Genomic DNA, 84,492 nt, shown 5'->3' on the forward strand with positions numbered 1-84,492 from the left:
TTGCGCCGCTGTTCGGCGGGATCACCGCCACCGCCGCCATCGCCCGCAGCGCCACCAACGTACGCAGCGGTGCGTCGTCACCGTTGGCGGCGATTATCCACAGCCTCGTGGTACTGCTGGCGATGGTGCTGCTGGCGCCGCTGTTCAGCTACTTGCCCATGGCAGCATTGGCGGCGCTGCTGGTGATGGTCGCCTGGAACATGAGCGAAGCCGGACATGTGCTGCACACGCTGCGCATCGCCCCGCGCAGTGATGTGCTGGTGTTGCTGACCTGCCTGAGCCTGACGGTGCTGTTCGACATGGTGCTGGCGGTTGCCGTCGGCCTGCTGCTGGCCGCCGGGTTGTTCATCAAGCGCATGAGCGAATTGACCGACAGTGCGGAACTGCCACGTCAGTTCCACCAGGCCCTGCAGCAGATGCCCGAACACGTGCGCTGCTATGGCATCCGCGGCCCACTGTTCTTTGGCGCAGCCGAAAAGGCCCTGGACGTGCTGCGCCGCTTCGATCCTGGCGTGCGGGTGGTCGTGGTGGAAATGAGCGCGGTGCCGATGCTCGACATGACCGCGCTGGCCGCGTTTGAAAACATCCTCAAGGATTACCGCAAGCAGGGCATCGGCCTGATCCTGGTGGCAACCGCCCCGCGGGTACGCCTGAAACTGCGCCGCGCCGGCATCCATCGCGAGCAACGCCAACTGGCGTATGTACAGACGCTGGAGCAGGCACGGGTCAAGAGTGAGCAGTGGTTGGCGGCTGGCACCAACCGCTCAAGACTTGCCTGAACCCGTGGCGAGGGAGCTTGCTCCCGCTGGGACAGTCCGACGCCTCGGGCACAGCAGCCCCAATTGCAGGTGGGTGCTACGCACCCAAGCGGGAGCAAGCTCCCTCGCCACGGGACTGCGTAGCCCTTTCCAAGCCGTACTCAGTCGAACTGCGCGCGCATCCAGGCCTGGTACTCAGCCACGCCCGGCTCGCCTTCGCGAGGTGCCCAATGGGCCAGTTCGCCTTCGCCAACGGGACGATACGGCCCGGCCTTGCATTCGAACATCATGCTGTCGGCCTGCAATACCACCAGGCCGTGGTACACACCAGCGGGCAAGTCGATGCCGAGGCAATCGCCGCCGGCCTGCAGGATACGCTTGTCCACCACCGCACCGTCTTCGTCAAACACCAACACCCCCAGCCGGCCCTTGAGCACCAGCAAGGTCTCAGCCTTGTCGGCGCTCAGGTGGCGGTGCGGCGGGATGTAAGTCGAAGGCTGCAAGCCAACCGCCATGCGGTGGCAGGGCTCATCCATCTGGTGAAAATTGTGATGCTGTCGCCCGCGAGGATTGGCCGCGGCTTTCTCGGCCAGTTGATCAAACAGCGCCTGGCCCAGAAAGCTTGGCCGGATCATGGATTACATTCCTTTCACGGCAAAAATACCGTTGGCGTTGCGCCAGTAGCCCTTGTAGTCCATGCCATAGCCGAAGATGTAGCGGTCGACACACGGCAGGCCCACGAAATCGGCCTTCAGGTCGGGACGGGCCTTGCGGTCGTGGTCCTTGTCGATCAACACGGCGGTGTGCACGGCACGGGCGCCGGCGTGTCTGCAGAAGTCGATGATCGCGCCCAGGGTGTGACCTTCATCGAGGATATCGTCGATGATCAACACGTCGCGGTCGATGAACGAGACTTCCGGCTTGGCTTTCCAGAACAGGTCGCCGCCGCTGGTCTCGTTGCGATAACGAGTGGCGTGCAAGTAGGACGCTTCCAGTGGGAAATTCAGGTAGGTCAGAAGCTTGCCAGAGAAAATCAGCCCGCCGTTCATCACACAGAACACCACCGGGTTGGCCTCGGCCAACTGCTCGTTGATTTGCGCACCGACACGGGCGATGGCCGCTTCGACTTCGGCTTCGCTGTACAGGCAGTCAGCCTCGCGCATGATTTGACGGATATGCTCGAGATCAGCGGACATGGCGCTCTCCAAAGGGCGGTTGAGGATGGGCAGGTTCGGAAAAGCGGGCAAAGGTACGCATCCCGACCGGCCAGATCAAGCGTTTGTGGACTAACGTTCTGTATTGTCTATAGGACAACACTCTCGGATAGATTAATCTAGGCCGGTTTTTTTGCCCGCCGCCGGAGCCAGCCCCATGCCCATCCTCGAGATCCGCCATCCGCTGATCAGACACAAACTCGGCCTGATGCGCCGCGCCGACATCAGCACGAAGAATTTCCGCGAGCTCGCCCAGGAAGTCGGTGCCCTGCTCACCTACGAAGCCACCAAGGACCTGCCGCTCGAATCCTATGAAATCGACGGTTGGGCCGGTGCGGTCCAGGTCGAGAAAATCGCCGGCAAGAAAATCACCGTGGTGCCGATCCTGCGCGCCGGTATCGGCATGCTCGAAGGCGTGCTCAGCCTGATCCCCGGTGCCAAGGTCAGCGCCGTGGGCGTGGCGCGCAATGAAGAAACGCTGCAAGCGCACACGTACCTGGAAAAACTCGTTCCGGAAATCGACGAGCGCCTGGCAATGATCATCGACCCGATGCTTGCCACGGGCAGCTCCATGGTCGCCACCATCGACCTGCTGAAAAAAGCCGGTTGCCGGGACATCCGCGCCATGGTGCTGGTGGCGGCGCCCGAAGGCATCAAGGCCGTGGAAGACGCTCACCCCGACGTGACCATCTACACGGCGTCCATCGATCAGAAACTCAACGAACACGGCTACATCATCCCGGGCCTGGGCGATGCCGGCGACAAGATCTTCGGCACCAAGCAGAAGGACGCCTGAGCATGCAGGATGAGTTCAACGATCCGCTCTGGCGCCAGGTGCTGTCAGGCGCACAGATGTTGTTCGTGGCCTTCGGCGCCCTGGTGCTGATGCCGTTGATCACTGGCCTGGACCCGAACGTCGCACTGTTCACGGCGGGCCTGGGCACGATCCTGTTCCAAATCGTTACCGGCCGTCAGGTGCCGGTGTTCCTGGCGTCGAGCTTTGCGTTCATTACCCCCATCATTCTCGCCAAGGGCCAGTTCGGCCTGGCAGCGACCATGGGTGGCGTGATGGCGGCCGGTTTCGTCTACACCTTCTTGGGCCTGGCGGTGAAGATCAAGGGCACCGGGTTCATCGACCGGCTGCTGCCGCCTGTGGTCATCGGCCCGGTGATCATTTCCATCGGCCTGGCGATGGCGCCGATTGCCGCGAACATGGCGATGGGCAAGGCCGGTGACGGCACTGAGCTGATTCATTATCAGACCGCAATGATGATCTCCATGCCGGCCCTGCTCACCACCCTGATCGTCGCGGTGTTCGGCAAAGGGATTTTCCGCCTGGTGCCGATCATTTCCGGCGTGCTGGTCGGCTTCGCCATGGCGTTCTTCTTCGGCGTGGTGGACACCGCGAAAATCGCCGCCGCTCCATGGTTCGCCCTGCCGAACTTCACCGCGCCGGAATTCAACTGGCAGGCGATCCTGTTCATCGTGCCCGTGGCGCTGGCGCCGGCCATCGAGCACATCGGTGGAGTGATTGCCGTGGGCAGCGTGACCGGTCGCGACTACCTGAAAAAACCCGGCCTGCATCGCACCCTGTTCGGTGACGGCATCGCCACCACCGCAGCCGGCCTGTTCGGCGGCCCGCCCAATACCACCTATGCCGAAGTCACCGGCGCGGTAATGCTGACCAAGAACTACAACCCGAAAATCATGACCTGGGCATCGATCTTCGCCATCGCCCTGGCGTTCATCGGCAAGTTCGGCGCACTGCTGCAAAGTATCCCGGTGCCGGTGATGGGCGGGATCCTGTGCCTGTTGTTCGGTTCGATTGCGGCGGTGGGCATGAACACCCTGATCCGCCACAAGATCGACCTGGGCGAGGCGCGTAACCTGGTGATCGTCTCGGTGACGCTGGTGTTCGGCATCGGCGGTGTGCTGGTCGGCACCGGTACCGGCCCGGACGACTTCGGCCTCAAGGGCATCGCCCTGTGTGCGGTGGTGGCGATTGCGCTGAACCTGATCCTGCCGGGCAATGACGGTTGGAAGCAGAAGAAGGCGGATGAGCCGCTGCTATAAATCAGCCTGTTCTATTGTGGCGAGGGAGCTTGCTCCCGCTTGGGTGCGAAGCGCCCATCTAATGGGGCTGCTTCGCAGTCCAGCGGGAGCAAGCTCCCTCGCCACAGTTTTGTATTACAAAGCAATCGGCGCCCGCTCACACAACCGGCTCAACGCCTCGGCCCACTGCGGCTGATCATTGAGGCACGGCACCAGCACCAGCTCCTCGCCACCCGCCGCCAGAAACTGCTCGCGACCACGATCACCGATCTCTTCCAGGGTTTCGATGCAGTCCGCCACGAACGCCGGGCACATCACCAGGACTTTCTTCACACCGCTTTTACCCAGTTCATCCAGGCGCGCTTCGGTATAGGGCTCGATCCACTTGGCGCGGCCCAGGCGGGACTGAAACGACACCGACCAGTGCCCGTCCTTGAGCCCCATGCGCTGGGCAAACAACTCGGCGGTACGAATGCACTGGGCACGGTAACAGGTCGCCATGACTTCCGGCGGTGCGTTCTTGCAGCAGTCGGCATCCTTGAAGCAATGGAATCCCGTCGGGTCGAGCTTGGTCAGGTGCCGCTCCGGCAGCCCATGGAAACTGAGCAACAGATGATCGTAGTCCTGGACCAGATATGGCTTGGCGCTGGCCACTAGAGCGTCGAGGTATTCCGGCTGATCGTAGAACGGCTGGAGGATCGAGAACTGCACATCGAGCTTCTTCTCCCGCGCCACGCGCCGAGCTTCTTCAATGACCGTGGTGACGGTACTGTCGGCGAACTGCGGATACAACGGCGCCAGGGTGATCGTCTTGTGGCCCTGGTTCGCCAGGCGCACCAGGGCCGACTCGATCGATGGCTCGCCGTAGCGCATCGCCAACTCTACCGGGCCCCGGGTCCATTGCGCGGTCATGGCCTGTTGCAAGCGACGACTGAGCACCACCAGCGGTGAGCCCTCCTTCCACCAGATCGAGGCGTAGGCGTGAGCCGACTGCTCGGGACGCTTGATCAGGATCAGCGACACCAACAACCGCCGCACCGGCCACGGCAGGTCGATGACATAAGGATCCATCAGGAATTGGTTGAGGTAGCGGCGCACATCGGGCACCGAGGTGGAAGCAGGCGAACCCAGGTTTACCAGAAGCAATGCGTGATCGGTCATGCAACGTCCTATTTCAGAAGCGGCTGGACAAGTCGTCCAGAGCCGCAGGTAAATCAGTGAAGCGGAAGGTAAAACCCGCCGCCTGCAATCGGGCCGGGGTGGCGCGCTGGCCGCCCAGCAACAACAGTGACATTTCCCCCAGCGCGACCTTCAACGCCAGCTCCGGCATCGGCAGCACCGCCGGCCGATGCAACACGCGCCCCAGGGCCTTGGCGAAATCGCGATTGCGCACCGGGTTCGGCGCGCAGGCATTATAGGGACCGCTGGCCTCATCGCGGAGCAGAAGAAAATCAATCAGGGCGATTTGATCGTCGATGTGAACCCACGGCATCCACTGCCGACCATTGCCGATACGCCCGCCCAGCGCCATTTTGAAGGGCGGCAACAGGCGCGACAAAATACCGCCCTCGGCGGACAGGACCAGGCCGGTGCGCACCAGCACCACCCGCACGCCCATGGCCTCGGCCCGCTGCGCGGTTTCTTCCCAGGCGATGCACAACTGACTGGCGAAATCCTCGCTGACCGGACCCGATGCTTCGGTCAGCTCACGCTCGCCACCGTCGCCATACCAACCCACCGCCGAGCCGGAGATCAGGACCTGCGGTTTCTGCTCGCAGCGCTCCAGCCACGCCAGCAATACTTCGGTCAGGGTGACGCGACTGCTCCACAACAGCATCTTGCGCTTGTGAGTCCATGGGCGGTCGCCAATCGGCGCGCCGGCCAGGTTGATCACCGCATCCACCGGCTCGACAATATCGTCAAGCTTGGCGACGGCCCGCACCTGCGCTCCGCAGATTTGCGCCACCTCGGCCGGCCGACGACTCCATACCGTCAGACGGTGGCCCTGCCCCAACCAGAGCCGGCAGAGCTGACGTCCGATCAAACCAGTACCGCCGGTCAGCAAGATATGCATGAGTTGTTTCTCCTATCGCGTTTTACCCGGCCCACTAGTCTATTTTTATAAGCAGGGATTTTTCGTATCAGACAGGGTCTGTGATTAAACAATAGGACAACCTGTCCAAGCGCGAACGGTAAAACTTATACCAAAAACCAGATTTGTACAGGTTTAAACGACGGCGTAGTCTGTACAGAAAGGTAAACGAGGCCCTCATGACTGTACCTATCGCAATCATCGGCACCGGCATCGCCGGACTCTCAGCCGCCCAGGCCCTGACGGAGGCCGGGCACACCGTTCAACTTTTCGACAAAAGCCATGGCAGCGGCGGACGCATGTCCAGCAAGCGTAGCGACGCCGGCGCGCTGGATATGGGTGCACAGTATTTCACGGCCCGCGACCGGCGCTTCGTCACCGAAGTCCAACGCTGGCAAGCCAACGGCTGGGCCGCGGAATGGAGCCCGCAACTGTACAACTTCCAGGGCGGCCAACTGAGCCCATCGCCGGACGAGCAGACCCGCTGGGTCGGCACGCCACGCATGAGCGCCATCACCCGCGCCCTGCTCGGCAAGTTGCAGGTGCAGTTTTCCTGCCGGATCACCGAGGTGTATCGCGGCCAGGAACATTGGCACCTGCAGGACGCCGAAGGTTTCACCCATGGTCCCTTCGGCCAGGTAGTGATCGCCACGCCGGCGCCACAGGCTACCGCATTGCTCGCGGCCGTGCCGAAGCTGGCCGGCGTGGCCGCCGGGGTAAAAATGGACCCCACCTGGGCCGTCGCCCTGGCATTCGAGAAGCCTCTGGATACGCCTATGGAAGGCTGCTTCGTGCAGGACAGCCCGCTCGACTGGCTGGCGCTCAACCGTAGCAAACCGGGACGCGACAGCAAGCTCGACACCTGGGTGCTGCACGCTACCAGCGACTGGAGCCGACAGAACATCGACTTGCCCAAGGAGGCCGTGATCGAACACTTGCACGGTGCCTTCGCCGAGCTGCTGCACAGTGCGATGCCCGCCCCCAGCTTCAGCGTGGCTCATCGCTGGCTCTACGCCCGCCCGGCCGGCAGCCATGAGTGGGGCGCCCTGGCCGATGCCGACCTGGGCTTGTACGTGTGCGGCGACTGGTGCCTGTCCGGCCGGGTCGAAGGCGCATGGCTCAGTGGCCAGGAGGCTGCCCGCCGCTTACATGCAAGCTTGCAGTAAATCGCGTCACCCTGCGCCATTCGCTGCTGTCGAAGAAGGCAGCAGCTCCATCCGCAAGCGGAATCGCGACGCGATGCCCGCGAGCTCTTGTACAAACCGGTTGACTTGTACGACTTCGTGTCTATGATGAAAATATTGTACATGAATTTATTTCTGTACAAGATTAACCCATCAGAGGTCGCCCATGCCCAACGACGCCGCCAAACCCAGAATCGCTATCAGCGCTTGCCTGATGGGCGCTGAAGTTCGCTTCAACGGCGGGCACAAGCAATCGCAACTGTGTAGCCGCACCTTGGTGGATTACTTTGATTTCGTGCCGGTATGTCCTGAGGTTGCCATTGGCCTGGGCATTCCCAGGGAGCCGATCCGCCTGGTGGGCGATCCCGATAATCCCACGGCAGTCGGCACGGTGGATCGTACCCTCGACGTAACGCAGCCACTGGCCGATTACGGCGTGCAGATGGCGGGCGAACTGGATGACATCTGCGGCTACATCTTCATGCAGAAGTCCCCGTCCTGCGGCCTGGAGCGGGTCAAGGTCTACCACCCCAACGGCGCGCCACAGGACGGCGGCGGCCGCGGCATCTACGCCCAGGCATTTTGTGAACGCCACCCTGACTTGCCGGTGGAGGAAGACGGTCGCCTCAACGACCCGGTGCTGCGGGAGAACTTCCTGACCCGGGTGTTCGTCTACGCCGCCTGGCAACCCTTGCGCCGCAAGGGACTGACCCGCCGTGACCTGATCGACTTCCACTCGCGCTACAAATATCTGCTGATGGCCCACAACCCGGTGCAATACAAAGTCCTGGGAGCCATGCTAGGCGACATGGGCAAGGCCGATCCCAACGAGCTGGGCCCGCGTTATTTCAGCGCACTGATGGCGGCACTGAAAAAGTGTGCAACCCGGCGCACCCACACCAATGTCTTGCAACACCTGAGCGGGTATCTGAAACGCGCCATCGGCAGCGAGGACAAGCAGGAGGTGCAGCACCTGATCGGGCAATATCGACAGGGCATCGTGCCGCTGGTGGTACCGCTGACGTTGCTCAAGCATCACCTGCGCCTGCACCCCGATCCGTATCTGGCGCAGCAGGTCTACCTGCAACCGCATCCGGAAAACCTCAGCCTGCGAAACGCCATCTGATGAAACGCGAAACCGATTCCAGCGCCAGTGAAGACCTGGGCGCCGACTTTGCCAAGGCCCTGGAACAAGGCTGGCTGCCGATTCGCGAGGTCGCTCGGCAGACCGGGGTCAATGCCATCACGCTGCGGGCCTGGGAACGCCGGTACGGCTTGATCGTGCCGCACCGTACGCCCAAGGGCCATCGGCTGTTCAATGCCGAACACGTGCAACGGATCCAGAGCATCCTGACGTGGATCAACCGCGGAATGGCCGTGAGCAAGATCAAGCCGTTGCTGGACACTGCGCAACCGCTGGCCGAACCTCTTGAAGACGACTGGCAGCGTCAGCGCCACGCCCTGGTGCTGGCGGTGACGCAACTGGCCGAGCGTCAGGTCGATGAACTGGTCAACCAGGCGATGGCGCTTTACCCGCCGTGGACCGTGTGCGAGCAGTTGCTGCTGCCCCTCCTCGCCCAGCTGCAGGTGCGCTGGCAAGGACAGTTCGGTGCACAACTGGAGCGGGTTTTCCTGTACTCCTGGCTGCGCAGCAAATTCGGCAGTCGGATCTATCACAACAATCGTCAACTGCGCGGCGCGCCGCTGCTGTTGATCAATCATTCGGACGTGGGCCTGGAACCGCAGCTGTGGCTCACCGCGTGGCTGGCCAGCAGCGCCGATTGCCCGGTGGAAGTGTTCGACGCGCCGATTCCGCCGGGCGAACTGGCCCTGGCGGTGGAGCGCCTGAACGCCCGCGGCGTGGTGCTGTATGCCAGCAACGCGATCAATCTGTCCCAACTGCCCAAGCTACTGAGTGCAATCGACTGCCCGATCGTCATCGCCGGCCCGGCGGCGTCGATTCATCAAGCCAGGTTATCCACGGGCGTTTCGATGATTGACGTGTCCTGGGCCGAAGATCCGTTATCCGCTCATCGCGAGCTGAGTCGTAGAGAAATCATTTGATGGAAAACAGTCTGCAACTGGTCTGGCTGCGCAGTGACTTGCGCGTGCACGACAACACCGCCCTGGCAGCAGCCGCTGCGCGGGGCCCCTGTGTCGCGGTGTACTTGACGAGCCCGGCCCAGTGGCGGACCCATGACGACGCGCCGTGCAAGATTGATTTCTGGTTGCGCAACCTCGCGACGTTGAGCGCGGCACTGGATGAGCTGAATATTTCGTTGCTGATCCGCGACGCGGCGCAGTGGAGCCAGGCGCCGCAAGTGCTGCTGACGCTGTGCCGCGAACTGAAAGTCGACGCGGTACATGTCAATGAAGAGTACGGGGTGAACGAGAGCCGTCGCGATACCGAAGTGGCTCGTACGCTGGCCGACCACGGGATTGCGTTCCACAGTTACCTTGACCAGTTACTGTTCAAGCCCGGCACGATCCTGACCAGGACCGGCACTTATTTCCAAGTGTTCAGCCAATTTCGCAAGGTCTGCTACAGCCGTCTGCATCTTTCCTTACCAAGCCTGGTCCCGTCGCCGGTTCGACAGGCACCTGTGGGCATCGCCAGCGATCCGGTGCCCACGCAAATCGACGGCTTTGCGCCCCCCAGCCAAGCGCTGCGCGCCCTATGGCCCGCTGGCGAGACCGAAGCCCGACGGCGCCTGGAGACGTTTGTCTACCAATACATCGACTATTACCAGAGCGAACGGGATTTTCCGGCCAAGCCTGGTACCAGCCAACTGTCGGCATATCTGGCGGCCGGCGTTGTCTCGCCGCGCCAGTGCCTGCATGCGGCGCTGCAAGCCAACCAGGGAGAATTCGAGAGCGGAAACGTCGGAACGGTGACCTGGATCAATGAATTGCTCTGGCGTGAGTTCTATAAACATATTCTGGTGGGCTTTCCACGCGTGTCGCGCCACCGCGCATTCCGCCCGGAAACCGAGGCGCTGCCGTGGCGCAACGCCCCTGAAGAACTGGCGGCCTGGAAACAGGCACGCACCGGCCTGCCGATTATCGACGCGGCCATGCGTCAACTGTTGGAAACCGGGTGGATGCATAACCGTCTGCGGATGGTAGTGGCGATGTTCCTGACCAAGAACCTGCTGATCGACTGGCGCGAGGGCGAGCGTTTCTTCATGCAACACTTGATCGACGGCGACCTGGCGGCCAATAACGGCGGCTGGCAATGGAGCGCCTCCACCGGCACGGACGCATCGCCGTGGTTTCGGATATTCAATCCACTGAGTCAGTCGGAAAAGTTTGATCGAGAAGGCCGCTTCATCAGACATTGGCTACCCGAGTTGAACGATCTGGATAGGCAACAAGTCCATAACCCAAATCCTCAGGGCAGTTTGTTTGGCGCGGCGGATTACCCACCGCCCATCGTCGATCTGGCCCAATCCCGCGCTCGGGCGCTTTCTGCGTTCAGGAACCTGCCGGCGCGGCAGGACGCGACACTGCAAATGTCGGCCGATCAGCGGACATGAAATTGCCGCTGCTGGGATGCGTAATTATTCAGCCGGCCATATAGTCGTACTAATACACGCAGCGCATCGAAGCGCCGCCGCGATCGATAGGAGTACCCAATGGATTCGAAGCAGCCACGGCGATATTGGCTCACCGGTGCCGGCAACGGGATCGGTGCGTCGCTGGCTGAAGCGCTGCTGGAAACGGGCGCGCACCTGGCAGTCAGTTCTGGCAGTGTCCAATCGAATGAAGCCCTGTCGTTACGCTATCCGGGACAAGTGCTGACGCTGCCGGGCAACTTGACCGACAGCCAGACCGTGCGTGAACTTGGCGAGCGGATCGCCCGGGACTGGGGATCCCTGGACACCCTGATCATCAACGCCGGAACGGCTGAGTACATCGGCGGGCAAACGACTGATCACACGTTTATCGAGCATCTGCTGCGCAGCAACCTGCTCGTCGCCAGTTATTGCATTGAAGTCGCCGAGCCTCTTTTGCGCAGCGGTACCGCACCGCATCTGGTGGGCATTGCCAGCCCGGCGACGTATCTGCCACCGACGGCCACCGAAACGAATGGCGGCGGGATGCGTTATCTGTTCGAAAAGGCTCGCGCCGACCTCGCCGTTCAGGGCATCGATGTGACAATGGTTCATCCGGGGTATGACAAGCCACCCGCAGGCCATGAGGATTGTTTTTCGGCTCCGGTCCGGTGGACACCTGACGAAGCGGCACGGCACATTCTCGAGCATTTGTTGGAGCGCCCCCATGAATTGGCCTTGCCCGTCATGTCCATGACCGCTCTCTGGCCTCTCTCTTCATCGGTCGAGCACCTGCCGGCGGATACCAACGCTTGCCAGACGAAAAACGACGACCCGATCAAGGGACGACGCTGAGCCGCGCAACTGCCTTACACTGCGCGCCATGAAAACCGTCCCTGTCCAGGAAATCAGCGCCCCCGCCGTCAGTTGCTCGACGTGCGCGGCGTGTTGCTGCCAGTTGGAAGTGATGTTGATCACCGACACCGGCGTTCCACAGCGCTTTATCGACACCGATGACTGGGGTGGGGAAGTGATGCGGCGGCTAGATGACGGATGGTGCGCGGCCTTGGACCGCGACAGCATGAGATGCACGATCTACGAGAACCGCCCGCTGATTTGCCGCGAATTCGAAATGGGTGCAGCGGAATGCATCGAAGAACGCCGGGGAATCACGACGGCGTATCGCTGAATCACCGTCTACCGAACCACCGCCATCGCGAGCAGGCTCGCTCCCACAAGGCTGTGGTAGACGCAGATCCGGTGTTCACCAAAAACCAATGTGGGAGCGAGCCTGCTCGCGATGGCGGTGGGTCAGCCAGCATCGAGGTGACTGACCCAGCGCTTTCGCGAGCAGCCTCGCTCCCACAGGTCTGGGTATTACAGCGGCATTGTGTAGTGCAGCGCGAAGCTTTCTACACCGTCGTTGGTCGACTTGATGCCGGCGTTGGAATAGTGCGTAGCGCGAATACCCACTTCATGTCCGCCATTGAAGCGCAGGCCCAAACCGATGCGGTCTTCGAACTGGAACGCCGTGCCAAGCTTGTTGCTTTCCACTTCGGTATTGGCAAACAACGCGACGCCGATACCGGCTTCGACGTAAGGCTTGATGTTCTGACCGGCAAACTCATACACAAACACTGGCGAGAACGACAGGCTGTGGTTGCTGGCTTTGTCATCGCCATCCCAATAGGTGTAGGCCCCGCTCCAGTAGCCGGTCAAGCGCCCCACGTCGCTCTGCAACCAACTCTTGTCCCAATCGAATTGCATACCCAAGCGATAGGTCATGGTCGAGTCGCTGGTCTGGCCGACCCCGAACTCCACGCCCGCCGCCTGTGCGGTGTAAGTGTGCCCCAGCAATGCAGCCGCAAATGCGGCAAAGCAGAATAAGCGCTTCATTAGAAACATCCTTTTCCGTACAGACTTTAGTTAGTTTTTCGTTACAACAGACTGAGCTATAGAAATCCGTGTTTAAGCAGAAGTTCAGCCCGTTTTACATAATTTTCACATTTTTTCTTACAGATCGAAGCTTCGCACAATGCCAGACGAATGCCATAGCATTGGTAGGATTTTTCCTAAATGTTCTGGATCCGCGCTGCTCCAGAATCGAGTTTCGCTGGCTGGCCCTTCGGCCAACACTCCGCGTTCGGCCAACAGACGCTGAAGTTGCCGGGCCACGGCAGCGCCGGTATCGATCAAACTGATGTGTTCAGGGATCATCTGCTTGAGCAACGGCTTGAGAAATGGGTAATGAGTACAGCCCAGGATCAACGTGTCGCAGCCGGCTGCCAACAGGGGCTCGACGTAGTGTTGCAACAGTTGGCGCAGGGCCGCACTGTGCAGGTCCCCGGTTTCGATCAGTTCCACCAGGCCAGGACACGGCTGGGTGATGACCCGCACGTCAGTGGCGAAGCGGTCGAGCAAGGCGGCGAACTTGGCGCTCTGCAAGGTGCCGGTGGTGGCGAGGACGCCGACGATGCCGCTGCGGGTGGCGGCAGCCGCCGGCTTGACCGCTGGCTCCATGCCGACGATGGGCCAGTCGGGAAAGTCGCGCCGCAGATCGGCCACGGCGGCAACCGTCGCGGTATTGCACGCGACCACCAGGGCCTTGGCGCCCTGCCTCAGGAGAAAGTCAGCAATGATCGCACAGCGCTGCCGGATGAATTCCGGGGTTTTCTCGCCGTAGGGAATATGCCCACAGTCCGCGACGTACAGCAGCGACTCATTGGGCAACAATTGACGGATCTCTCCCAACACCGAGAGCCCGCCGACACCCGAGTCAAGCACTCCGACCGGCGCTTCACTCATGCGCACCACCACACACGCTGCAACCTGGGTCACGCTTGACTCGCAGTTCCCGGAAGCGTGTGCCCAAGGCATCGATCAATAACAGACGCCCCACCAGCGGCTCACCGAAACCGGCCAGCAGCTTCAACGCCTCCAGTGCTTGCAGACTCCCCACCAGTCCCACCAGCGGCCCAAGCACACCCGCTTCGCTACAGGTCAGCTCGGCTTCGCTGCCGTGGCCATAGAGGCAGTGATAACAGGGACTCTCGGCACGGCGCGGATCGAACACCGATAACTGCCCCTCCAGACGAATCGCCGCGCCACTGACCAGCGGTTTGCCTGCCGATACACACGCTGCGTTCACTGCCTCGCGGGTCGAGAAATTGTCGGAGCAGTCCAGCACCACATCCACGACCGCCACCGCGGCGGCCAGGCTGTCTTCGTCCATGGCCGCTGGATGAGGCACCAGCCGCACCTCAGGGTTGATGGCCGTCAGGCGACGGATCGCCGAATCGACCTTGCTCAGGCCGACGCTGTCGGTGTCATGGATGATCTGGCGTTGCAGGTTGGTCAGGTCGACCGTGTCGAAATCCGCCAGGTGCAACTCGCCGACGCCAGCCGCCGCCAGATACAAGGCCACCGGGGCGCCGAGGCCGCCCAGGCCGACGATCAGCACGCGGCCCTGCTTGAGGCGCAACTGGCCGTCGATGTCGACGTGTTGCAACAGAATCTGCCGGCTATAACGCAACAGCTCCTGATCGTTCAGCACGGCAGGCACCCCAGGCTGATGCGCTCATGACCGCCCAGGTCCTGGCGACTGTGGACTTCCATCATCCCTTGGGCGCGAAGCAAGTCACGCACCGCCTCGGCCTGATCGTAGCCATGTTCGAGCATCAGCCAGCCTCCCGGTGCGAGGTGCGCCGGTGCCCGGGCAATGATCTCGCGCAGGTCATCCAGGCCATCCTGCCCCGCCACCAGCGCACTGGCCGGCTCGAAGCGCACGTCACCCTCGGCCAGATGCGGATCCGTGGCGGCGATGTAGGGCGGATTGCTGATGATCAACTCGAAGCGCTCGCCGTCCAGTGCACTGAACCAATGGCTGCTCAAGACAGTGACGTTGCGCAGGTCCAGGCGTTGGCGATTGCGTTCGGCCAGGGCCACCGCCTCCAGCACGCGGTCCACCGCGGTGACCTTCCAGGCCGGTCGCTCGCTGGCCAGCGCCAGGGCAATCGCGCCGCTGCCGGTGCCCAGGTCCAAGACCCGGGCCGGCGTGGCGGGTAGCAAGGCCAGCGCGGTTTCCACCAGCAGCTCGGTGTCGGGACGCGGGATCAACGTGTGGGGCGCCACTTCCAGGTCGAGTTTCCAGAAGCCCTGCTGCCCCAGGATGTAGGCCACCGGCTCGCCGGAACGCCGACGCCGCAGGTATTCGGAAAACAGCAAGGCAGCCTCGCTCGGCACGATGCGCTCGGGCCAGGTGTGCAGGAAGCTGCGGGACTTGCCCAGCGCAGCCGCCAGCAACAGTTCGGCGTCCAGGCGAGCAGTGGGCGAATCCGGCAGCTCGGCGGCGCGGAGCAAACTGGCGATGATGGTCATGGATTCACCTCTTACTCGCCGATCGCAGCCAACTGGTCGGCCTGGTATTCGGCCAGCAACGGCTCGATGACCGCTTCGACACCGCCGGCAAGAATCTCGTCGAGCGAATACAGGGTCAGGTTGACGCGGTGGTCGGTAACCCGGCCCTGGGCAAAGTTGTAGGTGCGGATCCGCTCGGAACGGTCGCCCGAGCCCACCAGCAGCTTGCGCTCACTGGCAATGGCGTTGGCGGCGGCGCTGGTCTGCTGGTCGTTGAGCTTGGCCGACAACCAGGCCATGGCCCGCGCCCGGTTCTTATGCTGGGAACGTTCTTCCTGGCACTCCACCACGATGCCAGAAGGCAAGTGAGTGATGCGGATCGCCGAGTCGGTCTTGTTGACGTGCTGGCCGCCCGCGCCGGAGGAACGGTAGGTATCGATGCGCAAGTCCGCCGGATTGATCTCGATGGCTTCCTGCTCATCTGGCTCGGGTAACACCGCCACGGTGCAGGCCGAGGTGTGGATACGCCCCTGGGACTCGGTAGCCGGCACCCGTTGTACCCGGTGCGCGCCGGACTCGAACTTCAGCTTGCCGTAGACGTTGTCGCCCTCGACCCGGGCGATGACTTCTTTATAGCCACCGTGTTCGCCTTCGTTCTCCGAAAGGATTTCCACGCGCCAGCCACGCCGCTCGGCGTAGCGTGAATACATGCGGAACAGGTCGCCGGAGAAAATCGCCGCTTCGTCGCCGCCGGTGCCGGCACGGATTTCGAGGAAGACGTTGCGCCCGTCGTTCGGGTCCTTGGGCAGCAGCATGCGTTGCAGGTTGCTCTCCAGCTCGACCAACTGCTCCTTGGCTTCGCGAACTTCTTCTACCGCCATTTCCCGCAGGTCCGGGTCGCTGTCCTTGAGCAGCGCCTGAGCACCTTCAAGGTCAGCCTGCACTTTGAGCAACTGTTTATAGGTGGCGACAATCGGCTCGACTTCCGCGTATTCCTTGGAATAGGTGCGGAATTTGTTCTGGTCGGAAATGACCTCGCCATCGCCGAGCAAGGCGGTCAGTTCTTCGAAACGGTCCTGGAGAACATCCAGTTTATTGAGCAGTGACGCTTTCATTGCGGTTTTTTATCCGAAAAACTATCCGGTGAACCCTCACCGAGGGCAAAGAGTTCCTGGGCCATGGCCAGCGCATCGAGGCGGCCTTCGGCGGTCAGTTTCTTGAGCTGGACGCTGGGGGCGTGGAGCAATTTGTTGGTCAATCCGCGAGCCAGTTGCACCAGCACCTCCTCGGCGTTGCCACCGTTGGCCAGCAGGCGCTGGGCCTTTTGCAACTCCTCGTCGCGCAGGCGTTCGCTTTGCTGACGATAGGCCTTGAGCACATCCACCGCCGCCAGCTCACGCAGGCGCACCATGAAATCCTCGGCGCCGATGTTGACCATCTCTTCGGCCGCCTGGGCCGCGCCTTGCCGGCTCTTGAGGTTCTCGGCGACCACTTCGTGCAGGTCGTCGACACTGTAGAGATAGACATCATCCAGTTCGCCGACTTCCGGCTCGATATCCCGGGGAACAGCGATGTCTACCATGAAGATCGGCTTGTGCTTGCGCAGTTTCAAGGCGCTTTCCACCGCGCCCTTGCCCAGGATCGGCAACTGGCTGGCGGTGGAACTGATGACGATGTCGCTGTGCACCAGCTCCGCCGGAATGTCCGCCAGCAGCACCGCATGGGCACCGAACTGTTCGGCAAGGGTGCTGGCCCGTTCCAGGGTCCGGTTGGCGACCACGATGCGTTTGACCCCTAGGTCGTGAAGATGGCGGGCGACCAGGGTGATGGTCTCGCCGGCGCCGATCAGCAGCGCCTGGCTGCGTTGTAGGTCGCTGAAAATCTGTTTCGCCAGGCTGACGGCGGCGAATGCCACGGACACCGGGTTCTCGCCGATGGCCGTGTCGGTGCGCACCTGCTTGGCGGCATTGAAGGTGGCCTGGAACAGCCGCCCCAGCAACGGGCCGACGGTGCCGGCCTCGCGGGCCACGGCGTAAGCCGACTTCATCTGGCCGAGGATCTGCGGTTCGCCCAGCACCAGCGAGTCGAGCCCCGAGGCGACGCGCATCATGTGACGAACGGCCGCATCGTCCTCGTGCACATAAGCACTGGCCCGCAGCTCTTGCAGGCTCAGATTGTGGTAATCGGCCAGCCAGCGCAGCACCGACTCGGCCGAAACGTGATCCTGTTCTATATAAAGCTCGCTGCGATTGCAGGTGGAGAGGATCGCGGCTTCGCGGCTGTCGGTGAGTCGGCAGAGCTGCTGCAGGGCCTCCACCAGCTGCTCAGGCGTAAAGGCCACGCGCTCGCGGACATCTACTGAAGCAGTCTTGTGGTTGATACCAAGTGCAAGGAAGGCCATTCAAGGTCGCTGATGGTGACGTGAAGCCGGCAATTGTCCTACTTCGCAGAATCCAGAACAACCACCCGATCTCTATCGCGCCGGCCAATCGCGTAAATCGACGGGGCGGTTATGTTTGACCCAAGGCTTGTGTCATGATGATCCGACCGCAGGTTAGTCGTCCTCTTCCTATATGAATAGATCTTCCGCGTTGCTCCTCGCTTTAGCCTTGCTCAGCGGCTGCCAGTCCATGGCCCCCGTTTCGACGGACGGTACGCCGCCGGTCGAAGACAGCACCCCGGCGCCTGAAAAGCCCAAGGTCTACGGCTCGTTCAGTGAAGAAACCATTTTCAGCCTGTTGAGCGCCGAGCTGGCGGGCCAGCGCAACCGCTTCGACATCGCGCTGGACAACTACGTGACCCAGGCCATCAATACTCAGGATCCGGGCATTTCCGAGCGGGCATTTCGCATCGCCGAGTATCTGGGCGCCGACCAGCCCGCGCTGGATACGGCGCTGATCTGGGCGAAGAATGCCCCGGACGACCTCGAAGCGCAGCGCGCCGCGGCCATACAACTGGCGCGGGCCGGGCGCTACGACGATTCCATGATGTATATGGAGAAAGTCCTGCTGGGCAAGGGCGACACCCATTTCGACTTCCTCGCGCTGTCGGCCGCCGACACCGACCAGGAAACCCGCAACGGCCTGATGAAAAGCTTCGACCGCCTGTTGCAGCGCCACCCGAACAACGGCCAGCTGATTTTCGGCAAGGCCCTGCTGTTGCAACAGGACGGTGACAGCAAAGGCGCCCTCAGGCTGCTGGAGGACAACCCGCCGGAAGCCGGCGAAGTGGCGCCGATCCTGTTGCGCGCCCGTCTGCTGCAAGGCCTGGACCGTGGCGACGAAGCGTTGCCACTGTTGGAAAAAAGCATCAGGAAATACCCGGATGACAAGCGCCTGCGCCTCACCTACGCCCGCATGCTGGTGGAAAACAACCGCATGGACGACGCCAAGGTGGAGTTCTCCAGCCTGGTCCAGCAATACCCCGAAGACGACGAGTTGCGCTATTCCCTGGCATTGGTCTGCCTGGAAGCCAAGGCCTGGGACGAGGCCAAGGGCTACCTGGAAGACCTGATCGCCCGGGACAGCCACGTCGACTCGGCCCACCTGAACCTTGGCCGCATCGCCGAAGAACGCAACGACCCCGAGAGCGCATTGATCGAGTACGCCCAGGTCGGCCCGGGCAATGACTATCTGCCGGCCCAGTTGCGCCAGGCCGATATCCTGATCGGCAATGGCAAGGCCGCCGAAGCCCAGAGCCGCCTCGCCGTGCAGCGCGATGCCCAGCCGGACTACGGCATCCAGCTGTACCTGATCGAAGCCGAGACCCTGTCGGCCAACAATCAGGGCGACAAGGCCTGGAATGTCCTGCAACAAGCCTTGAAACAGTATCCGGACGATCTGAACCTGCTGTACACCCGGGCCATGCAGGCGGAAAAACGCAATGACCTGGCGCAGATGGAAAAAGACCTGCGCCTGATCATCCAGCGCGATCCGGACAATGCCATGGCCCTCAACGCGTTGGGCTACACCCTGTCGGACCGCACCACCCGCTACGACGAAGCCAAGGTGCTGATCGAACAGGCCCACCAGATCAATCCGGAAGACCCGGCGGTGCTCGACAGCCTCGGCTGGGTGAATTTCCGCCTGGGCAACCTCGATGAAGCCGAGCGCCTGTTGCGCCAGGCCCTGGAGCGTTTTCCCGACCAGGAAGTCGCCGCTCACCTGGGCGAAGTGCTATGGGCCAACGGCAAGCAGCGCGAGGCCCGGCAGATCTGGAGCAAATTCCTCAAGGACCAGCCCGACAGCCCGATTTTGCGCGGCACCATCAAACGCCTGACCGGATCAGAGACCCTTTAAGCTTATGTTTTTGCGCCATTTCATCGTTTTCAGCTTCATTGCCCTGCTCGCCGGTTGCGCGGGCTTCGGCGCCCGTGAATCCGTCCAGGGCCATGGCAACCCGGCCCAGTGGCGTGAACACAAGGAACAATTGAGCGGCCTCGACGGCTGGCAGATCGACGGCAAGATCGGCATCCGCGCACCGAAGGACTCGGGCAGCGGCACGCTGTTCTGGCTGCAACGCCAGGACTACTACGACATTCGCCTGTCCGGCCCGCTGGGGCGCGGCGCGGCGAGGTTGACCGGTCGTCCGGGCCAGGTCTCACTGGAAGTTGCCAACCAAGGTCGTTACGACGCTCCCTCGCCTGAAGCCCTGCTGGAAGAGCAACTGGGCTGGAAGCTGCCTGTTTCCCATCTGACCTGGTGGGTTCGCGGGCTACCGGCCCCGGACAGCAAGAGTCGCCTGACCCTGGACGGCGACAGCCGCCTGTCCAACCTGGAACAGGATGACTGGCAGATCGAATACCTGAGCTACGCCCAACAGAACGGCTACTGGCTGCCCGAACGCATCAAGCTGCATGGCAGCAACCTCGATGTCACGCTGGTGATCAAGCAATGGCAGCCGCGCAAGCTGGGGCAATGACATGACCGCGCCACGCCTGACCCTGCCCTCCCCGGCCAAGCTCAACCTGATGTTGCACATCCTCGGGCGTCGTCCGGATGGTTATCACGAGTTGCAGACGATTTTCCAGTTCCTGGATTACGGCGACGAGATCACCTTTGCCGTGCGCGACGATGGCGTGATTCGGCTGCACACCGAATTCGAAGGTGTGCCCCACGACAGCAACCTGATCGTGAGGGCCGCTAGAAAACTCCAGGAACAATCCGGATGCGCGCAGGGCGTCGATATCTGGATCGAAAAAATCCTGCCCATGGGCGGTGGCATCGGCGGCGGCAGCTCGAATGCGGCGACCACGCTGCTCGGGCTCGACCACTTGTGGCAGCTGGATTGGGACGTGGATCGCCTGGCCGCCCTGGGCCTGACCCTGGGCGCCGATGTGCCGGTTTTCGTGCGTGGCCACGCGGCTTTCGCCGAGGGCGTCGGGGAAAAACTCACGCCAGTCGAGCCCGAAGAACCCTGGTACCTGGTACTGGTGCCGCAAGTCTCTGTAAGTACAGCAGAAATTTTTTCAGATCCACTGTTGACACGTAACTCTCCTCCCATTAAAGTGCGCCCCGTTCCCAAGGGAAACAGTCGAAATGACTGCTTACCGGTGGTAGCGAGGCGTTACCCAGATGTTCGTAACGCTTTGAATTTGTTAGGTAAATTTACCGAAGCAAAACTCACCGGAACTGGAAGTTGTGTGTTTGGGGGCTTCCCAAGCAAAGCTGAAGCTGATAAAGTCTCGGCCCTTCTGACAGAGACCCTTACAGGGTTTGTAGCAAAGGGAAGCAACGTTTCGATGTTGCATCGCAAGCTGCAAGACCTGCTCTAAACGGAATCGAGTGCTGGGCACTCGCAGCAACAGATACAGGGGCGTCGCCAAGCGGTAAGGCAGCAGGTTTTGATCCTGCCATGCGTTGGTTCGAATCCAGCCGCCCCTGCCATTTTCCTATACTCATCCAGGTATACCCTCAGCCTTCAGGTACTGCGCGTGTCCAAGATGATGGTCTTTACGGGGAACGCTAACCCCGATCTGGCTCGGCGTGTCGTACGTCAGCTGCATATCCCTCTCGGTGACATTTCTGTCGGTAAGTTCTCCGATGGCGAAATCACTGCCGAGATCAATGAAAACGTTCGCGGTAAAGACGTCTTCATTATTCAGCCGACTTGCGCTCCGACCAACGACAACCTGATGGAACTCGTCGTGATGGCTGATGCCTTCCGTCGTTCCTCGGCTACTCGTATCACTGCTGTAATTCCTTACTTTGGTTATGCCCGCCAGGATCGCCGTCCGCGTTCCGCACGTGTGGCCATCAGCGCGAAAGTCGTGGCTGACATGCTCACCGTCGTTGGCATCGACCGTGTCCTCACGGTTGACCTGCACGCTGACCAGATCCAGGGCTTCTTCGATATTCCCGTGGACAACATCTACGGCTCCCCGGTCCTGGTGGATGACATTGAAGATCAGCGCTTCGAAAACCTGATGATCGTGTCCCCGGACATTGGCGGCGTCGTGCGTGCACGCGCAGTGGCCAAATCCCTGGGCGTGGATCTGGGCATCATCGACAAGCGTCGTGAAAAAGCCAATCACTCCGAAGTGATGCACATCATCGGCGACGTCGAAGGGCGTACCTGTATCCTGGTCGATGACATGGTCGATACCGCCGGCACCCTGTGCCACGCGGCCAAGGCCCTGAAAGAGCACGGCGCTGCCAAGGTCTTTGCCTACTGCACACACCCTGTGCTGTCGGGTCGGGCGATCGAGAACATTGAAAATTCCGTGCTGGACGAGCTGGTGGTCACTAACACCATCCCGCTGTCCGCAGCAGCACAAGCCTGTGCGCGTATCCGTCAACTGGATATCGCACCGGTGGTTGCCGAAGCGGTCCGCCGCATCAGCAATGAAGAATCGATCAGCGCGATGTTCCGTTAAGGGCCCTGCCCTTTCGATGACAACCCGCTGACGAAAAGCGCCCCGCCCCAACACTCATGTTGGGGCGGGGCTTTTTTGCCCATACCGCTTTGACGTCGGTCGCAGACGTCACCCGGGATGGCTATTTTGGAGATACAAAATGACTGATTTCGTTCTGAACGCCCAAGCGCGTACCGACCTGGGGAAAGGTGCGAGCCGCCGCCTGCGTCGTCTCGCCAGCCAGGTTCCTGCCGTTGTATACGGTGGCGACAAGGCCCCTGAGTCCATCACCATGCTGGCCAAAGAAGTGGCCAAGCTGTTCGAAGACGAGGCTGCCTTCAGCCACGTGATCGAGCTGAACGTCGATGGCAAGAAGCAAAACGTCATCGTTAAAGCGATGCAGCGTCACCCGGCCAAGCAGTTCATCATGCACGCCGACTTCATCCGCGTCGTGGCTGGCCAGAAACTGACCGCTACCGTTCCAGTGCACTTCATCAACGAAGCTGCTCCGATCAAGAAAGGCGGCGAAATCTCGCACGTGACTTCCGAGCTGGAAGTTTCCTGCCTGCCGAAAGACCTGCCTGAGTTCATCGAAGTCGACCTGGCTGACGCCGAAATCGGCACCATCGTTCACCTGTCCGACCTCAAGGCTCCTAAAGGCGTTGAGTTCGTTGCCCTGGCGCACGGTGATGACAAGGCTGTTGCCAACGTCCACGCTCCACGTGTTGCTCCAGAAGCTACCGAAGAAGGCGCTGCAGAGTAATTTCACTCTGTCGCCGGAGTGACCGGAAACATCGCGGACTGGAACGTAGCGAGACAGCGGGCGAGAACGCGAAGTTTACTTAACGGTAGATCCGCCATTTCGTCCACTGTCGCCAAACCGACTGACGCGACCTTGTTATCCACACTCCAGGAAGGGCCCCTATCGTGACTGCCATCAAACTGATCGTTGGCTTGGGAAATCCAGGCGCTGAATACGAACAGACCCGGCATAACGCAGGGGCCCTTTTTGTTGAGCGCATCGCGCACGCACAAGGCGTCAGCCTGGCGGTCGATCGCAAATATTTCGGCCTGACCGGACGCTTCTCGCATCAAGGTCAGGATGTTCGCCTGTTGATTCCCACCACCTACATGAACCGCAGCGGCCAGGCCGTGGCGGCATTGGCCGGTTTCTTCCGCATCAAGCCTGAAGAAATCCTGGTGGCCCACGACGAACTCGACCTGCCTCCGGGCGTTGCCAAGCTCAAGCAGGGCGGCGGCCATGGCGGTCACAACGGGTTGCGCGACATCATTGCGCAACTGGGTAATCAGAATACATTCCACCGCCTGCGGCTCGGCATCGGCCACCCGGGCGTCGCCAGCATGGTGTCAAATTTTGTCCTGGGTCGTGCGCCTCGCGCCGAACAGGAAAAACTCGATGCCAGCATCGACTTTGCCCTCGGCGTGCTGCCGGATATCCTCGCCGGTGAATGGAACCGCGCGATGAAAAACCTGCACAGCCAGAAGGCCTGACTCTTACCGAGGGGAAACACCATGGGATTCAATTGCGGCATCGTCGGCCTGCCTAACGTCGGCAAGTCCACCCTGTTCAACGCCCTGACCAAATCCGGTATCGCGGCCGAGAACTTCCCCTTCTGCACCATCGAGCCGAACAGCGGTATCGTGCCAATGCCGGATGCACGCCTGGATGCCCTGGCCGCCATCGTCAATCCCAAGCGCATCCTGCCGACCACCATGGAATTCGTCGACATCGCGGGCCTGGTGGCCGGCGCCTCGAAAGGCGAAGGCCTGGGCAACAAGTTCCTCGCCAACATCCGCGAGACCGATGCCATCGCCCACGTGGTGCGCTGCTTTGAAGACGAAAACGTGATTCACGTCTCCAACAGCGTCGACCCGAAACGCGACATCGAGATCATCGACCTGGAACTGATCTTCGCCGACCTCGACAGCTGCGAAAAACAACTGCAGAAAGTTGCCCGCAACGCCAAGGGTGGCGACAAGGACGCGGTCGTCCAGAAGGGTTTGCTGGAACAGCTGATCGCGCACTTCACCGAAGGCAAGCCGGCGCGCAGCCTGATGAAGAACATGAGCACCGAAGAGAAGCTTGTGATCAAGGGCTTCCACCTGCTGACCACCAAGCCGGTCATGTACATTGCCAACGTCGCTGAAGACGGCTTCGAGAACAACCCGCACCTGGACGTGGTCAAGGCCATCGCCGAAGAAGAAGGCGCCGTGGTGGTTCCGGTGTGCAACAAGATCGAAGCGGAAATCGCCGAGTTGGACGACGGTGAAGAGAAGGACATGTTCCTGGAAGCCCTGGGCCTGGAAGAACCTGGCCTGAACCGCGTGATCCGCGCCGGTTACGAGATGCTCAACCTGCAGACTTACTTCACCGCCGGTGTTGAAGAAGTCCGCGCCTGGACCGTCCGCGTCGGCGCCACCGCCCCACAAGCGGCCGGGGTGATCCACACCGACTTCGAGAAAGGCTTCATCCGCGCCGAAGTCATCGCCTACGCCGACTTCATCCAGTACAAGGGTGAAGCCGGTGCCAAGGAAGCCGGCAAATGGCGTCTGGAAGGCAAGGAATACATCGTCAAGGATGGCGACGTGATGCACTTCCGCTTTAACGTCTGATGTAGCTGGCATTAAAAAAGCCGCGTTGATTCGCGGCTTTTTTGTGAGCGAAGCATCAGCATCGACCCATGTGGGAGAGCCAAGCCTGCATCAGCCCAACAGATGCCCTGGATCGACCTCCGGCACCACCCCGATCAGCCCTACCCCGGCGTCGGGTGCCACGATCAGGTTGTCGTTATCCAGGCTTTCCCGCCAGTCCCCGGCCAGTGCAATCTGGAACCAATAACCTTGGGCGTCTGCTTCCACATCCGTCAGATAGGTGCGGTCCAGCGCCTGGTTGTAGACCATCTTCAACGTCGTGCTCGTCCCATCGCCAAGGCCGGTATAGCCCAGGGCCGATACATCGATCTTGTCGTCGACCGTGAAGCCTTCGATAAGGTCGACGGAGCTATGGCTGTCCGTCCGGTAGCTGTCCTCGGTAGAGGTGTAGCGGAACACATCGGCATTCTGCCGATTATCTGTCCACAACGAAATGTCGGACCTGTCTCCACCGTTAAGGCGGTCAGCGCCCCGGCCGCCAATGATGACATCCGCGCCGGCACCGCCATTGATACGGTCATTGCCGTCCAGACCGTGGATAATTTCCGACAATGCAGAGCCGGTCAGCGTATCGCTGGCGGACGTACCTTCGACGGTAGGCGCGGTGAACACCAGATTGGTGTCGTTCAATTGCCCCACCAGGTTGCCGTCCAAGGCCAGTTCAAAGCGTTGCCCCGAGGCATCGGCGTCGTAGCTTTTGAGGTAAGTGCGCGTGCCGTCAGCGCTGGCCTGGACCGCCAAGGTGCCGTCATGGCCGTTGCCAATGCCAGTGAAGCCCAGGCCAATCAGGTCAATGCGGTCGTTGGCGGCGTCGAAATCCAGGATCCGGTCGCTGTTGCCTTGCGTCGCAGTGCGGAAACTGTCGCTCAGTTCACCGAAACGGAAGATGTCCGTGCCTGCGCCCCCTTGCAAAAGGTCGCGCCCGCCGTTGCCTTGGAGCACATCGTCCCCCGCCAGGCCGCGGATCACTTCGTTGGCATCGCTGCCCTGCAAGATCTCTTCGCCGGCGTAACCATCCACATGGAGCTTGCCGTCCTGGCTGCCGAAGCCGGTATCGACAGTGCCATCAGCGTTAAAACGGATGATGCTGAAATCACCGCTGTTCGTGCCGGCCGCCAGGATCTTGCCATCTCCCTGCACCGTCAAGGCCACCGGCGTATCGGCTTCGAAGTTCACCGTACCCTTGGAGCCAAAGGTGGTATCGAAGGAGCCGTCAGCGTTAAGCCGGGCGACAGTCACCCGGGCGCCTTCGCCATGGCCCATGACGATGATCTTGCCGTCAGCTTGCAGGGTGATCACCGAGTCTTCGCCGAAACCCATGACAGGGTTCAGGTAGAGGACACCGTCATCACCAAACCGGGTATCGAGCTGACCATCGGGGCCGAAGCGCTGCAGGGCGTACGTTGGATCACCCAAGCCGGCAGCATTGTAAGCAGCGCCAACCACGACGCTTCCATCTGCGTGCACCGCCGTGGAAATCGCTCCGTTGTAGTGTTCGTCTGCGGGAATGTTGACCGTCAGCATGCCTTTGTCGCCAAAGCCTTCGACCAGCGTGCCGTCATGATCGATGCGGGTCACTGTAGCCTGGTCAAACCCGCGGGCGCTGATCTGGAAGGTGCCATCGGTATTGGCCGTCAGGTCGATGTCCTTGAAGCTGTGGTTGATTTCGACCGTCACCATGCCGTTTTGACCGAAGGCAGTATCGCGCGTCCCGTCGCTGTTGTAGCGCTCCACCTGTATGCCGGTGTTCAAGGCGACGGCGACAAGCACCTTGCCATCGGATTGCACCGCAGTCAGTTCGTAGCGCGACGCCGGGGCGATCGCGGCAGGGACAATGTCGACACCACCTTCATGAAAGCCGGTGTCCAGCGTACCGTCCGCGTTCAGGCGGATGACCGAATGGTTCTGTTCGTAGCCGTAGCTCTCCTCGCCGGGCGCCCCGGGGTAGCCCCACGCGAGGTACTCGGTATAGCCGCCGACCAGGATCTTGCCGTCCGGCTGGATAATGATGCTCTGGTTGGCGTCGAACTGGCCGGTGAGGTCGACCTGGACAGTGCCCGGGCCAGTTCTTACGGTGTGGGTACTTGCCGTCGTGCTATCGGTGTTTGCCATGGGATAGTCCTTTAAGGGGCACTGGAACCGTCGCTCCAGTAGAGCAATTGGGACTTGCTCGCCTTCCCATCGTTCCCACCGGCTGCGCTCGACCAAGGGCGTGCTCGATCCTGAGCGATGCCCCTTTTGGGTGTTGTGTGTCCTAGAACAGATAGCCCATGTAAATCGCCGCGCCACCACCGGCCTGCACGCCGGCATTCATGCCGGCCATCACCACCGCACCCTTGGCCGATTGCAGCAGTTGCCGGTTGACCGTGTTGGCAGCAATGATCGAAGTCACCGCGCTGGCGTTCAAGGCCACCGACAACGCCAGCAGCTTCGGATCGAGCCCGAACAACAGCGCGGTCGCCGAACCGCCCACCACCAGGCCTCCTCCCACTTCGGTGTACATGCACGGGCCGGTGATATCGTCTTCGGTCAGGTCACGGCTGGCCAGCGCGTCGCTGACAAACACTTTGCCGAAGCTGGGGAAAGCCTCGGCCGCGCCGGCCCCGCCCACGCTCTTGCCCTTGATCTGGATATTGACCTTACCGAAACGCGGCAGCCGCGCACCGAATCCGGCTCCTACGCCGACACCGCCATAACGGTAGCTGACGTCCTTGCCCTCCGGCGAGCGGAGGATAATCGAACCGCCACTGCCCGCCACCACGGCTACGGTCAGGCCGCCACCGCTGGCGGTCTGGTACTGCCAGCGGCTTTCATTGACCGGGATGGGAATGTTGTAACTCATGATTCAAAGTCCTTTATGTGATTGAACCGCACCGCGGCCGCGCTGGCGGATGATTGATGCCAGACCTGCAAAGGCGAACATGAGACCCAGCGCCCCCAGCAACCCGGACGGCCCCCATAACGCACCTGAGTCATCGATGACCGCGCTGCCGGCCGGCTGCTCCGGCAAGTAATGAACGAGGACTGACTGCCCCTGCTGGTAGCCGAATATCAGGCCACCCTGGGGATAGGAGATTTTCTCGCCGGCGCCGGTGGTAAAGGCAATTTCAGGATGCGAACCGCCAGCATTCAATCGGCTGACGACACCATCGGCGGTTTGTGCGTGGGCGAGGAAATCCCGACGCTCAAGGATCAGATTGGCGGCGATGGCCAGCAGGCCAAGACCAATCAACGCGAAAAGCAGGCCCAGCAGGATCTTGCCAATGGGGGATGGGGTGTCGTTAGCCATGATGTGTTCGGCTTCGTCCATGAAAAGGGATGCGAGAATACCAAGAAACCTCGGCAGATCGCATCCCCGGTAGGTCACCTCGCGGAAGAAGGCTGGCGCAACAGCACTCGCGTCACGCGACGCTCTTCGACCGCCATCACCGTCAGGCTCCATTCCTGCCACGTCAGTTGGTCGCCCTTCACCGGCAGCCGGTCGAGCAAACTCATGACCAGCCCGGCGAGCGTCTGGTAGTCCTCAGTCGCTTTCGCCTGGAACCCGGTGTGCTCACGCACCAGGCTGAGGTTCAGCGCGCCGCTGACCAGGAAGCCGTCCTCCTCGGCGACGATATTGGGGCCCTCTATTTCACTGGCATCCGGTAACTCACCGGCGATGGACTCCAGGATGTCAGTCATGGTGAGAAGACCGATGAAGTCACCGAATTCGTTGACCACGAACGCAATGTGAGTCGACGCTTTGCGCATCTGCTCGAGTGCGTTGAGGATCGTGAAACTGTCCAGCAGGCTGATGGCTTGACGGGCCATGACTTCCAGGTTGGGCTCGTTGCCGGCCAACAACTCTTTGTACAGCTCTTTCTTATGGACGAACCCCAAGGGCTCATCCACCCGTCCGTCGCGGATCAGCGGCAGCCTTGAGTACGACGAATGCATCAGCTTCGTGCGGATTTCCTGCGCCGGGTTGGCCAGGTCGATGTGGTCGATTTCGGCACGCGGGGTCATCACACTGCGTATCGGGCGCTCCGCCAACTGCAGCACGCCGCTGATCATGACCCGCTCCCGCCGATCGAAGACCTGCTCGACTTCATCACCCGCCAGCATGTCGGCGATTTCCTCACCGACTTCTTCGGCGTCCAGTTTCTGCCCTCCCAGCAGACGCAGGACCGCATGGGCGGTGCGCTCACGCATCGGGCGTTGACCTTGCAGGCTCTTCTTGCGTCGCGAACGGGCCAGTTGATTGAACAGCTCGATCAGGATCGAGAAGCCGATCGCGGCGTAGAGGTAGCCTTTGGGAATGTGGAACCCCAGACCCTCGGCCGTGAGGCTGAAGCCAATCATCATCAAGAAACCCAGGCACAGCATGATCACGGTCGGGTGCCCGTTGACGAATTTGGTCAAAGGTTTGCTCGCGACGATCATCAGGCCGATGGAGAAGATCACCGCGATCATCATGACCGACAGGTGTTCCACCATGCCCACGGCGGTGATCACCGCGTCCAGGGAGAACACTGCATCGAGCACCACGATCTGCGCCACGATCGGCCAGAACAGCGCATAAGTCGCGTTGCCTGAACGTTGCGCCACATTCCCTTCGAGGCGTTCATGCAGTTCCATGGTGGCCTTGAACAACAGGAACACACCCCCGAACAGCATGATCAGGTCGCGGCCCGAGAATGTCTTGTCGAAGACCTCGAACAACGGCGCGGTCAGCGTCACCATCCAGGAGATGCTCGCCAGCAGGCCGAGGCGCATCAACAGCGCAAGGGACAGGCCGATGACACGGGCACGGTCGCGCTGCTCGGGTGGCAGCTTGTCCGCCAGGATGGCGATAAAGACGAGGTTGTCGATGCCGAGCACCAGCTCCAGCACGATGAGGGTCAGCAGGCCAAGCCATGCCGTGGGGTCGACGATCCATTCCATGGGAGTCAGTGGCTCCCTTGCAAGGTCATCGCGGGGTTAGCGCGAGGTGAGGATGGGAAACAGCGACTGGGAGGTTCCTGGAGAGTGCTCATAAGGGCCTGAACGTAATTGGGGAAAAAATCCTACAACGTTTCAGGCCATGTCATACGAAGCGAAGTATTACCGGATCTGACAGAACCTCCCCCGCTGCAAAAACTGTGGCGAGGGGATTCAGCGAAATGTCGCACCGCCCCGGTTACTTCTGTATCAGGTCATTGCGCTCAGTCTTCGGCTGCTGCCCGGTTCAGGCTTTTTTAGTCCGCGGCAGGAAAATCGCCAGCACGCCGAACAATGGCAGGAACGAGCACAACCAATACACGTATTCGATGCCACGAATGTCCGCCAGGTGCCCGAGCAACGCGGCACCGATCCCGCCGAAACCGAACATCAGCCCAAAGAACACCCCGGCGATCATGCCGACATTGCCCGGCACCAGTTCCTGGGCATATACGACGATGGCCGAGAATGCCGAGGCCAGGATGAAGCCGATCACGACGCTGAGAATGCTGGTCCACAGCAGGTCGACATGGGGCAGGATCAAGGTGAAGGGCGCCACGCCCAGGATCGAGAACCAAATCACCGCCTTACGTCCGATACGGTCGCCAATCGGGCCACCGAAGAACGTGCCCGCCGCCACTGCGCCGAGGAACAGGAACAGATGCAACTGGGACGAGGCCACCGACAGGTCGAATTTCTCGATCAGGTAAAAGGTGAAATAGCTGGTGAAACTGGCCATGTAGAAGTACTTGGAGAACACCAGCAGCCCCAGCACCACCAAGGCACCCAGCACCCGCCCCTTGGACAAACCGTGGGTCGCCGCCTGGCCTTGCTTGAGCTTGAACAGGTTCAGATGGTTGGCGTACCAACGGCTGATGCGATAGAGCACGAATAGCGCAAACAGGGCGAACAATCCGAACCAGGCCACATTACCCTGGCCGTAGGGAATGATGATCGCCGCGGCTAGCAGCGGGCCGAAGGCTGAGCCGGCGTTACCGCCGACCTGGAACGTCGATTGCGCCAGCCCGTAACGACCGCCCGAGGCCAGTCGCGCCACCCGCGAGGCTTCCGGATGGAACGTCGACGAGCCGATGCCGATCAGCGCCGCCGCCAGCAGGATCAATGCGAAGTTGCCGACCATGGACATCATCACAATACCGATCAACGTACACACCGTGCCGGACGGCAACAACCAGGGCTTGGGATGCCGGTCCGTGTGATAACCGACCCAGGGCTGCAACAGAGAAGCCGTCAGCTGGAACGTCAGTGTGATCAGGCCCACCTGGGTGAAGGTCAGGCCGTAGCTGTCCTTGAGCATCGGGTAGATCGAAGGCAACACGGCCTGGATCAAGTCATTGATCAGGTGCGCCAACGCCACGGCGCCGATGATTCGCATCACCAGCGGGCTGCTTTGGGCGGCGGCAGAAATGGACGGTGCTTCGGCCTGGGTATTGCTGATAGCCATGGGGAGTTTCCAGACGACGGATGGGTGCGCGCGGCAGGTGCGTCAATGTGCCATTTTTCGGTGCAACAAGGCTATCCCCTTAGCTTGCTATCGACCACCGAAATTGTCGGAAACCACGGTGATAGCGCAACGCCATGGTCTGAATCTTGCCTTGTAAATCCGTTATAACGCGGCCCCTTACAAAGGGGACCGAGAATGGGAAGTTTCGCTACAGAGCTGGCCTACCGCGCCGATTTGGACAAACTTTCGAGGCCTTTTAAAAGGACATCCGTTTCGACACTTGTGTAGAAACGCACGAAAACAGTGCGCGGATGTTCAGGGGAGTATGGGCATGCAGGCTTTTCTATCACCGGGAATCAGATGGCTGGGACGTTTCGGCTTCGCCCGTAAGTTCCAACTGCTGTTTTTGCTGTTCATCCTGCCATTGATGGGCAGCCTGTGGCTCATCGGCCAGGATTACCGCGAAAAACTCAACCTGATTTCCGGAGAACGCGCCGGCGTGCGCCAGTTGCTGGCCCTGGACAATCTGGACAACCTGCTCACCGCCCAGCGCGACCGCGCCGCCCGCTGGCGTGCCACGGAAACCAATCGGCAACCCACGCCGGCCACCCTGGCTGCGATGGCCGCGTTCGATGCGGTGCAACCATCGCTCAACCAGGCCGCCAATGACTTGGGAACGACCTTGCAAGCCGAAGGTGCCGAAGCCGACACCCTCGCCCGCTATCAGGCCCTGCAAACCAGCCTCAACGGCCTGGACTCCAAGAGCCTGGGTGCCGTGGGCTGGTGGCCTGACGGCTATGACCGTTTCACCGCCGCCCTCAGCGCCTTGCAAGCCCTGCGCGAGCAAATGGTCATGGATAATCGCCTGACCCTGGCCTCCTGGCTTGAAACCTATTTGCTGACCCAGATTGCGACCCAGCAGACGCCGGACCTGATCGAACGGGTCGGTCGCCTGGCCAGCGTCGGCCAGGCCTCTGTAGTATCAGGCCAATTCACCTTGCAGAGCCGCCTGCAATTGCGCGATTTGCGCAGCCGTATCGGCGACGCCCGGGATCAACTGGTCAAGACCGGAGCGTTGCTGGAAACGCGCCTGCCCAGCGAATTGCGGACGTGGGCGGAACAGTACCAAGGCAGCCTCAAGCATCTGGACGCCGGTCTGAAAGTGCTGGATGACGGCGTGTTCGGTGGTTCGATCACCCTCAAGCCGGACGCCTTCGAGAAACACATGGACGCTTTGTTGGGCGATTTGGCGACGCTGCGGCAGCAGTCGCTGGTGGCGCTGGACACTCGGTTGGATCACTACCACGCCACGGCGATTCGCCAGTTCACCTTGGTCGCCACCGTGCTGGGCTGCCTGGTGCTGGCGGCGCTTTACCTGTTCGTCTGCCTGCAAGCCTCGATCCGCCGCAGCGCCAGCGGCATCACGCTGCTGGCCGAGGCCCTGCGTGACGGCAACCTGAGCCTGCAAGTGCCGGTACAAGGACGCGACGAACTGGCCGGCATCAGCACCGCTCTCAACGTTGCCGTGGTGCAACTGCGCAACAGCCTGCTGGGGGTGGATCACGAGACATTGCAGTTGAGTGATGCCGTGCGCACCCTCAATACCCATTCCAGCGGTGCCTTGGGCGAAGTCGAGGCCCAACAGATGCAGATCAGCCAGATCGCGGCCGCCGCGACCCAACTGGCCGCCACTTCCCAAGGCGTCGCGAAAAGCTGTGAACAGGCCGCCGACAGCGCCCAGCAGACCCGCCGCATCGCCGCCGACAGCAGCCGTGACAGCCAACGCACCACGGCGAGCATCCAGCAACTCAACCAGCGGCTCAACGAGACCGCTGCCGCATTGGGCCGGGTCAGCGAGCAGGGGCAACAGATCCAACTGGTGGTCGATACGATTCGTGGCGTGGCCGAGCAAACCAACCTGCTGGCCCTCAACGCCGCCATCGAAGCGGCGCGCGCCGGCGAACAGGGCCGGGGTTTCGCCGTAGTGGCCGATGAGGTACGCAGCCTGTCGCAACGCACCCAATCCTCCACCCAACAGATTGCCAGCACCGTCGACAGCCTGCGCGCCACCGTGACCGAAGCGGTCAGCCTGATGGAAGCCGCCTGCGGCCAGGCCCAGACCGACGCCCAGGCCGTCACCGGCCTGGGTGAGCGCCTGGGTGAAATCGCCACCGCCGTGCAAAGCGTGACCGACACCCTGGCGCAAATTGCCACAGCGGTGGACGAACAGGCCAGCACCGCCGATGAGGTCAGCGGCAATATCCAGCAGGTCGATCAGGCGGCCATGCGCCTGCTCGATGGCGCCCGGGCCGTGAACCTGGCGGCGGACACCCTGAGCCAGGGAAGCCAGGCCTTGAGTGCCAATACGGGGAGATTTCAACTCGGCTGACAGGTATTTGCAGCGAGGATGGATAAGCGGTTGAAAGCGCAGAGAAATATTTCAGCTTTGCGCTTGACACATCTTCGTTACCAGCGAATAATGCGCGCCACTTGGCTACATAGCTCAGTTGGTTAGAGCATAGCATTCATAATGCTGGGGTCCGGGGTTCAAGTCCCTGTGTAGCCACCAAGTACCGATCCATAGATGTCTACAGCAGTCTATGAATCACCTCAAGAAGCCCGCCTCGTGCGGGCTTTCTTGTTTCTGGCTGTCCACCTCTATCTACCCCTATCCTTCCCCACCGTGTATGCCCACGTGTATGCTTCAGAACTAATTGAACTGGAGGCATACACGGATGAAGCGCGCCGATATCAAGCGACGTCCTCTCGCTGATACAACACTTTCCAGCTTGGAGCCTGAGGCCGGGGCATACCGCGAACTAGACAGTCCTGGGCTGTATTTCAGAGTCAAACCAAACGGCCAAAAATCTTGGGAATTACGCTACAAGAAACCGGACGGCAAATGGTCTTGGCTAGGTCTCGGCGGCTATCCAGAAGTAAGCGGCGCCTTCGCTCGACAGAAAGCGGCAGAGCTGCGAGCTGACGCCTCAGAGGGCAAGAACCCAATCATCTCCAAGAAGGCTCGTCAGGCGGCTGACATTGACGCAGCCAATGACACCTTCGAATCACTAGCCAGGGAATGGCATACGTCTCGCCTTAGCGGCTGGGATGCTGGGACTGCCAAAAGAATACTCGGCGCACTCGAACGCCATGTGTTCCCCTTGCTAGGTAAACGCCCCTATACCTCGATCATGTCCATGGAATGGATGGAGCTATTGAGAGGACTTGAGCGCCAGGGGATTCTGGAACAGATGAGTCGCGTGAGGGCTTACTGCAAAGATATCTATGACCTGGCTCGCGTAACTGGCAGAGCCGTTAACAATCCCTTGGAGGGCGTGCATAAGTTTCTGTCATCAGGAAAGGCAGAGAACTACGCTCATGTCTCTCCTGACGAGCTCCCTGGATTACTTCGAGCTATACGCTCCTATCCGCATGCCAAAGATGTTCAGCTTGGCCTGCGGCTGTTGACCCTGATGGCAGTCCGTCCCAGCGAACTTCGCGAAGCTCATTGGGTGGAGTTCGACTTCGACAAGAAACTGTGGACAGTGCCTGTCGAACGAAAGGGACGTAAAAAAGGCCGCGAACATCTGGTGCCGCTATGCACTCAAGCCGTAGATGCTCTATTGGAGCTTCGGCAACTTACCGGTGCATACCCTCTCCTGTTTCCAGGTAGAAGCGACCGCACCAAACCCCGAAGCGACACCGTGTTTCTCATGGCACTAAGGCGCCTTGGTTACGAAGGCCGCCAGACCGGTCATGGCTTCCGCCACATCGCCAGCACCATCCTCAACGAGCATGGTTACCCCGCTGACCATATCGAGGCCCAACTCAGTCACAAGGCACAAGGTGTCAGGGGGATTTACAACAAAGCCCAGTACCTTGAACAGCGCATAAAGATGATGCAGTGGTATGCCGATCATCTTGATGCACTTGAAGCCGGAAATGTTATTCAAGGTCAGTTCGGTAAGGCTGTATGAGCACCCACTACCATACCCCCCTCAAAATCCATGTTACGGGTGTTACTCGTGTAAATAACCTCGCCAGACACCCGTTTTCATTGGCTTTCACGCCTGTTACACGCCCACGCAGATATCCGTACACCGCGTGTGACACTGCCTCAATGTGTAACGCGTCTATCCCCCCTAACTCACTGTGGGCTGACGTTAGACGCGTCTGGTCATTGAGCGACTCCCGCTGGCTTCACTTGCGACACACAGGGCGTGGGATAAAGCGCGACACAACGCCTGAGACGCTCGGCCATGGCTGATCATCAATCCCTGGTAGATTCCGCGTTTACCTCGGGACTAATGAGTTTTCTCTCGGCACAGCCGCTATACGAGCTCTGCCGTGAACAGATTCGTGACGTGTGCTATTTGATCGAACAATGCTGTCTTCGCGTTCGCGACGATATCAACGACTTCGACCCCAGCAGGCTGTGCATCAAAACGACAATGCATGAAGAGGCAATTTTTCAGTATGCCTCCACCGACACCAGAGCTCGTCTCGCCCACTGGGTTCGTCAATACGGCGAGTGTGGAACGGCTTCGGATCGCGATGCCCACGCAGCCTACATCATGGCTTGTGCTGTAAAAGCGCTGGGAGCGCTAAACGACTGGATGCGGACAACAGATCAGAAGGCTTGGTCTCATCTTTCAGAGCCTCCGACCGACTGGCCGGGGGAACTCTATTGTCAGTTTGTAGAGATGCAGGCCAATCCAGATGAGCGCATTGAGGCGCTCGATCAGTACGTCCTTCACCTGGAGCCCATCATATCCCTGCCCTGCTTGATTGATGACGAACTGACGCCCGTCGCTGATCGAGCGATCAAGAATGCGATTCGCAAAAAAGGCGGCATCATAAGCGGCATGGAGCGTAGCAAGGACACCAGTGCCCGAGATGCTGCAATTGTTAAGCAAGGCATGCACTACCTGGCGAAAGGCATGCCTGAGCGAAACATCCCAACCGCCGTGCATGCTTGGCTGGAACGTGAAGTTGCTAGACCGCTAAAACAGCGTCCCGAGTGGATCCCCCTCGAAACTCAGAAGGCACTCACGCGCAAAAGCGTAGAGGCCATCCTCAAACGCAACTTTGTTCTGTAACTGAAATTTCAATCGGATTTCAATTGGAAGTGAACTGCTCACCGCGCTTCACCGCCTAGATCATTGCTCTCGTCAGTCCAAACCAATCGAGAGCAATACCTATGAATACCTCAATCACCGGCCTTCCCCGCAAGGCTCCTGCAAATTCCCCCTCGCTGTTTGATGCCACCTCGACGTTGATCCGCATGCGCGAAGTCGAAGGCATCGTGGGGATGAAACGCTCCACCATCTACAAGCTGATGCAGCGTCCTGACTGTGGCTTTCCTCAGCCAGTCAAACTGAGCAACAGCAATGCTCGCGGTGCGCCGGTCGCCTGGGTTCTGTCTGAAGTTCAAGCATGGGCACGCAGCCGCATCGAGGCTCGTGATCAGGTGGCCGCATGAGCCTCAAGGTTGCCAACAAAGCCCTGATGCATCCCTTCTCCATTCTTCGCCAGATTGGCTTTTCGCCTCGCCTCATGCAACGCCTGGAGCGCTACCGCAGCCAGCAGGACAAACAGGGGCGCGTAGTCAGCGTACTCAGCTGGGCCGACGGCACCTGGTGCGCACTCTCGCTCCACTGCGAAAAGACTGGGGCGGTGATCGTCGACGAAGGCCAGCAAGCGGAAGCCTATGAAGATGCCCGCTCGATGCTCCGAGGCGGCTTCCTGCCCCTGCTCTCCCTGCGCTTCGAATTTCATGCCTGAAACGAAAACGCCTCCGGGGGCGATCCGGAGGCGTTGAGGTAAATCTACATGCCCGAACAATTTATGCCACACCTGAAAAATCCGCAAGCCACCCGCGTAGTTGCACTTTCGAAAAACCAGCGGTACTCTCTGGTCGTCGCTGCAAATTCAGCGAATGGGCTTGGCGGCCCAAACAGTACAAGGCGCAACAGCGCCCCCATTACGATTGCAGGCGCTTTTTTTGTGTCTGCATTCCCGTGTTATGGCGGGTTGCGTAGGAGCACCCTCGGGTGCGCCGGTCTCCTTGTACGCCGGTCCGCCAATCCTGCGCAATCCGTCACCCTAATCTGCTTGGCGGCAGACGGTGGCGGTTCCTCAGTACAAGGAGCCTTCACAAATGCAACACGCCCTCAATCCGTCCAAAATTCGCGCCGCTGCACACCGTGCAATGGCTCTCGCCGCTCTACACGCCAACTCCAGCCTCGCTACTCGTCTTGCCCGTTACAACGCCCATATGGACAAAGCTCGCGCTCTCGAAGCCGCAGGCGGTGCCCAATGAATTCCCCACTCAGCTTCGCCTTGCCTGAAGACCTGCTCTGCGTCAGCAAAGACATCGAGAAGGGTGTTCCTGTTGATGCAATCACCTGTGCTATCAACCGCGCAGAGTCCGTACTGATGTTGCTTGAGGACCATTTCGAAAGCGAAAGCGACAGACCACGCCTAGCTAATCATGTCCTGGCCGCTGTTATTTGGGATGTCCGGGGCACCCTGGGACTGATCAAAACCCTGACCCTGCACGGTGACACCACGTCTGTTCCGATGGATCAGAAAGGCGGTGCCGTATGAGCGCTCACACCACACTCGGCCGAGCGTCGTTTTTCAATAAAATCTCCGGCAAGGGCTTGTTTCGGGTGAATGCGGGCATTCCTATTGAGGACGCGCTCGAAACGGTTTCGCTCCTCCAGCATTACGCTAATCAGCTCTCCCTCGATGCCGCCATGAGCGATAAGGGCGAACGCTACAGCTGGTGCGCGCTCTACCTCGGCGAAATGGCAAAAGCCCTGATCGATGACGTGAACGATGCCATGTTTATGCCGGGGGCCGATACATGACCCAGCGCACGAACAAACCAACAAAACGCCCCAGCTTTGCCGAGGTGAAGAGCGCCGCACTCAAGGACATTGATCGCGTGCTGTCTCACTGGCTGCCCAACGGCAAACGGGTCGATGGCGGCAAGGAATACACCGCCCCCAATCCGACCCGCACGGACAAACGTGCCGGGTCGCTCAAGGTCAACTTGAGCAAAGGCACCTGGGCGGACTTTGCTACCGGTGACAAAGGCGGCGACCTGATCGACCTGGTGCGCTACCTAGACGGCGGCACGGACGTGGAGGCCTGCAACAAGCTGGCGGATCTGCTGCACGTATCGGCAGGCGCCGCGCAATCAAAGCCCACACCGAGCAAAAGCAAAGCGCCGGAATGGATTGCCATTCAGCCGATCCCGGCTGAGGCCATGAACAAGTGCCCGGCCAAGCACCGACAACACGGCGTGCCCTCCAAGGTCTGGATCTATCGCGATGCCCAACGCCGGCCCCTCATGGCGCTTTATCGGTTCGACCTGGGGCCGGACGAAGACGGTAAGCCAAGGAAGGTCTTTGCACCGTTGACCTGGTGCCAACGCGCCGACGGCCAAACCACGCAATGGCGTTGGCAAGGTCTGCCCGATCCACGCCCTCTTCTGCACCTGGACGAACTATCGCAACGGCTCGATGCCCCGGTCGTACTGTGCGAGGGTGAGAAAGCCGCCGATGCCGCTGCCGAGTTGATGCCGGGCCATGTGGCGACCTGCTGGCCGAACGGTTCCAAATCTTGGCACAAGGCCGACCTGACACCGCTCAAAGGACGGTCTGTCTTGTTGTGGCCGGACAACGACTCCAGCGGTCAGAGCTGCATGGAGGCCGTCGCGGAAAAGCTGCGTGAAATAGGCGCCGCCTCAGTGCAAGCAATCGCCCTGGACGTCTTCAAACGCAAGCCCACGCTAAAGAATGGCAAACCGACCTTTGCCAAAGGTGGTCAATGGGACGATGGCGACGATGCAGCTGACGCACTCGCCAATGGCTGGACATCGGCCCACCTCGCCGAACTGGAGCGTACTGGTGAGCTGCTCGGCTCGGCAGCCACCCCCGCTCCGGCCGGAGAAATCGAAACAAAGGCACCACCGAAAACCAAGCGGCCCGCCAAATCAAAAAATGACCTGCTTCCCGGTGGTTTTCGCCTGACGCCAGAAGGCGTGTTTTATTCTGGCGACGACGGCGAAGCACGGCCTGTGTGTTCGCCTCTGGAGATCCTCGCACGCACCCGTGACGACAAGAGCCACAACTGGGGCTTGCTGGTCGAGTTCGACGACCCAGACGGCCAGAAAAAACGCTGGAACATTCCGGCCCGCACTATGACCGGCGACTTCGGCAAGGATGTACTCGGCCCCCTTGTGGACATGGGTCTACGTCTGGCGGGCAGTCGCTCGGGACGTAACGCACGCAACGACCTTCAGAGCTATTTGCAGGGCTTTGACAGTGCGCAACGGGCTCGACTGGTCACCCGTCTCGGCTGGCACGGCAATGCCTTCCTATTGCCCGAACGGCAGATCGGTTCGCATGACGAACACCTGCACTTCTATGAGGCTGGGGCACAACTCCCACCGATCAGCGAGTCCGGCACACTGGAGCAATGGCAGGAGCAAATCGGCGCACTGTGCGTTGGTAACCATCGTCTAGCGTTCGTCGTCAGCGTGGCCTTTGCGGGACCGCTGTTGAATATGCTCGGTCACGAATCGGGCGGGTTTCACCTCTACGGCGACAGCTCCGGTGGCAAGACCACCCACCTGCAAGTGGCCGCCTCGATCTATGGCGGGCCACGTGTAGTGCGTTCCTGGCGCTCGACAGACAACGCCCTGGAATCCATCGCCGCCGCGCATTCGGACGGGCTCCTGGTGCTGGATGAAATCGGCATGTGCGACCCGCGCATCATCGGCGAAACGGTGTACATGCTTGGCAATGGCACCGGTAAGGCTCGCGCCAATGATCGAGGACAAGCGGGCCGACAGGTACAGGAGTGGCGCTTGCTGTTTCTCTCGACAGGCGAGAAGACTTTGGCGCAGCACATGGCCGAAGCCAACAAGGAGCTAAAAGCCGGTATGGAGGTACGCATGCTCGCCGTACCAGCGGATGCCAGCAAAGGCTTGGGGATGTTCGACGTGTTGAGTGGCTTCGATGACGCAGCGGCCCTCTCTGACACGCTCAAGGCTCGGGTAGCCAAATACTATGGCACGCCACTCACCGCGTTCCTGGCGGCCCTTTGCGAGCCCGGCAAGATGCACGGATGGTCAACCATCCTCCGCCGGACTCTAGAAGGGTTCGTCGCCAAAGCCCTTCCCGCGTCGGCCAGTGGGCAGGCACACCGAGCCGCTGCACGATTCGGGTTGGCCGCTGCGGCCGGAGAGCTGGCCACCGCGCTCGGCATCACCGGCTGGCCCGACGGCACCGCGACCACTGCGGCACGCGTGTGCCTAAGCGCGTGGCTGAATGAGCGTGGCGGCGCCGGGAACCTTGAAGGTGATGCGATCTTGGCCCGTCTTCGCCAGATCATCGAGCGCTTTGGGGAAAGCCGCTTCACCCGCTGGGAAACCGCCGCCGCGAAGATCGATGAGCATGGGCCCCGCACCATTGACCGCCTGGGCTTTCGCAAAACGCTGGAGCACGGCATGGGCGACACCATGCACACCACCCACACCTACTACGTGCTGCCCGAGGCATGGCGATCCGAGATATTTCGGGGCATGAACATCAACGCCGTGAACAAGGAGCTGCTGCACCGGGGCGTGTTGGAACCTGGTAGCGATGGGAAGGCATCGAGCTTGGTCCGGTTGCCTGGTTTAGGCCCGCAACGCTGTTACATCGTGAAGACGATTCCGGGAACGGATGAGAGCGAGGCTCGGGCTGCCTGACGGCATCCCTACTGATAGAGGTAGCGCCGGCTCATTCCCGGCCTCGCCAGCCACTCAACCCAACCCAATCGAATTGCATAGAGACGAAATAATGAACGACCTTCAAAAACTGAAAGACCGCCGTGAACAACTGAACTCCGAGCTGGAACGCCTGCGAGCCGAACTCTTGCCCTATGAGACCGCCCTAGCCAGCCCCGAGTCTATCGAGCGAGGCCGGGAACGAGATGTGCAGGATCAGTACGCTGAGCGGAAAAGAAAATGTGATTCTCTGGACTTTGAAATCGATCGGTTGAATCAAAAAATTGTTCGACGCGAAAACGTCGCCAATCACGAAACGCTAATGGCGGGCTACCGCGATGCTATGGCGACCTGGAAAGCCGACGAGCACGAACTCAACGAAAAGAGGCGGGGTGTCAGCACCCGCCTGAATGAAATCCGTCAGCAAGCCACAGACGAAATCGCGAAGGCGCGGCAGGCCGAGACCGAGGCGGCGACGGCCTACGCTCAGGCTGTCGCGTGGGGGGACACCGAAGGCGAGAAGACCGCGAATGCTGATGCTCAAAAAGCGGCCAAAAACCTCGCGACTGTAGCCGAGCAAAACCGTCGCCAACAGCTAATCATCAGCGCTCTGGAGCAAGAGCTGGCCACCATTGATCAGCACATTTCTAAAGCGCAGGAAGAACATCAAAAAATTGAGAACAAGGCGCTGCACCTCGCCAACGCGGTGCTCGAAGAGAAGTGGAATGAGGCCGCTCAAGCATTGCTTGATGTGGGCGGACAACTTTGCGCGGCGCGTCGGATGATCGACCGGGATCCTGTTGCGCTGCTCAAGCTCAACGTTCCAGAGCAAGGCGAAAACTTTAGCAGTTGGGCCTGGAGTGACCTTTCAGAGCGCTCAGCGCGGTACGGCATACAAGACGTGCTGGCTTTGTAACGCACAGCCCACCTGAAACAGCCCACGTGCGTGGGCTGTTTAAACAATGCCCCAGGATCAGCACTATGAACACTGCAATGCAGAATAGCCCCAGTCGTACCGAAACGCTGAAGGCCAGGAGAACCCATCTGAGCAGCCTGCTCAAGCTCATGGGATCTCGCTGGGGGAGAAACACAGCAATACAAAGCCTCACCGCCAACGCGATCAGAGCTGAACTGAGCCTTATCGATCAGAAACTGAAGTTTCGAAGTTAAAGAGCACAGGAAGCCTGACCGGCTTCCATACCACTTTAACCTTCCGAGGACAGGGCTGAATTGCCGAAACCAGCCGGCCGGCCGCCCCTTAATTTCGGCCTGAAGCGCAAGCTTCAGGCCGAAGGCAGTAGCTAACGCTTTCTCGCCTCGGAATCAACGACTCAAACTCTTCAATCTGTGGTGACGAGACGAGCTCTAATAAGCTTCGAATAGCTAAACTATTTATTCCAAAGACCGCATTAGGGCATTAACATCAACCATGGCCTCCAAATCAACTCCCGGTGTCAGGTTATCCCACCGCAGGGCTCAACTCGGTGACCGACTCGCGAAGATCAGGGAAGCGCATATAATGAGCAACATGACTGCCGATAATGAACAAGGATGTAATCTCTGTCTGAGGTAAATTATGAGCATCGCGGGCGTGCGCTCCAATCGAGGTGACGGTTACCAAACACTGGTGGCTTTCGATTGGGCAATAACTGTATTATCCGATCCAGATTACCAATGGCTTGAAATTGACTCAATCAACTATGACGTTGATGACATCGTTATTGGAAAAAGCAGCGGAAATTTAATTGCCTGCCAGTGCAAAAAAAATCAAACCAATTTCAAAGCCTGGACATTAGCGGACTTGTCAGACGAAATAGATAAAGCCGCCACCACTCTAACAAAAAATAAAAATATAAAAATCCGATTTTATTCTCGCAATAATTTTGGAGCCCTTGCAAAGCTGAAAGAACACAGTACAACACAGCACGACGAGCACAGTTACACAAAAAGTCTAGGTAAGGAGCACAGCTCCGTAAATTCAGACTTATCAGCACGACTTAAAAAAACCCGTCCCAAACTTTCAAATTATGAATTTCTTTGCCGGACTAGCTTTGTCACCAGCGACGATTTAGATCGCATGATAGAGAATCTGCTCGAACGGTTACGTAACATGGTTAGTAACCCCGAGGCAGCATTCAACGCTCTCTGGACGAGCCTTGATCTGCTAGGTGCGCGTATGGGTGACGATAGCGTGTCCACCGCTCCGCAGCATCGACTTACAAAGAACGATTTGAAGACCGTAATCCAGCAAGCCGGGGCGACGTTGGTCCCACCAATGAATCTTGCAGAGATACGCCATTCCTTTTCCTATACCTCTGCTATCGGCAGGTCATGGAGAAGAGATATTGCGGGACTACGCATCCCCAACAAAGTTGTAGAAGAACTTCTGACCGCAATCTTTGAACAAAAAAAATCTATATTGCTTACAGGCCTTCCAGGCTCAGGAAAAACCTGCTCGATGCTAGCGCTACAGGAGACATTGGAGGAACGAGCAAAATCTCACTCAGACATAGTACCATTATTTATCCAATCACGAGAGTTCGCCGACTTAGCTAATTCAGACGAACGCCAAGCACAAGGCTTACCCGAACAATGGGTAGAAAAGGCGGCACGACTCGCTGACGATGCAAAAGTAGTAATAGTAATCGACTCGCTGGATGTTCTGTCTATCGCCCGCGACCATCGTGCCCTGCAGTATTTTCTTGCCCAAGTAGATCGCTTGCTCTTTATCCCAAATATTACTGTCGTTACGGCTTGCCGGGAGTTTGATAGACATTACGATCAACGAATCGCCCAAAGAAAATGGGACTGTGAAGTAAAATGTAAATCTTTGGATTGGCAAACTGAAGTAGAACCATTACTTGTAAAGCTTGGAATTGAGCCCACGTCGATTGACATTGGGACCCGTCAGCTAATAGAAAATCCCCGTGAATTAGCACTATTTGTAGAGCTTGCCCAACGTGATGGAAGCTTCAATGTTGTTACCAGCCAAGCATTGGCCCAACGGTACCTGGACATAATAGTTTTAAACGACAATGAACTAGGCGACACGGCAATTCAAGCAATTGAAGCATTAGCCGGCGAAATGCTGACACACCGTAGTTTATCGCTACCCTACCAGCGCTTCACTGCATCTGACGACATTAAACGTCGGTTGTGTAGTTTGAACGTGCTGCAAGAAACTCAGGATAGGAGACTAACCTTCGGCCATCAAACGCTATTAGATGTTCTAGTTATAAGTCGAGCCGTCCGCGACGGATCTACATTGAATGATTTTATAAAAGGCTTACCTCCTGTTCCATTTGTTCGACCCAGCATCCGAAGCTTTGTCGCATATTTAGCGTTAGGTGAACGCTCGAAATTCAGAAAACAACTTCGCACGGTGTTGACGGGAAGCGCAGCTTTTCATATCAGACGCTTAGTAGCAGAATCATATGCCGAACAGGTACCCCAGGATGGGGATTGGTCATTGATACGTGACCTGCGAGACAATCATCGCGAAGTTTTTCAGGTAATTTACGGCTTGGCAGGTACGGTTGATTGGCACCGCTTCTGGCTTAAGTACCTTGTTCCATATATGAAAACCTCGATAGATATTGAAGGATTGACAGGACACGCTCAGCGTATCACGCAATGGAGTAACGTAGACACTGAGGGGGTTTTGTCCTATTGGGCAGATGTGCTGGCACTAGATTTGCCTGATTATAATGAAATCGCAGACCGTCTTGCTATCAATCTTTCTGAAATAAAATCAGAGTATTTACATCTAGCGATCCCGCTATTGGAACGGCTTCTAAAAAGACCACAATCTGAACATAGTTTTCTTGGCCGGGTCATAGGTAAATGCGTCGCCGCAGGTGCCGTGGGAGATGTTTGGCTGTGGGATTACATTGCAAAAAGCGTTCGAGACGAAGATATATTGCAATATAAGCTAGGTAACAAACTTCGGTGCCAAGCCCATGAATTTGGAGAAAATAAGGATTTTTTCCATAATCGCATGTTGCAATCTACGGCACTACTTGATTTGGCGATACAATCGATTGAACACTGGAGCAATTTTAAGGCTTCACTGTACGAGGACACGCGAATAGGATACCGAAGCGGATTTTTAAACCACACCTCATATGAAGACACACATAGCCAAAGAGATATAAACTACTCGGACAGTTTAGACATTCTTTTTGGCACAGTTGAAGCTGCGATCCTTTATCACGCCTCAAAAAACTCAACATGGTGGAAAAAAAATAGAAAGCGAATCCATCTGAATCGTGAAGGTGCGCTACTCTATTTTTCTATACTAGCTTATACCTCTTCACCTAAATCAAACATCGATCTCATAGGAGACATGTTATGCGATGCTAAAATCCTAGAATTTAAACTTTCTTATGAATTAGGCGTATTAATACGCTCAGCATTCCATCTACTCGCCGCTCCCATACAAGATACTGTGACGTCAAACATCCTAAAGATGTGGACTGAGGAAATCAATGGCCAGATTGCCCCATGGATAATCAGAGCCCAAGCGGAGCTGCTCGTAACAATTCCTTGCTATCTGCGCTCGCAAGCAGCGCAAGCGCTGGTGGATGCGTATGAAAAAGCAGAAGGTGTATTGATTGCTGAGCCGTACATCTATTCGCGGGGTGGTATGGTCGGAGCACCATTCTCGTTTGAAGTTTTTCTTAATACAAGTGATAGTGGAGTTTTGAGTTTACTAACCCACTATGATGGCCACTCAAATCTTCGAGGAATTGAATTCTTTATTGGTGGTGAGCGAGAAGTTGGCGGGCTACTGAAAGAGGCAGCGTCACGTCACCCTTCACGGTTTTTGAAAATCTTGTCAGAACGTTGGCAAAACATTTCCATGAAATTTCGCGATGACATAATGAATGGTGTCGCTACATATATAGCTCATCGGCATGGAAATTTGCATACTCACAGTGTATGGACGCCTGTTGAAGAGCCTGATGCTGCTGAGCTCGCAGAAAACATTCTTAGCGAGCTGGAAAAACATTCTGCGCAATGGCATCACCGACGTACCACAGCCCAAGCACTTCAAGCTTGTGCTCATGTCATTGAAGATTCACTGGCAGCAACGAGGCTTGTATTTTTATCTTTCAGTTTTTTAACGCTGTATGAAGCCGACCCATTTCATGGAGACTCCGTTGACTTAATCGATTTAGGTATCAATATGACTAAGGGCGACGTAGCCGATGCCCTGATGATCCTGGCCAACAACTTTCTAGAATGCGAACGCGATCTTCCTGATCTTCTACCTGCGGCATTGCAACGCTTTGCCAGGGACGAGAACCCAGCAATCCGCGCGATTATTTTGCGTCGACTTCCGTATCTACAAAGCAAACGTCCTGAACTAGGGTGGAATTTGTTTCATCTCACCATGAACAACTCCTGTGGCCTGTGGCGAATAGCCGAGCCATGCCTTTACTATTCATATCACAATCATTTTGAGATAGTTAAACCTTTACTGGCTCGACTTCTAGATGAGGGCAACGGTAAAGATCTTGAGACCTGGGGAAGAATATCGGCTTTAGCCACAATGACCAAACATATATCGTCAGAGGACCTCTTCGCCAATCTGTATAGGTCGGACAGCATCGCAGCATGGGAGGGCGCTATAGCGGTTTGGGCAAACTCTGAAAACATTAAGCAACATAGGGAACTATGCATAAACGGAATGGATACCGGCTTAAGCTCAGCCTCCCCTCACAGCAATGTAGTCGCAAAAAAAATGATGAGTATATTTAGGGAGAATTCTCCCGTCATTGAGCTACCGATAACAATTATCAGAAAATTTTTTTCTGCGATTAACAATGACAGCAACAAGCGTAACCATGATTTATTTGGCTTCCACGAATGGCTAAATTCGCACTCACAAAACGACCCAGAACAAGCCATGGCGGCGTTAGAGATATACCTGGAGTATGCTATCCGCAACAAACTCCATATTTACGATTATCAAAATAGTTTAACCCAACTTATAACGCGCCTTTTTGCAGAGGCGGAGGAAAAAGAAGAATCTGATTCCGGTGCATTATTGCAGCGCGTCGTAATAATGCAAGACACGCTACTCTCACTGGGTGTCAATGGGATTGTTGATTGGTTGAAAGCTGCCGAGAGGCCGTAAATTTCATTGAAGCTAGATTGTTACTGGCACATGGGTCGCAGCCAACGGGCAGCGATCCACCCTAGTAATCACCGTTATAACTTCCCCGCGTTCGTTATACATACGCCTTTCAGCACTACATGCAAGCTCGCTAGCGTTGCGCATTAAGCGGTTCTCAGTGCACTGGCAGGACATATCCAAACATGGTGGGTCGCCGACAATCAGCCTACCATCTCTGCGGCTGTAACTTTCATGTTCTCTAACAAGCAAGCGGCATTTCCTTTTTCGTCCATGAGTATTTTGCCCGAAGTCGTAAAACCGGGATCCATAATCGCCTTCCAAAGCGCTACCCGATTCTCTCTGCAAGGTAGAATGCTTTGTTTTGCCGATTCGTACTCCAAAATCTCCTGTCGGCGTAACACTATTGTTTTTCGTAACACTCTTACCTGCTTTGTACCGGCAGGGCGTTACAGTGTTTAAATCTTTTATAAATCAAATAGCTATAATTTTTCGTTACACCTGTAACCTGTGTAACACTCGCTCAAGAGTCCCCAACTCCCCCGTGAGCCGCATCCCCCAGCGAGCGAAACCGAGTTCATTAACTCTCATCGGTACGTAAGCTTATTTCGGTGATTAATACTTAACCTAGGAGACCCAGACTAAATCGAGGCGTCACGGGTTGGAAACCCGCCGGACCTTATTAGCGAACAAGGGCCCAGCTTAGCGAACCGGTGAACACTCAGTTCGACAGGGCTCCACGGGGGTTAAGACGCCGCCGGGACCCTAGGCATTCCTAAACGATCCGGGCAAAAGAACTCGCAGCTTCGTGTTAGCGACTGAGTTTTCTACGTCGGTTGACAGGTTGACAGCATACCCAAGGTTGACCGGGTTCAACCGTTCGCTATCAACAACACAATGGCTCACCTTACCGTTGCGGTGACGATCCCTTTTTTCGTCAGGATCCTTTCAATTTCAACGTTGAAATTTCAGTAAGCTGCAATCTCTGTCGCTACCAAGATCCCGCGGGTTTCCTACCCCGTATACTTGTAAATTCCTCAGGGTCCCCAGCGACTTTCGGAGGCCGATGGAGGAGCTATTGCAATCAGGGTCGCTGGAGCCTGCGTAACCAGGTATCCCAGGACTCCACGCGAATCGGCGGTACCATGTCACGTTCGAAGGCGTACCTCTTATCGCTCTCCAAGCGATCATCCACAGTCCTCCCGCCTATGAGGACCGTCCGGATATTGATTTCCTTCTGAGGATCAACCTGAAGCCTACCGTACGGTCCAACAAATGCGCCGTAGACATGCTCCCCCCTCTCCGCCCGCTCTCTAAGAGAATGAACATGATCTCTAAAAGATGAACCGCCCTTGTAGATATGGCTGATTCGATCCCTGATCTGAGCCGCAGCTTGATTTATTTTGTGGTTGAATGCCTTGTAGTGGTCAGCATTTAGCAGGTTGAAATTCGCCCCCTTCACCTCTACTAGAATCACATCCATGCGAGATCGCCCCGTAAAAACAACAAAGTCCACTTGCCCATCACCGACTGGAAACTCTGCAAAGCAAATGTACTCATCATCAGGCTTGGCATAGGCCTCACCGAAAATAGAGAGGTCCCGCTTCAAAAGATGTTGAATCTCTCGCTCTCCCGCTCTGGTGCCAATTAGCTCTTCAATCTCCGCTTTGGAAACCATTGCCTCTGCTATTTCGAGGCGCCGTTTGATGGTCGATTGACTTTGCTGCCAAGGAGAGTCGATGAATGGGTCACGTGAATAGCGCAGTTGATCCGCTCGATAAATGATCCTATGGTTTTGCTCGCTTCGTTCGTCAAGCTCCTCGGGTGCACATCCCAACAGCTCCAATGCTGCCAGTCGACTTATGGGTTTCCACTGCGCTCCTCGTAGAGAGCTCAGACTCACAATTTCAAACCTGTCACCAAGGGGGTCCTTACCTTCATCATGGTCAATGTAAATAGCCGGCCCCAGGACGATGCCCAAATTTTGAAGAGATGGGATTATCCGCTCGACCGCGTTGCTGACTGACATGCCGTCGTTTTTTCGATCCAGCTCGGTAAGCAGTACAACAGTGCCCGCGCCTGTCACGAAAGATCTCACCCGACACAGACCACGGTCTAACCCTCGTCCCCCATCAGGGTAGTTGTGTACGATATCGATAATCTTCATTTAGCTTCCTTTCTAATTTCCAGATAGATGAGAAACGTGCATAAGAGATAGCTACAACCTTGGTGATGAGGATATCTGGCCCTAATGGGAATACGCCACTAACCATCTGCTGGTGCTTTACCAACCGGGAAATACCAAGAAGGGCAGTGGGCCAGAAATATGCTGCCTGTATGCCCACATGTATGCCTAACTTACAAGATCAACCTTAAGCCCTTTATTTACAGCAGCTTACAGATCCAGTTCAAATGACTGTGTACCACCAAGTACTAAAAACGGCTTATCGAACGATAAGCCGTTTTTTTATGCCTCGAAAAAGGTCCCCTCAACAGCCAGGCAGTCGACATACCTGACTGAGCTCTCGCAGATACGATTCGACCTCTTCCCCCAGCCATTCGGCAAACTGCTGCCGCTTGGCCTCGACGCGCTCGCGGTCCGGCAGCACCAGCCAATACGGGTAGGCATAGGGCACCGCATACTTGCTCAGTTGCACCAGTTCACCACGCCCGATCGCGTCGTGCACCAGGCTGCGACGCACCAGCGCGACCCCCTGCTTGAGTCGCACGGCCTCCAGCACCAGATTCGAATCGTTGCTGCACAGCCCCTTGCGCGTAACTTCGGTGTCCAGCCCCGCCGCCTCGCACCAGGGCTGCCAGGAGTCCATGGTGAAAATGATCGGGCTGGCGACAATCTGCGCCGGCGTTTGCGGTAACTGTCCGCCATTGAAGCCCGGGGAAGCGACGACGATCATTTCATCGTGAAACAACAGCTGTTTTTGCACCTGTTCCCAGTCGCCCCGCCCCATACGCACACTGACGTCCACCGCCTCCTGCGCCAGGTTGGTCACGGTGAGACTGGCCTGCAGACGCACCGTGATGTGCGGATAACGTGCCTGGAATCGACCGATGCGCGGCAACAGCCAGGAGAAGCCGAAGGAAGGCATGACCGCCACCACCAGCTCCGAAGCCTTGGGCTGCGCTTTGACCTGGCGAGTCGCATCGGCGATGTTTTTCAACGACTCACGCACCTGCAACGAGTACAACCGACCGTCTTCAGTGATGCGCAAGGTACGCCCTTCGCGCACGAACAGTGTCACACCCAGCATTTCTTCCAGCACCTTGAGCTGCTGGCTGACCGCCGAGTGAGTGACGTGCAGCTCCGTCGCCGCCAGGGTGACGCTGGACAAGCGGCTGACGGCTTCGAAACTGCGCAGACAACTGAGGGGAGGGATCACCGACATGTAAGCCTCGCTAACCATTACTCCAAGAAATTACTGATGTTTTTACAGAAATCAGCCCTTTAATGTAAGCACAGATGTATTTCCAATGGATTTTTCAGAAGGATGACCAGAGTGCGTACGTTAACGGTCTCTTTCAGTGCCGATTCCCGGGGGGCATCCGACGGCGAGCCGGACTGGGTCTACATCTACCTTCGCCCGACCGAGCTGATGTCGTTGCACTTGCGCCAGGACATCATTGCTCACGCCCTGAGCGGCAGTCATTGGGTGAGCTGGGAAGGTCGCGACATATTCCTGGAGCAGAGCCAGACCCTCAGGCTGAGCGCCGGCAAAGCGCTGATCGACGGCACCGGGGTGCTGCAGCTTGCCTTGGCGCCGGCACGGCAGGAAACCATCAGGCGCTTGGGCCAAAGGTGCATCGCACCGCTGTTGCCGAGCCGGGTCCAGCCGCTGCGGATTGAAATCTACTGATGGCCCTGTCTGCCGCAGGGGAGGCAACCGCCGCCCCTGGCCGCGTGGGTTTCGCTGTCACGATCCTGGCGTCCACGTTTTTGATGGGCTCAAGTTTCGTGTCGGGCAAGATATTGCTCGATCAGGGATTCGATCCATTGATGCTGGTGGGCTGGCGGTTCTTCCTGGCCGCGCTGGCAACCCTGCCGCTGGTGCTGATGCAAGGCGGTTCCTGGCGTGCCAACCTGCTTCCGCGCCACTTGGACGCCCGCCAGGTGCTGGTGATGGCCATCATCGGCCTCACCCAGACCACGGCTGTGATGAGCCTGCTGTTCCTGGCAATGCGCACCGTCTCAGCCTCCACCGCCGCGATCCTGCTTTTCACCAACCCCGTGTGGGTCGCGGTGGGTAACCGGCTGTTCTTCGCGCAGCCGCTCAAGGCCAACCGCCTGTCGGGCTTGGTTACAGGCTTGATCGGCGTAGCGCTGGCCATTGGCGCTGACTTTGCAAAAGACCCACAGCCTGGCGCCTGGATTGGCGTCACCCTGGGCTTGGGCGCTGCCGTCAGTTGGGCCACCGCGACGCTGATCATCAAGCGCAACCCGGTGCCGGTCGGGACGTGGACCTTGAGTTTCTGGCAACTGTTCATCGGTGCCCTGGGGGCGCTCGCCTGCGCCCTCGTGGCCGGCGAGCACTGGCCCGACCACCTCTCGATCCAGCAGTGGGGCTGGTTTGCCTGGCTGGCCATACCGGCCTCGACCGGCTCGTTCGGGCTGTGGTTCGTCGCGCTGAAACGAGCGGACGCCACCAGCATCAGCGGCTGGCTGTTCCTGGCGCCGATGTTCGCGGTGCTGCTGTCCTGGGTCGTACTGGATATCCAACTCTCCGTCTGGCAATGCATTGGAGGTCTGTTGGTCGCGGCTTCGATCTGGCTGATGAACCGTTGATCCGCATCCTGCGATGCTTGAGCCGGCAATCATTGAAAAGGAAATGAATGATGGTATCGCAAGCGCTTGAGCCCCTTCTCGACGGCCCCCGCATCTCGACCAACAGCGAACTGTTCGATCGCTTGAAAGAACCGATCCTGCAGTTGGGCTTTGACCGTTATGAGCTGCGCCTCAAGCCAGGCAGGAACGTACCGGAGCGCAACGAGTTGGTCATCGGCGATTACCCACAAGCCTGGCATGAGGCTTACGAACAGGCAGGCTACGTCAGGATCGACCCGGTGATGTTGCACTGCATGCATAACGTCACGCCCATCGTCTGGACCGAGCGGCTGTATAGCTCACCGCAGCAACACAGCCTGCGGGCGCTGGCCGTCGCGCAAGGGCTGGAACATGGCGTCACCTTCGCCCTGCACGGCCCGCAAGGTCAGTTCGGCACATTGGGCCTCAACCTCCAGGCACATGACGCTGATCAGGCGCAAGCGACGATCAGACACCATATGGGTACGCTATCGATACTCAGGGACGCAGCTCTTCAAGCCGCCTTGACCCTGATGGTTCCGCCAGCGCCCGCCACCCAGGTCAAGTTGACCCAGCGTGAAAAGGAAATACTGCGCTGGGGTGCCTTTGGCAAGACCAGTTGGGAGATCTCGAATATCTGCTGCTGTTCGGAAGCCAACGTGGATTATCACTTCAAGAACATCCGACGAAAGTTCAGCGTGACGACACGCAGCGCTGCCGTTGTCCAGGCGCTGTCGATGCAGCTCATTCAGATCTGACGCAGCAAGGCATCCGGACTGGCGCCTGGCGCCAGCTGAAATCGAGTTCCGGCGACCACTCACCGCACAGGGCCATCCGTGAAGGTGACAAATCGGTTGTGAGCACCTCACCGGTGAGTGTCCCAACCCCTCCGGCCAGATTGAAACTGCGCTGGGCAGGCGCGGCATCTCCAGGGCGACATAAGCACCGCGTATCACCCCGTATCCCGCTGCCCCGGTATTTGAGCAGACTCTCGCGCCGGGTCCACAACCACACAAAGTCCGCTTCCCGCGTACTTTCATCGCGACTCTGGAGCCAGCGACGCTCACTCTCACAAAAATATCGACGCACCGCACTGCACCAGAAGACCGGGGCGGCACCGTCCTCGTAATCCAGGCCCAGACGGGACGACCCCAGGGCCAACAGGCCCAGCTGCTGTGCATACGTCACACTGGCGAATAACGGTGGCTGGGTGCAGATGCGCAATTGTCCCGATGCCAGCTGTTCGATCACCACTCGTCGCGGGTCGCACTGCACAAGCCCGGCCACCGTCAGGCGCAGGGCAATGCGTGCGTTGATGTAACGAACTCTCTGACGCTCGCCCAAGGTCGCGGCGTGTCGCCTCTGCTGCTCGTCAAGCAGGGCATGCCAAGCGGCATCCGCCTGCGCATGGACCGGGAAGGCAACCAACTGCAACGCGCTCATGCCGATTGCGCACGCGCATTGTGGCGGACCTGTAACCGGGCGTAGAACAGGGCGTAGGCTCCCGCCAGGCCCAACACCGGGAGCAGGGTCAGCAACGGGTTCGGCGTGCCGATCATCATGTGTACGCTCAATAGCACAGCTGCGTAGATCGACATTGCGCACGCGGCCACTCGCACCGCCACGGCCTGGCGCGGACTGTTGCCGATCCGGCGGCTGATAAATGCCGAGAACGCAAAAGTCGCCGCGAAACTGAGCAACCACTGCGCCAGGGCCGATTGCGCCATGGCCGTCCAGGGCAACTGACGGGCGCAGAATGCCACCCAACCGGCATACAGGGTGGCCGACGCGGTGGAGCTGACAAGCCTCACGACCGAGGGATCAACCCATGAGTTTCTTGAGCGCACGCGCAATCCCCCGCTTGACTCGTATCCCCGCAGCCGACACCTGATATTGAGCGGCGAGCCGGGTAATGTGCTGGCGATGCACGCTGTGCCCGATGGTCGGCCCGAACACATACAGCCACTGGGGCAGGTGCCAGTCGAGACTGCTCAGAAGACGGCCGACGTCGAAATACATCACACGCACGGTTTCCCCGCTGTACGGATGTTTCTTGCTGATCGGCAGGCATTGCGCCCCTAATCGCGTGTAGATCGGCACCAGGATATCGATGGCGTCCAGCACAATGTACCGACTCTGCAAATGCAGGGTAATCCTGCCCAGCTCGCGCAGCAGCGCCAGCATCACGTGGTGCCCGGCGTACTCGGGCAGAATGGCGACCCGGGACATCTCGACAAAGCCCGCCGTCCACAGCCATTGCGGCAAGGGCGTCGACATTTCGATCTCGCAGCGTTCACGATGGCCGCTGTTGACGACTACACGCCCCGCCCCCACACATTTGTTGCCCAGCCGCGCGCTGACCTGAATGGCGAAAGGGTCCCATTCATCCCACAAGACTCGCGGATCCTGCACGTCCTCCAGCCGACCGTAGTGGCGGTTGGCAGCCAGGCGGCACGTCAGCAGGTCGTCCATGGCGCCGGTCCCTTCGATAATCGCGACATGGATCAGGCGACCGATGGCCGGACTCTTGCGGAGCGCCACAGGCAGGCTGTCGAAGGAAAAGTGCCGGCGCTGGCACAGCAGCATCAACGCTGCGGCAGTGCTCGAGGCTTTGTCCAGCATCCGGAAATGACAGAGGAAGCGGCCCTGGTCCTCGTAACGTCCCAGGACCTGCACCCGCACCATGGCCGGGCCACTCCACGGGCAATTGAACTGCAGTTCCAGATCCATGCCCGGCACGATCACTACATCTCGGTCCAGCACCTCGAATACGCCGTTGAGTGGGCTGAGGTAATGCAACTGTACGGTCAGGCGACGATTGAACAGCACAGGGCTTCGCGCCGCAGCCCTGAGTGACGCGTCGGCGCGATCGCGCTCGTTGAGATACGCGGGCCTGGCGCCGCAACTCACCAGCTCCAGACAGAATCGGTCATTGCCAGACCACCGACCCTGCAGGTTCACCGGCACCTGCGGACGATGCAGGCACTGCTCGAAACACAGTGCCACGGTGAAAGGCTCGGGGTTGGTGCCGTAGACGCCGGCCGGCAGTTCAAGTACGCAATGGGCCTCGTCCTGGACCGCCAACATGGCCGGCACATTGTGCCCTTCAAATCGCGCGTGCACCGGCATACGGTGGCACTGTCCCTGCGCAACCCCTCGAATCAATGGCGATAATGCGGCTCCAAGCTCATTGCCCGGCAGCACAGACACGGCATTAGCTGACATAGCATCGTCCTGATGGCTTTAAGAAGCACAGGCCGCCGTGGGCAGCCTGTGTGCGATCGTGACTCAGTGACTCAGTGACCGGGCAAAGGATTGCAGGAGGTTGTAGCCCTGATCCCAGTACCCCAACTGCGACTTCCCATTGATGTGGCCCAGCTCGCCCAGGTTGGTGCAGCCGCAACCCAGCTGGCGGGCGCTGCGTTGAACGTAATCAAGGTCCCCGTAGGGATCGTTCTGGCTGGTGATCACCGTGACCGGAAAGTCGACGCTCAGCTGGTCAGCCGGTCGGAAGCCGCGGGCCTGCTCCGGGAACTGCTGACCATTGGGGTCCGGCACCGCGACCAGGAACGCCCCGCGCACCCGATCCGATCGATGTCGCGCCGCCCACTCCAGCAGCAACAGGCACCCCAGGCTATGGGCGACCACGACCACCGGGCGCTGCTGGCCGGACAACAGCGCCTGCAAATCCGCGACCCACTCCTCGCAGTCCGGGTTATCCCAGTCACGGTGCTCCAGCCACAATGAATCGGGATGCTCGGTCTCCCAATGCCGCTGCCAGTGGTTGTCGCCGGAGTTGCCGACGCCCGCCAGGAACAGCCAGCTGAACCCCTCGTCAAACTTCATATTCGACACCTACCCCATCGAAACGCAGGCGATCCTGCACCAGCACTCGTTGCCCATGTTTGTCGAATCCATCGAGCAAACCGGCCTCCATCAACCGGATCACGAACTGCGAGGAGTTCACCTCCCCCACTTCGTTGAGGCGCACCATCAACTCCTTGTAGCCGAATTGCTGTTCGTTGAGGTCCTTGAACAGCTGCACCAGGGCTTCGCTCACGGTGTACTTGGTCATGTCCTTGCCGGCCCCGTTGGACAGGATCCGCTTGAGACTCAGCTTGAAGCTCAGCGGCTCGATCTTGAAGTAATCGGCAGTCTCGACCCGGTCGCCCAGCCAGCTGAAGCTGACGATGCGGTTCAGTTGCTTGGTCAGGTCGGAGATCCAGCGCACGCGAGCCGGGTTCAGCTCGGCATCCATGAACTCGTCGGTCAATTCATTACGCTGGTGCCGGCCGATGGCGATCATGGTGGAGGCGCGGTCCTTGAAGTCGCCGATCTGCGGGCGGTTCTGCTTTTCCCCGTTGACCAATTGCTCGAACCATTCCTTGCGCTTCAAACGTTCGTCGGCCGACTCGCTGATCCGACGCTTGGTCCAGAACTCGGATTCCGGCTCAGTGAACGAGGCAAATGTGTAGAAGGACGCCAGAAACTCGTGGTACTGGTTGTAGGTCTCGCTGTAGCTGCGGTTGTACCAGGCGTGCACCTTCTCGTTCTGCTCCGGGTGCTGCATCAGGTAGTCAATGCTGCTGGCGGCGCTGACCGCCGACTGCGAGGCCAGGTGCACACCTTGGGAGAACAATGGGTCGGTGAAGCAGGCCGAATCGCCACACAGGAAAAAGCGGTTACGGGAAAAGTATTTGGTTTCGTAGGACCAATCGCGCACCAGCTTCACATCCTCGCAACGTTCCACACCGTTGAGGATCGACAAGGCTCGCTCGCTCTTGGCCAGGGTCTTGTCATAGAAAGCATTGAGTCCCATGGCCTTGATATCGGCCAGCTTGCTCTGGTCGACAATGGTGCCCACGCTGTAGACACCGTCCTTGAGCGGGATCATCCAGATCCAGCCATCCTCGAAGGTAATCGAAAACGTGGTGCCATTGAGGTCGTTCTTGAACGGATCCGGGGTCTTGAAGTACGACCACAAGGCCACGCTTTTGTAGAATTCGTCGTACTCACGCAGATCCAGCTTGCGCACCAGCGGGCTGTTGCTGCCCGAGGCGTCGATCAGGTAGTCGGCCGTGAATTCGCTGGTCTCGTCCTTGTGCCGTACCATCACGCTGACTTTGTCGGCTTGCTCGGTATCCACATCGATGACGGCGGCCTCCTCGAACACGCGCACGCCGCGCTCACGGCAGGTGTCGAGCAGCATCTGGTCAAAGTCCGAGCGCAAAACCTGAATGGCGTGGTCGAACACCCAGTCCTCGGTCTTGGGCGTGGTGAAGGAGAAGGTCCACGGCGCTTCGGTCTTGCCCCACAGAAAGGTGGCCGAGGGCTTGAGCACGTAGCCGGCCTGCGCAATCTTGTCGCTCAACCCGAGGCGGTGCAGGATCGACAATGTCCCAGGCAAGAAGGACTCGCCTACGCGATAACGCGGGAACTTCTCTTTTTCGAACACCGTCACCTGGTGTCCAAGTTTTTGCAAGGTCAACGCTGCAATGCTGCCAGCTGGACCACCGCCCATGATAATGACGTGTGCAGACTTGTTCATGCGGGTACTACTCCTTTAGACCAGTTGAAGGATTTTCTGGCGGGCCGTGGATGTGCAGTGCGAATGCGCCGGGATGCACTCGCTGAGGGTGCAACCGGCCTGGATCGTTACATCGTCTTCAATCACCGTCTGGGGCGTGACCACGGTACTGAGCCCGATGAAGCAGCGATTACCGAGGGTCACGCTGTTACCGGCATTGAAATGCGGTGACAGGAAGTTGTTGTCGCCCAACTGTGAGTGGTGGCCCACGCTGCAGTGGTAATTGATCATGTTCCAGGAGCCGATCCGGGTGTTGACACCGATATGGCAGTCGGCGGCGATGACATTGCCGCGGCTGGCGCGCAGGTCCAACCGGTGACGGACGCTGGGGTGAATGAAATTGGGCGCCAACAAGCGGTCATCGCTGAAGTACGTGTCGATCAACTGCTGGCGCAGGGCAACATCGGCCACGCCCAGAACGTAGCGATAACGCGGGTCCAGGCCCTGGGCGGGCCATGGCGCGGCGGGAGCAGCATCGCCCCCGGCCTCATCCGGCACGATCAGGTGACGCACCACTGCCGACGGCTCGATATCTTGCAGGTAGGTCGCCAGTTCCAGGGCGAAACGCCCAGCGCCTAGGATTACGATATCGCTCATGAAAGCACCGCCCGGGTTTTCTTGAACCGATTGGAAAAGGCGATTTCGTCGACCTTGTTGACTTTGACGGGCAATTTGTAGGCCTCCAGACAACTGCCCAGGTGCTCCAGCACATGCTGTTTGAGGGCTTTCTTGCTCTCCACGCCGGTGGCCATGACATCCATGTGTACAGCCTGGCCGGTGATCGCATTCGGCACGCCGTACACCACACAATCGTCGATCAGCGAGCTGCGCAGCATCACGTCTTCGATTTCGGTGGGAAGCACCTTGAGCCCTCCGACGTTGATCAGCTCCTTTTGCCGTCCCTGGATCCGCAGATAACCCTCTTCGTTCTGCTCCACCAGGTCACCGGTACGGAACCAGCCATCTTCGGTGACGTTATCGGTGTCCTGGTTCAGATAGCCGACAAACTGGCTGCGGGTCTTGAGCTGCAACTCGCCATCGATAATGCGGTACTGAGTGTTCGCATCGGCCAGCTTGAAAAAGGTGCTGCCCGAGGACTGGCTGACCGTGGCGCTGATGCCCGTTTCACTGGTGCCGAAGGTCTGCAGCATCTTGGCCTTGGGAAACGCCTGCTGGACCCGTTTGAGCAGGCTTTGCTGCATGCTCTCGGTGCCATAGGTGATCAGCCGTACCGAGGACAGATCATGCTGCTCGTGATGTCGCCCCATCAGGATCAGGTTGAGAAAGGTAGGGCTGACGGGCAGTACCTTCACCCCATGCCGGGCGACCAACGCACAGATCGATTCGGGGGCCCGATCGATCGGCATCACCGCGCAACCGCCCACCACCAGTGTGTTGAGCAAGGAGTTCAAGCCGCCGATGTGGTCGAACAACAGGAACATCAGGATCGAAAGAGGCTTCTTGCGCTCCTTGCCCAGCTTGGTGTCGATCAGGTCATCCAGGTCATGCAGGATCGCCTTGGGCGCGCCGGTACTGCCGCTGCTCAGCAACACCAGGCCCGCGCGGCCCCTCTCCCGCAACGCGTTGTAGTATTCAGGGCTTTCGTCGACGACCGGTTGCGCCAGCGGGTGATGCACCCAGCCATCGTCGACGATCTCGATCCGATGCTGACACCGCGCGGCACCTTGTAGGGTTTGCAGGGCACGCTCACTGAGATCGACCAGCGGCGCCACAATATTGCGGTTCAGGTACAAGGCCAGCAGCGCAGCGACGGCAGAGACGCTGTAGTCACCATTGAGGATGACCGCATCCCCCGGTTTGACGCCATGGTCGATCAGCCAGGCCAGGCACTGCTGCACCCTGGCATGCAGATCGTTGTAAGTGCACTGCTGCTCGCCGTGCAACAGCGCCTCGCGCTGCCCCGGTTCGGCCAGCGTTGCCAGTAAGGCATCACGACTCATTGCACACCTCCCAGGCTGAGGGTTTCACCCGTCACAAAAGCCGATTGGCTGGAGACAAGAAACTTCAATGGGCCGATCAAGTCGGCAAACACACAGGGCCTGGCTATCGTCTGGCGCTCGATCATCTTTTGTCTGATCTCTTGAGGAAGTGTGCGGGTCAAAGAGCTTCGGTACAGCGGTAACACCAGGTTATTGATGCGAATGCCAAAAACCGAAAGTTCCTTGCTCAACGTTCGGGTCAGCTGTTCGACGGCGGCTTTGCTGGCGGCATATATCGATTGGCCTGGAATGGCCCAATGGGTCGCCACGGTAGATATATTCACAATGACCCCGGGGTGCTCGTTCTTCTGCATTAACTTGACGGCTTCGCGGGTAACATTCATCAAGCCGAATACGTTACTTGCAAATAAACCCTGGACCGTCTCGGCAGGCGTCAATTGAAAAGGAGCCATATTCGCTTCACCGGCGTTATTGATGAGCACATCCAGTTGCGCATGATTCAAGCGAATATGCTTGATCATTTTCCTGACTGCACTGGCGTCATTCAAATCCAGGCAAAAGTGCGTGTAGCGCTCATGCTCAATCGAACCTGCACCGCGACTGCAACCGATGACTACGTGGCCCTGTTCAAGAAAATACAACGCCGCTTCTTTACCGACGCCTTTGCGGGTGCCCGTCAACAATATAATCATATCAATGCAACTTATATCCGATGAGTAACGGCAGGCTGTACAACGGTTTTATCGATGCACTTGCCGAACTGCCCGAAGCAGGTTTTACCAATGACGGGACTTCGCGCTTGATCAATCGCACACCGCTCAGGGGATACCCTGCCAGTTCCGCCGCATTACTCACCAGGCACTGAACACGCATTTGCAGGCACAAGGACAATCGCCAACTGTCGAGACTGCGTGCAAACAACTGCGGGTTGCCGATGAACAGCACCCGACCGATCGGCTCGAACCAGCGCCGGGTCATGCGCTTGACAATCAGGTAGCAGGACTCGCCTGTCAGCGTATCGACGATCATCAAATGCCGGCACTCAAGCCCGGCGTGGTCCCGAAAGACCACACTTTCCTGCTCATTCAGCCAGCCCACGACCCGATGGACATCGGTTTCCAGGCGATAGCGCCGACGCATCTTCAGCGGATTGGGTACGGGATACATCAGCAACAGCTCGGTTTCCAGGTCGATAAACCCGAACTTCTTGCTGATCTCATACACGTCGGGCGTGGGCGTATAGTTGAGCAGCGTGACTTTGCGCATCGACAGTACCGGCAACAGGAGTTTCAGGCTTTCCTTGCGGTACTCGGCCTGCACGTACCAACTGTGCAGTTCGCAGAAGCGCTGCTGCCCGTTACAGGGCTGGGTGGTAAACAGCAAACCGAGAAAACCCACCACCACGTCGTCATCGAGCATCACATAGCCGAAGTAATCCTCCCCCCCGGACCAGATATCGGCAAACATGCGCTTGCGCACGTTTACGCCTATCCAGTTGGAGTTCAAGGTGGACTCGCGCAACAGCTTGCACACCGGATACATGTCACTGCTGAGTGCTTTACGAACCGTCACGTTCACGTCAATGCTCCCTGCGTGGCGTTCATTCAGGCAGAGGCCAGTTGAGGAACCTGCTGCTCGGCGACAATGAAATCAATCAGGCAGGCAACGCTGCTGAACGGGCTGACGGTCTGTGACACCGCTTTTTCCGACGTCAACGAAATCTCAATATCCAGCTCGTCGTCCAACCCTTCTTCCACCGCAGCCAGAAAGCTGACCAGTTGCATGGAATCAAACACCCCAGTAGTACCGTAAAGTGCCAACGTATCGATATTTTGCAAATCGATCTTTTCTTTACGCGTGGCATTAACTTCAATCAGGGCTTGATGAATGATCGTAAATATCGCGTCTTTCATAATCGACCTTCTGAATTATCGGAAAACATGAGTCGGGCACGACTAACAAGCCGCACAACAACGAAGCGAGGAAAATCTAACAGGTTCATCTCATCAAAAAAAACTACCAGATCTGGTAGTTTTTTTATCCCTGCACGCTCCGCTAACATCCGTTGCCTATCTGCCAGCACGCTATATAGAGCCCGGTGGCGGCGCATCCTCAACTCTCCGGACAGGTATCCCCATGCTCTTCTTGCAAATCGTTTTTATAATATTAACGGCCAAGGTTGCGGGTGCCTTTCTAAAACGACTAGGGCAACCAGAAGTGGTTGGCGAGATGATCGCCGGGTTTGTATTGGGCCCTTTGGTACTTGGTTTTTTCTTTCCCGACTTCCACCATGCACTATTTAAGGGCGACGCTGTTACACAATTAAAGGTACTCAGCGACCTTGGCATTCTGCTGTTCATGTTCGTCGTCGGAGCCGAATTCCGGATGCCTGAACAGCACACTCCCTACGCCCACGGCAAAGTGTTGCTGATCGCCGGTTGCAGCATTGCCCTGCCCTTCATTCTGGGCGTTGCGATCGCCCCTCTTCTCTACGATACCTTCGCACCTGCCGGCGCCCCCCACCTGGGCTTCAACCTGTTCATTGCCACGCTGTTTTCGGTCACCGCGTTCCCGGTCCTGGCGCGCATTCTGAAGGAGCGACGGATGCTCGACAGTGAGGTCGGTGCGCTCTCGCTGATGGCTGCCGCCGTGAGTGATGTCTGTGCCTGGGTGTTGCTGGCGATCACCGCGATGAGTCTGCAACTGGACCGCCAATGGCAGGAGTTGGCTTTGCGCTTGTGTGGCCTGGTCGCCCTGTGCTGCGCCTCATTCTGGTGCGTGCGTCCCTTATTGAGGCGCTGGATAGCCCACCTTGAGGGCAGGCGTACCTTGACGTTGCTCGCGGTACTTCTGTGCGGCGCGCTGATGTACGGCAGCATCACCGAATGGCTGCAAGTGCATGCAGTGTTCGGTGCTTTTCTGTTCGGCGCGTGCCTGCCGCGAGACCAACGGCTGCTGAACATGCTGGTCGAGCGAGTGGAGCACATCGCGGTCATCGTGCTGATGCCCAGCTTCTTCGCCCTCGCCGGGCTCAACACCACCGCGGCGACGTTTTCGACCGTCGGTGTAAGCCTGCTAGGCCTGGTGTTGCTGGTGGCGATCGTCGGCAAACTATTGGGCGGTGCATTGGGTGCCCGCGTCGCCGGTTATTCGACACCGGTCGCGATGGACATCGGTGTATTGATGAACGCCAGGGGCCTTATGGAACTGGTGGTACTGAAAATCGGCCTGGACCTGGGCATTATCGGCAAAGAACTCTTTACCCTTTTTGTCATCATGACCGTCGTGACCACGGTCATGACCGGTCCCCTGCTCAACCTGCTGCAACGGTTGCGTCACGCTCGCCAAAGGCTGGGCGTGCAATGACTGCCCTCAACATCCCCCGACCCCTCGCGCCCGTTGCGAAAGCACGCAAGCTCAAGCGCATCGGCGTCTTCGTTGCGGCGGCACTGCTGATCGGTGCCGTCGTGATCGTCCTCTATCTCTATGGCAAGCAGCCGCAGCGACAAGGACTGGCCAGCCTGCCTGGACTACAGTCGCCCGTCGAGGTGCGGTTCGATGAGCGTGGCGTACCGCATATCACTGCCGGCAACGAGCCCGACGCATACCGCGCCTTGGGCTACGTACATGCCCAGGACCGGCTGTTCCAGATGGAAATGCTCCGGCGCCTGGCCCGCGGTGAATTGGCTGCCGTACTGGGCAGCAAGTTGCTGCCCACCGACAAACTGTTCCGCACCCTGCGTATCCGTGAACAGGCCGACTGGCAGGTGGCGCACGCCGATCATCAGAGCGCGACCTGGCAGGCGTTGCAGGCGTACCTGGACGGTATCAACGCTTATCAGATGGAAAATCCACGCCCTGTGGAGTTCGACCTGCTCGGTATTGAGAAGAGGCCATTCACCGCCCAGGACGTCTACAGCGTGGTCGGCTACATGGCCTACAGCTTCGCGGCTGCGTTTCGTACCGAACCCCTGCTGACTTACGTCAGGGACACGCTGGGTGCGCCCTACCTGGCCATTTTCGATCGCAGTTGGGATCCCGAAGGCGCCCTTGGGAACCAGGCACTGACCGCCACCGACTGGCAATCGTTGGCGGCCCTGGCGCAGCTCAGCGAACAGGCGTTGAACCATTCCGGACTGCCGCAAATGGAGGGCAGCAACGCCTGGGTCGTCTCGGGCCGGCGCTCGCAAAGCGGCAAGCCGCTGTTGGCCGGTGACCCGCATATCCGTTTTTCCGTACCTTCGGTTTGGTACGAAGCCCACCTCAACGCCCCCGGTTTCGAACTCTACGGCGATTACGAAAGCCTCGTGCCATTCGCCCTGCTGGGGCACAACAACGACTTCGCCTGGACCCTTACCATGTTCCAGAACGATGACATCGACTTGATTGGCGAAACCACCAATCCCGACAACCCCGATGAAGTCTGGTATCAGGGTCGTTGGGTCGCCCTGGAGGAAGAACAGCAGCGTATCGAGGTGCGTGGTGCCGAACCGGTGATGCTGCGCCTGCGCCGTTCCCCCCACGGCCCGATCATCAATGATGCGCTGGGCGACAATGCCCCTGGCCGGCCCATCGCTCTCTGGTGGTCATACCTGGACGGCGACAACCCGGTGGTGGACGCCTTTTATCAGCTCAACCGCGCTGACACGCTGGACAAGGCTCGCACGGCTGCGTCATTGATCAAGGCTCCGGGACTCAACGTGGTGTACGCCAATGCCCAAGGCGACATCGCCTGGTGGGCCGCTGCGCGATTGCCCAGGCGCCCGTCCCAGGTCACCGCGGATTTCATTCTCGACGGCAGCAGCGGCGAGGCCGATAAAGACGGCTACTACCCGTTCAGCGCCAACCCCCATGAAGAAAATCCGGCCAGTGGCTACATCGTCTCCGCCAACGCCCAGCCCGTCTCGCCAGATGGCATGGCGATACCGGGTTATTACAACCTGCCCGACCGAGGTCGACGCCTGACCCGACAACTGGGCCGGGACGATCAGTGGAACATCGAAAAAAGCACCCGACTGCAACTCGACACCCAGACCGACTATGCCCAACGTGTGTTGCAACCGGTGCTGCCGATCCTGCGTGCGACGATTGCCGATCCGCGTCAGCGCCAGTGGCTGGAGGGGCTTGCGCAGTGGCAGGGCGACTACCCGCTGGACTCGATCGATGCCACGCTGTTCACCCAGTTTCACTATGACCTGAGCTATGGCGCCCTGCACGATGAGCTGGGCGATGTGATGTTCCAGAACCTGCTGAGCACCCGCGTAATGGACGCTGCGTTGCCGCGTCTGGTCGCCGAAGAGGACTCGCCCTGGTGGAAGGACAGGACACAACCGGACGTGCAGACACGAGCCGACGTGGTCGTTCGCGCCTGGAACACCAGCATCGCCCATCTGCGGGCCACGCTGGGTGATGACCCGACGCAGTGGAAATGGGGCAACGTGCATCAACTGACGCAGGCGCATCCGCTTGGCAGTCAGAAATGGTTGGCGCCGCTGCTCAACGCTGGCCCTTACCCGGCCCCCGGGAGCCACGAAGTGCCGAACAATTTCTCCGCACCGCTGAGTCCGGCGCCCTGGTCGGTGACCTACGGTCCCTCGACGCGACGGGTCATCGATCTGGCCACGCCGGACAAAGCGCTCGGCATACTCCCAGTGGGCCAGAGCGGCGTTCCGTTCAACAGTCACTATGAGGATCAGGTTCTGCCCTTCATGCGCGGCGAATACCAGGCCTTGCACCTTTCATCGGCGGACGTGGCCCGGCACACCCAAGGTATCCTGACGTTGGCGCCTGCGCCTTAGGCTCTGCATGCCACGCCGCACGTTGGCGTGGCATGCGCTGTCTCGCCCTCGGGACCCGACTGGCGCGTGAACAATTCGGCTTCCGGTTTGCGCCCTACCCCTCCCATCGTTACAGTCGGCTGCTATATTCCACGCCACGGATGGAGCGACACGTGCCTACAGACCTCAAACCGAATCTTCATCGCCTGTCAGTCGTTTCACTGCTGGCTGTCGCCCTGACACTCGCCGCCTGTAAGACACCGTCATCTTCCACCGTCATCCCCACGTTGCCTATCGCCCCGGAAATCGCTTCCGGCTATCGCACCGACCTGCAAACCCAACATGCCTCCAGACACATGGCTGCCGCAGCCAACCCACTGGCAGCCGAAGCCGGGCGGGAGATGTTGCGGCGCGGCGGCTCGGCCATTGATGCGGCGATTGCGATGCAAGCCGTGCTGACGCTGGTGGAGCCGCAATCATCCGGCATCGGTGGCGGCGCGTTCATCGTGCTGTGGGATGGCAAGGCGGTGCGCACTTACGACGGCCGCGAAACCGCGCCGACCGGAGCCACCGAGAAGCTGTTCCTGCAAGCGGATGGCAAACCCATGCCCTTTACTGCTGCACAGATTGGCGGTCGTTCAGTGGGAACACCGGGCGTCATGCGCGCCCTGGAACTGGCTCATCGCAAACACGGCCGTCTCAAATGGGCGACGCTGTTCGAGCCGGCCATTACGCTGGCCGAACAGGGATTCGCGATCTCACCCCGACTGCATTCGATGATCGCCGCCGATCCGTCCCTGCCGGGCTCGCCGGACATGGCGGCCTATTTTCTTAACAGCAATGGCAGCCCTAAAGCAGTCGGCACGCTGCTGAAGAACCCCGCACTGGCCGGCGTGCTCAAACGGATCGCCAATGAGGGCGCCGATGCGTTGTACCAGGGACCGGTGGCCGAGGAGATCGTCGCCAAGGTGCAAGGGCATGCCAACCCGGGCAGCCTTTCATTGAGCGACCTCAAGAGCTACAGCGCTCGGGAGCGCGCGCCGTTATGCACCGACTACAAGCGCTGGCAGGTCTGCGGCATGGCGCCTCCCTCTTCGGGCGGGATCGCCGTGGCGCAGATCCTCGGCACACTGCAAAGCCTGGAACAGCGCGACAGCCATGCGGCCCTCGCGCCCTTGAAGCCACTCAAGACCGATAAACCCGCCGGCCTCGAACCCGCGCCCGAAGCGGTGCACCTGATCGCCGAGGCCGAGCGCCTGGCCTACGCCGACCGCGCCCAATACGTCGCCGACTCGGATTATGTCCCCGTCCCGGTCAAAGGCCTGGTCGACGCCGGTTACCTGGCCAGCCGCGCCGCCCTGATCGGCCCGCGCAGCATGGGCGTCGCCAAGCCGGGCACGCCGCCGGGTGTGCAAGTGGCTTATGCGCCGGACCGTTCGCCGTTGCGCATCTCCACCTCGCAAGTGGTGGCCGTGGATGACCTGGGCGGTGCCGTGTCCATGACCACCACCGTAGAGTCGGCATTTGGTTCACACTTGATGGTCCAGGGCTTCATGCTCAACAACCAGCTGACCGACTTCTCCTTCATTCCCGAAGAGAACGGGCAAAAAGTCGCCAACCGCGTAGAGCCCGGCAAGCGCCCGCGTTCCTCCATGGCGCCGACCCTGATCTTCGATCGCCAAAGCGGCGAACTGCTGGCGACGGTCGGTTCACCGGGTGGTTCGCAAATCATCGAATACGTCGCCAAGTCGGTGATCGGTCTGCTCGACTGGAACCTTGACCCGCAAACCGCTATCAACCTCCCCAACTTCGGCAGCCGCAACGGCCCCACCGAGCTGGAACAAGGGCAGTTCAGCCCGACGCTGATCCAGGCGCTCAAAGATAAAGGCCACGCCGTGAGCGAGATCGATATGACCAGCGGCACCCAGGCAATCGTCCGGGTGCGTGACGCGCAAGGCAAACCCTCACTGGCCGGCGGGGCCGACCCACGGCGTGAAGGTCAAGCGCTGGGCGATTGATCCGGCTCGCCCTGGGGCTGGTAAACCAGCAGGTCCGCAGGCTGGCATTGCAGGTAGCTGCAAATGGCTTCGAGGGTCGCCAGGCGAATGCCCTTGACCTTGCCCTGCTTCAACAGCGAAAGGTTGGCTTCGGTAATGCCGATGGCGGCGGCAAGGTCCTTGGACTTGACCTTGCGCGTCGCCAGCATCACATCAAGTTGGATCACGATAGGCATGGGTATCTCAAACAAAGGTCCGGTTTTCTGAATCCACTTCACTGGCCTGGGACAGGATCCGGGCAATGATCGCGATGCAGGCGGCGAGAAACAAAGCGACGAAGGACGGCGCTGTGATGCTGAGGGTAATCAATCGCTGGCCCACCGGCTCATTGATTGTCACCAGCAGGCTGAGCAGCGGCTCGCACAGGAAATCCAGCAGCACCCACAACGCGACGGCATGGCCCGCCCGGCCCAGGTAGACCGCCGCTTCGCTGGAAAAATACTGGCCACGGGCATAGCGCTTGAACAACTGCCGCAAGTTGGCCAGCCCGACCGCCAGCGCAAGCAACGGGATACTGGTGAGAAGGATCGCGCCCAGGCTCTGCCAACCCGCCAGGCGCAGTGCCCCATCGGACAGGCTCGACAGCTGGCGCTCGGTCAGCGAAAAGCCCAGGCCGTACTCTGATGCAAACCCGGGAAAGAGCCAGGCGGCTGCGTTGATGCCCATCATCGCGACGATGAGAACAAGCGTTACGGCAGCCATGCGCTGGCTGTACAAAGCGAGACGATTCGTGCCCATGTGAGGCTCCAACTGAACGATAGGAGCGCAAAACATAGGCCTGAAATTATCGCAAAACAATAATTAATATGTAAAAGACAATAACAGTTGACTCAAGTCGACAGTTGATTGGCAAACTGACTCACCGCATCCACAACTTTTTTCGCGCCGTCCTGAATCTCCACGATCACCGTTCCCGCCTCGGCTGCCAGGGCAAGGCCCTGTTCAGCCTGGTGCTGGCCGTCAGTCATCAGGGCCACGGCGTTGCGGGCCATGTCCTGGTTCTGGCGGACCACACCGACGATTTCATCCGTCGCCTGGCTGGTACGCGACGCCAGTTGCCGGACTTCATCGGCGACCACCGCAAAGCCGCGCCCCTGCTCACCGGCCCGGGCGGCTTCGATGGCGGCGTTGAGCGCCAGCAGGTTGGTCTGCTCGGCAATGCCGCTGATGGTCTTGACGATGGTGCCGATGACCAGCGATTGCTCGTTCAGCGCCTCGATGCCTTCGCCGGCGGTCTGCATATGCCGGGCGAGGTCGCGCATGACATCCACTGCCTGGGTGACCACCGTGGTTCCGCGCTGGGCGCTGTTATCGGTGTGTATCGAGGTGCTGTAAGCAATGTTGGCCGCTTCGGCAACGGCTTTTTCCTGGTTGACCTGGTCGGTGATGTTGGTGGCGAACTTCACCACTTTATATAGCCGCTCGTTGGCATCGAGTACCGGGTTGTAGGATGCCTCCAGCCACACTTCACGACCGTTGCTGTCGATTCGCTTGAAGCGCCCAGCGACGAACTCGCCGCTGTTCAGGCACTTCCAGAAGTGTTGGTAAGCGGCGCTGTTGTACTCTTCAGGCTCGCAAAACATACGGTGATGCTTGCCCTTGATCTGCGCCAGGCTGTAGCCCATCGCATTGAGGAAGCGATCATTGGCCGTCAGTACGTGCCCGGCCAGGTCGAACTCGATGACCGCCGTCGAACGCACCAGGGCGCCAATGAGATTTTCGTGCTCGCGGGAATTCTCGATCGTGCGGGTCAGGTCGTTGGAGTACATCGAGAAATAGCGAATGCGCCCGTCGGCGTTGCGCACCGGCTGAAGGATCGAACGTAGCCAGGCCTCCTGGCCGTTGCCGCGCATCAAGCGCACGGCCCCGGAAAAATGCTCGCCGCGCGTCAGTGCGGTTTTGAAACGTTGCTGGAATTCGTTGGTTCTCAGGTACGCAGGCACCAGTTCCTCGACTGACCGGCCAATCAAGTCCTGACTCTTGTAGTGCATTTCGTCGAGGAAATTCTGGTTGACCGACTGCACCCGCCCATCGGCGTCCAATGTCAGACCGAGCATTTCGCGGTCCAGGCTTTCTTTTACTTGTACGAGGCTCGACAGTTCCTGGCGAAGAGCCAAAAGCTCCTGCTTCAAGCGAGTATTGAACATGGACATGCTCCGACAGCAGGAGAGTGGTAAGTGGCTGTTCCCTTGCCATCGGCCCGGTCGATTGTTTCTTAAGTGCGCGGTGGGTCCGGCGGGAAATAATCCGATGAGCGTTCGAACCTCGATCCACTACCAGGGTCATTGGGATTGCCCTATCGTGGGCGAGATCGCCGAAGCCGCGCCGTCATCCATACCCATAATCATAAAAATGAGGTAATTGCCGTGACCCCCGACATTGAAGACAGCCGTTCCGCCCGCTTCGCCTTGCGCTGCTCCAGCTTTGCAGAGCGGTGGTTCCCCGACTCCTGGGTCTTCGCCGCGCTGGCAGTGCTGGTGGTCGCCGTGGCGACCCAACTGATCGGCGCAACGCCGACGGCGGCCGCGATGGCGTTCGGCGATGGTTTCTGGAGCCTGATTCCGTTCACCATGCAAATGGCCTTCGTGGTGATCGGCGGCTACGTCGTCGCCAGTTCGCCACCAGCGGTCAAGCTGATCGATCGCTTGGCGCACATTCCAGGCAATGGTCGCAGCGCAGTGGCTTGGGTGGCGCTGATTTCCATGGTCGCGTCATTGCTCAATTGGGGTCTGTCACTGGTGTTCGGCGGTTTGCTGGTGCGCGCCCTCGCCCGGCGTACCGACCTGAAAATGGATTATCGTGCCGCCGGCGCCGCTGCCTACCTGGGCCTGGGCGCGGTGTGGGCCTTGGGGTTGTCCTCGTCGGCCGCGCAATTGCAGGCCAACCCGGCGAGCCTGCCGCCGTCGATCCTGTCGATCACCGGAGTCATTCCTTTTACCCAGACCATTTTTCTCTGGCAGTCGGGGGTCATGCTGCTGGCCCTGATCGTAATCTCCGTGATCATCGCCTATGCCACTGCACCAGGGCCGAACAGCGCCCGGGACGCGACAGCCTGCGGGATCGATCCCAGTTTCAGCATGCCGGCGCTGCAACCGCGCACCCGTCCGGGTGAATGGCTGGAACACAGCCCACTGCTGACCATCGCCCTGGTGTTGCTGGCCGCCGGCTGGCTGTTCCATGAGTTCTCGACCAAGCCTGCGATCAGCGCCATTTCCGGGCTCAATACCTATAACTTCCTGTTCCTGATGCTCGGTGCGCTGCTGCACTGGCGCCCGCGCAGCTTTCTGGATGCCGTGGCCCGAGCCGTACCGACCACCACTGGCGTATTGATCCAGTTCCCACTGTACGGCTCGATCGCCGCGCTGCTGACCACGGTCAAGGGCAGCGACACGCAGACGCTGGCGCACCATATCTCGACCTTTTTCGTACAGATCGCATCCCATGACACCTACGCCTTGTTGATGGGTATCTATTCGGCGGTGCTGGGTTTCTTCATTCCTTCCGGCGGCGGCAAGTGGATCATCGAGGCGCCCTATGTCATGCAGGTCGCCAATGACCTCAACTATCACCTGGGCTGGGCCGTGCAGATCTATAACGCCGCCGAGGCGCTGCCGAACCTGATCAATCCGTTCTATATGCTGCCGCTGCTGGGTGTACTGGGGCTCAAAGCCAGGGATCTGATCGGCTTTTCCTTCGTGCAGCTGTTGGTGCATACGCCCTTGGTCCTGGCGCTGCTGTGGGCGCTGGGAACGACCTTGAGCTATTTGCCGCCCGTGATGCCATAAAGCCATAAAAAAGGGCCGATATTTCCGTCGGCCCACTTTTTCTTCGGCTCAGACTGTTTCAGTATGGATACACCCCTGTTTCGAGGGGGCCACACGCTGAAAAGGAACTGAGCATGTCCAAACTCGCCGTAATGTCTTTTGCCGCGCTGGCCTTCAGTGCCGCCGCCCACGCCGCCGACATTGATGTACAACTGGGCAGCACCGAACGCGTTACCCGCCTCTTCGCCTATCCCAATAATTGCAATGTCATCTGCTATCGCGACTGGACCCTGGAACAGACCGTCGAGCATTACCTGACCCAAAGCGTGCAGCGCGACGGCTACGGCGCAGCCAAGGTCAGCGTCAAGACCGACAACAATATCGTCTACGCCAGCATCAGCGGTGTGCCCAAGAGCTATGGCCAACCGTTGACCGCACTGCTCGATGCCGGAGACCTGGCGTACAACGGTGCGACGAAAATCAACAGCGACAAGAAATGGTCCTACAACTGGTACCTGTTCCTGCCCTTGGGCATGGCCTTGGAAAACCGCAAGAGCGTCGAGCTGCTGCATTTCCCGCCGGACTACTCCTTGACTCAAGCCCAGGACTATCTTGAATCGGCCACCACGGACCGCTGGGCCACGCTGCTGACCGCCAACGGGATTGCCGCCGACCAGACACCGGCCTACCAGACCATCATCGACATCGCCCCGATCGCTGCCCCATCCAATGCCGGCCAGACGCTGGAAGGGCTCTACGATTACTTCAACGATTACCAGACCACCATGGTCAAGCAGGTCACCCAGAGCGCCAGCGGGGCCGCCTTGCCGATGGTGGCGTTCGGAGCACCGGTGCGCAACTGGATCAAGACCCAGTATGGCCAGACTATCGGCGTGCTCGGCCTGGCGACCGTCACACCGGCCGGTGGCGTCAAGGTTCCGGTGCTGGGTTCGAACCACCCGAGTTATATCTGGTACGCAGCGGACAAGACCAACTACGACGGTGACCAAGCCAAGGCCGATGCCGCCGGCTTGAAAGTCATGGGCCAGGACTTGAGCGCCGCCTGCTGGCAGGCGGGCATGGGCAGCAAGCCGGGCACTGATCCGAGCGCCCTGTTGAACCAGTGCACCCAGACATGGCAGGTCACGCAAAAGGAACAGACCTGCGAGCTGTTCTACACGTCGATTCGCAACCTTTCCCCGGCTGACGCGGCGAAAAAGTGCGAAACACCGGCGATCAAGTCGCAACTTCCTCAGTTGAAAGTACCGATGCCGCTGCCTGCCGAAGCGATCTGACCCTGTGGGGCGCTCCCGCGTAAGCCTATGCTCACGCGGGAAAACGCTTCCGGCGCCTGTCAGAGTTGACAGTAGATGGCGCGCTCGACTTGGACGAAGCTAAAAGGGTCAATCACCCACGTTGGCAGGACGCCAACGCCAGCAAGTCGAGTGTCCAGCACCGACAGGGACCGTCATGACCGCTTATGTGACCGATACAACCAGCTCACTGGACCCGGATTGCATCTATCCGGAAACACAACTCAGCACTCGCCTGGGTTATCCGTCTGTCCACGATTTCGAAATATTGCGTGCAGCCAACGGGCGCTGCGTCGGAATCGTTGCCTTGAAAAAATTCGCCGCCATGGAGCGGATGTGCCGGGTCTCCGGTCTGCTGCTGAGCCGACGACGCTCGCATACCGTACAGGTCCTGCCGGACATCCACATGTACGACCCGCGCTTCGCCGGATTGCTTCGCCACTCTTGCAACCCGAACGTGTTCCTGGACATGAGCGAACTGTGGATGTGGGCACTGACCCACATCCACAAAGGCGATTGTCTGACGATGGACTACGCCAGTACCGAACAGAAGTTATACCGGCAGTTCGCTTGCCGGTGCGGCTCATCCAACTGTCATGGCTGGATCACCGGCTATGACGAACCGCCCAATGAACAGGGCATGAAATTCCTGCGGCACTGGCGCCATCGGTGTCACCGCGACTGATCAACCAGACTCAGGGAGCACCGACCGGACGTAGCCGATACTGCGGCGGCAATTGCTCGAAACCGCTGATCGTCGTGTCCAGGCTTTTCCAGCGTCCGTCCTTGATGCCATAGATGCAGCCATGGATCGATAATTTCTGGCCGCGATGCCAGGCGTTCTGGACGATGCTGGTATGGCCGACATTGGCCACCTGCTGGATCACGTTGAGTTCACAGAGGCGGTCGACGCGCTCCTCTTCGGTCGGCAGTTGCGCCAGTGTCTCGCGGTGTTCGTAGTACAGGTCGCGGATCGAGCGCAGCCAGCCGTCGATCAGGCCAAGTTGGCGGTCCTGCATCGACGCACGTACGCCACCGCAACCATAGTGGCCGGTCACCAGGATGTGCTTGACCTTGAGCACGTCCACGGCGTACTGGATCACCGACAGGCAGTTGAGGTCCGTGTGCAACACCACGTTCGCCACGTTACGGTGCACGAACAGGTCGCCCGGCAGCATGCCAACGATCTCGTTGGCCGGCACTCGCGCATCGGAACAGCCGATCCACAGGTATTCCGGGGTTTGCTGGCGAGCCAGCTTGGCGAAGAAGTCAGGATCCTCCTGCTTGATCGCATCGGCCCAGCGCGCGTTGTTATCAATCAGATCTTGTAACTCGTTCATGCTGTCTAGCCCTCGAGAATAGTGCGCAACTTTGACAACGGACCTTCTGTCGAGGTCACTTCGATGACGTCGTTGGAATTCCTGGCAGCGCTGCGGGTCCACCCAGTAAGGTCCACAGTCAGAGGAATTACCATGAATGATTCACGACGTCCCTTCGATGCCACGCAGCCGGAACCCATCGACGACAACGAGGACCGCATGGGCTCGATGCATGAGTTGGAGTTCGACGACGACCAACCGAGTGCGAAAATCGGTGACGAACTCCCGGAAGACGAACGCGAGCAACTGATGCCCCCTGAGCGGGTCCGCGAAGCAGGCCTGACCGGCGCGTCCATGGATGATCGGCAACCGACCGACGACGACCTGAGCCCGGAAACCCTGATCCGCGACGACGGCGCCCGGGATGCCCACGAGGCCGGCGATGACGGACAGGCCGATTGGGACCTGAGTATTGTCGATGAAGACGATATCGGTGGGGGTGACGGGCTGGACGAGGCCGAGATGGCAGATATCGATCCGTTGGACGGCAAGCGCTAGATACCGGCACTCACAGCAAATCCTTTGTGGGAGCGGGCTTGCTCGCGAAGGCGGCGTCAGCTGTTGCAGAGATGCAAACTGACCCACCGCTTTCGCGAGCAAGCCCGCTCCCACAGGGATTGTGCCGGGCAGCGGATTTATGAACGACTATGGATCACTGTGGGAGCGAGCCTGCTCGCGATGACGTCGGCTCAGCCGGCACAGGTCCCGGATCAGTCCACTAAAGTGCAGACCATCACCACCGCATCTTCGCGCCCCCCCACCGCCGGGTAGTAATCGCGCCGCCGGCCGATCTCATTGAAGCCGTAGCGCTCATACAGGCGGAACGCGGTGCGGTTACTGTCACGCACCTCCAGGAAGCATTCCCGGGCCTCGGCCTTGGCGGCAATCGACATCAGGTGCTCCAGCAGGCGCAATCCCAGGCCACGGCCCTGGTTTTCCGGCTTGACGGTGATGTTGAGCAGGTGCGCTTCATCAAGGATGATCTGCACCACGCCATGGCCCACTTGCTGCTGGCCTTCGAACATCAGCCAGATCTGGTACTTGCCCAGCCCGTCGAGAAAGATCCCTCGGGTCCAGGGATGGCTATAGGCCGCGTATTCGATCTTCAGCACAGCGTCGAGGTCCGCCTCGGTCATCGGGCGGAACGATACAGCGTCACTCATTCGATTCTTTCCAACGCGCCATCAGCCGGCGCATGGCTTGCCAGACTTCAGCCTTGTGCTGTGGCGTTTCCATTAACAGTTCCAGGCCCGGCAGCGCCCAGGCCGAGCCCAGGCCTTCGATTTGTAGTTCGCGATTGAACGCTTCGGCATCCGCCTCGCCGGCGAACTTCACCGCTGGCAGGCCGATCAGCCACAGGCAGACACAGGGCTCGTCTTCGAGCCGCGCCGAGACAAAACCCTGGACGAAATCCCGTGCCGCCTCCGGCCCCTGGTCCATCGTGCCACGGGACAACAGCGGCCAACGCACCGGCTCGCCGACGATCTGCGGGCTGTCCGGCAGGCCGGCGGCGCGCAGCATGTCCTTGAGCAACAGATAGGCTGGATCGCGGCTCTGGAACGGCTCGCCAGTGGGCAGTTCCACCAACAGCAGGCAACGCCCGGCGCGCAGCAGTTGCAGGGCGAAACGCGGCGGCGGGACGTGGGCGACCTTGACCGGAGCCGGTGCCGGCTCGGCCTCTTCCACCGGTTTGGCGTTGGTCCGGGTCGAGGCCAGGCTTGGCCGCGGCACTTCGATTTTCGGCCGCTCGGGCACAGGCGCCGACGGCTCGGCGACGGTCCGGGCCAGCGGTACAGCCGGAGTCGGGACGGCCTCCACCGGCTCGGGTGTCACCAGCAACTCGGGCCGCGACGGGGCGGCGAACGGCAATTCGGTGCGCGGCAGCCAGTTGACCACCTGCATGGCGGTCAGATAGGCGCGGCGACGGGACTCGATAAGCAAGGGTCGGCCACTTGTGGATAACTGAAAGTGGCAGGGATTCTACCGCCCTTCGACGCGAACCGCTGCCCTGTCTAGCCGATAGTTGATCGATACGCGACGACAGTCCGTCTCGGGGGTGAATCGCAAGCGGTCCGATGCAGTACAATCGCCGCTTTTAATTGCAACCCGACGGCCATTGCGATGATCGAACCCAAGCGCGTCTTGCGCGCCCTCGCTGAACACTGGGCATTGCTGGAACCTTTGTGCGAGCACTTCGACCAAGGCACCCTGAGCCTCAACGAATTGCGTTCACAATTGGCCGCCCAACAACTGGACAGCACGCCTCAGGACATCACCAACCTGCTGGACGTGTGGATCCGCCTGGACATCCTCGTGCCGGTGGCGAAAAGCCCGAACCGCTTCGAACTCAATGCCCAGATCCATGACTTCCTCGCCTACCTGCGCCGCGAACACCGCCTGGGCCTGTGCCTGGAGATCGAAGCCTACCTGCGTCACCTGGAGCGCCTGGCCGGCTATATCCAGGACGCCTTCGACGTGCGCGACGGCAACGACCTGGCCCGTCAGTTGCGCCTGCTGGACATGCGCGTGCGGGACGTGCTCAAGAAGCTCGCCAATGACGAGCAGGCGTTGGTGGCCGTGGCTGAACGGGCCAAGACCAGTGATCGGCAGATCCCCCTGCGTCAACGCTACGCCGAGGTCCTGGCGACCTGGGACGAATATGTCGAACCGATGATCCAGCTGGTGAACGCCGACGGTGCATTCGAGCAAGGCGTGCGCAAGGTCGAAAACGTGCTGTTGCGCATGCTCACCGAACAGCAGCGCCTGGGTCATCTCGTCGACGATGACATGCTGCTGCGCACTCACGCCCGCATCCTAGAAATGCAGACCAGCGCCCAGCTCACCCTGCGCCATGCCCGTGAACTGCTGCTGCCGCTGCGTGAAGAAGCGCGCCGCCATAACGCCGTGACCCGTGGCGCCGCCCTGGCGTTGGCGGCGATCCGCCGCAAAGGCATCGATGCCGTGCCGCAAGCCGCCATGCCACTGTTCACCCGCCCACAGAGCACGTTCCTGGGCAGCGCCAGTCAGGTCGAGGCCTATGTCTACGCCCTGGCCCGTTTCGAACCGAAACCGGCACGCTTCCCCAAGTCCCACAAAACCCACAAGGGCGGCGATGCCCCACGGGCGCCGCGCACCGTGCGCGAGATGGTCGAGCGTTGCGAAGACGCGCTGCCGATGCCGGACCTGATGACCTGGCTGCTGGAACAGGAGCCGGACGGCGCGACCGACGAATTGCTGTACTGGTTCTCGCGCCTGTCGCGGGAAAAACGCTTCAAGCGCGAGCGTCTGGAGCGCCGCGACTACCACACACACGAGCATCAGGTCAGCCTGCGCTCCTTCGCCCTGCTCTCGGCCCGCGACAGCGCCGCCGAGGATTCTGCGAGCATCCCAAATGCATCTTGATCTATCCGAACTGTCCCAGCTGGCGCCGATCTTTCGCGAGCTGTTCAAGGGCTACCACGTCAGCCGCCGCGACCCGGAGCTGTACGCGCAACTGTCGAACTTCCAGGATCAGTACCGCACGCTGTTCAAGGCCCTGGGCTTCGAGCTGGTGTGCGATACCCGTGGCTTCTACTATTTCGTACCGGACCTGGCCGCCGCCGCGGTGAACAAGACCGCCCAGCGCCTGGCCCTGTTCACCTTCATCCTCGTCGAACATCTGGCCGACCAGGGCCGCGACCCGATCGCCGTGCTTGACGGTGGCAGCCTGGGCCGTGACGAACTGCCGTCGCTGCTCGAAAAGTACCGCGACCTGTTCATCCAGGCCGAAGTACAGACCCAGGAAGAGCTGGAAGAAAAAATCATGCGCCGCATGACCCAACTGGGCTTCGCCAGCGAAGACAACGGCGTGTACCGCTTCCTGCCGCCGATGCACCGCTTCCTCGACGTCTGCCTGTCGGTCCAGCAGGACCGCGACCTGGCGGCCAGCGTGCACAGCGTGCTGCCGTTGCCGGCACCGGTACTGATCGATGAAGACAGCGACGAGAAGCTGCTGCAAACCGACGATCCGCTCGACCTGGCGCCGTTTGAAGACGAAAGCGAAGAAGACGCACTGGCCCGCGCCATTGCCGAAGAACAGGAGACCGACGCATGAGCAAGGACCGCTATGGCATCCGCCGCTTTGCCCTTTTGAACACTGCCGGCTACAGCCTCGGCCTGTTTCCGCTGGAAGAACCGCTGTCGGTGTACGGCGCGAACAACCTCGGTAAATCCGCGTCGATCAACGCCTTGCAGTTCCCGATCCTGGCGCGCATGTCGGACATGAGCTTCGGCAAGTACAGCCTGGAACAGTCCCGGCGGTTCTACTTTGCCTCGGACACCAGTTATATCCTGGTGGAAGTCGCCCTGCCCCACGGCCCGCACGTGATCGGCGTGGTCGGTCGCGGCCCGGGCGGTGGTTTCGGTCACCAGTTCTTTGCCTACGCCGGCAAACTGGATCTGGCGCATTATCAGAAAGATGACACTTGCCTGCGCCAGAAAGAATTGTTCACGAACCTGGAGCGAGAAGGCCTCAAGGCCTATGAGCTCAAGCCCGATGAACTGCGACGCCTGCTGGTGGGTGGCCACACCTCGATCCCGCTGGACCTGACGCTGATCCCGCTGCGCTCCACCAGCGAACAAAGCCTCAAGACCTTCCGTGCGCTGTTCATCAACCTGCTGCACATGCGCGAAATCACCGCGGCCAAGCTCAAGCAACTGTTCCTCGATGCCTTCGAGCACAGCCTGCGTTCCGGCAGCGTGGACTACATCGCCGCGTGCGAAGAAGCCTTCCGCGACGTACGACGCATGGAGCAGGACTACAACTCCCTGGTCGCGGCCGGTCCGCTGGTGGAAGCCCTGGCCAACGGCGTGAAGCAGCGCGATATCCTGCGCGGCAAGTTGCACCGCCTGTCGCCGTTGCTCGACTCGCTGCTGGGCACCTGGTCGGACTACGCCAGTGCGCGCAAGGAAGAGCTGACCATCCAGGCCGAACACTATCGCAATGAGCAGGATTCGCTGCAGAACGACCAGCGTGGCGGCACCCAGGAGTTGATGCGCCTGGAGCGGGAAATCACCGGCATCCAGCGCTGGCTCGGCGAGCTGTCGGTGCTCAAGCACCGCTTCGCCCTGGTGGATGACGTCAAGGTCTTGGAGCAGCAACTGCTCGCCGCCAAGGACGCCCACGACGAACTGGCCGGCGCCCTGGCCCAGTCCCGGCAGTTCAGCGCCGAAGACCTGGAAGAGCGTCTGCGGGATCTGGAAAAACGCCTGAAGTCGGTCAAGCAGCAACTCGATCACGCCGACAACAACAGTTACGCACGGCTGCGGGAAGAATTCTCACAGCAGGATGTCGAGCGTCTGATGCGCCTGTTCAACAGCGCTCTGTTCAGCCTGCCGCTGGGCGAGCATGGCATTGCGCTGGACGAGAACGGTGATTGGGTCAAATCGGTGGAGCTGATCCTCGACGGCTTCAAGGGCGAGCGTTTCGAAGTGCCTGGCCTGTCCATCGACCTGTCTCACATTGAACCACCCGCCCTGCAGGCCCTGGCTGACCGCGCCGCCTTGCGAGACCAGAAGGAACGCCTGGAAAAAGAGCTCAAGCAGCTCAAGACCCAGCAGGCCGTGGCCGCCGATCGCGCTGCCAGCAAGACCCAGACCGAGGCGCTGTACCAGCAAGTCCTGGACGCGCAGAAAGCCCTCGAAGATTTCCGTCGCACCCAGACCCTGAGCGCCGAGGAAGGCGAGAAGCTCGAGCAACTGGCGCAGATGGAAGCGGCCCAGGACGAACTCAAGCGCTCCAGCGACGCCTTCACCGAGCGCGTCCAGCAGTTGTCCGCCAAGTTGCAGCTGGTGGGCCGACAGATCGCCGACATGGAGGCCAAGCAGCGCACCCTCGACGATGCCCTGCGCCGTCGCCAACTGTTGCCGGCGGACCTGCCGTTCGGCACGCCGTTCATGGACCCGGTCGACGACTCCATGGACAACCTGTTGCCGCTGCTCAACGACTATCAGGACAGCTGGCAAGGCCTGTTGCGCATCGACGGCCAGATCGAAGCGCTGTACGCCCAGGTGCGTCTCAAAGGCGTGGCCAAGTTCGACAGCGAAGACGATATGGAGCGGCGCCTGCAACTGCTGATCAACGCCTATGCCCACCGGACCGACGAAGCCCTGACCCTGGGCAAGGCACGCCGTGCGGCCGTCACCGACATCGCCCGGACGCTGCGTAACATCCGCAGCGACTACGACAGCCTCGAACATCAACTGGCGCTGTTCAACCGCGAGATCAACAAGCGCCAGGTGTCCAACCTGCAGAGCTTCCGCATCGTCCTGGCGCCGAACAAGGAAGCGCTCAAGCACATCGACCAGATCATCCACAGCGCCGGCCAGTATGAGGAAGGCGAGACCCTGTCGGTGTTCGACCTCAGCCAGAGCGCCGAGCAGGACAACAAGAACGAAGAGGCTAAGGAATACCTGGCGCGGCTAGTGGCGGCGAACCACAACCAGCTCGGTCTCAAGGACCTGTTCGAACTGGCGTTCGAGATCACCAAGGTCAACGGTCAGCCGGTGATCCACACCGACATCGACGGCGCGGCATCCAACGGCACTACCATGACCATCAAGGCGCTGACCAACATGTATCTGTTGCTGCACTTGATGGACCGCGAACAGGCCGGCCGCGTGCGTCTGCCGTACTACCTGGACGAAGCGGCGGACATCGACGAGAAGAATCAGGCCGCGTTGCTGGAAACCAGCTTGCAACTGGGCTTCGTGCCGATCCTCGCCAGCGTCAAGCCGCAGGTCTGCGCCAGTGTTGCCATCGACCTGGAAGGCGGCAGCGGTCCGAGCGGGATCTACATCGACGAAGCGGACTGGAAATACATCCGTCGTCACGATGCGGTGAAAGCCACGGTGAATGTACAGGCCGATGAACCGGAGCTGGACCCGGTGTAAGGTGAAAAGCCGAGCATGAGAAAGGCCGCGATCCAGATGGATCGCGGCCTTTTTCATTACACATCACTCGTGGCGAGGGAGCTTGCTTCCGCTCGGCTGCGCAGCAATCGTAGGCTTCAGGGCCGCTCCGCGCCCTGCGGGAGCAAGCTCCCTCGCCACGAATGCTACTTATCGATCTTGATCTTCGGCGCCCAGGTCAGCCATTCATCCTCGAATTTATCGAACAGCGGGAACGTCTGTTCCGGTCGTGCCGGATTGCCCATCTTTTCGCCATCCGGCGTCGCAAACGCAATACCGCCCTGGATCAAGGTCTCAAGCGATTCGGTCCGCACCGTCGCCCCCTTGAACAGGCCGAAGTCCAGGCCGAAACCGCTGCTGTTCCAGAATCGCGTGCCGCTACGTACCAATGGTGCGTACTTGGGCTCGATCAGGATATGGATTAGCACGCGGTCCGCCGTCTGGCCCAATTCATAGCCGGTGACCTTGCCCACGGTGATTTCACGATAGGTTACTGGCACGCCGATCTTCAACGAACCACGGCGGGCCGCGCTCAGAACCAGGCTCAGGCCGGCTTCAGGTACCGTACTCTGCGGTGGATTGTCCAGGGCCACAAAATTTTTCTGCGGCCCGAGGTTCTTCGCCGAAGGCTGCACTTCAATGTACTGGCCCGTGACCAAGGTCTCCAGATTGGAGGTCTTCATCAGGCCCAATTCCGGCTTGACCACCCAGAACTGCGAACCGACCCGGGCGATGCGCTCCGGCACCTCGGTGATACGTGCCGTGACCTGTACCGATTGCATGTCGGCGCTCAGATCCACATCCTCGACCTTGCCCACATCTAGCCCTTTGAAGCGGATCGGCGTACCGCTGCGCAAGCCGTCGGCGCGGTCGACCTTGATCGTCACCACGGTGCCACGCTGTTGCGCAGCTTCGCGATCCTCGAACAAGCGGAACCTCGGAATGCGCCGTTTCAGCGGCACATTCGGCTCCGGCGTTTCGAAGGCGATACCGCCGGCCATCAGGCTCTGCAGGGATTCGCTCTTGACCTGGATCCCGCCCGTCAAGCCGCCCGTCAGGGTAATGCCACTGGCATTCCAGAAGCGTGTCGAGCCATTCACCAGTCCTTCGTATTCCTTCTCGATGTGCACGCCAATGATCAGCTGTTTTTTCTTGCGAGAGAACTGATAGCTTTGCACCGACCCGACCTTGACCTGCTTGTAGAGAATCGGGCTGCCGACTTCCAGCGATCCAAGGTTTTCAGTGAGCAGGACCAGGTGCAGCCCCGGGGAACGCAGGTCCAGCGGGGGCGCCTTGGCCCTGGCTTCGAATTCCCGTTGCGGCGCACTGCCCTTGTCACCCGGGCGCACAGCGATGTAGTTGCCCTTGACCAAGGCTTCCAGGCCGGTGATGCCGGCCAGGGAAATCGATGGCTTGACGACCCAGAACTGCGTGCCTGTCACCAGATAGTCCTCAGCGAGCGGGTCCATCGTCAGCTCGGCAGTGGCACTGGACAGGTCCGGGTCGACCTTGAGGGTTTTCAGGCTACCGACCTGGATGCCTTTGTACATCACCGGGGTACGACCGGCCTGCAAGCCTTCGAAGTCGCTGAGCTTGACCTTCACGCGGATGCCGGCAGCCGCTGCATCGAAGTCTTCATAAAGACGAAACGGCAGGCTGGGGTCCGTCGGCGGGCTGTCCTTGCGGCTCTCCGGCGTGGCAAACGCAATGCCACCGGCCACGATACTGGCGAGCGATTCACTGCGCACTTTGACGCCCGACAGGTTGGCGTCGATGCTGATGCCGCTGGCATTCCAGAAGCGCGTGTGTTTGCGCACCAGGCTGGCGTAGGTCGGTTCGATGAAGACCTTGATCTCGACCGTGCTCTGGTCCTCGGACAGGGTGTAGCTTTTCACCTGACCGACCTGGATCTGCTTGTAGAACACCGGACTGCCGCGGTCCAGTGACCCCAGGCGATCCGCCTTGATGGTCAGGTGCAATCCCGGCTTGGCGTCCGACAGCGGCGGTTCCTCGGCCAGCGCCTTGAACTTGCGGGTCGACTCCCCTTCCCCCGGGCTGATCGCCACATAGTTGCCCGAAACCAGGGTCTCCAGGCCGGTGATCCCGGCCAACGAGACGCTAGGCTTGACCAACCAGAAACGGGTACCGGTCTTTAGGTACTGCTCGACGTCCTTGTTCATCTCGACGGTGGCGATCACCCCTTTGGTGTTACCTTCGTCATCGAGCGTCAGGTTCTTCACCTTGCCGACAGTCATGCCCTTGTAGACAATTTCAGTCTTGTTGACCTGAATGCCTTCGCCGCTTTCAAAGCGCACACTGATTTCTATTCCGGTGTCGTTATAAGCCCGCCAGCCGAGCCAACCGCCGATGATCAAGGCAATCAGCGGCAGGACCCAGATGGCCGACCAGTTCGAAGCCGGTCGGATTTTAGCGGTAGGCAAATCAGTCATGGTCGTTATCCGACTCCGTGTTATCCCAAATCAGTCGGGGATCAAAGGTTACTGCGGCAATCATCGTCAAAATCACTACGCTGGCAAAAGCAATCGAACCGAGCCCGGCTTCGACACTGGCGAGCCGGCCAAAATTCACCACGGCCACAAGAATGGCAATCACGAAAATATCCAGCATCGACCAGCGACCGATGAACTCGATGAAACGGTACATGAGGATGCGCTGACGCGCCGTCATCGGCTGGTGCCGCTGCACGGAGAACAGCAACAAGGCAATGCCCACCAGCTTGAAGGTGGGCACCAGGATGCTGGCGATGAACACAACGGCGGCGATAGGAATCATGCCGTGGTGTACCAACTCGATGACGCCGGCCATGATGGTGCTCGGGGCGCCCTGGCCTAGCGAATTGATAGTCATGATCGGCAGCAGGTTGGCCGGGATATACAGAATCGCGGCGGTGAGCAACAGCGCCCAGGTCCGCATCAAGCTGTTCGGGCGACGGGGATGAATCCGTGCGCCACAGCGAGTACAGGTCTGACGGTCGAGCTGGGGATCCTGTCGATTCAGCTCATGGCATTCGGTACAGATCAGAATGCCTGCATCAATCGCCCTCATGGGCATCCTCTCCTGATAACGCCTGCCAGATCTGATGCGGTGACATCACCACTTCGAGCCAGACCTGGATCAGCAGCAAACTGACGAAGCAGAGCAGGCCAAGACCTATCGTGATGGAAGCCATGTCGGCCAACTTGACGATGGCCACCAGCACGCCCATGAAGTACACCTCGAGCATGCCCCAGTCTCGCAGATGGTGATAAATGCGATACAGCAACAAACCGTAGCTACGACCGATGCCCAAGCGGATAGTCAGCAGCACAGCCAACTGACAAAGCAGTTTGAGCAGCGGGACGCCCATACTGCATAGGAAAACCACGACCGCCACACCTTGCATACCCGTGTCGAACAGACCGACCACGCCGCTCCACACGGTGTCTTGGGAAGACTGTCCGAGTAAATGGAGTTGCATGATGGGTAAAAAGTTGGCCGGTATGTATAACAACAAAGCGGCAATAACCAAGGCAAGACTGCGGTCGACCACGTTGTGTCGATGGGCATAGAGCTCGTACCCACAGCGAGGGCATTCGGCTTTCTCGCCGCGGGCCAGGTGGGGCTTGCGCATCAATAGGTCGCATTCATGACATGCCACCAGATCGTCCAGGGGTAGATCTGACAACCTATCAACGTCTGACGGATCGGGCATATAGCGCTCTGGCTCAGCTAAGGTGGGGCTATTCTAGTGCTCCGGCTCGAAAATAAGTGTGCAAATTTGTCACGAGCTTTCGCATGTTTTATGGC

Annotated in this window: 75 protein-coding genes, 2 tRNA genes and 1 pseudogene (1 of these 78 only partly in view); 41 read left to right on the forward strand and 37 right to left on the reverse strand. The window is 59.5% G+C overall.

All coding sequences use genetic code 11. The features are described 5' to 3' along the window. Positions 1-779, forward strand: the 3' end of a protein-coding gene (dauA, locus tag ACLEJR_RS08430; protein WP_440813254.1) for a C4-dicarboxylic acid transporter DauA. The gene continues 961 nt to the left of window position 1, outside the view; the window shows 779 of its 1,740 coding nt (coding positions 962-1,740); its start codon lies off the left edge, out of view; its stop codon occupies positions 777-779. Between the two features lie 140 nt (positions 780-919). Here the strand turns inward: dauA and ACLEJR_RS08435 are convergent, their stop codons facing one another. After that, positions 920-1,393, reverse strand: a complete 474-nt coding sequence (locus ACLEJR_RS08435) for a WbuC family cupin fold metalloprotein (protein ID WP_440813255.1) — start codon at positions 1,391-1,393, stop codon at positions 920-922. A 3-nt stretch (positions 1,394-1,396) separates the two neighbouring features. After that, positions 1,397-1,954, reverse strand: a complete 558-nt coding sequence (locus ACLEJR_RS08440; RefSeq protein ID WP_440791523.1) for a hypoxanthine-guanine phosphoribosyltransferase — start codon at positions 1,952-1,954, stop codon at positions 1,397-1,399. Between the two features lie 175 nt (positions 1,955-2,129). On the opposite strand from ACLEJR_RS08440, the gene upp reads away from it, so the two are divergent. Both upp and ACLEJR_RS08450 read left to right on the forward strand, forming a co-directional pair. Beyond that, on the forward strand, positions 2,130-2,768 hold the full coding sequence (upp, locus tag ACLEJR_RS08445) for a uracil phosphoribosyltransferase (RefSeq protein ID WP_440791525.1): 639 nt from the start codon (positions 2,130-2,132) through the stop codon (positions 2,766-2,768). A 2-nt stretch (positions 2,769-2,770) separates the two neighbouring features. Next, on the forward strand, positions 2,771-4,045 hold the full coding sequence (locus tag ACLEJR_RS08450) for a uracil-xanthine permease family protein (RefSeq protein WP_440791527.1): 1,275 nt from the start codon (positions 2,771-2,773) through the stop codon (positions 4,043-4,045). 114 nt (positions 4,046-4,159) lie between these two features. On the opposite strand, the gene hemH is transcribed toward ACLEJR_RS08450, so the two are convergent. Further along, positions 4,160-5,185, reverse strand: a complete 1,026-nt coding sequence (gene hemH, locus ACLEJR_RS08455) for a ferrochelatase (RefSeq protein ID WP_440791528.1) — start codon at positions 5,183-5,185, stop codon at positions 4,160-4,162. A gap of 13 nt (positions 5,186-5,198) precedes the next feature. Beyond that, positions 5,199-6,098, reverse strand: a complete 900-nt coding sequence (locus ACLEJR_RS08460) for a TIGR01777 family oxidoreductase (protein WP_440791530.1) — start codon at positions 6,096-6,098, stop codon at positions 5,199-5,201. Between the two features lie 197 nt (positions 6,099-6,295). On the opposite strand from ACLEJR_RS08460, the gene ACLEJR_RS08465 reads away from it, so the two are divergent. The 6 genes from ACLEJR_RS08465 to ACLEJR_RS08490 all read left to right on the forward strand — a co-directional run bounded on the left by ACLEJR_RS08465 (position 6,296) and on the right by ACLEJR_RS08490 (position 12,043). After that, a complete protein-coding gene (locus ACLEJR_RS08465; protein WP_440791531.1) occupies positions 6,296-7,282 on the forward strand; it encodes an NAD(P)/FAD-dependent oxidoreductase in 987 nt (328 codons plus the stop codon). A 184-nt stretch (positions 7,283-7,466) separates the two neighbouring features. Next, positions 7,467-8,426 (forward strand): YbgA family protein, encoded by a 960-nt coding sequence (locus ACLEJR_RS08470; RefSeq protein WP_440813257.1) that lies wholly within the window; start codon positions 7,467-7,469, stop codon positions 8,424-8,426. Further along, positions 8,426-9,364, forward strand: a complete 939-nt coding sequence (locus ACLEJR_RS08475; RefSeq protein ID WP_440813259.1) for a MerR family transcriptional regulator — start codon at positions 8,426-8,428, stop codon at positions 9,362-9,364. Before ACLEJR_RS08470 ends, ACLEJR_RS08475 begins: the two co-directional genes overlap by 1 nt. Positions 9,365-9,375: 11 nt before the next feature. After that, positions 9,376-10,836 (forward strand): deoxyribodipyrimidine photo-lyase, encoded by a 1,461-nt coding sequence (gene phrB / locus ACLEJR_RS08480; protein ID WP_440813342.1) that lies wholly within the window; start codon positions 9,376-9,378, stop codon positions 10,834-10,836. 99 nt (positions 10,837-10,935) lie between these two features. Beyond that, positions 10,936-11,709: an SDR family NAD(P)-dependent oxidoreductase gene (locus tag ACLEJR_RS08485; RefSeq protein WP_440813261.1), complete on the forward strand. Its 774-nt coding sequence runs from the start codon at positions 10,936-10,938 to the stop codon at positions 11,707-11,709. Between the two features lie 28 nt (positions 11,710-11,737). After that, positions 11,738-12,043: a YkgJ family cysteine cluster protein gene (locus ACLEJR_RS08490; RefSeq protein WP_440813264.1), complete on the forward strand. Its 306-nt coding sequence runs from the start codon at positions 11,738-11,740 to the stop codon at positions 12,041-12,043. A gap of 188 nt (positions 12,044-12,231) precedes the next feature. Here the strand turns inward: ACLEJR_RS08490 and ACLEJR_RS08495 are convergent, their stop codons facing one another. From ACLEJR_RS08495 to hemA, 6 genes are all read right to left on the reverse strand, one after another. Further along, entirely contained in the window at positions 12,232-12,750 is a 519-nt protein-coding gene (locus ACLEJR_RS08495; protein WP_440791540.1) for an acyloxyacyl hydrolase, read from the reverse strand. Positions 12,751-12,867: 117 nt separating this feature from the next. Then, complete coding sequence (gene murI / locus ACLEJR_RS08500; protein ID WP_440813266.1) at positions 12,868-13,659, reverse strand: glutamate racemase; 792 nt, start codon at positions 13,657-13,659, stop codon at positions 12,868-12,870. Then, entirely contained in the window at positions 13,652-14,407 is a 756-nt protein-coding gene (locus tag ACLEJR_RS08505; protein WP_440791544.1) for a molybdopterin-synthase adenylyltransferase MoeB, read from the reverse strand. The genes murI and ACLEJR_RS08505 overlap by 8 nt, the downstream gene beginning before the upstream one ends. Beyond that, the gene (gene prmC, locus ACLEJR_RS08510) at positions 14,401-15,231 is read right to left on the reverse strand and encodes a peptide chain release factor N(5)-glutamine methyltransferase (protein WP_440813268.1); all 831 of its coding nucleotides are present in this window, start codon (positions 15,229-15,231) and stop codon (positions 14,401-14,403) included. Before prmC ends, ACLEJR_RS08505 begins: the two co-directional genes overlap by 7 nt. An 11-nt stretch (positions 15,232-15,242) precedes the next feature. Next, the gene (gene prfA, locus ACLEJR_RS08515; protein WP_440813269.1) at positions 15,243-16,325 is read right to left on the reverse strand and encodes a peptide chain release factor 1; all 1,083 of its coding nucleotides are present in this window, start codon (positions 16,323-16,325) and stop codon (positions 15,243-15,245) included. Further along, positions 16,322-17,611, reverse strand: coding sequence for a glutamyl-tRNA reductase (gene hemA / locus ACLEJR_RS08520; RefSeq protein WP_440813272.1), 1,290 nt, complete (start codon positions 17,609-17,611; stop codon positions 16,322-16,324). The genes prfA and hemA overlap by 4 nt, the downstream gene beginning before the upstream one ends. 172 nt (positions 17,612-17,783) lie before the next feature. Here hemA and ACLEJR_RS08525 point away from each other — a divergent pair, with 172 nt between their 5' ends. The 8 genes from ACLEJR_RS08525 to ychF all read left to right on the forward strand — a co-directional run bounded on the left by ACLEJR_RS08525 (position 17,784) and on the right by ychF (position 24,697). Then, positions 17,784-19,508, forward strand: a complete 1,725-nt coding sequence (locus ACLEJR_RS08525) for a tetratricopeptide repeat protein (RefSeq protein ID WP_440791552.1) — start codon at positions 17,784-17,786, stop codon at positions 19,506-19,508. 4 nt (positions 19,509-19,512) lie between these two features. Beyond that, complete coding sequence (gene lolB, locus ACLEJR_RS08530; protein WP_440791554.1) at positions 19,513-20,130, forward strand: lipoprotein insertase outer membrane protein LolB; 618 nt, start codon at positions 19,513-19,515, stop codon at positions 20,128-20,130. A 1-nt stretch (position 20,131) separates the two neighbouring features. Then, entirely contained in the window at positions 20,132-20,983 is an 852-nt protein-coding gene (gene ispE, locus ACLEJR_RS08535) for a 4-(cytidine 5'-diphospho)-2-C-methyl-D-erythritol kinase (protein WP_440813274.1), read from the forward strand. 37 nt (positions 20,984-21,020) lie between these two features. Then, positions 21,021-21,095: transfer RNA gene (locus ACLEJR_RS08540), tRNA-Gln, on the forward strand. A 47-nt stretch (positions 21,096-21,142) separates the two neighbouring features. Next, positions 21,143-22,084 carry a ribose-phosphate pyrophosphokinase gene (locus tag ACLEJR_RS08545; RefSeq protein WP_003171603.1) on the forward strand — a complete coding sequence of 314 codons (942 nt, stop codon included), beginning with the start codon at positions 21,143-21,145 and terminating at the stop codon, positions 22,082-22,084. A 139-nt stretch (positions 22,085-22,223) separates the two neighbouring features. Further along, on the forward strand, positions 22,224-22,826 hold the full coding sequence (locus tag ACLEJR_RS08550; protein WP_440791558.1) for a 50S ribosomal protein L25/general stress protein Ctc: 603 nt from the start codon (positions 22,224-22,226) through the stop codon (positions 22,824-22,826). Between the two features lie 164 nt (positions 22,827-22,990). After that, entirely contained in the window at positions 22,991-23,575 is a 585-nt protein-coding gene (gene pth, locus ACLEJR_RS08555) for an aminoacyl-tRNA hydrolase (protein WP_045155087.1), read from the forward strand. Positions 23,576-23,596: 21 nt separating this feature from the next. Next, the gene (ychF, locus tag ACLEJR_RS08560) at positions 23,597-24,697 is read left to right on the forward strand and encodes a redox-regulated ATPase YchF (RefSeq protein ID WP_440791560.1); all 1,101 of its coding nucleotides are present in this window, start codon (positions 23,597-23,599) and stop codon (positions 24,695-24,697) included. A gap of 90 nt (positions 24,698-24,787) precedes the next feature. Here the strand turns inward: ychF and ACLEJR_RS08565 are convergent, their stop codons facing one another. From ACLEJR_RS08565 to ACLEJR_RS08585, 5 genes are all read right to left on the reverse strand, one after another. Then, the gene (locus ACLEJR_RS08565) at positions 24,788-26,848 is read right to left on the reverse strand and encodes a calcium-binding protein (protein ID WP_440813277.1); all 2,061 of its coding nucleotides are present in this window, start codon (positions 26,846-26,848) and stop codon (positions 24,788-24,790) included. Between the two features lie 142 nt (positions 26,849-26,990). Next, a complete protein-coding gene (locus tag ACLEJR_RS08570) occupies positions 26,991-27,578 on the reverse strand; it encodes a hypothetical protein (protein WP_440791564.1) in 588 nt (195 codons plus the stop codon). Positions 27,579-27,581: 3 nt separating this feature from the next. Continuing rightward, entirely contained in the window at positions 27,582-28,025 is a 444-nt protein-coding gene (locus tag ACLEJR_RS08575; RefSeq protein ID WP_440813343.1) for a DUF3592 domain-containing protein, read from the reverse strand. Between the two features lie 74 nt (positions 28,026-28,099). Further along, entirely contained in the window at positions 28,100-29,659 is a 1,560-nt protein-coding gene (locus ACLEJR_RS08580; protein WP_440813279.1) for a TerC family protein, read from the reverse strand. A 283-nt stretch (positions 29,660-29,942) separates the two neighbouring features. Next, the gene (locus ACLEJR_RS08585; protein WP_440813280.1) at positions 29,943-31,160 is read right to left on the reverse strand and encodes an MFS transporter; all 1,218 of its coding nucleotides are present in this window, start codon (positions 31,158-31,160) and stop codon (positions 29,943-29,945) included. 331 nt (positions 31,161-31,491) lie between these two features. Between ACLEJR_RS08585 and ACLEJR_RS08590 the strand changes: the two genes are divergently transcribed. The 11 genes from ACLEJR_RS08590 to ACLEJR_RS08640 all read left to right on the forward strand — a co-directional run bounded on the left by ACLEJR_RS08590 (position 31,492) and on the right by ACLEJR_RS08640 (position 47,086). Continuing rightward, the gene (locus tag ACLEJR_RS08590; RefSeq protein ID WP_440813282.1) at positions 31,492-33,549 is read left to right on the forward strand and encodes a methyl-accepting chemotaxis protein; all 2,058 of its coding nucleotides are present in this window, start codon (positions 31,492-31,494) and stop codon (positions 33,547-33,549) included. 103 nt (positions 33,550-33,652) lie between these two features. Then, positions 33,653-33,729 (forward strand) — tRNA-Met (locus ACLEJR_RS08595). Between the two features lie 166 nt (positions 33,730-33,895). Then, the gene (locus ACLEJR_RS08600; protein ID WP_440813284.1) at positions 33,896-35,137 is read left to right on the forward strand and encodes a tyrosine-type recombinase/integrase; all 1,242 of its coding nucleotides are present in this window, start codon (positions 33,896-33,898) and stop codon (positions 35,135-35,137) included. Between the two features lie 282 nt (positions 35,138-35,419). Next, positions 35,420-36,259 (forward strand): hypothetical protein, encoded by an 840-nt coding sequence (locus ACLEJR_RS08605; protein WP_440813285.1) that lies wholly within the window; start codon positions 35,420-35,422, stop codon positions 36,257-36,259. Between the two features lie 101 nt (positions 36,260-36,360). Next, positions 36,361-36,642, forward strand: a complete 282-nt coding sequence (locus ACLEJR_RS08610; protein WP_440813287.1) for a helix-turn-helix transcriptional regulator — start codon at positions 36,361-36,363, stop codon at positions 36,640-36,642. After that, positions 36,639-36,944, forward strand: a complete 306-nt coding sequence (locus tag ACLEJR_RS08615) for a hypothetical protein (protein ID WP_440813288.1) — start codon at positions 36,639-36,641, stop codon at positions 36,942-36,944. The genes ACLEJR_RS08610 and ACLEJR_RS08615 overlap by 4 nt, the downstream gene beginning before the upstream one ends. A 534-nt stretch (positions 36,945-37,478) precedes the next feature. Further along, a complete protein-coding gene (locus ACLEJR_RS08620; RefSeq protein WP_440813290.1) occupies positions 37,479-37,769 on the forward strand; it encodes a hypothetical protein in 291 nt (96 codons plus the stop codon). Further along, positions 37,766-38,035, forward strand: coding sequence for a DUF3077 domain-containing protein (locus tag ACLEJR_RS08625; RefSeq protein WP_440813293.1), 270 nt, complete (start codon positions 37,766-37,768; stop codon positions 38,033-38,035). The genes ACLEJR_RS08620 and ACLEJR_RS08625 overlap by 4 nt, the downstream gene beginning before the upstream one ends. Beyond that, complete coding sequence (locus ACLEJR_RS08630) at positions 38,032-40,926, forward strand: DUF927 domain-containing protein (protein WP_440813294.1); 2,895 nt, start codon at positions 38,032-38,034, stop codon at positions 40,924-40,926. Before ACLEJR_RS08625 ends, ACLEJR_RS08630 begins: the two co-directional genes overlap by 4 nt. Positions 40,927-41,017: 91 nt before the next feature. Then, positions 41,018-41,860: a chromosome segregation protein SMC gene (locus ACLEJR_RS08635; protein ID WP_440813296.1), complete on the forward strand. Its 843-nt coding sequence runs from the start codon at positions 41,018-41,020 to the stop codon at positions 41,858-41,860. Between the two features lie 660 nt (positions 41,861-42,520). Then, positions 42,521-47,086 (forward strand): AAA family ATPase, encoded by a 4,566-nt coding sequence (locus tag ACLEJR_RS08640; protein ID WP_440813299.1) that lies wholly within the window; start codon positions 42,521-42,523, stop codon positions 47,084-47,086. 1,081 nt (positions 47,087-48,167) lie between these two features. On the opposite strand, the gene ACLEJR_RS08645 is transcribed toward ACLEJR_RS08640, so the two are convergent. Together ACLEJR_RS08645 and ACLEJR_RS08650 are read right to left on the reverse strand one after the other, a co-directional pair. After that, positions 48,168-49,250, reverse strand: a complete 1,083-nt coding sequence (locus tag ACLEJR_RS08645; protein WP_440813302.1) for a Shedu immune nuclease family protein — start codon at positions 49,248-49,250, stop codon at positions 48,168-48,170. 322 nt (positions 49,251-49,572) lie between these two features. Next, positions 49,573-50,487 (reverse strand): LysR substrate-binding domain-containing protein, encoded by a 915-nt coding sequence (locus ACLEJR_RS08650; RefSeq protein WP_440813305.1) that lies wholly within the window; start codon positions 50,485-50,487, stop codon positions 49,573-49,575. A gap of 111 nt (positions 50,488-50,598) precedes the next feature. Here ACLEJR_RS08650 and ACLEJR_RS08655 point away from each other — a divergent pair, with 111 nt between their 5' ends. From ACLEJR_RS08655 to ACLEJR_RS08665, 3 genes are read left to right on the forward strand one after another with little or no spacing between them, the layout of a single operon-like run. Beyond that, positions 50,599-50,955, forward strand: a complete 357-nt coding sequence (locus ACLEJR_RS08655) for a hypothetical protein (protein ID WP_440813308.1) — start codon at positions 50,599-50,601, stop codon at positions 50,953-50,955. Further along, on the forward strand, positions 50,955-51,881 hold the full coding sequence (locus ACLEJR_RS08660; RefSeq protein WP_440813311.1) for a DMT family transporter: 927 nt from the start codon (positions 50,955-50,957) through the stop codon (positions 51,879-51,881). Before ACLEJR_RS08655 ends, ACLEJR_RS08660 begins: the two co-directional genes overlap by 1 nt. A 47-nt stretch (positions 51,882-51,928) precedes the next feature. Next, positions 51,929-52,657 (forward strand): helix-turn-helix transcriptional regulator, encoded by a 729-nt coding sequence (locus ACLEJR_RS08665; protein ID WP_440813313.1) that lies wholly within the window; start codon positions 51,929-51,931, stop codon positions 52,655-52,657. Here the strand turns inward: ACLEJR_RS08665 and ACLEJR_RS08670 are convergent. From ACLEJR_RS08670 to ACLEJR_RS08715, 10 genes are all read right to left on the reverse strand, one after another. After that, positions 52,644-53,342: a 4'-phosphopantetheinyl transferase family protein gene (locus ACLEJR_RS08670; RefSeq protein ID WP_440813315.1), complete on the reverse strand. Its 699-nt coding sequence runs from the start codon at positions 53,340-53,342 to the stop codon at positions 52,644-52,646. The two genes, ACLEJR_RS08665 and ACLEJR_RS08670, sit on opposite strands and share 14 nt — an antisense overlap. Next, positions 53,339-53,710, reverse strand: a complete 372-nt coding sequence (locus tag ACLEJR_RS08675) for a hypothetical protein (RefSeq protein ID WP_440791581.1) — start codon at positions 53,708-53,710, stop codon at positions 53,339-53,341. The genes ACLEJR_RS08670 and ACLEJR_RS08675 overlap by 4 nt, the downstream gene beginning before the upstream one ends. Before the next feature lie 10 nt (positions 53,711-53,720). Further along, a complete protein-coding gene (locus ACLEJR_RS08680; RefSeq protein ID WP_440813318.1) occupies positions 53,721-54,986 on the reverse strand; it encodes a hypothetical protein in 1,266 nt (421 codons plus the stop codon). A 201-nt stretch (positions 54,987-55,187) separates the two neighbouring features. Next, on the reverse strand, positions 55,188-55,745 hold the full coding sequence (locus ACLEJR_RS08685) for an RBBP9/YdeN family alpha/beta hydrolase (RefSeq protein WP_440791585.1): 558 nt from the start codon (positions 55,743-55,745) through the stop codon (positions 55,188-55,190). Next, complete coding sequence (cmlS, locus tag ACLEJR_RS08690) at positions 55,735-57,447, reverse strand: chloramphenicol-biosynthetic FADH2-dependent halogenase CmlS (RefSeq protein WP_440791587.1); 1,713 nt, start codon at positions 57,445-57,447, stop codon at positions 55,735-55,737. The genes ACLEJR_RS08685 and cmlS overlap by 11 nt, the downstream gene beginning before the upstream one ends. Positions 57,448-57,462: 15 nt before the next feature. Beyond that, a complete protein-coding gene (locus tag ACLEJR_RS08695; protein WP_440791589.1) occupies positions 57,463-58,083 on the reverse strand; it encodes a hypothetical protein in 621 nt (206 codons plus the stop codon). After that, positions 58,080-59,447, reverse strand: a complete 1,368-nt coding sequence (locus tag ACLEJR_RS08700) for a long-chain fatty acid--CoA ligase (RefSeq protein ID WP_440813321.1) — start codon at positions 59,445-59,447, stop codon at positions 58,080-58,082. Before ACLEJR_RS08700 ends, ACLEJR_RS08695 begins: the two co-directional genes overlap by 4 nt. Further along, entirely contained in the window at positions 59,444-60,139 is a 696-nt protein-coding gene (locus tag ACLEJR_RS08705; RefSeq protein WP_440791592.1) for an SDR family NAD(P)-dependent oxidoreductase, read from the reverse strand. Before ACLEJR_RS08705 ends, ACLEJR_RS08700 begins: the two co-directional genes overlap by 4 nt. 1 nt (position 60,140) lies before the next feature. Next, the gene (locus ACLEJR_RS08710) at positions 60,141-61,025 is read right to left on the reverse strand and encodes a hypothetical protein (protein WP_440791594.1); all 885 of its coding nucleotides are present in this window, start codon (positions 61,023-61,025) and stop codon (positions 60,141-60,143) included. Between the two features lie 26 nt (positions 61,026-61,051). Beyond that, positions 61,052-61,360, reverse strand: coding sequence for a hypothetical protein (locus ACLEJR_RS08715; RefSeq protein ID WP_440791596.1), 309 nt, complete (start codon positions 61,358-61,360; stop codon positions 61,052-61,054). A gap of 223 nt (positions 61,361-61,583) precedes the next feature. Here ACLEJR_RS08715 and ACLEJR_RS08720 point away from each other — a divergent pair, with 223 nt between their 5' ends. From ACLEJR_RS08720 to ggt, 3 genes are all read left to right on the forward strand, one after another. After that, positions 61,584-62,813 carry a cation:proton antiporter gene (locus tag ACLEJR_RS08720; RefSeq protein ID WP_440813323.1) on the forward strand — a complete coding sequence of 410 codons (1,230 nt, stop codon included), beginning with the start codon at positions 61,584-61,586 and terminating at the stop codon, positions 62,811-62,813. Next, positions 62,810-65,245, forward strand: a complete 2,436-nt coding sequence (locus tag ACLEJR_RS08725) for a penicillin acylase family protein (protein WP_440813325.1) — start codon at positions 62,810-62,812, stop codon at positions 65,243-65,245. Before ACLEJR_RS08720 ends, ACLEJR_RS08725 begins: the two co-directional genes overlap by 4 nt. 140 nt (positions 65,246-65,385) lie before the next feature. Beyond that, entirely contained in the window at positions 65,386-67,242 is a 1,857-nt protein-coding gene (gene ggt / locus ACLEJR_RS08730) for a gamma-glutamyltransferase (RefSeq protein ID WP_440813345.1), read from the forward strand. Here ggt and ACLEJR_RS08735 read toward each other — a convergent pair. The 4 genes and pseudogenes from ACLEJR_RS08735 to ACLEJR_RS08750 form a co-directional block, all read right to left on the reverse strand. After that, on the reverse strand, positions 67,224-67,457 hold the full coding sequence (locus ACLEJR_RS08735; RefSeq protein ID WP_245140415.1) for a helix-turn-helix domain-containing protein: 234 nt from the start codon (positions 67,455-67,457) through the stop codon (positions 67,224-67,226). The genes ggt and ACLEJR_RS08735 overlap by 19 nt on opposite strands. A 7-nt stretch (positions 67,458-67,464) precedes the next feature. After that, positions 67,465-68,019 (reverse strand): DUF2975 domain-containing protein, encoded by a 555-nt coding sequence (locus tag ACLEJR_RS08740; protein WP_440813327.1) that lies wholly within the window; start codon positions 68,017-68,019, stop codon positions 67,465-67,467. A gap of 92 nt (positions 68,020-68,111) precedes the next feature. Next, entirely contained in the window at positions 68,112-68,543 is a 432-nt protein-coding gene (locus tag ACLEJR_RS08745; RefSeq protein WP_373685103.1) for a methyl-accepting chemotaxis protein, read from the reverse strand. A gap of 108 nt (positions 68,544-68,651) precedes the next feature. Further along, positions 68,652-69,434: pseudogene (locus tag ACLEJR_RS08750) on the reverse strand (PAS domain-containing protein); the annotation flags it as partial. Positions 69,435-69,647: 213 nt separating this feature from the next. Between ACLEJR_RS08750 and ACLEJR_RS08755 the strand changes: the two are divergent. From ACLEJR_RS08755 to ACLEJR_RS08765, 3 genes are all read left to right on the forward strand, one after another. Next, entirely contained in the window at positions 69,648-71,066 is a 1,419-nt protein-coding gene (locus ACLEJR_RS08755; protein ID WP_440813329.1) for a short-chain fatty acid transporter, read from the forward strand. A gap of 113 nt (positions 71,067-71,179) precedes the next feature. Next, positions 71,180-72,340, forward strand: a complete 1,161-nt coding sequence (locus ACLEJR_RS08760; protein ID WP_440813331.1) for a hypothetical protein — start codon at positions 71,180-71,182, stop codon at positions 72,338-72,340. A gap of 175 nt (positions 72,341-72,515) precedes the next feature. Beyond that, on the forward strand, positions 72,516-73,043 hold the full coding sequence (locus ACLEJR_RS08765) for an SET domain-containing protein-lysine N-methyltransferase (protein WP_440791608.1): 528 nt from the start codon (positions 72,516-72,518) through the stop codon (positions 73,041-73,043). A 10-nt stretch (positions 73,044-73,053) separates the two neighbouring features. Here the strand turns inward: ACLEJR_RS08765 and can are convergent, their stop codons facing one another. Continuing rightward, positions 73,054-73,698, reverse strand: coding sequence for a carbonate dehydratase (gene can, locus ACLEJR_RS08770; RefSeq protein WP_042729252.1), 645 nt, complete (start codon positions 73,696-73,698; stop codon positions 73,054-73,056). A 132-nt stretch (positions 73,699-73,830) separates the two neighbouring features. On the opposite strand from can, the gene ACLEJR_RS08775 reads away from it, so the two are divergent. After that, on the forward strand, positions 73,831-74,235 hold the full coding sequence (locus tag ACLEJR_RS08775) for a serine kinase/phosphatase (protein ID WP_440791611.1): 405 nt from the start codon (positions 73,831-73,833) through the stop codon (positions 74,233-74,235). A 212-nt stretch (positions 74,236-74,447) separates the two neighbouring features. Here ACLEJR_RS08775 and rimI read toward each other — a convergent pair whose 3' ends face one another. Then, positions 74,448-74,900 (reverse strand): ribosomal protein S18-alanine N-acetyltransferase, encoded by a 453-nt coding sequence (gene rimI / locus ACLEJR_RS08780; RefSeq protein WP_440791613.1) that lies wholly within the window; start codon positions 74,898-74,900, stop codon positions 74,448-74,450. Further along, entirely contained in the window at positions 74,893-75,678 is a 786-nt protein-coding gene (locus tag ACLEJR_RS08785; protein ID WP_440791615.1) for an energy transducer TonB, read from the reverse strand. The genes rimI and ACLEJR_RS08785 overlap by 8 nt, the downstream gene beginning before the upstream one ends. Positions 75,679-75,858: 180 nt before the next feature. Here ACLEJR_RS08785 and mksB point away from each other — a divergent pair, with 180 nt between their 5' ends. The 3 genes from mksB to mksF are packed head-to-tail and all read left to right on the forward strand — an operon-like array spanning position 75,859 to position 80,667. Then, the gene (gene mksB, locus ACLEJR_RS08790) at positions 75,859-77,139 is read left to right on the forward strand and encodes an Mks condensin complex protein MksB (RefSeq protein ID WP_440791617.1); all 1,281 of its coding nucleotides are present in this window, start codon (positions 75,859-75,861) and stop codon (positions 77,137-77,139) included. Then, positions 77,129-77,830, forward strand: a complete 702-nt coding sequence (gene mksE / locus ACLEJR_RS08795; RefSeq protein WP_024778194.1) for an Mks condensin complex protein MksE — start codon at positions 77,129-77,131, stop codon at positions 77,828-77,830. Before mksB ends, mksE begins: the two co-directional genes overlap by 11 nt. Further along, a complete protein-coding gene (gene mksF, locus ACLEJR_RS08800; protein ID WP_440791619.1) occupies positions 77,827-80,667 on the forward strand; it encodes an Mks condensin complex protein MksF in 2,841 nt (946 codons plus the stop codon). Before mksE ends, mksF begins: the two co-directional genes overlap by 4 nt. A 164-nt stretch (positions 80,668-80,831) precedes the next feature. On the opposite strand, the gene ACLEJR_RS08805 is transcribed toward mksF, so the two are convergent. From ACLEJR_RS08805 to ACLEJR_RS08815, 3 genes are read right to left on the reverse strand one after another with little or no spacing between them, the layout of a single operon-like run. Further along, entirely contained in the window at positions 80,832-83,135 is a 2,304-nt protein-coding gene (locus tag ACLEJR_RS08805; protein ID WP_440791621.1) for an MlaD family protein, read from the reverse strand. Then, positions 83,128-83,751, reverse strand: coding sequence for a paraquat-inducible protein A (locus ACLEJR_RS08810; RefSeq protein WP_440791623.1), 624 nt, complete (start codon positions 83,749-83,751; stop codon positions 83,128-83,130). Before ACLEJR_RS08810 ends, ACLEJR_RS08805 begins: the two co-directional genes overlap by 8 nt. After that, on the reverse strand, positions 83,738-84,397 hold the full coding sequence (locus ACLEJR_RS08815) for a paraquat-inducible protein A (protein ID WP_440813334.1): 660 nt from the start codon (positions 84,395-84,397) through the stop codon (positions 83,738-83,740). The genes ACLEJR_RS08810 and ACLEJR_RS08815 overlap by 14 nt, the downstream gene beginning before the upstream one ends. Between the last annotated feature and the right edge of the window lie 95 nt (positions 84,398-84,492).

The sequence above is a fragment of the Pseudomonas sp. SMN5 genome (genome assembly GCF_052041925.1).
Classification (GTDB): domain Bacteria; phylum Pseudomonadota; class Gammaproteobacteria; order Pseudomonadales; family Pseudomonadaceae; genus Aquipseudomonas.

What these genes read in the sequence shown, in the direction of transcription:
- ACLEJR_RS08650 (WP_440813305.1), bottom strand. Translation starts at nt 50,487, where the DNA reads ATGTCGGTGATCCCTCCCCTCAGTTGTCTGCGCAGTTTCGAAGCCGTC.
- ACLEJR_RS08575 (WP_440813343.1), bottom strand. Translation starts at nt 28,025, where the DNA reads ATGGCTAACGACACCCCATCCCCCATTGGCAAGATCCTGCTGGGCCTG.
- ACLEJR_RS08605 (WP_440813285.1), top strand. Translation starts at nt 35,420, where the DNA reads ATGGCTGATCATCAATCCCTGGTAGATTCCGCGTTTACCTCGGGACTA.
- ACLEJR_RS08715 (WP_440791596.1), bottom strand. Translation starts at nt 61,360, where the DNA reads ATGAAAGACGCGATATTTACGATCATTCATCAAGCCCTGATTGAAGTT.
- murI (WP_440813266.1), bottom strand. Translation starts at nt 13,659, where the DNA reads ATGAGTGAAGCGCCGGTCGGAGTGCTTGACTCGGGTGTCGGCGGGCTC.
- ACLEJR_RS08625 (WP_440813293.1), top strand. Translation starts at nt 37,766, where the DNA reads ATGAGCGCTCACACCACACTCGGCCGAGCGTCGTTTTTCAATAAAATC.
- ACLEJR_RS08465 (WP_440791531.1), top strand. Translation starts at nt 6,296, where the DNA reads ATGACTGTACCTATCGCAATCATCGGCACCGGCATCGCCGGACTCTCA.
- prmC (WP_440813268.1), bottom strand. Translation starts at nt 15,231, where the DNA reads ATGACCATCATCGCCAGTTTGCTCCGCGCCGCCGAGCTGCCGGATTCG.
- ACLEJR_RS08720 (WP_440813323.1), top strand. Translation starts at nt 61,584, where the DNA reads ATGCTCTTCTTGCAAATCGTTTTTATAATATTAACGGCCAAGGTTGCG.
- ACLEJR_RS08765 (WP_440791608.1), top strand. Translation starts at nt 72,516, where the DNA reads ATGACCGCTTATGTGACCGATACAACCAGCTCACTGGACCCGGATTGC.
- ychF (WP_440791560.1), top strand. Translation starts at nt 23,597, where the DNA reads ATGGGATTCAATTGCGGCATCGTCGGCCTGCCTAACGTCGGCAAGTCC.
- ACLEJR_RS08735 (WP_245140415.1), bottom strand. Translation starts at nt 67,457, where the DNA reads ATGCCTATCGTGATCCAACTTGATGTGATGCTGGCGACGCGCAAGGTC.
- ACLEJR_RS08775 (WP_440791611.1), top strand. Translation starts at nt 73,831, where the DNA reads ATGAATGATTCACGACGTCCCTTCGATGCCACGCAGCCGGAACCCATC.
- ACLEJR_RS08695 (WP_440791589.1), bottom strand. Translation starts at nt 58,083, where the DNA reads ATGAGCGATATCGTAATCCTAGGCGCTGGGCGTTTCGCCCTGGAACTG.
- hemH (WP_440791528.1), bottom strand. Translation starts at nt 5,185, where the DNA reads ATGACCGATCACGCATTGCTTCTGGTAAACCTGGGTTCGCCTGCTTCC.
- ACLEJR_RS08665 (WP_440813313.1), top strand. Translation starts at nt 51,929, where the DNA reads ATGATGGTATCGCAAGCGCTTGAGCCCCTTCTCGACGGCCCCCGCATC.
- ACLEJR_RS08490 (WP_440813264.1), top strand. Translation starts at nt 11,738, where the DNA reads ATGAAAACCGTCCCTGTCCAGGAAATCAGCGCCCCCGCCGTCAGTTGC.
- ACLEJR_RS08705 (WP_440791592.1), bottom strand. Translation starts at nt 60,139, where the DNA reads ATGATTATATTGTTGACGGGCACCCGCAAAGGCGTCGGTAAAGAAGCG.
- ggt (WP_440813345.1), top strand. Translation starts at nt 65,386, where the DNA reads ATGGAGCGACACGTGCCTACAGACCTCAAACCGAATCTTCATCGCCTG.
- ACLEJR_RS08550 (WP_440791558.1), top strand. Translation starts at nt 22,224, where the DNA reads ATGACTGATTTCGTTCTGAACGCCCAAGCGCGTACCGACCTGGGGAAA.
- ACLEJR_RS08620 (WP_440813290.1), top strand. Translation starts at nt 37,479, where the DNA reads ATGAATTCCCCACTCAGCTTCGCCTTGCCTGAAGACCTGCTCTGCGTC.
- ACLEJR_RS08660 (WP_440813311.1), top strand. Translation starts at nt 50,955, where the DNA reads ATGGCCCTGTCTGCCGCAGGGGAGGCAACCGCCGCCCCTGGCCGCGTG.
- ACLEJR_RS08745 (WP_373685103.1), bottom strand. Translation starts at nt 68,543, where the DNA reads ATGCGCGACCTCGCCCGGCATATGCAGACCGCCGGCGAAGGCATCGAG.
- ACLEJR_RS08640 (WP_440813299.1), top strand. Translation starts at nt 42,521, where the DNA reads ATGAGCATCGCGGGCGTGCGCTCCAATCGAGGTGACGGTTACCAAACA.
- ACLEJR_RS08600 (WP_440813284.1), top strand. Translation starts at nt 33,896, where the DNA reads ATGAAGCGCGCCGATATCAAGCGACGTCCTCTCGCTGATACAACACTT.
- ACLEJR_RS08450 (WP_440791527.1), top strand. Translation starts at nt 2,771, where the DNA reads ATGCAGGATGAGTTCAACGATCCGCTCTGGCGCCAGGTGCTGTCAGGC.
- ACLEJR_RS08635 (WP_440813296.1), top strand. Translation starts at nt 41,018, where the DNA reads ATGAACGACCTTCAAAAACTGAAAGACCGCCGTGAACAACTGAACTCC.
- ACLEJR_RS08460 (WP_440791530.1), bottom strand. Translation starts at nt 6,098, where the DNA reads ATGCATATCTTGCTGACCGGCGGTACTGGTTTGATCGGACGTCAGCTC.
- ACLEJR_RS08645 (WP_440813302.1), bottom strand. Translation starts at nt 49,250, where the DNA reads ATGAAGATTATCGATATCGTACACAACTACCCTGATGGGGGACGAGGG.
- ACLEJR_RS08700 (WP_440813321.1), bottom strand. Translation starts at nt 59,447, where the DNA reads ATGAGTCGTGATGCCTTACTGGCAACGCTGGCCGAACCGGGGCAGCGC.
- rimI (WP_440791613.1), bottom strand. Translation starts at nt 74,900, where the DNA reads ATGAGTGACGCTGTATCGTTCCGCCCGATGACCGAGGCGGACCTCGAC.
- ACLEJR_RS08525 (WP_440791552.1), top strand. Translation starts at nt 17,784, where the DNA reads ATGAATAGATCTTCCGCGTTGCTCCTCGCTTTAGCCTTGCTCAGCGGC.
- ACLEJR_RS08740 (WP_440813327.1), bottom strand. Translation starts at nt 68,019, where the DNA reads ATGGGCACGAATCGTCTCGCTTTGTACAGCCAGCGCATGGCTGCCGTA.
- lolB (WP_440791554.1), top strand. Translation starts at nt 19,513, where the DNA reads ATGTTTTTGCGCCATTTCATCGTTTTCAGCTTCATTGCCCTGCTCGCC.
- upp (WP_440791525.1), top strand. Translation starts at nt 2,130, where the DNA reads ATGCCCATCCTCGAGATCCGCCATCCGCTGATCAGACACAAACTCGGC.
- ACLEJR_RS08815 (WP_440813334.1), bottom strand. Translation starts at nt 84,397, where the DNA reads ATGCCCGATCCGTCAGACGTTGATAGGTTGTCAGATCTACCCCTGGAC.
- ACLEJR_RS08435 (WP_440813255.1), bottom strand. Translation starts at nt 1,393, where the DNA reads ATGATCCGGCCAAGCTTTCTGGGCCAGGCGCTGTTTGATCAACTGGCC.
- ACLEJR_RS08615 (WP_440813288.1), top strand. Translation starts at nt 36,639, where the DNA reads ATGAGCCTCAAGGTTGCCAACAAAGCCCTGATGCATCCCTTCTCCATT.
- ACLEJR_RS08470 (WP_440813257.1), top strand. Translation starts at nt 7,467, where the DNA reads ATGCCCAACGACGCCGCCAAACCCAGAATCGCTATCAGCGCTTGCCTG.
- ACLEJR_RS08805 (WP_440791621.1), bottom strand. Translation starts at nt 83,135, where the DNA reads ATGACTGATTTGCCTACCGCTAAAATCCGACCGGCTTCGAACTGGTCG.
- mksB (WP_440791617.1), top strand. Translation starts at nt 75,859, where the DNA reads ATGATCGAACCCAAGCGCGTCTTGCGCGCCCTCGCTGAACACTGGGCA.
- ACLEJR_RS08585 (WP_440813280.1), bottom strand. Translation starts at nt 31,160, where the DNA reads ATGGCTATCAGCAATACCCAGGCCGAAGCACCGTCCATTTCTGCCGCC.
- ACLEJR_RS08565 (WP_440813277.1), bottom strand. Translation starts at nt 26,848, where the DNA reads ATGGCAAACACCGATAGCACGACGGCAAGTACCCACACCGTAAGAACT.
- ACLEJR_RS08485 (WP_440813261.1), top strand. Translation starts at nt 10,936, where the DNA reads ATGGATTCGAAGCAGCCACGGCGATATTGGCTCACCGGTGCCGGCAAC.
- ACLEJR_RS08570 (WP_440791564.1), bottom strand. Translation starts at nt 27,578, where the DNA reads ATGAGTTACAACATTCCCATCCCGGTCAATGAAAGCCGCTGGCAGTAC.
- ACLEJR_RS08630 (WP_440813294.1), top strand. Translation starts at nt 38,032, where the DNA reads ATGACCCAGCGCACGAACAAACCAACAAAACGCCCCAGCTTTGCCGAG.
- ACLEJR_RS08580 (WP_440813279.1), bottom strand. Translation starts at nt 29,659, where the DNA reads ATGGAATGGATCGTCGACCCCACGGCATGGCTTGGCCTGCTGACCCTC.
- ACLEJR_RS08475 (WP_440813259.1), top strand. Translation starts at nt 8,426, where the DNA reads ATGAAACGCGAAACCGATTCCAGCGCCAGTGAAGACCTGGGCGCCGAC.
- cmlS (WP_440791587.1), bottom strand. Translation starts at nt 57,447, where the DNA reads ATGAACAAGTCTGCACACGTCATTATCATGGGCGGTGGTCCAGCTGGC.
- ACLEJR_RS08725 (WP_440813325.1), top strand. Translation starts at nt 62,810, where the DNA reads ATGACTGCCCTCAACATCCCCCGACCCCTCGCGCCCGTTGCGAAAGCA.
- ACLEJR_RS08810 (WP_440791623.1), bottom strand. Translation starts at nt 83,751, where the DNA reads ATGAGGGCGATTGATGCAGGCATTCTGATCTGTACCGAATGCCATGAG.
- ACLEJR_RS08680 (WP_440813318.1), bottom strand. Translation starts at nt 54,986, where the DNA reads ATGTTGGCGGTCCAGGACGAGGCCCATTGCGTACTTGAACTGCCGGCC.
- ACLEJR_RS08610 (WP_440813287.1), top strand. Translation starts at nt 36,361, where the DNA reads ATGAATACCTCAATCACCGGCCTTCCCCGCAAGGCTCCTGCAAATTCC.
- hemA (WP_440813272.1), bottom strand. Translation starts at nt 17,611, where the DNA reads ATGGCCTTCCTTGCACTTGGTATCAACCACAAGACTGCTTCAGTAGAT.
- mksF (WP_440791619.1), top strand. Translation starts at nt 77,827, where the DNA reads ATGAGCAAGGACCGCTATGGCATCCGCCGCTTTGCCCTTTTGAACACT.
- ispE (WP_440813274.1), top strand. Translation starts at nt 20,132, where the DNA reads ATGACCGCGCCACGCCTGACCCTGCCCTCCCCGGCCAAGCTCAACCTG.
- ACLEJR_RS08590 (WP_440813282.1), top strand. Translation starts at nt 31,492, where the DNA reads ATGCAGGCTTTTCTATCACCGGGAATCAGATGGCTGGGACGTTTCGGC.
- ACLEJR_RS08495 (WP_440791540.1), bottom strand. Translation starts at nt 12,750, where the DNA reads ATGAAGCGCTTATTCTGCTTTGCCGCATTTGCGGCTGCATTGCTGGGG.
- can (WP_042729252.1), bottom strand. Translation starts at nt 73,698, where the DNA reads ATGAACGAGTTACAAGATCTGATTGATAACAACGCGCGCTGGGCCGAT.
- ACLEJR_RS08670 (WP_440813315.1), bottom strand. Translation starts at nt 53,342, where the DNA reads ATGAGCGCGTTGCAGTTGGTTGCCTTCCCGGTCCATGCGCAGGCGGAT.
- ACLEJR_RS08685 (WP_440791585.1), bottom strand. Translation starts at nt 55,745, where the DNA reads ATGAAGTTTGACGAGGGGTTCAGCTGGCTGTTCCTGGCGGGCGTCGGC.
- mksE (WP_024778194.1), top strand. Translation starts at nt 77,129, where the DNA reads ATGCATCTTGATCTATCCGAACTGTCCCAGCTGGCGCCGATCTTTCGC.
- prfA (WP_440813269.1), bottom strand. Translation starts at nt 16,325, where the DNA reads ATGAAAGCGTCACTGCTCAATAAACTGGATGTTCTCCAGGACCGTTTC.
- ACLEJR_RS08760 (WP_440813331.1), top strand. Translation starts at nt 71,180, where the DNA reads ATGTCCAAACTCGCCGTAATGTCTTTTGCCGCGCTGGCCTTCAGTGCC.
- ACLEJR_RS08440 (WP_440791523.1), bottom strand. Translation starts at nt 1,954, where the DNA reads ATGTCCGCTGATCTCGAGCATATCCGTCAAATCATGCGCGAGGCTGAC.